Source organism: Roseovarius sp. SCSIO 43702 (assembly GCF_019599045.1).
Taxonomy (GTDB): domain Bacteria; phylum Pseudomonadota; class Alphaproteobacteria; order Rhodobacterales; family Rhodobacteraceae; genus Roseovarius.
The window spans coordinates 1,923,901-2,033,980 of sequence record NZ_CP080623.1; the positions used below are offsets into that span (position 1 = coordinate 1,923,901).

Consider the following 110,080-nt stretch of genomic DNA (forward strand, 5'->3'; position numbering starts at 1 on the left):
TGTCGGGCACGTCGCGCAGGCGCGGCCAGTTATACTGGATGTTCTGGCGCGTGGTGAAATGGCCATAGCCTTTGTCCCACCGCTCGGCCAGGTAGGCCAGTTGCCGCATCTGGCGGGAATTGAGCGTGCCATAGGGGATCGCCACGCGCAGCATGTAGGCGTGAAGCTGAAGATAGAGCCCGTTCATCAGGCGCAGGGGCTTGAACTCGTCCTCGGTGAGCGAGCCGTCGATGCGGCGCTCCACCTGGGCGCGGAACTGGCGGTTGCGCTCGGCCACGAAGGCCGCGTCGAAATCGGTGTAGTCATACATCAGCTTTTCTCCTTCGCGTCCCGGGCTTGACCCCGGAACCTCTCGGGTCGAGGCCCCGTATCAGGGCCGGGGCGCGTGGTGTTCCTGTTTCCCATGGGCATAGTTCGACGGGCCGCGGCGCCGGAAATCTTCGCGGAAATGGGTGGGCTCGGGGCCGTTCTCACCGGCGCGCGCATCGGCGAGATAGACGCCCACGACCTTGTCGGCCTGTGCCTCGGCGGTCAGCAGGCGCAGCTGCGCATCGGCCTCGTCGGTCAGAAGCTCGGCCTGCGCCAGGTGGCGCGTCCAGTCGTCGGCTTCGGTGAAATAGACGACATCGCCCTCAATGAGGGCATTGGCGGTGATGACCTTGGGGGTGAAGGCTTTAGGCATCAGACGACCTCCTGCTGGCGGGTGAGTTCGGCGCGCGCCGCGCGGGGGGCAAGACCGACGAAGGTCAGCGCGGGGCCGGTGAGCGCCGCCCGGGCCAGGTCGGCGGGCAGGGCGCCCAACGTGGTGGCCAGGATGCGCTGATCGGGGCGCGAGGCGTTCTCGATCACGGTGACGGGGGTGGAGGGAGCCGCGCCGTGCATGAGCAGGCGGCCCTGGATGAAACGGGCCGATTTCTTGCCCATGTAGATCGCCGCGACCTCGCCGGGGCGGGCCAGCGCGGCCCAGTCGTGATCGGCAAAGCCCTTCATGTCGTGGCCGGTGAGGAAGCGCAGCGACGTGTTGCGCCCGCGGCTGGTGAGGCTCTGGCCGATGGCCGCGACGCTGGCCGAGGCGGCGGTGATGCCGGGAACGATGTGGAAGGGGATGCCGGCCGCGGTCACGGCTTCGATCTCTTCGTCGAGACGGCCGAAGACGGTGGGATCGCCGCCCTTGAGGCGCACGACCTGCGCGCCCTGTGCCGCATGCTCGACGATGAGTGCATTGATGTCGTCCTGCGTCATCGAGGGGCCGAAGCCCTCTTTCCCGGCGTCGATCAGCGTGGCCTCGCGGCGGGCGAGCTCGAGGATGGCGGGCGTGACGAGCCGGTCATGGATCACCACGTCGGCCTCGTCGAGCGCGCGGCGGGCCTTGAGCGTCAGAAGCTCGGGGTCGCCCGGACCGGCGCCGACGAACGCGACGTGACCCGCGCGGGCGTCGCGGCTTGCGTGGCGCGCGAGAAGTTCGTCCAGCGCGCCGGACGCGCCATCCTCGCCCCGCGCAAGCGCGCGGGGGCCGTCGCGGAAATACCAGTCGGACCAGAAATCGCGGCGCGCACGGCCCATGGGCAGGATGTCGGCGGCCGCGCGGAACGCCTTGCCGAGGCGGGCGAGGATGCCCAGCGTCGCGGGCAGGCGCGCCTCGAGATCGGCCTTGATCGCACGCGCGAGCACCGGCGCCGCGCCCTCGGTGCCGATGGCGACGGTCACGGGATCGCGGTCGACGATGGCGGGGGTGATGAAGGCGCTGTCCTCGAGATTGTCGACGATATTGGTGAGCGCGCCCTCGGCACGGGCGATGGCGGCGGTGCGCGCATCCTCGACCGGATCCTCGTCGGCGCCGTAGAAGAGCGCGGCGCCCGTGATGTCGCCGGGGGCCACGGGACGGCGGACAAGGGTCAGGCGCCCCTCGGCGGCCCAGTCGGCGATCTCGGGCGCGGGGTCGGGGGCGAAGACGGTGATCCCTGCCTCGGTCTTGAGAAGCAGGCGCAGTTTCGCAAGCGCCGCATCGCCGCCGCCCGAAAGGACGACGCGCCGGCCCTCGAGGCTGAGAAAGATGGGAAAATGTTTCATGACGGCACCGCCCCGCTTCGATTGACTTGCCCCAAGATATAGAATTTATTCCCGATCAAGCGCCAGATGCGCGGAGGAATAAGAACGTTCGTTCCGTAACCGCCATCGGCCAGTCCGGGAATTCCAAGAATGGAGAAAACCGCGAATGTCCGTCCGCATCGACGATCTCGACCGAAAAATCCTTTCGCAGCTGCAGCGCGACGGGGGGCAATCCCTCGACGATATCGCCAAGGCGGTGGGCAGTTCGAAGACGCCCGTATGGAATCGCATCCGCAAGCTGCGTGAGGGGGGCGTGATCCGTCAGCAGACCTTCCTGCTCGATCCCGAGGCGCTTGGATTCGAGGCCTGTTTCTTCGTGCTCATCCGCACATCCGAGCATGACGCGGGCTGGCAGGCGGCGTTTCTCAAGGCGCTGCGCGACCGGCCCGAGGTGCAGGAGGCGCACCGGCTGGCCGGCGACATCGACTATATCCTGAAGGTCCGGGTCGAGAACGCGCGGGCCTACGACACGTTCTACCAGGCGCTGATCTCGGAGGTGAAGGTCCACAACGTCACGGCGCTTCTGTCGATGGAGGAGATCAAGTCCTCGACCGCGCTGCCGCTCTGACGCGCGGCCGGGCGGAGCTTCGGCCGCCCTTTGGACAGAAGGAAACGGGGCGCCCTGGAGCGCCCCGTTCCCATGTCTCGCCCTGAGCGGGGATCAGCCCGCCAGCGCCTTGTTCAGGTTCTCGTCCACCTTCTCGAGGAAGCCCATCGTGGTCAGCCAGCTTTGGTCGGGGCCGACGAGAAGGGCGAGATCCTTGGTCATGTGGCCCGATTCCACGGTGTCGACGACGACCTTCTCGAGGGTCTCGGCGAAGTGCTTGAGCTCTTCGTTGCCGTCGAGCTTGGCACGGTGCTTGAGCCCGCCGGTCCAAGCGTAGATCGAGGCGATCGAGTTGGTCGAGGTCTCCTCGCCGCGCTGGTGCTGGCGGTAGTGGCGGGTGACGGTGCCGTGCGCCGCCTCGGCCTCGACGATCTTTCCGTCCGGCGTCATGAGCTGCGAGGTCATCAGGCCCAGCGAGCCGAAGCCCTGTGCCACGGTGTCGGACTGCACGTCGCCATCGTAGTTCTTGCACGCCCAGACGAAGCCGCCGGACCATTTCATCGCCGCCGCGACCATATCGTCGATCAGGCGGTGTTCATAGGTGATGCCCGCTTCCTCGAACTGGTCCTTGAATTCCTCGTCGAAGATCTTCTGGAAGAGGATCATGAACTGGCCGTCGTAATTCTTGAGGATCGTGTTCTTGGTCGAGAGGTAGAGCGGCCAGCCCATCTTGAGCGCGTAGTTCATCGATGCGCGGGCGAAGTCGATGATGGAGTCATCGAGGTTGTACATGCCCATGTAGACGCCCGAGGAGGGGGCCTTGAACACCTCTTCCTCCATCACGGTGCCGTCCTCGCCCACGAATTTCATCGAGAGCGTGCCGGGTCCGGGGAATTTCATGTCGGTGGCGCGATACTGGTCGCCATAGGCATGACGGCCGATCACGATGGGCTTGGTCCAGCCCGGCACGAGGCGCGGCACGTTGCGGCAGATGATCGGCGCGCGGAAGACCACGCCGCCCAGGATGTTGCGGATCGTGCCGTTGGGGCTGCGCCACATTTTCTTGAGGCCGAATTCCTCGACCCGGCCCTCGTCGGGGGTGATGGTGGCGCATTTCACGCCGACGCCGATTTCCTTGATCTTCTCGGCCGCGTCGATCGTGATCTGGTCGTCGGTCCGGTCGCGTTCCTCGATCCCGAGGTCGTAGTAGAGCAGATCGACGTCGAGATAGGGCAGGATCAGCTTTTTCTTGATGAAGTCCCAGATGATGCGGGTCATCTCGTCGCCGTCGAGTTCGACGACGGGGTTCTCAACCTTGATCTTGGTCATGGGGCAGGGCCTTTCGCTGGCGAACGGTGAATCGGGTGTCTGGCGCGTCTCATAGCGCATCGGGGCGGCGCGGGGAAGACGGTATGCAACCGTATACCGGCAATCAGCGCCCGCGTGCCTCGATCCGCTTGAGCCGCATCATCAGCGCCGTCCCCATCGCGGCATAGACCCCGACCCCGATGGCGAGCGGCAGGGGCGTTCCGTCGAAGGCAAGACCAACCGGCACCGCGAAGAGGACCGACAGCACGGTCGAAGCGGCGCCGATCACGCTGGCGGCTGTGCCCGCGATGTGGCCCAACGGCTCCATGGCAAGCGCGTTCATGTTGCCGAGGGTGAGCCCGGTCTGGAAGAAGACGCTGACCTGCCACGCGAAGAAGGCATAGAACATCCACGCGGCCCCGGCCTGCCAGAGCCAGACGAGCGCCATGAGGACCGAGAGCCCGATCTGCACCGTGAGCATCGCGCTCACCAGGAAGCGCATGCCGAGCCGCATGACGAGCGCCGCGTTGAGAAAGCTCGACGTGGCGGCGAAGACCGCGCAGAGGCCGAACCAAAGCGGAAAGCTGTCGGCGCGGTCGAAGGTGATCTCGTAGATCTGCTGCACCGAGGAAAGCATGGCGAAAAGCATCCCGTAGCAGAGCCCCTGCACCAGGATCGAGCTGCGCACCGAGGCGTGCGAGAAGGTCTCGGCGATGGCCTGCGTGAGCGCCGCCGGGCGGAAGGGACGCCGCTCTTCGCGCGGAAGCGGCTCGGGCAGGCGGATCATGAGCCAGAGCGTGGCCACGAGTGAGAAGAGGATGAAGGAGGGAAAGATCGCACGCCAGCCGCCGAAGCCCATGACCCATGCGCCCACGAGCGGAGCGAGCGCCGGGACGAGCGCGAAGACGATCATCACGAAGGACATGAGCCGCGCCATCTCGCGCCCCGAGAAGAGGTCGCGGATGATGGCGAGCGTCACGATGCGGGGCGCGGCCGTGGCGATGCCCATGACGAGCCGCCCCGCCAGGACCAGTTCGAGCGTCGGCGCCCACCATGCAAAGCCCGCCGCGACGATGTAGAAGCCCGCGCCCGCGACCACCACGGGCTTGCGCCCGAACGTGTCCGAGAGCGGCCCGGTGACGACCGTGCCGATCCCCATCCCGAGGATGAAGGAGGTGATGATCAGCTGCGCGGCGTTGACGTTGTCGGGCGAAAGCTCCTCCCCGATCGAGTGAAGCGCGGGCAGAACCGCGTCGATCGAATAGGCGATGGTGGCGAACATCATCGCGAGCATCGCCACCAGTTCGGGGCGCGACGGTGCGTCAACGGGGGGCTTCAAGGCGTGCGCCCCGGCTCGTCCCCGGTGTCCTGCGCTTCGGTCCGAAGCCGGCGCCTCGCGCGCCGGTGTACGGTGAACTCGGCGAAGTTCTGGATGGCCAGCGCGAAGATGCCGAGACCCACGAAGATGAGGACCGTCGTGCCGATCTTGCCCATGGACGTCGCGGGCACGAGATTGCCGTAGCCCACGGTCGAAAGCGTCACGACCGTGAAGAAATAGCTGTCGAGCCAAGACCAGCCTTCGGTCCAGCGGAAAAAGATCGTGCCGGACGCAATGATGGTGACGAGCAGGCCGAGGATCGAGGCCGCGCGAAACCGCAGTCGTTTTCTCTCAGCCATCGCCGTTCACCTGCGCGAGGATCTCGTCGATCACCTGTTCCCAAAGCTCGGGCGGCTGGCATCCGGGGACGGCGTGGCGCCCGGCGACGAGGAAGAGCGGGACGCCCGAAACGCCCATTTCGCGGAACTGGCGGTCGCGGGCGCGAACGTCCTCTATATCCGCCGTGCTGTCGAGAAGGCGTGCCACCATGTCGGCATCCATCCCGACCTCGCCGGCGATGGTGGCGAGGGTCGCGCGGTCGCCGATGTCGCGGCCCTGCGCGAAATAGGCCGCGAAGAGCGCGTCCACCATGGCGTGCTGCCGCTCCTCGGCCTCGGCCCAGTGGATGAGGCGGTGGGCGTCGATCGTGTTCGGCGTGCGCTGCATCGCGTCGAAATCGATGACGAGACCCGCTGCCTCGGCGCGTTCGACCACGGGCTTGTAGGCCGCGACCGCGCCCTCCTTGCCGCCGAACTTGGCCTCGAGATAGGTGCGGCGGTCCATGCCCTCGGGCGGCATCTCGGGGTTGAGCTGGAACGGGTGCCAGACGATCTCGAATGGATGATCGGGGCGGTTGCGCAGCGCGGTGTCGAGATTGGCCTTGCCGATGTAGCACCACGGGCAGATCGGGTCCGAGACGATATCAAGACGCACCATGGCGGGCCTCGTAGAACTGGGCGAGCGCGCGGCGTTGCAGCTTGCCGTTGGGATTGGTCGGAAGCGCCTCGACATGGAAGAAGCCGCGGGGGCACTTGTAACGCGCGAGCCGCTCGGCCGCATGGCGTGCGAGCAGGTCCTCGGGCAGGGGGGCCGCGCCGGTGTAGAAGGCCATGATGAGCCGCGCGTCGCGTTTCACCTCGACCTCGGTCACCGCGATCTGGTCGATGCCGGGGATGCCGGCCAGCGCCTCCTCGACCTCGAGCGGCGAGACGCGGTAGCCGCCGGCGTTCATCATGTCGTCGCTGCGCGCGAGATAGGTGATCGCGCCGTCCTCGGCCATCAGCCCCTGGTCGCCGGTGAGAAACCAGTCGCCGCGCAGGCGCCCGTCCATCGGATCCTCGCAGCCCAGGTAGCCCAGCATCAGGCCGGGATCGTCCCGATGGACGGCGATGACGCCCGGCGTGCCGCGCGGTACCGGGCCGTCCTCGCCCAGGATGGCGACGCGGCGGCCCGGTTGCGGCCAGCCCAGGCTTTCGGCGGGGGCGGGGCGCGCGGGGCAACTCGAGACGAAGGTCGAGCATTCGGACATGCCGTAAGCCTCGTAGATCGCGGTGCCGGTGGCGGCGTGCCAGTCGGCGGCGATGCGCGGCGAGAGCTTCTCGCCCGCCGAAAGACCGTGGCGGAGCCGGGGCAGATCGAGCGATGTCCCGAGATTGAGGATCTTGCGATAGATCCCCGGCGCCGCGGCGAAGATCGTGGCCTCGTAGCGTTTCAGGAGATCGGGGAGCGCGTCGACGGGCAGAGCAGCCTCGGGGATGAGCGCCGTGGCGCCGACATGCCAGGGATCCATGAGGCCCGTGCCCATCGTGTAGGTCCAGTTGAACGCACCGGCGTGGAGAAGCCGGTCATCGGACCCGAGCCCGCACCAGCCCTCGTGCATCATGCGCCGCGCCCAGACCGCGCGATGCGCGTGGATCACGGCGCGCGGCCTCGCGGCGGTGCCGGAGGTGTAGACGATATAGGCCGGTCGCCCGGGATCGCCCATGGCGAAGGGCGCGGGCGGAAGTTCGCGCATGGCGCGGAGCGCGTCGGGCGCGATCTGCGGCGCCTCCGTTTCGGGGCAGGCGATGGCCGGATCGCGCAGGATCGCGGCGGGCGCCAGGTCGGGCAGAAGTGCCGCCACCTCGCGCGCCGTCAGTTGCGGGGAGGTGGGCACGGGGACGAGCCCCACCACGATGCAGCCGAGATAGGCGATGGGGAAATCGACCGTGTTCCCAAGTCGCAGGAGCACGCGATCGCCGGGCCCGAGGCCGCGTTCGAGAAGCCCCGTCGCCGTGCCGCGCACCGCCGCCGCGAGGCGGGCATGGCTCCACTCCTCGGCCCCTCTTGGGCCCACCACCGCGAGCGCGATCCGCTCCGGCGTGCTCTCGGCATGGATCAGCACATGAGCCGCCATGTTGAATGGCGCGGGGCAGGGCGGCGGCGGCCCGGTATCGACGACGGAGAGCATGGGCGAAGGCGTAGGCCGGGCGCGTCGGAGTTGCAAGTGGGGGGCGCCGTTCGTATAGAATCGGTCCATGGAGCACCCGAACCCAGAGAACCTGATCCGTATCGCGCGCAGGAGCGGCGGCGAGGAACAGCCCGAGCCGCTGGACCTCGGAGAGCGGGTGCGCGAGCTGCGAAAGGCGCGCGACTGGACGCTGGAACAGGCGGCGCGGCAGGCGGGTCTGGCACGCTCGACGCTATCGAAGATCGAGAACGGGCAGATGTCGCCCACCTACGAGGCGCTCAAGAAGCTTGCCGTCGGGCTCGAGATCAGCGTGCCGCAGCTTTTCACGCCGCCGCAGCGCGACCAGATCAACGGCCGGATGGCGATGACCAAGGCCGGGGACGGGACCGAATACCTCACCACCACCTACGAGCACATGCTGCTCGCCGACACGCTGACCAAGAAGAAGATGCTGCCCTATCATGCGCGCATCCGGGCGCGGACCATGGACGAGTTCGACGGATGGGTCCGCCATGACGGCGAGGAATTCCTCTTCGTGCTGACCGGCGTGGTGCGCCTTTTCACCGAGTTCTACGAGCCCGTGGACATGCGGCGGGGCGACAGTGCCTATTACGATGCCACCATGGGCCATAACGTCATCTCGATCAGCGAGGATGACGCGACGATCCTCTGGGTGACGTCGCTGACCTGACGGCGGCGGTGTGGCACCGGATCAGTCCTCGTACCACCAGACCTCGGGCAGGAAATTGACGCTGTCGCCGTAGATGGGGAGGCGGTCGCCGGGAAACTTCAGTTCCTTCTGATGCGCGATGCGGCCCACGGCATATTGATGGATCGGGATCACGTAGCGGCCCGTGGTGAGCACCCGGTCGAGCGCACGGGTCGCGGTGATGAACTCCTCGCGGGTGCGCGCCGAGAGCATGCGCGCGATCATCGCCTCGGCGGCGGGAGATTTCATGCCCATGAGATTGCGGCTGCCGGGCGCGTCGGCGCCCTCAGAACCCCAGTAGAAATACTGTTCGTTGCCGGGGCTGAGCGAGAGCGACCGGCGGATGAAGGCGAGATCGAAGTCGTAGGTGTCCTCGCGCGCGGCGTATTGCGCCTTGTCGATGCTGTCTACCTTGAGCGCGATGCCAAGCCGCTCGAGCGCGCGGGCGTAGATCTCCATCATCGAGGTGGCCTGCTGCACGAGAGCGTCCTGCTTGAGCACGACGTTCAGCTCGAGCGGGCGGCCTTCGGCGTTGCGGCGCACACCGTCCTGCACGGTCCAGCCCGCCTCGTCCAGAAGGTCCGCCGCGCGGCGGATATTGGCGCGGTTGCGCTTGGTCCCGTCGCTGCGGGGGAGGGAATAGCCCTCGAACGCGCCGGGCAGGAGGCTGTCGCGGAAGGGTTCGAGCAGGGCCGCGACCTCGGGCGAGGCGGGGCCCTCCTGCATGGCAAGCTCGGAGCCCGAGAAATAGGAGGTGATGCGCGGCTGCTTGCCGCCGGTGAGCGCGTCGTTGATATACTCGAAATTGAAGGCGAGGATCAGCGCCTCGCGCACGCGCCAGTCATCGAGCGGGGGGCGGCGCGTGTTCATCACGAAACCGGTGATCCCCGAAGGTTTCTGGTGCGGAATCTCCGATTTCACGATGTCGCCGCGTCGGACCGCCGGGAAGTCGTATTGCCGGTCCCAGGCTTCGGCGTTGAATTCGCGCATGTAGGAAATGGCGCCGGCCTTGAACGCTTCCTTCATCACCGCGTCGTCGCCGTAGAACTCGATGCGGATCTCGTCGAAATTGTTGGTGCCCTGCCGGACCGGCAGGTCGCGGCCCCAGTAATCCGGATCGCGGCTGAGGGTGACATGGCGGTCGACCTCGTAATCGGTGACGACATAGGGCGCCGAGCCGATCGGGATATCCTCGAGCCGGCCCTCGGTGAAGTCGCGCCCGTCCCACTGCGCCTTCTTGAGGATCGGGCGCAGACCGGCGAGCAGCGGCAGATCGCGCTCGGGCGCGTTGAAGGTGAGCCGCACGCTCCGCGGGCCGGTGGCCTCGATCCGGTCGACCTTGTCCCAGAGCCCGCGGTACCGCAGGTGCCCCTCGCCGCCGATCGTCTCGAAGGACCAGATCACGTCCTCGACCGTGACCGGGCTTCCGTCCGAGAAGCGCGCCTCGGGGCGCAGGGTGAATTCGACCCAGGAGCGGTCGTCCGGCACCTCGACCGATTCGGCCAGCAGGCCGTAGATGGTGAAAGGTTCGTCCTCGGAGCGGACCATCAGCGACTCGTAGGCCATGTAGCGAAGCTGCCAGGGCGGGGTGCCGCGGATGATGAAGGGGTTGAGCGAATCGAAGCCGCCGACGTTGCCGGTGACGACGCGCCCACCCTTGGGTGCGTCGGGGTTGACGTAGGGCAGGGACACAAAATCGGGTGGCAGAGCGGGGTCGCCATACATAGCTATGGCGTGCCGCGGCTCGGCCTGGGCGGGGAGCGCACCGAATCCCCCCAGGAAAATCGTGAGGGCGAGCACGCCCGCGCGGAAATAAACCGGTGTCATATCGTGAACAATTCCTGTCTGCCCTTGTATGGTTGGGCCTGAGGGTAAAGACGGATTCATGTCTTTTCAAACTTTTAGCTTGGATTGCGGCGCGGGATTGCTTATAAAGAGGTTACTGCTCGATAGGTTTCTTGCCTGTATGAAACCTGCCTCAATAACTTAACGCCGGCCTTGTGCCGGCGTTTTTTTTGGCCCGACCCCTTGCCATTCCCGTCCCGCCATTCGCACATGCAGCATGACACATGCAATGGCGGAAACGGGAGACATCACATGAGCGTCAAGGGCAAGACCGCGATCGTCACTGGATCGAATTCGGGCATCGGGCTCGGTATCGCGACGGAGTTCGCCAAGGCGGGCATGAACGTCGTGCTGAACTCCTTCACGGATCGCGACGAGGATCACAAGCTGGCCGAGAAGATGGCCTCGGAACACGGTGTCGACGTGCGCTATGTGCAGGCGGACATGTCGAAGGCCGACGAATGCCGCGCGCTGATCGAGAAGGCGGGGGCGTGCGACGTGCTGGTCAACAACGCTGGCATCCAGCATGTCGCGCCGATCCCCGAGTTCCCGCAGGAGAAATGGGACGCGATCATCGCGATCAACCTCAGCTCGGCCTTCCACACCACAGCCGCCGCGCTGCCCGTGATGCGCAAGGCGGGATGGGGCCGCGTCATCAACATCGCGAGCGCCCACGGCCTGACCGCGAGCCCCTACAAGAGCGCCTACGTGGCGGCGAAGCACGGCGTCGTCGGGCTGACCAAGGTGACGGCGCTGGAAACCGCCGAGGAACCGATCACCGCGAACGCGATCTGTCCGGGCTACGTGCTGACCCCGCTCGTGGAGGCGCAGATCCCCGACACGATGAAGGAATACGACATGAGCCGCGAGGACGTGATCAAGAACGTCATGCTCAAGCGACAGCCCTCGAAGGAGTTCGCGACGGTCGAGCAGCTTGGCGGCACCGCGCTTTACCTCTGCTCGGACGCGGCGGCGCAGGTGACGGGGACGACGATCAGCGTGGACGGCGGCTGGACCGCGCTTTGAAGGATCGGACCGACGTCGTCGGCCCGACCCGGGCGAGGGGTTTCACCCCTCGCGCTCCCCAGGATATTTTCGGCAAGAAGAAAGGTGTGGCGTGGCCAGGGTGAAGCGGATCAACCTCGGGCTTCAGGGCGGGGGGGCGCATGGCGCCTATACCTGGGGCGTGCTGGATCGCATCCTCGAGGACGAGCGGATCGAGATCGCGGCCATGTCGGGCACCTCGGCGGGCGCGATGAACGGCGCCGCGCTCAAGTCCGGCTGGGTCGAGGGCGGGCGCGAGGGCGCGCGCGAGAAGCTGTCGTGGCTGTGGGAGCGGATGGGCGCCGTCGAGGACATGCGCTGGCCCGCCTGGATGGCGGCGGGCTTCCCGGCCTCGGGGGTGAGCCGGGCGATGGCGCTCTCGGTGCCGTTCGCCATGGCCGACACGGTGAGCCGCGCGATGTCGCCCTATGCCTATGGTCCGTTCTATCGCAACCCGCTGCGCCCCATCGCCGAAAGTTTCAACTACGACAAGGTCTGCACCGAGGACGGTCCCGCGCTGTACGTGAGCGCGACCAATGTGCGCGACGGCAAGATCCGCGTCTTTCCCGAGGCGGAGATCAGCACCGACGTGCTCCTCGCCTCGTCCTGTCTTCCGAACCTGTTCCAGGCGGTCGAGATCGACGGCGAGCATTACTGGGACGGCGGTTACACGGGCAATCCCGCGCTTTTCCCGCTCTTCGAGGAAGAGTTTCCGCAGGACGTGGTGATCATCAACATCAATCCGCTGACCCGCGAGGACGTGCCGCGCACCGCCCACGACATCCAGAACCGCATCAACGAGATCAGTTTCAACAGCTCGCTCCTGCGCGAGCTGCGGGCCATCGCCTTCGTCCAGCGGCTGCTGAGGGAGGGCGCGCTGTCGCCGGGGCGGATGAAGAACGTGCTCGTCCACATGATCGCGGATGACGCGCTGATGCGCGATCTGTCGGTCGCGACGAAGCTGGTGCCGGTGCCGGAGCTCATGTGGACGCTGCGCGATGCGGGGCGCGCCGCGGCGGATGGGTTCCTGGCGGAGCATTTCGACGATCTGAACGAGCGCGGCACGGTCGACCTGGCCGCGATGTTCAACTGAGCTCGGGTTCGGGCTCGACCGTCGCGGTGGCGCTTTTCTGACCGGGATAGACGAGACCCGCCGAGATCACGAGCTTGGCCGCGTCCTCGATCGACATGTCGAGTTCGATCACGTCCTCGCGCGGAAGAAACAGCAGGAACCCCGAGGTGGGGTTGGGCGTGGTGGGCAGGAAGATCGACAGAAGCTCGCCGCCGGTCTCGGGCTTGGCCGCGATCTCGCCCTTGGCGCTGGTCGAGATGAAGCCGATGGCCCAGATCCCCTTGCGCGGGTATTGCAGGAGGCACGCCTTCTCGAAGCTGCGCTCGGATTGCGCGAAGACCGTTTCGGAGATCTGCTTGACGCCCGAATAGATCGACCGCACGACCGGCAGGCGGTCGACCAGGCTCTCGGCCCAGGCGATGAGCGAGCGGCCGATGAGACCCTTGGCGATCCAGCCCACGAATAGCGTGAAGATGAGAAAGACCACCACGCCCAGCCCGTGGATGTTGATGCTGACCCAGCCGGGATCCGTGGGGGAGGTGTGGCCCAGGATATGCCGGTTGATGAGCACCTCGGGCTGGTAGGCGCCGGGCAGGAAAGGCAGGACCACCCCGTCGACGAAGCCGATCAGGGACCACAGCAGCCAAATGGTGAGAAACACCGGCGCGATGACCACGAGCCCGGTGAGAAAGTTCGCGCGCATGCGCGAAAAGAGCCCACTTCTGCGCGCGCGCTTCGGATCGTCGTCGAAGGGTGTGTTCATTCAGGCGGTCCCGTGTGGTCACGCCTATGTAAGGGCGTTTTGACGCGCGGGCAACGGGCAGGCGTCATCCGGAAGATCCGAAAGCCGGCAATTCCGGACTTGTGGCCCGGGAGGGCGGAATTATGATGGCAACTGCCCCGAGCGAGAGGTGTTTCATGACCGCGGAAGGCGCGGGCCGGGATTGCCGATCACGGGGGATTGCGGGCTGCCTCCGGCGGGAGAGGCGGCCTGACGCGAACGCGTTGAAATCAAGCCTTGCGCCGCGCTCATGCCCCCGCTATACGCGCGACACTGAAATCCGCAGGCACGGGCGGGCCCGTCCGGGGGAGACATCCCCGGCAGTCCACCGGTTGAAGTATCCGCTTCTCATCCCGTGCCGAGGCGAAAACCGGAAAAGGATAAAGACATGGCTCTTCCCGAGTTCTCCATGCGCCAGCTGCTCGAGGCCGGCGTTCACTTCGGCCACCAGACGCAGCGCTGGAACCCCCGCATGGGCGAGTTCATCTACGGCGCGCGCAACGGCATCCACATCATCGACCTGACGCAGACCGTTCCGATGCTCGACGCGGCGCTGAACGCGATCCGCGAGACGGTCTCGAAGGGCGGGCGCGTCCTCATGGTCGGGACCAAGCGGCAGGCCAGCGCGCCGATCGCCGAGGCGGCCGAGAAAAGCGCGCAGTTCTACATGAACCACCGCTGGCTGGGCGGCACGCTCACCAACTGGCAGACCGTGAGCCAGTCGATCAAGCGTCTGAAGGAAATCGACGAGACGCTGGAAGCGGGCGCCGAGGGCCTGACCAAGAAAGAGCGTCTGGGCATGGAACGCGACCAAGAGAAGCTCCAGGCGAGCCTTGGCGGCATCGCCGAAATGGGTGGCACGCCCGACATGCTTTTCGTCATCGACGTGAAGAAAGAGGCGCTGGCCGTGGCCGAGGCCAACAAGCTCGGCATCCCGGTCGTGGCCGTGGTCGACACCAATTGCTCGCCCGACGGGATCGACTATATCATCCCCGGCAACGATGACGCGGCGCGCGCGATCTCGCTCTATTGCGACCTGGTGAGCCGCGCGGCACTTGACGGCATGTCGGCCCAGATGGGCGCGGCGGGCGTCGACGTGGGCGCGCTGGCCGAGGCGCCGGGCGAAGAGGCGCTTGTCGGTGGCGGCGTCGAGACGGGCGACGTGAGCGACGAGACGGCGCATGACGACACCATGCGCAAGGACGCGCCGCTCGATCTCAAATCGACCGAGGAGGTCCGCGAGGACGCCAAGGAAAAGGTCGAAGAGGCCAAGGAAGACGCCAAGGGCTGATCGCGGCCCCGCCGCGACGCTGCGATGACATGACAGGGGAGGCGCGGCACCGCGCCCCCGAACCCCGATGATGTGAGGATACCGACATGGCAATTACTGCTGCAATGGTGAAACAGCTGCGCGACACGACCGGCGCAGGCATGATGGACGCCAAGAAGGCGCTGACCGAAACCGATGGCGACATGGACGCCGCCGTCGACTGGCTGCGCACGAAGGGCCTGGCGAAGGCGGCCAAGAAGTCCGGTCGCACCGCCGCCGAGGGCCTCGTCGCCGTCAAGGTCGAGGGTGGCCGCGGCGTCGCCGTCGAGGTGAACGCCGAGACGGATTTCGTGGCCAAGAACAGCGAGTTCCAGTCCATGGTCTCGGACATCGCGGATGCCGCGGTGAAGGTCGATGACCTCGACGCACTCAAGGAGGCCGACCTGGGCGGCAAGACGGTCGCCGACACGATCACCGACAAGATCGCCACCATCGGCGAGAACATGGGCCTGCGCCGCATGGCCGCGATCGAGGGCGAGACGGTCGTCTCCTACGTCCATAACGCCGCTGCCGAGGGCATGGGCAAGATCGGGGTTCTCGTTGCGCTCAAGGGCAGTGACGAGGGGTTCGGCAAGCAGGTCGCGATGCATATCGCCGCCACGAACCCTGCCGCGCTCAACGAGGCGGAACTCGACCCCGAGGTGATCGAGAAGGAAAAGCAGGTCCAGATCGACATCGCCAGGGAATCGGGCAAGCCCGACGCCGTGATCGAGAAGATGATCGTGGGCCGGATGAAGAAATTCCTCTCGGAGATCACGCTTCTGGGCCAGAACTTCGTCGTCAATCCCGACGTGACGGTCGAGCAGGCCGCGAAGGACGCGGGCGCCGAGATCACCGGGTATGTCCGGCTCGAGGTGGGCGAGGGCATCGAGGTCGAGAAAGAGGATTTCGCAGCCGAGGTGGCGAAGGCCGCGCAAGGCTGAGCCGGGCTCGAAGGACGACGCAACGGGGCGCCACGGATCATCCGGGCGCCCCGTTTTCGTCTGCAACATGGTGGGCGGTGCCGCCTGCCGTGGCGGCACCGCACCCGACCCCTGCATCTGGGAGGAACAACGGTCGGCTGTGTTGATGACCGACCCGATCAATAGGGCCAGCCATCAACCCCGGCAAAGCCGGCAGGCAACAGAGCCTTGCAATCTCAAGGATGCTCACCCGGTGTTCCAAAGGCGAAAATTGCCACCACTCACGGAACAGCCTTACCTTGCGTCAAAGTGTCCTGCGACATAAGTCAGGTTTTCCCTACCCTGGGCCTGAAGGTAGGGAAAACCATACCTTTTCCAGAGATTATGGCGGGTTTCGGGGGCGGGGTGCGGTCAGGCTTCCATCATGAAGATCTGGTTCTGGAAACTGGCCTTCAGCACCGCCTGTGCCGTCGTCTCGACGCAGAGGGCATCGCGCGCAAGGCGCAGGTGCTTCTCGACCGTGGCGCCGGTCAGCCCCATGAGAAGGGCGATGTCCTGCACCGTCTTGCCGTCGCCGACCCAGCCCAGCACCTCGCGCTGGCGCGCGGTGAGGGTGCGGGCGGGGGAGGTGTAGGGCAGTGACAGGATGCGCAGATGCGCGATGTTGTTGAGCAGCAGGATATCCTCGCCATGCGTCTCCCACATCGCGTCGACATCGCGCTGCCGCATGCCTTCCTCGGCAGTCAGGGCGATCGCGCCCTTCGTGCGGGGCGAGACCGATCGAAAGGAGATCGAGTAGCCCGCGCGGACCCCCATGGAAAGGTTGAAATCGAACACCTTGCGCTCCTCGGCGCTCAGGTTCCCGGTTTCGGCCATCTGCCGCAGGAGCGACCACGAACAGGGACCGTCGTGATCCAGCGCCCACCGCACCATCGGCGCATGATGATAGAGACCTTCGCCAATGAAGACGTCCGTATAGTCGGTCGAGTGGTTGGTGAGGATCACGAAATCCTCGGCATCGCCCAGATGCGCGCCCGACCGATACCGCGTCGCGCCATACATGATCCGGTCGAACCCGTAGCCCGCCATGCGCCGCTGGTGCATGTCCCAGAGATCCTCGATCCCCGGCGCGTGGAGCAGGTCGTTGAGTTCGGCCGTCGGTATCATGGGTCGCGGTCCAGGTGGCTCAGCATTGCCTCGATGGCGAGCGGGTAGCCCGCCGCCCCGAAGCCGCAGATCACCCCCACTGCGACCCGCGCGATATAGGAGCGGTGGCGAAACGCCTCTCGCGCGTGGATGTTCGAGAGGTGAAGCTCGATGGCGGGCAGCTCGACCGAGCTGAGCGCGTCCATGAGCGCGATGGAGGTATGCGTATAGGCGCCCGCGTTGAGGATGATGCCCGCATGGGTGCCCTTCGCGCCGTGGATCGCGTCGATCAGGGCGCCCTCGGAATTGTGCTGCTCGAACGCGATCCCGACGCCGACCGCTTCGGCCTTCTCGCGGCAGAGACGCTGGATATCGGCCAGGGTGGTATGACCGTAGACATCGGGCTGTCGCGTCCCCAGGAGGTTGAGGTTGGGGCCGTTGAGGATGAGCAGAGATCGCATGTCAAATTCCTTTTATACCTGAATCTTAACGGGCGGCCGCCCACCTGTCGAGTATTCCGGACGTCGGCGCGGCGCGGGGCCCGGCCCGAAATCGGCAGTTGCAATCACCGCGGCGCCGGGTATCCCTTGGAGCGTCGAGAGATCATCGGAGAGGATGCCATGACGACCTGCGTATTCATTCAGATCCGCTGCAAGCCCGGAATGACCTACAAGGTCGCCGATGCCATCGTCCTGCGCGAGATCCATTCCGAGCTTCATTCGACAAGCGGCGCCTTCGACCTGCTTCTCAAGCTCTACGTGCCCGAGGGCGAGGATGTGGGCGTCTTCATCAATGACAACGTGGCCAACATTCCGGGGATCGAGCGAACGCTTACGACGCTCACCTTCAAGGCCTTCTGAAAGGGGGCCGGGCGATGAGCGAGCTGTGGGCCATGACGGCCGAGGAGATGCGCGCGGCGATGGCGGCGGGCGAGGTGTCGTCGGTCGAGATCACGCGTGCCACGCTCGCGCGGATCGACGCGGTGAACCCGGGGATCAACGCCATCGTGGATCGCTGCGACGAGGCCGCGCTTGCGGCGGCACAGGCGGCGGACGACGCGCGCGCGGCAGGACATGCGCCGGGGCCGCTTGCGGGCGTGCCGGTGACGGTGAAGGTCCTGAACGACCAGGCGGGCCATGCCTCGACCAACGGCTTGCGGATCCAGAAGGACCTCATCGCCACGCGCGACAACCCGTTCGTGACGAACCTGCGCCGCGCGGGTGCGGTGATCGTGGGGCGCACGAACACGCCGGCCTTCTCGCTCAGGTGGTTCACCCGAAACAGCCTCCACGGCCACACGAGAAACCCTTTGAATCAGGCGCTTACGCCCGGAGGCTCATCCGGTGGCGCGTCGGCGGCGGTCGCCGCCGGGATGGGGCCGGTGGGGCAGGGAACGGATATCGCGGGATCGGTGCGCTACCCCGCCTATGCCTGCGGGATCCACGGTCTCCGCGTCTCCCTGGGCCGGGTGCCCAGCCTCAACTTCACCTCGGGCGACCGGCATATCGGCGCGCAACTCATGGCGATCGCGGGGCCGCTTGCGCGGTCCATCGGCGATCTTCGCCTGGCCTACGAGGCGATGGCGGTCCATGACCCGGCCGACCCGTGGTCGGCACCCGTGCCCCTGCGCGGTCCCGCGGTGCCACGGCGCGCGGCGCTCTGCCTTGCGCCGGACGGGATGGACGTCGCCCCCGAGATCCGCGACGAGCTGCGCGCGGCGGCGCGGCGGCTCGAGGCCGCGGGCTGGACCGTCGAGGAGGTCGAGACGCCGCCGGTGCAGGAGGCTGTGCGCGGCCAGCTCACGCTCTGGATGGCCGAGATGCGCCGCTCGGGGGGCGAGATCGTCCGCAAGGAAGACGACCCCGATGCGACCCTTGTCTACGAGCGGCTTTGCCGACATGCGCCCGACGTGGACGTGAACGGGCTGCTCGACACGTTGCAGACCCGCGCGCGGCTCTGCCGGGAATGGCGCGCGTTTCTAGAGACTTACCCGGTGCTTCTCTGCCCCGTGTCGGGCGAGTTGCCCTTCGCCGACCTGCTCGATCTGGGCACCGAGGAGGAGTTCGATCGGATCATCGCGGCGCAGGCCCTGCAGATCGGCATACCCTTCATGGGGCTGCCGGGGCTGACGGTCTCGACCAATCTGGTGGACGGCCCCCAGGGCCGCACGCCGGTGGGCGTGCAGCTTGTCGCGACGAATTTCCGCGAGGACCTGCTTCTTGATGGAGGCGAGGTTCTGGGTGGCACGGTGGCGCCCGTGGGCTGAGGTGATTGTCGCGTAATACCAAGGGAGTATGACGCGATATTAAAAAGAACAGGCGCTTGGCCCATGCCGGTCACGCCACCCCGCAATGCCGGTCGACCACCCGCTGCACCATGGGCGCAAAATGCGCGAAGGAGGGCGTTTCCATCTCGGCCTCCTTCCCCGCGTCATCGAGATAGCGCACGGCGATGATCTCCTTGAGGTTCGGGTTCTTCTCGAACTCCGTGACCTCCTCGGCCGTCATCGGGCCGCCCTGGAGATTGAGGGAATGCACCGATGCCTCGGAAAGGCGGCGGAAATACTCGGGTCGGGTCGCACAGAGATAGCGCTTGGCCGCGACGTGGTAGCGCACGCAGTCGGTCACGAGCGACGGAAAGAACCGCTCGAGCACTTCGGCGCCCGCGTCCTCGTGATGGCGGTCCTCGGTGTCGTCCATGCTGAACATGCCGAATTCGCTGGTGAAATGGCCGATGTCGTGAAGCAGCGCCGAGACGATGACAAGCTCGTCCTGGCCGCTTCTCTCGGCCAGGGTCGCGCCCTGAAGCATGTGTTCGGCCATGGTCACCGGCTCGCCCAGATATTCTTCCCCGCCTCGGCGCTCGAAGATATCGGCAAGGAAGGCCACGATGGTCTGCGGCGTGAGATCGGCGTTGGTGGGCTTTTCCATCACGACGCCCTCGCCGGTTGCTCGCGCAGGGCGGCGAGGGTGGAGTGGAGGCCGTCCTTGTCGGCGTAACATCCCTGAAGCCAGCGCTTGCCACTTCCCGAATAGCCCTTGCGCGCGTGCAGCACGCGGGTGTTGTCGACCACGAAGCTCTCGCCCGGCTCGAGGCGGAACGTGACTTCCATCTCGGGGTCGTCGATGATCTCGGCCATGCGGCGATAGGCGGCGTAATAGTCGGCCATCCGCTCGAAGGGCACATCCGTGATCGCCGCCGCGGAGCGGTTGTTGAAGCGCACGGCGATGAGTTCGCCGTCGGGCGCAAGCTCGATCATCGGGCGGCGCGACCGAAGAACGACGCCATCCGAGCCCGCGTATTCGAACCGTGCGCAATGGGTGCTGAGAAGGTCGAACCAGTCGGGATTTTCCGCGCGCAGCCGCTCGGCCACGCGGAACCCGTCGACCACCATGTTCTCGCCGCCGGAGGCCGTGCTTTCCAGGCAATAGAGCACCTGGATCGTGGGTACGGGGTCGCGATAGGGGTTGTCGGTATGGGCCTGGAGGCCGAGGCCCGTATAGGCGAGGTTGGTGGGGTTGACCTCGGTGCGGACCTCGAAATGGCTTCCGTAATTCGTCTTGCGGACGAACCCGAAGAGATCGACCACCTTGAAGAGCGCACCATCCTCGACGGGACCGCCGCGCAGCTTGGCAAAGCCGAAACGGGCGATTCCGTCCAGCCAGTCCTCGAGCGCGCCGGGATCGGAGGTGACGGCGCCGAGATCACCCTCGGGCACGCGGTCCGAAAGGCTGCTGTCCCAGGTCTCGATCCCGTTCCCGACCCAGCCGCGACCGGCGGGGTGATCGCGGTCATAGGCATTGCGCATGAGCCAGTCGGTGTCATAGGCCACGGTCTTGCCCTCGGGCTCGAAGGTGACGTGGAGCGTCGCGCCCGCCATCTCGACGGCGCCGATCCGGGTGTCCCGCGGGATGTCGCTCAGCGCGATGAGGCGCTGCCCGTTCGCCGGCGCGCGCGTCTCGGCATCCCAGGCGTTGTCGCGCAGCCAGATCGCGTGGAACCGGCGCGCGCCGCCGCCCTGTCCGAGCGTCAGGGTGTTGCCGTCGTCGCTCACGCGTGCGTCATGGATCGTCATGCCAAACCTCTCGATGTGTCCGGCTTGAGCTTTTCACGATGCGGGCATAACCTCAATCAAGGCGTTCGCGGTCTGAGGGGCGGATATTCTTATGGCTGAACTGTCGCTCGACACGATATCGCTCGAATGGATCCGCGCGTTCGAATCGGCGGGCCGCACTGGAAGCTTCACCGCCGCCGCGACGGAGACGGGCCTCACCCAGGCCGCCATCAGCCAGCGGATCACGCACCTGGAACGCAGGCTCGGCACGCAGCTCTTCGTGCGCAACGCGCGCGGCGTGACGCTCAGCGTCGATGGCGAAAGCTGGCTTCCCTATGTCACCGCCGCGTTGCGTGACCTGGGCGAGAGCTGCGAGGCATTCTTCGGGCTCGATCGTCGCAAGGTCTCGATCTCGGCCAGCGCCTCGGTCACGGCGCTCTGGCTTGCGCCGCGGCTTGCCCGCTGGCAGGGAGACGACCGGCCCGAGATCGCGTTCTCGACCATGGTGCTGCAATCGGAAAGCCAGCATCTCGATGCCACGATCCGCGTGCGCTATGGCGTGGGCGATTGGGGCGATCACCACAAGGTGCCGCTCTTCGCCGAGGCGATCGGCGCGGTCGCGGCGCCGCATCTGTTGCGCGAGGGGGCCGCGTGGCAGACCCTGCCACGCCTCGCGCTCTCGGGGCCGCGGGCGGGCTGGCCGGAATGGGCGCGGCAGACGGGCGATCCGATGACGCCCGTGCCCTCGGTCCGGTTCGACAGCCTGGGCGGCGCGCTTGCCGCGGCCGAGGCGGGGGCAGGGGTGCTGCTGGCCTCGCTGCCGCTGTGCCGCGACCGGCTCGCGGCGGGAAGCCTGGTTCAGGTATCGGACGCGGTGCTGACGCCGCCGGAAACCTACTGGATGATCGCGCGGAAGGATGCGCTGACCGGCGCCCTGTGGCGGCGGCTGTCCGAGCGGTTCGCCGAAGGGTAGGGGCATCGCGCAATTGCAAGGCGCTCGCGACCCGTGCCAAGGTCTCCTTGCCGCGCGCTGCGCCGTATCCAGTTCCGGGACCATGCCATGAAGATCATCCGAACCGATTGCGAGCTTGAATGTCCGCGGGTGGATGGCGCGCTGCGCGAGGCGGGGCACGAGCTCGTTCTTCTGCCCGAGGGCGTGTCCGAGCCCGACCTCATCGCCGCGGTGCGGGACGCCGGGTTGATCCTCATGTGCTACACCCCGATCACCTCGACCGTTATCGACGCCGCGCCGCATCTGAAAGGTATCGTGAAATACGGCGTGGGGATCGACGCGGTCGATATTCCGGCGGCCATCGCGCGCAAGGTCCCCGTCGTCAACATCCCGCTCTATGCCGAGGAGACGGTGGCCGAGGGGGCCTTCGCGCTTCTCATCGCGCTGGCGCGCAAGCTCGTCCCGCTCAGCCGGGAGATGGAGAGGGAAGGATGGGCGTGGCCCACGCAACGCTGGCTGGGGAGCGACATCGCGGGCAAGACCCTGGGCCTGATCGGTGTCGGCCATATCGGCCGCAGCGTGGCGCGGATGGCGGGCGCGGGGTTTCGGGCGCGGGTGCTGGGCTACAACCCGGGCAAGAGCGCCGAGGAGCTGCGCGCGGCGGGCGTCGAGAAACGCGACGATCTGCACGCGATGCTGGGCGAGTGCGATTTCGTCTCGGTGCATTGCGTGCTCAACGATGACACGCGGGGCATGATCGGGGCGGCGGAATTCGCGGCGATGAAGCCCGGCGCGCTTTTCGTGAACGTCTCGCGCGGGGCGATCGCGGACGAGGCAGCGCTGCTTGAGGCGCTGCGATCGGGGCATCTCGGCGGGGCCGCGCTCGACGTATTCGGCCAAGAGCCGCTCGACCGCCGCGATCATCCCCTCGCGCCGCTCTTCGGAATGGAGAACGTGATCCTGAGCCCGCATCTCACCTTCTACACCAGGGACGCGATGACGCGGCTCGAGGAGGAGACGCTGGCGCGCTGTGCCGAGATCATCGAGGGGAGACCCGTGACGATCCGCTCGCTCGACCCCCGGCTGAGGGCGCAGCACGAGGGGGTGGTCTTCGCGCAAGCCGACGGCTGAGAATTTCGGCGCTTCAAAAGCCACGAGCCCTCAACTATACGTCGAAGTAGTGTATCGCGGGCATCCATATGCCCTGCTTATGGATTAGGGCTGCCATGAACTACAGCCAACTCAAGGCGTTTCACAACGTCGCGCTGCATGGCGGGTTTTCCCGCGCGGCCGAGGCGCTGTTGCTGACGCAACCGGCGATCTCGGAGCAGGTACGCAAGCTTGAACAGGAGAACGACGTGCTGCTCTTCTCGCGCGAGCGCAAGCGGGTGCGTCTCACGCGCGAGGGCGAGGCGCTGTTCCTGCTCACGCGCCGCTTCTTCGAGGCAGAAGAACAGATCCGCGAACATCTCTCGCAATCGAGTGCCGCGCCGCGGGGCGAGCTGCGCATCATCGCCGATGCCGCGCACCACGTGACCGACGTGCTGAGCGCCTTCCGCAAGAAACATCCCGGCGTCCACGTGACCTTGCGCACCGGGAATTCCGAAGAGGTGCTCTCCGCGCTGCGCAGCTACGAGGCCGAGATCGGCGTTCTGGGTAGTCCCGACCCCGGCGGCGACCTCGAATACGTGGAGCTTGGCGCGACCTCGATCGTGGCCTGCGTGGCGCGCGACCTGATCGACGAGGGGATCGACGAAATGACCCTGGCCGAGATCGCCAGGTGGCCGCTCGTCTTTCGCGAGAGGGGGTCCAAGACGCGTGCCGAGATCGAGGCCGAAGCCGAGCGCCAGGGCGTGCCGCTGATCCCGATGATCGAGGTGGAGGGCCGCGAGGCGATGCGCGAAGTGGTCGCATCGGGCGCCGGGATCGGCTTCGTCTCGGAGGCCGAGTTCGGCCAGGACGCGCGGCTTCGGCGGATCACCCTCAAGGGCGTCGATCTGAGGATGAGCGAAACCCTCGTCTACCTCGCGCAGCGCAGCGATGTCCGCGTGATCCGCGCCTTCATGGAGGTCGAGCGGACACGCAGAACCCGCTAGGGCGTTTCGCGAAACGCCTTAGCCGCGCCAGGCCTGCGTACGTTTCAGCACACCGCGCGAGAGGATCATGTGAACGATCCGCGCGCCCGCGTTGGTATAGAAGATCATCATCCCCATCGCCGCCGCCGGGGCGATGTCGCCCGCATCGTCCATGTTGAGCACCGCGACCGAGGCGAGCGCCGTGTCGGGTGAATAGAGAAACACCACAGCCGACACGGTCGTGAGCGCATTGACGAAGAGATAGATCGAGATGTCCAGGATCGCGGGCAGGCAGACCGGCACTGTCACGCGGCTGAAGAGCTTGACCGTCGGCGTCTTGAGCGAGGCCGAGACGGCCTCGAAATCGCGATCCATCTGCTTGAGCGCCGTCACCGCCGTCAGGTGCGACACGGTGTAGAAATGCGTCACCGTCGCGATGACCAGGATCGCCATCGTCCCGTAGAGAAAGTTGAGCGGGTTGTCGGGGTCGTTGAAGAAGAAGATATAGGCCAGGCCCAGCACCATCCCCGGAATGGCCATGGGCAGCATCGCGACCATCTGGAAGATCGCGCGTCCCATCGCGAAACCGTTGGCCTTCTCGACCAGGTAGGCGCCGACGAAGATCACCACCGTCCCGCTCAGCGCCGTGAGAAGGCCGAGCTTGATCGAGTTGTAATAGGAGGACCATCCGCCGCCGTCCATGAGGTCGAAGCGGTAGTTGTTCAGGCTGAGGCTGAGGTCATAGGGCCAGAACTTCACCAGCGCCGCGAACTGACACACGGCCAGAAGCCCCACGATGAAAAGCGCGACGAGCAGGCTGTAGACGAGGAAGAAATTGTCCATGGCCCGGTTGGGCTTGGGCTGATACGGCACCGAGCGCGCCGAGAGCATCGCGACCTGCCGCCGCTGCACGATGCGGTCGACGGTGAAAGCGAGGATCGCCGGGACCACGAGGACCACCGACACGACCGCGCCCATCTCGAAATTCTGCTGCCCGATCACCTGTTTGTAGATGTCGACCGCCAGCACGTCGAACTGGCCGCCGATCACCTTGGGCAGGCCGAAATCGGTGATCACGAGGTTGAAGACCACGAAGGCCGCCGAGATGAGCCCGTAGCGCGCGCCGGGGATCGTCACGGTCCAGAAGGTCCGCCAGGGCGAGGAGCGCAGGGAAAGCGCCGCCTCGTAATAGCGCGCGTCCGAGATCGACAGCGCCGTCGCGATGATGATGAACGCATGCGGGAAGGTGAAGAAGACCGACCCGATGACGATCCCTATGGGGCCGTAGATATCCGCGCCCATCAGCATCCAGTTGATCATGCCCTGGTTGCCGAAAAGATAGATGAGCGCGATCCCCGGAAGAAGCGACGGCACGAGGATCGGCATCATCGCCACCATGCGGAACACCCCCTTGAACCGCATGCAGCTTCGGTTCAGCGCATAGGCGAACCAGAAGGCCAGCGTCACCGTGATGATCGTCGATATGGTCGCGATCAGAAGCGAGTTCTGGATCGAGCTGAAGAGCGCGGGGTTCGAGAAATACTCGGTGAAGTTCTGGAACCCGACGCTGCGCACCGGTCGCAGATAGGCGCGGCGGAACGTGTTGCTGTCCATCTCGAGCCAGTCGGTGCCGGTATGAAGCTGCGAGCCGACGAGGAAGCGGCCTTCGTCGGTGGTGTTGCGCAGGCGGTACATGACCGGGCTGCGGAAGTCGAAATCGGGAAAAAGCTGCACGACCTCGAGCCGCCCATCGGCCCCGGTGGCAAGATCGGAGGGCTCGAGACGGCCCAGGTCGTCGTTGAGTTCGGCCAGCGTCACCGGGTCGGTGGTATAGTTGCCCGCCTCGTCGCTGACCTGCACCTCGTAGGCCGACAGGTCGTAGGTGAAGGTCGAGAGGCTCTTCGAGAGCATGGCGTAGAGCGGCAGGACGAGCGACACGACGAGATAGAGCGCGATGACCACCATCAGTGCCCGCATCACGTAGTCATCGCGCGAGAGCTTGCCTTTCACCACCGGCGTGTCCGGCGGGATATCTGCCTTCGCCGGGAAGACCCGGCCATCCGTCGCGGTCATCCGGTCACTCCTGTCCAGCCGTCGGGCACGCGAAGGCCATGAGGCGGTCGCGCGGCAGTTCCACGGTCATGGAGCCGCCCTCGCGCAGGTCCAGCCGCCGCACCGCGTTGATCGAGAAATCGGCGATCAGTTCTTCGCCGCGAAACGCGGCGTTGCCGAGGTGACAGCGCCAGAAGGCCCCGAGAAATTCCATCGAGTCGACGGTCACGTCGAACGTGTTGCTCGCCCGGCTTCGCTCGCCCGAGCTGTCATCCGCGCCGCCATAGGGGATGATGTCATTGGGCCGGATCGCCGCGACGATCTCGGTCCCCTTCGCGAAGTCGTAGGCAAGGCAATCCATCTCGGCATCGCCGATCACCACCGATTGCGGCCCGCCGGCCCGGGCGGGGATCTGGTTCATCTCGCCGATGAAATCCGCCACGAAAAGCGAGGCGGGCTCACGGTAGATCTCGGTGGGCGTGCCGACCTGTTCGATCACGCCATGGTTCATCACGACGATCCGGTCGGCCATGACGAGCGCCTCTTCCTGGTCATGCGTCACCATGATGGTCGTCACGCCAAGAGTGCGCTGCAACTCCTTGATCTGGTGGCGCAAATGCACGCGGACCTTGGCGTCAAGGGCAGAAAGCGGCTCGTCGAGAAGCAGAAGACCGGGATTCGTCGCAAGCGCCCGCGCGAGCGCGATGCGCTGCTGTTGTCCGCCCGAGAGTTGCGCGGGATACTTGTCGCCCTGGTCGGGCAGCCCGATGAGACCCAGAAGCTCGGTCACGCGGGCCTCGACCTCGCGGCGCGGGCGCCCCTCGTTCTCGAGCCCGAAGGCAATGTTGCGCCGCACCGTCAGGTTGGGGAAAAGCGCGTAGGACTGGAAGACGATGCCGAAATCGCGTTTCGAGGGGGGCAGGGCCGAGATGTCCTTGCCGGCTTGCAGGACCGTCCCGTGGGTTTGCAGGTCGAGCCCCGCGATGGCGCGCAGAAGCGTCGTCTTGCCGCATCCCGAGGGTCCGAGGAAGCAGACGAACTCGCCCTCTCTCACCTCGAGCGAGATGTCCCTCAGTGCCGCGAACTCACCGAAATACTTCCAGAGCCCGTCGATGCGCAGGTAGGCGCGCGGCTCGTCCTGCTGGAGCGTCGGATCGGCTTCGGAAACCGCGACTGCGGCTGTGCTCTGGGCCATGCTCGGCACCTCTTCTCTGTCGGAAAACGGGGGGTGGTCCAGCCGGGGCAGGGGGCGCGCAACCGCGCCCCCGCCCACACGCGATCACTCGGACTCGGACTTGCTGTCGTAGCGCTTCTGCCATTCCTCGAGGATCCGCTCGCGGTTGTTCGCGGCGAATTCGAAATCGTTGTCGATCATCGCCTCCTCGAGCCCTTCGGGGAAATGTTCGACCGGCTTGGCGATTCCGGGGATCGCCACCACGGCATAGCCGACATTGTATTCCTCCATGGCCTTCTCGCTGATGGTCCAGTCCACGAGGGTGCGCGCGGCCTCGGGCGCGTCGGTGCCAGCGACGATGGCGATCGCCTCCATGTCCCAGCCGACGCCTTCTTCGGGCACGATGATCTCGATCGGCGCGCCGTCGGCCTTCGACTTGGCCCCGCGGAAGGCGAAGGAGATGCCGATGGGGATCTCACCCGCCGCGGCGAGCTTGCAGGGCTTCGAGCCGGAATGCGTGTACCGCGCGATATTCTCGTGCAGCGCATCCATGTAGGCCCAGCCTTCGTCCTCGCCGAACATCTGCAACCAGCTCGAGACGTCGAGGAAGCCGGTGCCCGAACTGTTCGGGTTGGGCATGATGACCTGGTCCTTGTAGACCGGGTCCGTCAGGTCCTTCCACGAGGTTGGCTGCGGCAGGCCCAGCTTCTCGGCCTCGACGGTGTTGAAGCAGACGGCCGCCACCCAGGCGTCCATGCCCACCCAGGCGGGCGGGTCGCTCTTGTCCACGAACTTGGGATCGAGCTTCTCGACGCCCTCGGGCTTGTAGGGCTCCAGCATGCCTTCGGATTTCAGCAGCAGAAGCGATGTAGCCGCGAGTCCCCAGATCACGTCCGCCTGCGGGTTGTTCTTCTCGGCTAGGAGCTTCGCGGTCACGACGCCGGTGGAATCGCGCACCCAGTTGATCTTGATGTCGGGGTGATCCTCGTTGAACTTCTCGGCATAGCGCTTGAGGTCTTCGGCCTCGATCGCGGTGTAGACCGTCAATTCGGTCTCGGCCATGGCAGCACCCGCCGTCATGAGCCCGGCGATCGCGGACAGTCCCAGTGTTCTCAGAAATTGCATTCCGTCAGTCTCCCAGTTGTGTGACATGCGTTTTGCACGCATTTGTTTTCATTTTTACGACACGAGTTTCGCAGACGAGAGGAAAAAAGATAATTGATATTACCTACAAGACCATAGGCTCAGTTTATATGAGAGGCGCCAACGGATCGTGCGGAAGTTGAAGATGGGCGCGTTAGGATTTGAAACCACGGAATAAATCGCGTTCCCTGAACCGAAAGCGTTCTTGATGACACATCGGCAGACCCCGCAGCGCGCAGCACTATTATTGACATAATACTGATTATGCGCAATCGGGATGCGGTTTTGTCGTCCTGTCGGAACGCGCTAATGGAAACACTCCGACAAACAATTGCCGATGAAAATCTTGCCATGTTGCGACCTGTAGATGAAACGCTCTCCATCGTGCCACTGGCGCTATGGCCCAACTCCCTACCCCGCCCGCGTGGCGAACAGGCAAGCCGGCCATCCGAATGACGGGCAGCGCGTCGGCAGGAACGCCAAAGCGAACGCGACCGGTCATTTGGTAGCTTGGACGGCCGCAACAACTGACAACTCGAACAAACTCGACTAAGGTCACTCAAGTCGTTCCGCGCTATTGCAAATCCGACGCAGTTTTGTGCAAGTTGTCAGCAACATCGGATCAGGAATTTTCGTGTCCCTCTTCTTTATCGTTGCGTTACCCTTCCTCGGTGCACTTCTGCCGGGATTGATGAACTCGGCAGGCCGTGCCGCCTGCGCTGGTGTGACCTTCACCGTATCACTGCTGGCTTTCATCGGCTTGTTGACCAATCTGCCTGCGGTTCTGGCGGGCGAAGTCGTGACGATGCAGATCGAGTGGATGCCGTCGCTGGGGCTGAATTTCACCCTGATGCTCGACGGTTTGGGTTTTTTCTTCGCGCTGCTGATCCTCGGCATCGGCCTGCTGATCATCGCCTACGGGCGGCACTATCTGAGCCGCGACGACAATATGGGCGAATTCTTCACCTATCTGCTGCTATTCCAGGGCGCGATGGTGGGGATCGTTCTGAGCGACAATATCCTGCTGCTGCTGGTGTTCTGGGAGCTGACCTCGCTGTCCTCCTTCCTGCTGATCGGCTACTGGAAACACCTGCCGGAGGGCCGCCAAGGCGCGCGCATGGCGCTGATCGTCACCGGCACGGGCGGGCTGGCGATGATGGGGGGGATGCTGATTCTCGGGCAGATCGCCGGAAGCTACGAGTTGAGCGTGATCCTTGCCAGCCGCGACCTGATACAGGCCGACCCGCTTTACCTGCCCGCGCTGATCCTGATCCTGCTGGGCTGTTTCACCAAATCGGCGCAGTTCCCGTTCCATTTCTGGCTGCCGCACGCGATGGCCGCGCCGACGCCGGTATCGGCCTACCTGCACTCCGCCACCATGGTGAAGGCGGGGATTTTCCTGATGGCGCGGATGTGGCCGGTGCTGTCCGGCACGCCGGAATGGTTCGTGATCGTCACCACCGCCGGGTTGGCCACCATGGTGCTGGGTGCGGTGATCGCGCTGTTCAAGCATGACCTGAAGGCGCTGCTGGCGTTCTCGACCGTCAGCCACCTCGGGCTGATCACCATGCTGTTGGGCACCGGCACGGCGTTCGGCGCGATGGCAGCGGTGTTCCACATCCTCAATCACGCGACGTTCAAGGCGGCCTTGTTCATGTCGGCGGGGATCATCGACCACGAGGCCCACACCCGCGACATCCGCCGACTGGGCGGGCTGCGGCACCTGATGCCGGTGACCTTCGTGATCGCCACGCTGGCGGCGCTGTCGATGGCGGGGATTCCGCTGCTCAACGGGTTCCTGTCGAAGGAGATGATGCTGGAGGAGGCGCTGCACACCACGCTGTTCGGCGCGCCGTGGCTGGTGCCCGTTCTGGCGACGGTCGGCTCGCTGTTTTCCGCCGCCTACTGCTTCCGGCTGATCGGGCATGTGTTCCTCGGACCGGTGCGCGACGACTACCCTGCCCGGCCGCATGATCCCGACTCCGGACTGTGGCTGCCGCCCGCCATTCTGGTGGTGATGGTGGTCGTGATCGGCGTCGCGCCGTTCCTGGCGGAGCCGTTCGTGAAGCTGGTCACCGCATCGGTGCTGGGCGACGCGGCGGAGGTGCCGAAGGCCTATCTCAAGATCTGGCACGGGCTGGTACCCGCGCTGTTCCTGTCGATCATCGCCGTGGTGGGCGGCCTGCTGATGCTGGCGGTCTTCACCCCCGCCCTGCGCCTGTGGGACGCGGCCCCGCGCCCCGAGGCCAAGGTGATCTTCGAGGCACTGGTCGAGGCGGTCGTCCGTTTGACCCGCGCGGTGATCCTGCCGCTGCATGACGGAGCCTTCACCCGTTACGCCGCAATCGGCGCGGTGACGATCATCGCCGCCGGGTTTCACGCCTGGAGCACCGGCACCATGGGCGCCGCCACGCGCACCGTGCAATATGCCGGTCCGGTGACGATTGCGGGCTGGGCGATGCTGGTCGCGGCGACGGTGGGCATGGTCTTCCTGCACCGCAACCGTTTCCTGTCGCTGATCCTGATCGGCATCGTGGGGCTGATGGTATCCATCGGCTTCGTGTTCCTCAGCGCCCCTGACCTCGCCATGACGCAGTTTACCGTCGAGGTGGTGACGATCATCCTGATGCTGCTGGCGCTGAACTTCCTGCCCAATACCACCCCCATCGAGAGCACCGTGCTGCGCCGGGTCCGCGACGCGGGCATCGCCGTGGCGGGGGGCTTGGCGACCTTCGGGCTGGCCTATTACTACATGCTGCGCGACGCGGTGGACACGCCGATTTCGGAGTTCCACCTGGCGAATTCCTACAAGGGTGGCGGCGGCACCAATGTGGTGAACGTGATCCTCGTCGACTTCCGTGGTTTCGACACCTATGGCGAGATCATCGTGCTGGGCATCGCCGCCCTGCTGATCTACGCGCTGACCGAGACGCTGCTGGGCGGCCCCGTCCGCGCGCGCCTGCTGAACCGCAAGCCGGACCAGCCACGGGCAGGCGACATTCACCCGCTGATGATGGTGGTGCTGACGCGGGTGATCATGCCGGTGGTGCTGCTGGTGGGTTTCTACATTTTCCTGCGCGGCCATAACGAGCCGGGCGGCGGCTTCATCGCCGGGCTGATCGTGTCGATCGCCGTGGTGATGCAATACATGGCGAGCGGCTTCACCTGGACCTCGTCCCGGCTGAGATATCCCTATCACGGAGTGATCGGCGCAGGTGTCCTGACCGCCGGGCTGACCGGCATCGGGTCGTGGTTCTTCGGCAAGCCGTTCCTGACCTCGGATTTCACCTATGTCCGCATCCCGCCCTTCGAGAAGTTCGAACTGGCCACCGCCGCGCTCTTCGATCTGGGTGTGTTCCTGGCGGTCGTCGGCGCGGTGATGCTGTCGCTCGAGAGCTTCTCGCGGCTGGCGCGGCGCGCCCATGTGCCCGACAGCGAGCACCCGATGGATATCGACCCGTCCCGCGACGACCCGCCGGCCGTGCCGATGGCGCCCATGAATATGAAGGAGGGTGGCTGACATGGAGCTTCTCGTCGCCTCCGCCGTGGGTGTCCTGACCGCGGGCGGGCTGTACCTGATCCTGCGGCTGCGCACCTTTCCGGTGATCCTCGGCATGTCGCTGCTGACCTATGCGGTCAACGTGTTCCTGTTCTCGTCCGGCCGTCTGACCGTGGGCGCCCCGCCGATCCTGCGCGATGACGCGACGGTCTATACCGACCCGCTGCCGCAGGCGCTGGTGCTGACGGCCATCGTGATCTCGTTCGGGATGACGGCAGTGGTGGTCATGATCGCCCTCGGCGCGTATCTGGGCTCGGATGACGACCATGTCGACGATCTGCCCGGGCCGGACGCGGACGAGAACGCGGAGGGCGGCACGTGACGCACTGGATCATCGCCCCCGTCGTGCTGCCCGCGTTGCTGGCACCGTTCATCGTGCTGGCCGCGCGGTATCATATCGGCATCCAGAGGGTCTTTTCGGTCGCGGGTGTGCTGGCGCTGATCGCCATCTCGGCGGGGCTTGCGTGGCAAGCCTCGGACGGCAGCGTCATTCTCTATCAACTCAGCGACTGGGCCGCGCCGTTCGGCATCGTGCTGGTGGGCGACCGGCTGTCCACCGCGATGCTCTTGCTGACGGCGGTCCTGGCGCTGTTCGTGCTGCTCTTTGCAATCGGATCGGACTGGGACAGTCGCGGGCGGCACTTCCACGCACTGTTCCAGTTCCAGATGATGGGCATCATGGGCGCCTTCCTGACCGGCGACCTGTTCAACTTGTTCGTGTTCTTCGAGGTGCTGCTGATCGCATCCTACGGCCTGATGATCCACGCGGGCGGCAACGCCCGCCTGAAGGCGGGTGTGCAATATGTGCTGTTCAACCTGATCGCCTCGTCGCTTTTCCTGTTTGCGCTCGGCTCCATCTATGCGGAGACCGGCACGCTCAACATGGCCGATCTTGCGAACCGTGTCGCCTTGATCGGGCCGGAGGAGACGGTGGGCATCCGCATCGCCGCGGTGCTTCTGATACTCGTCTTCGCGGTCAAGGCCGCAATCGTGCCGCTGCATTTCTGGCTGCCGTCGAGCTATGCGGAGGCTTGTGCCCCGGTTGCCGCGCTGTTTGCCATCATGACCAAGATCGGTGCCTACGCGATCATTCGCGTCTACACGATGATTTTCCCGCCCGAGCTGGAGGTTACGGCAGGGCTGCATGATGTCTGGCTACTCCCTGCCGCGCTGCTGTCGCTGGCGATCGGGATGCTGGGCGTGTTGGCAGCCCAGAAGCTGGATCGGCTGGTGGCGTACTCGGTCATCGGCTCCATGGGCATGGTGATGGTGTCCATCGCGCTCTTCACGCCAACGGGCATCGCGGCGGCTATATACTACATCATCCATTCGACGCTGGCAGGGGCGGCGCTGTTCCTGATCGCCGATCTGGTGCGCACCGGGCGCGGCAATCTGGACCTGACCGCGCAACCGGCCATGGCAGGGACCGCGCTGACATCGGCGCTGTTTTTCATCGGCGCGATCGCCATGGCGGGCCTGCCCCCATTGTCGGGCTTTCTGGGCAAGCTTCTCGTGCTGGACGCGGGCTATGACACCGACCTGATGGTGTGGATCTGGGCCATCGTGCTGGGCTCGAGCCTGATCAGCATCGTCGGGTTTGCCCGCGCGGGCAGCGTGCTCTTCTGGAAGGCGCACAGCGTTCATACCCCCGAGCCGGAGGAAGACGCCGCGCCGCGGCCGTCCCCCGCCGCGCTTTCCTACGTGGCCACCGGCGGGCTGGTCGCACTGCTGGCGGCGCATACGGTGTTCGCGGGTCAGGTGCATGGCTATTCCGAAAAGATCGCCGCGCAACTCTTCGCGCCCGCTCCCTACATCGCCACCGTGGTCGAAACGCCGGGTAAATTGAGCGACCCGACGACAAAGACGGAGGAGCACTGACATGCTTGCACGCGCGTTCTACTGGCTGTTGCCGCATCCGTTCCTGACGCTGCTGCTGGCGGTGGTTTGGGTGCTGCTGCAAAATCAGGTCTCGGCGGGCATGGTGGTGTTCGGCCTCATTCTGGGGATCATCATCCCGTGGGGCACCTCGATCTGGTGGCCCGACACGCCCAGGGCGCTCAAACTGGGCAAGATGGCGATCTATATCCTGATGGTGATGTGGGATATCCTGATCGCCAATATTCAGGTCGCGTGGATCGTACTGACCGTTCCCAATGCCAAGCTGCGCCCCGCGTGGATCGTCGTGCCGCTACAACTGCGCAAACCCGAGGCGATCACGGTGCTGGCAGGCACCATCACACTGACGCCGGGCACGGTCTCGGCCGATCTGTCGAACGAGGGGCACAGCCTCTTGGTGCATGTGCTGCACACCGACGACCCCGACGCGGTGCGCGACGACATCATCAACCGCTACGAACGCCGTTTGCAGGAGATATTCTCATGACGACCGCCCTGGCCTTTCTGGATATCGCCGTGGCCATCGCCTTTGTCGCGCTGGCGCTCGGGCAAATCCTGTCGATGGTGCGGCTGGTGCTTGGCCCCACCTCCGGCGACCGCATACTTGCGCTGGACACCATGGTCATCAACGGCCTGGGCCTCGTGGTGATGGTCGGCGTCTACTACGAGGTGCAATTCTATTTCGAGGTGGCGCTGCTGATCGCCATGCTCGGGTTCGTTTCCACCGTCGCGCTGGCGCGCTTTCTTTTGCGGGGGGACATCATCGAATGACAGGAGAGATCCTCGCCATTTACGCCACCGCCGTTTTCCTGCTGATCGCGTCGTTCTTCGTGCTCGTGGGCGTCATCGGCCTGTTGAAATTCAACGATCCCATGACCCGCCTGCACGCGCCCACCAAGGTCGGGACGGTAGGGATCGGGATGCTGCTGCTGGCGTCGATGGTCGAAAGCTTCGCCCGCGGCGAAGGGTCGATGCACGAGCTGCTCATCATGGCGTTCCTGTTCGTCACCGCGCCGATTGCGGCCAACTTCATCGCCAAGGTGGGCATCCACAGGCGCGCCTGCGAAACGCCCCCCCCGCCGCCCCGCGACGACACGTGGTCGACGCTCGACACCCCGCCCGAAGACCGGACCGGGCCGGACACCTAGACAAGCGCTTCCAGTTTCAAGATCAAGCACGACGCCGATGGAAAGCATGCCCGACTGGTTGCAGACCGCGATGACGCGGAGTTTTGCCTCGGGCCCGTAGTGTTCGATATAGATGCCTTGATGCACGACCCCGAAACCGGCTGACCTGTCTGCGATGAACCTCGAACCTTTCACAACCATCCTGAAGAACGGCGAAACCGTTCTCGTTCGCGAGGTCGGGCCCGGGGATCGGGATCTTCTGGAGGCCGGGTTCGAGCACTTGTCGAAACAATCGCGGTTCTTTCGCTTTCTCGCCCCGCACAACGAACTGACCCAGCAGGAACTCGATCGCTTCTCGGCTCCGAACGATTTCGACCACGTCGCCATCGGCGCGTTGACGCAATCCGCACCTGCGCCCGAGCCGGTCGGCATAGCGCGGTATATCCGCATCCCCGATACGCCTGCCCGCGCCGAGGTCGCTGTGACGATCGTGGACAGTCACCAGAGGATCGGGCTCGGCAGCCTTCTCCTGGGCACTCTTGCGAAACTGGCCTCGCGCAACGGGGTGTCCGAATTTCTGGCCGTCGTGCACAAGGACAATACCGCGATGCTGGCGCTCTTCGATGCGCTCGGAGGCAGGCGAACGAGGATCGACGGCGAAATGAACTACACGATCTCACTCCCGGACGACCCGGAAGACTTCCCCCGCACCTCGGTCGGCGAGGCGTTCAGAACCGCCTATCGACTCGCTCACCTCACCTGATCGCCGCCCTCGCGCGAGGGACGGGGGCGGACGACGGGCCGTGGGCGGGGCCATGCCTGAACCAGTGACGCGCAAGGGGCCGCGCACCAAGGCGCGGCCCCTGCCCCGTCTGTCGATCACGGGGTCGCTCAGAAGAATGCCTGAAGCCCGGTCTGCGCCCGCCCGAGGATCAGTGCGTGGACATCGTGCGTGCCCTCGTAGGTGTTCACGGTTTCGAGGTTCATCATGTGGCGGATGACCTGGAACTCCTCCGAGATGCCGTTGCCGCCATGCATGTCGCGCGCCATCCGCGCGATGTCGAGCGCCTTGCCGCAGTTGTTGCGCTTGATGAGGCTGATCATTTCGGGCGCGGCCTTGGCGTCGTCCATGAGCCGGCCCACGCGCAGCGCGGCCTGAAGGCCCAGCGTGATCTCGGTCTGCATGTTGGCGAGCTTGAGCTGGAAAAGCTGCGTCTGTGCCAGCGGCTTGCGGAATTGCTGCCGGTCGAGGCCGTATTGCCGCGCCGCGTGCCAGCAGAACTCGGCCGCGCCCATGACGCCCCACGCGATGCCGTAGCGCGCGCGGTTGAGACAGCCGAACGGCCCCTTGAGCCCCTCGACATTGGGCAGAAGCGCGTCCTCGCCCACTTCGACATCGTCCATCACGATTTCGCCGGTGATCGAGGCGCGCAAGGATTGCTTGCCCTCGATCTTGGGCGCCGAGAGGCCCTTCATGCCCTTTTCCAGCACGAAGCCCTTGATCTTGCCGTCATGCGCCTCGGACTTGGCCCAGACCACGAAGACATCCGCGATCGGGCTGTTCGAGATCCACATCTTGGACCCGTTGAGCCGGTAGCCGCCCTCGGTCTTCTTCGCGGTGGTCTTCATTCCCGCCGGGTCGCTGCCCGCGTCGGGCTCGGTCAGGCCGAAACAGCCGATGAACTCGCCGGTGGCAAGCTTGGGAAGGTATTTCTGGCGCTGCTCCTCGGTGCCGTAGGCATAGATCGGATACATCACGAGCGAGGATTGCACCGACATCATCGAGCGATAGCCCGAATCGACACGCTCGATCTCGCGCGCGACAAGGCCATAGCCCACGTAGCCACCGCCAAGCCCGCCATATTCCTCGGGAATCGTGGTGCCCAGAAGACCCATCTCGCCCATCTCGGCAAAGATCGCCGGATCGGTCTTTTCCTCGGCATAGGCCTTGATGACGCGGGGCTGGAGTTTCTCCTGCGCAAACGAGCGCGCGCTTTGCGCGATCATCCGCTCGTCTTCCTCGAGCTGATCGTCGAGGCGGAACGGGTCTTCCCAGTCGAACTTGCCCAGGTCGGGCGCGTCCTTGGCCTTGAGGGCCGGAGTTTCGAGCGGCATGAAAGCCTCCTTTGCAGAACGGGTGTTTGCGGGTAATATATATGATCCTGGCGCACTCGAAAAACGCTATTTCCGCATATTGGAATGAGGAAACCTCATATATGAGCCCGCATTTCCCCTCGATGACCGCGCTGCGCGTGCTCGAGGCCTTCGACCGGCTGGGCAGCACGACCGCTGCGGGTGCCGCGCTCGGCCTCACGCAAAGCGCGGTGAGCCGCCAGCTCAAGACGCTCGAGACACAGCTCGATGCGGCGCTGTTCCTGCGCGAGGGGCGCACGCTGGTCCTCACCCCCGCCGGACAGGACTATGCCGACGAGATCCGCGAGGTGCTGGGCCGGATCGCCCAGGCCGGGCTGCGCCTTCATGCACCCGCGCGCACGGGGCAGTTGACGCTCGCCATCCTGCCCACCTTCGGGATGCGCTGGCTCGTGCCGCGCCTGCCCGATTTCGCGCGAACCCACCCGGAGGTGACGATCAACCTCGTCACGCGGCTCAAGCCCTTCAACTTCGCCAGCGAGGAGATCGACGCGGCGATCCATTTCGGTGAGGCCGAATGGCCGGGCACGGATTCGCTCAGGCTGCGGCGCGAGACCGTCATCCCCGTCGCCTCCCCTGCCCTCGCCCCCGGTCCCCTGGCATCTCCGGGCGAGATCGCGGCACTGCCGCTTCTGCATATCGAGACGCGCGCCGAGGCGTGGGCCACCTGGTTCGCCGCCCACGGGGTCGAGCCGCCCCGCATCACCGGCACCGTGCATGACCAGTTCTCGACCATCATGCAGGCGGCGCTGCACGGGCTCGGCGCGGCGCTTCTTCCCACCTACCTCGCGGAGCCCGAGATCGCCGCGGGTCGGCTCGTGCGGCTGTGCGAGACGCCCACCGAGATGCCCGGCGCCTACTACCTCGTCTGGCCGAAGGCGAAGGCGCATGACCCGGCGCTCGCGGTCTTTCGCGACTGGCTCGGCGGACAGGGCGACGACGAGGACCTGCTGCCCCGCTAGGACGGGAATACGGACCTAGCCCAGCGCGTATCCGGCGCCGCGCACCGTGCGCAGCGGATCGTCCCCTCCCCGCGCGCGCAGGATCTTGCGCAACCGCCCGACATGCACGTCGACGGTCCGGGTGTCCACGTAGATGTCGCGGCCCCACACGCGGTCGAGAAGCTGTTCGCGGCTCCAGACCCGTCCGGGCTTTTCCATGAACGTCGCCAGCAGGCGGAACTCCGTCGGGCCGAGCTTGAGCGTCTCGCCCGCGCGGGTGACGCGGTGCGTTTCGGCATCGAGCACGATATCCCCCCACTGAAGCCGCTCGCCCACCGCCGAGGGGCGCGTCCTGCGCAACTGCGCGCGCACCCGTGCCAGAAGCTCGGCGATGGAATAGGGCTTGACCACGTAGTCATCCGCCCCCGTCTCGAGCCCGCGCACGCGGTCGACCTCTTCCGAGCGGGCCGAGATCATGATGATCGGCACACCGCGCGTGGCGGCGCGCGTCTTGAGCTGGCGGCACACCTCGATGCCCGACACCGTGGGCAGCATCCAGTCCAGCAGGATCACGTCCGGCGCCTCTTCCTCGGCCACGAGGAGCGCCTCCTCGCCGTCCGACGCGAGGATCACGGCAAAGCCGTCGGCCTCGAGGTTGTAGCTCAGGAGATCGCGCTGCGCGGGCTCGTCCTCGACCAGCAGCACCCTGGGCCGGCCCGCGCTCATGCCTGCGGCTCCCCGTTGCCCCGGCCCGTGGGCGACAGCTCGGGATCGGTCGAGGTCAGGTCGCCTTTCGGGCGATCCTCGTCGGGCATCCGCCCCGTCACGAGATACACGACCTGCTCGGCGATCGAGGTCACGTGATCGCCCATGCGTTCGGTGTTCTTGGCCACGAAATGCAGGTGCATGCAGGGCGTGATCTGGCGCGGATCCTCCATCATGAAGGTCAGGAATTCGCGGAAGAGCGCGTTATACATCTGGTCCACGTCATGATCCCGGCGCATCACGTCGCGGGCGAGATCGACGTCCCGCCGCACGTAGGCATCGAGTGCGTCGGTCAGCATCCGCTCCACCTCGCGCGCCATCCGGCGCAACGCGGCGGCGGCACCGCTCACCCGTGGCAGGCCCGACAGGATCGTGGTCCGCTTCGCCATGTTCTTGGCATAGTCGCCGATCCGTTCGAGATTGCCGCTCACCTTCAGGACCGACAGCACGAGCCGCAGGTCGATGGCGGTAGGCGCGCGCAGCGCGATGATGCGTGCGATGTCCTCGTTGATCCGCTCCTCCAGCGCGTCGATGGCCCGGTCGCCGTGGCGCACGGTTTCGGCCAGGTCCTCGTCACGCTCCTCCAGCGACCGCGCGGCGTCGAGGATCGCCGCCTCGACAAGGCCGCCCATCTTCATGATCTGCGCCTCGATCCCCTCGAGATCGCGGTCGAAGGCGGATGCGATATGTGTGTCCTGCATGCGGCGCTCCTATCCGATCCGGCCGGTGATATAGCTTTCGGTACGCGGATCGCGCGGGTTGGTGAAGATGTTGTCGGTCTCGCCGAACTCGACGAGGTGGCCCATGTGAAAGAAGGCCGTCCTCTGGCTCACCCGGGCGGCCTGCTGCATCGAATGGGTGACGATGACCACGGAATAGCTCTGCCGCAAATCGTCGATCAATTCCTCGACCTGCGCCGTCGCGATGGGGTCGAGCGCGCTGCACGGCTCGTCCATCAAGAGCACCTCCGGCTCGGTCGCCACGGCGCGCGCGATGCAGAGCCTTTGTTGCTGGCCGCCCGAAAGCCCCGTTCCGGGTGCGTCGAGCCGGTCCTTCACCTCGTCCCAGAGGGCGCTCCGCCGCAGCGCGCGCGCGACGATCTCGTCAAGCTCGGCGCGGCTGCGTGCCAGTCCGTGAATGCGCGGGCCATAGGCCACGTTCTCGTAGATCGACTTCGGAAAGGGATTGGGCTTCTGGAAGACCATCCCAACCTTCGCCCGAAGCTGCACGGGATCGACGCGCGGATCGTGGATATCCTCGCCATCGAGCCGGATCTCGCCCCGGACCCTGCAGGTGTCGATCGTGTCGTTCATGCGATTGAGACAGCGCAGGAAAGTCGACTTTCCGCAACCCGAAGGCCCGATGAGGGCTGTGACCGTCCGATCCTCGATATCGACATCAACGTCCTTGATCGCGTGGGTGTTGCCGTAATGGACCTGCACGTTGCGGGCCGAGAACTTGAGCGTCGTCCGGTCCACGGGCGTCTTGGGCGGGGGTGCGTCGAACATGGATATGTCCTTTCTACCAGCGTCGCTCGAAGCGGCGGCGCAGGATGATGGCGATGGCGTTCATGGCGAAGAGAAAGAGAAGCAGAAGGACGATCCCGCCCCAGGCCCGTTCGTAATAGGCCGGGTCGGCGCGCTTGGCCCATTCGTAGATCTGCGCGGGCATCGCCGAGTTCGGATCGAGAAAGCCCGAGGCGATCCCGTCGGGATAGTTCGTTGCGACATAGCCCACCATCCCGATGAGCAGGAGCGGCGCCGTCTCGCCCAGGGCCTGCGCAAGGCCGATGATCGTGCCGGTCAGGATGCCGGGCATCGCCAGCGGCAGGACGTGGTGAAAGACCGCCTGCATCTTCGACGCCCCCACCCCGAGCGCCGCATCGCGGATCGAGGGCGGCACGGCCCTCAGCGCGGCGCGCGTCGAAATGATGATCGTGGGCAGCGTCATCAGCGTCAGCACGAGTCCACCCACCAACGGCGCCGATTGCGGCAGATGCATGAACCGGATGAACACGGCGAGACCGAGAATGCCGAAGACGATCGACGGCACCGCGGCGAGGTTCGAGATGTTGACCTCGATGAGGTCGGTGACGCGGTTCTTCGGCGCGAACTCCTCCAGGTAGATCGACGCGGCCACGCCGATGGGCAGGCTGAGACACAGCACCACCAGCATCATGAAGAACGACCCCAGGATCGCAACGCCCATCCCCGCCTGTTCCGGCCGGCTTTCCGACGCGTCGGCGCCGGTGACGAAGGACAGGTTGAGACGCTTCGTGATGACACCCGCCGTGCGCAGGTGATCCACGAGGTCGAGATGCGCGGCCGAGATGTTCTTGTCCTGCGCCACGTCCGTGCGCGCCACCCGTCCCTTGAGATAGCCGTCCACCCGGCTCGACGCGAGAAGCTCGAATGTCACCGTCTCGCCGATCCGGTCCGGGTTCGCGATCACGTAATCACGCACCTCCGCGGCGGCCGAGGGCGAGAGCAGGTTCTTCATGTCGCTGGCCGCCGCGAGCGGCGTCTCGATCCCGTGGCCCTCGACGACGCCGAGCAGCCCCTCCTGGATCAGCGGCGCGTAGCCGAAGGTCGAGACCTTCCTGATCTCCTCGATCTCGCCCGATCCGCTCTTGTCGAGCCTTGCGGGGTCGAGATGGACGGGCACCGTCACGAAACTCTGCCGGAACGCCCCCACGCCATTCGATGCGATGGCGCTCAGCAGCACGGCGAGGAACACGAGCGCCGTGAGGATGGCCGCGACACCGTAGGCACGAAACCGTGTCTCGGCCGCGTTCCGCCGCCGGGTGCGCGGATCGCGCATGATGAGCGACCGGGGCGTGTGCGGATCCGCGGAAAGGCGCGCGTCTGTCATTCGTATTGCTCCCGATACCTGCGCACGATCCAGAGCGCGAAGATGTTGAGACCCAGCGTGATGACGAACAGCGTCATGCCGAGCGCGAAGGCCACGAGCGCCTCCGGGCTCGCGAAATCCGCGTCGCCGGTCAGTTGGCTCACGATCTTGGCCGTCACGGTGGTCATCGCCTCGAACGGGTTGAGGCTCAGCCGCGCCGCGGCGCCCGCGCCCAGCACCACGATCATCGTCTCGCCGATGGCCCGCGACGCCGCAAGCAGCACCGCGCCCACGATCCCCGGCAGCGCGGCGGGCAGCACGACCTGCCGGATCGTCTCGGATTTCGTCGCGCCCAACCCCAGCGAGCCGTCGCGCATCGCCTGCGGCACCGCGTTGATGATATCGTCGGAAAGCGAGCTGATGAAGGGGATCAGCATCACCCCCATCACGAGCCCTGCCGTCATCACCGCCGTGCCCGCCTGCATCCAGCCAAGGCCCGTCTCGCCGAACGCCCCGAGAAGCAGCGGCCCGACCGTCAGAAGCGCGAAGAGACCGTAGACGATGGTGGGTATCCCGGCGAGGATCTCGACAAGCGGTTTCACCACCGAGCGGACACCGGAGCTTGCATATTCCGACAGGTAGATCGCGGCGAAAAGCCCGATCGGCACCGCCACGACAAGCGCGATGAGCGAGATGTAGAGCGTGCCCCAAAGCAGCGGCAGGATGCCGAGCTCGGAGCCACCGCCGAAGCTCGGCGCCCAGGTGAGCGAGAGGAAGAACTCCGAGGCCGGGTAGAGACGGAATAACTCGACCGTGTTGAAGACGAGCGAGAGGACGATCCCCAGCGTGGTGAGCACCGCGATCGAGGCCGCCAGCACGAGGATCGCGCGCACGCCCCCCTCGACCACGTTGCGGGCGCGAAAATCCCTGGTCGTGCGCCCGAAGGTCAGCACGAACCCGCCCACCGCGACAAGCAGCACGGCGACCGTCATGAGCCAGCGGCCCGTGGCGTTCATCGCCCGGTATCGCTGCGCCGCGTCAATCACCTCCGCGCTCAGGTCCGAGCCGAGGGCGACGCCCACCGCCGCGAGGGTCTGCCGGATCGACCCGCTGTCGGTCGAGAGGTCGCGCGCGGCCTCGGCGCTGAGCACACCCTGCCGCACCGCTCCGTCGAGCCCGTCGGCCACGCGGCGCACGTCACTCATCACGAGGCCGAGTGTGCTCGTCTCGGGCACCGCGGCGGGCGGAATATCCCCCGCGATCTGCCCGTTGATGACGAGCGGCTGCGCCACGAGCCAGACCGCCAGCAGCAGCATGGCGGGGACGAGCGCCGCGATCGCGACATTCGCGCCGTAGTAGCCGGGTCGGGAATGGAGCGCGCGACTGTCCCCGCCGGCACTTGCCAGCGCCCGGCCACGGCCGGCCAGATAGCCCGTCACCGCGAGAGCACCCACGCTCACGATCAGCCAGAATGTCGGCATGCCATCCCCCAAAATTCCCGTCCCGGGCCCGACCCGGGACCTCGCCTGCCCCGGATCGGCCTACATCCCCTCGCCCATCACCTCTTCGCCCGCGATCTTCGCCTGCGTTTCGGCCAGCTCGGGGTCCGAGACGAGACCGTAATCGGCAAGCGGGCCATCGGGGCCTGCGATCTCGTCCGCGACGAAGAACTCGGCAAACTCCTTCAGCCCGGGAACGACGCCCATATGTGCCTTCTTGACGTAGAAGTAGAGCGGGCGCGACACGGGATAGTCGCCGCTCGCGATGGTCTCGGTCGAGGGGGCGACGCCCGACATGGTCGCGACCTTCAGCGTGTCTGTGTTGTTCTCGTAGAAGGCCAGGCCGAACACGCCGATGCCGTTCCGGTTGCTGCCGATCCGCGCCAGCGTCTCGGTATAGTCGCCGTCGATATCGACGGACCTGCCATCGGCGCGCACGTCCATGCAGGCCTTCTCGGCCTCGACCTCGCTCATCCCCGCGTCGATCATCGCCTTCCGCGCGCCGATATCCTCGCAGCCCTGGAGAAGCACCTTCTCCTCGAACACCTCGCGCGTGCCGTGCTTGGTGCCGGGAATGAAGGCCGCGATCTCGACATCGGGCAGGTCGGTGTTGAAATCGGCCCAGCTCGTGTGCGGGTTCTCGACGATCTCGCCACCCACCACCACCTTCGCGGCCAGCGCGTTGAACCAGTCGGCCGGTTCGAAGGAGGTGAAGGCCGGGCCGTCCTTCCGGCTGGCGAAGACGATCCCGTCATAGCCGATGCGCACCTCGATGATGTCGGTCACGCCGTTCTCGGCGCAGGCCCGCAACTCCGTCTCGCGGATCGCGCGGCTGGCATTGGCGATGTCGATGGTGTTCTCGCCCAGCCCTTCGCAGAACCGCTTGAGCCCGGCCGAGGAGCCGCCCGATTCGATCACCGGCGTCGGATAGTCGAAGTTCTCGCCGAAAGCCTCGGCCACGATCGAGGCATAGGGCAGCACGGTCGACGACCCGGCCACCTGCACGTTGTCGCGCGCCTGCGCCGCGCCTGCGCCGGCGGCGATGAGGGCGATGGCCGATGTGGTGCGGAAGATTGGGGACATGTCTCACTCCTGTCTCAGGTTGGCAGCCGGCGCGCCCCACGGGCGGCCTTGCCGGCGGAATACGCCCCGCCCACGACGCTTTTGTTACAGCGACGTAACAGTTTCATGACAATGTCCGGCCTGGCGGCGCCGCGCGCGTCACAGCGGAAGGATCACCTTGAATTCACTTCCTTTTCCGGGCGCACTTTCGATCATCAGGCGGCCCCGGTGGCGGTTGACGATGTGCTTGACGATGGCAAGTCCCAGCCCCGTGCCGCCCATCTCGCGGGCCCGGTGGTCATCGACGCGGTAGAATCGCTCGGTGAGGCGCGGGACATGCACCGGCGCGATCCCCGGCCCCTCGTCGCGCACCGCAAGCGCCACGGCGGGACCGCGAAGCGCGGCGTCGCGATCCTCCGCGGTGAGGCTGATCCAGATGGTCCGGTCCCTGCCGCCGTATTTCACCGCGTTCTCCACGAGGTTCGTCACCACCTGCCGCAACTGGTCGGGATCGCCCGTAAGCTCGGCGCGTCGCGGCAAGTCGGCCTCGACCCTGACGGCGGCGCTCTCGAGCAGGGGGCCGAGGCTCCGCACCACGTCGCGCACCAGCGCGGCCAGGTCGAGCCGCGTGCGGGGGCGCACGCGCTCCTCGCCCTCGACGCGGCTCAGCGTCAGCAGGTCGCGCACCAGCCGCTCCATGCGCGAGGCTTCGGACTGCATCGTGGCGAGGAACCGCGCGCGCGCCGCGGGGTCGTCCCTCGCCGGGCCCTGAAGCGTTTCGACGAAGCCCAGGAGCGCCGTCAGCGGCGTGCGCAACTCGTGGCTGACATTGGCCACGAAGTCGCGCCGCATCTGGTTGGCCTGCTCGACGCGCGTCAGGTCCTGGAACGAGACGAGCGCGCCCGCCATGCCGCGCAGGTCGAGCCACGCGACCTCCACGTCATAGGTGGTGTCCTGCGCGCCGTCCTGTCCGAGATAACGCGCCTCGTGGCGGGTTCTGTCGCGCAAGACGGCCTCGATCGCGTCCATCACGAGGGGCTGGCGCAGGATCGTGAGCACGTGGCGGCCCGGCGTGGCATCCCCCAGAAGCGCGCGCGCCCGGTCGTTGATCCCGAGGATGGTCTCGTCACGCGCGACAAGGAGCGCGGGCAGCGGCAGCGCCGCGAGCAGCTTGTCCACCTCGCGCGGCGCCGCCCCGCTCATGGCTAGAGCGCGCTCAGCCCGTCGCGGAACCGGCGCATGTTCTCCTGGTAATGCGTCGCGCTGAGCTTCAGCCTGGCGACCGCGCCATCGTCGAGCTCGCGGATGACCTTGCCCGGCGCGCCCATGACCAGGCTGCCATCGGGGATCTCCTTGCCCTCGGTCACCAGCGCGCCCGCGCCGATCAGACAATTGCGCCCGATCTTCGCGCCGTTGAGCACGGTGGCCCCCATCCCGATCAGGCTGTTCTCGCCGATCTCGCATCCATGCAGCATCGCCTTGTGCCCGATCGTGCAGCCCGCCCCGATGACGAGCGGAAAGCCCATGTCCGTATGCAGGACGCAGTTTTCCTGGATGTTCGTCCCCTCGCCCACGGTGATCCGCTCGTTGTCACCCCTGAGCGTGGCCGCGAACCAGACCGAACTGCCCGTCCCGAGCGTCACCTTGCCGATGACATTGGCATCGGGCGCGACCCAGAAATCGCCATCCTCGGGAGTTTCCGGCGCGGTGCCGTCCAGTGCATAGAGTGTCATGATCTCTCCTCGTATTCCATCTGCAGCGCGCGGACGTGATCGGTCAGGCTCGGCTGCTGGATGCGTTTCAGCCGCGCGGCGCTCACGATGGCGCGCAGCCGCGCCTCGGTCGCGTCTAGGTCGTCGTTCACGAGAACATAATCGTATTCCGCCCAATGGCTGATCTCGTCCCAGCTTTTCTGCATCCGCTTGGCGATGACCTCCGGGCTGTCCTGTCCCCGACTTTCGAGCCTGCGTCGCAGTTCGGCGATCGAGGGGGGCAGGATGAAGATCGACAGGGTGTGCTTGCCGAGGTCGGAATTCTGGATCTGCTGAGCGCCCTGCCAATCGATGTCGAAAAGCACGTCGCGCCCCTCTTCTATCGCGGCCTCCACCGGCCCCTTGGGCGAGCCGTAGAAATTGCCGAAGACATGCGCGTGCTCCAGCATCTCGCCCGAAGCCACCTGGCGGCGGAACTCCGGCTCGCTCAGGAAATAGTAATCGCGCCCCTCCACCTCGCCCTCGCGCGGTGCGCGCGTGGTCGCCGAGACCGAGAAGCGCAGCGTCTCGTCCCAGTCGCGAAGCCGCCGCGTCAGGGTGGATTTCCCCGCCCCCGAGGGCGAACTCAGGATGATCAGAAGCCCGCGCCGTGCTCCGCGCGCCTCGGGGTCATTCGACATTCTGCACCTGCTCCCGCATCTGGTCTATCACTGTCTTGAGCTCGAGCCCGATCGTGGTGAGCGCGCTCGACCCGGCCTTCGAGCAGAGGGTGTTGGCCTCGCGGTTGAACTCCTGCATCAGGAAATCGAGCTTGCGGCCCACCGGGCTTCCCTTCGCCAGAAGATCGCGCGCCGCGTCCACATGCGCGCGCAGGCGACCAAGCTCCTCGGTCACATCGGCCTTGACCGCCAGCATGGCCAGTTCCTGCGCCACGCGGGTCTCGTCCGCGCCCTCGCTCAGGTCCATGACCCGCGCCAGCGCCTCGCGCAGGGCCCGCGCGGCCTCGGGCCGGCGTGCCTCGGCGGCCTCGGCGGCCGCGTCGGTAAGACGCGCGATGGTGTCGAGATGATCGGCAAGCAGCGTGGCAAGCGCCGCCCCCTCGCTCGCGCGCATGGCAAGGAAATCCTCCAGCACCGCCTCCACCCCCGCCTCGAGCGCCGCCCGGAGCGCGGGGATGTCCGTCTCGGCGGTGCCGGCCTCGACAACACCCCGCAGGCCCAGGATCTCGCCCGCCCCGGCAGGCGACAAGGTCAGCCCGCGCGCCAGCGCCTCGCTCTCGACGCGCGCCAGCGCATCAAGCGCCGCGCCGAGTTGCGCCTCGTTGACGACAAGGCCGCCCGTCTGCTCCTCGGACTGGACACGCAGGTTCAGCGTGACGTTGCCGCGCGCCATGACCTTGCCCAGCCGCGCGCGCAAGGCCGCCTCGAGCCCCTCGATCCAGTCTGGCACGCGCAGCCGCAGGTCGAGCCCCTTGCCGTTGACCGACCGCAGGTCGCACTCCCAGGCATAGCCCGCCGCCGCTCCGCGCCCCGATGCGAATGCCGTCATGGATAATAGCACGCTCAACTCCCGTCCCGTCCCTCCCGGTCCTACGCGCTCCGCCCCGACCGCGCAAGACAGGCCGCCCGGCGCACCCCCGGCGTTAACCCTTTCGTCGCATTTTTAGACAAAAGCCCCGACAAATATGCGACATTCCTCCCGACCAAGTGGAGACGGATCATGCCCTGTGACAGATCGGATCACCCCGGAACGGGCCGTGTCGTATCGCTTGCCCCCGTCGGCGCCAATCCCGACGCGGCGGCGCTCGCGAAGCTCGTGGCCTATTGGCGGCAGTTGCGGCGCGACGGCGATGTGCCACGCCGTTCCGAGATCGACCCGCGCCGCATCGGTGCGCTCATCTCGAACGCTTTCATCGTCGAACGGGTCGCGCCGGGCATGGCGCGTCTGCGCCTCGCGGGCTCGCATCTGAGCGATGCGCTCGGTATGGAGGTGCGCGGCATGCCGCTCTCGGCCCTGTTCCAGCCCGCGCATCGTGACGACCTTGCCGACGGCCTCGTCCATCTCTTCGACGAACCCGCCATGCTGCGCTTCGATCTCAGGGCGCACCCGGCCTACGGGTCCGCGCTCGACGCGACCATGGTGATGCTGCCGCTGCGCAGCGACCTGGGCGACATATCCCGCGCCCTGGGCTGCGTCGTGACACGCGGCACCCTGGGCCGCGCACCCCACCGGTTCGAGATCGCGTCCCGCACCGTCACGCCGCTGCGCGTGACCGCACCCCCGGCGCCGTGCCCCGCGCCAGGGCCCGCGCATGGCTTCGCCGAGCCGCCCGCGCGCTTCCCGGCCCGACCCCGCAAGGCGCCCAGGGAGCGGCCCTACCTTCGCCTCGTCAAATGAGAAAGGGCGGGGAGGTCTCCCAGCCCCTTACGGCAAATGTTGAAATTGCTGTTGCGCCCAAGCGAGTTTGCCGGGGTGTCGCTCAAAGTCCCCACAAGATCGCGTAAAGGCCATCCATCACCTTTTGACCTTCATCCTGAGAAAGTCGGTGGACAGGCGTCAGGTGCCGCAAGCGGTGTGCATCCACCGTAAGTGGCATATGCGCACGAATGCGATAGAGATCGCCCTCGATCCGGACATCAATGGTGAGCTGCCTCAGGGCGGGAAGCGCATCAGCCGACAAGACCGGCAACAGAACTACCGTGTTGAGGCCCAGTAAGTGTTCTGCCTGGACAACCAGATACAGATCGCCGCCGATCTTGAAGACATCGAATTTATGCATCGGGCCAAGGGTGGTTCAGAGCCAGATGCGATCCTGGAACACCTCTGTTCTTGATATATTGTGCCTCAGTGGAAATTGCGGCTTCGTTTTCGCGGAACCAGGCAGCGGCGCGTTCCTGAGGGCTGCCAGCCGCCATGTCAGCGGCAACCAGTTGCTTGATGTAGTCCGTGGCGCTTGTCCCCCTGGCCGCAGCCCACGCCATCAGTTTGTCTTTTTCCAGTTGGTCCATTCTGATAGTGAGATTGGTCATGGTGTCCTCCATCCATATTCCGCACTAACAATAATAATCATCTGTCAGTGCGAGGCAAGGCTCGGATGTCAGGCCATCGAAGATATTTTCGAGCCACACCCAAGCTGACCTCTCCCTCTGAAGGTCCGTCAAGTGTCTTTCCTGAAAGGGGATGTTGGCCACAGCGCGGGCAACAGAAGTGAATATTTCAACATCTGCCGTAAGGGGCTGGGCGGGGAGATCCCCCGCCCTTCCCTGATCGGCTCGCCGCGGCCTCGTGTCAGACGGCCTGCGCGTGACGCTCCGCGCGCTGCGCCGACAGCTCCTCGGCCACGAGGAACGCCAGTTCGAGCGATTGCGACGCGTTGAGGCGCGGGTCGCAGGCCGTGTGGTAGCGGTCGCTCAGGTTCTCGTCGCTCACCGCCTGAACGCCACCGATGCATTCGGTCACGTCCTGCCCCGTCATCTCGAAATGCACGCCGCCGGGGATCGAACCCTCGGACTTGTGAACCGCGAAGAAATCGCGCACCTCGCGCAGCACCGCGTCGAAGGGCCGGGTCTTGTAGCCCGAGGCCGACTTGATCGTGTTGCCGTGCATCGGGTCGCAGACCCAGGTGACATTGGCACCTTCCTCGGCCACCGCGCGGATGAGCTTGGGCATATGCTCGCCCACCTTGCCGGCGCCGAAACGGTTGATGAGCGTGATGCGCCCTTCCTCGTTGGCCGGGTTCAGCGTCTCGAGCAGGCGCTTCAGGTCGTCGGTGGTGATCGACGGTCCGCATTTCACCCCGATCGGGTTCAGCACGCCGCGCAGGAACTCCACATGCGCGCCATCGGGTTGCCGCGTGCGGTCGCCGATCCACAGGAAATGCCCCGACCCGGCAAGCCACTTGCCGCTCGTCGTGTCCACCCGCGTCAGCGCCTCCTCGTATTCCAGAAGCAGGCTCTCGTGGCTGGTGTAGAAATCCACCGTCTGAAGCGTGTGCGCGGTGTTGCTGTCGACGCCCGCGGCCTTCATGAAATCCAGCGTGTCGCTGATCCGGCTCGCCATCTCGCGATAGCGCTCCGCCTTCTCGCCCTCGGTGAAGCCCAGCGTCCAGGCATGGACCTGGTGCACATCCGCGTAACCACCCGTCGAAAACGCGCGGATCAGGTTGAGCGTCGCGGCCGCCTGCGTATAGGCCCGCAGCATCTTCTCGGGATCGGGGATGCGCGCCTCGGGTGTGAAATCCAGGTCGTTGATGATGTCGCCGCGATAGCTCGGCAGTTCCACACCCTCGACCGTTTCGGTGGGCGCGCTGCGCGGCTTGGCGAACTGACCGGCCATGCGGCCCACCTTGATCACCGGCACCTTCGCGCCGTAGGTCAGGATCATCGCCATCTGGAGCATGACCTTGAACGTGTCGCGAATGGCATCGGCGCTGAACTGGTCGAACGCCTCGGCGCAGTCACCACCCTGGAGCAGGAACGCCTCGCCACGCGCGGCCGCACCCAACTGGCGCTTGAGCCTGCGCGCCTCGCCCGCGAAGACGAGCGGCGGATATTTCGAAAGACGCGCCTCGACATCGTGCAGCGCATCCATATCCACGTAGTCGGGCATCTGGATCCGCGGTTTCTGGCGCCACCCGGATTTCTGCCACTCGCTCATGCCGTTCTCCACCTTTTAAAGCCATGGGGCGGCCTTATATCGAATACCGTCCCGAAGGGCCATATATGACCATTCCGAAAAGGTTGCAAACTCTGGCCGCGGCCCTTGTGTTTGACTCGGGTTTCGGGAAAGACGCAGACTGGGACGGGGTGGGCCAGCGGAGTCGTGATCCATGCAGGACGGCGCAAACAGGGCAAGGACGCAGACCGGCATCGTGCCGCGCCGCTTCGTCTTCGTGCTCATGGACCGCTTCACGCTGCTGAGCTTCGCATCCGCGCTCGAATGCCTGCGCATCGCCAACCGCATGGCCGAGGCCACGCTCTACGAATGGACGATCATCGGCGACTCGGAGGATGCCGTGCCTTGCTCGGCCGGCTCGCGCTTCCAGATCGACGGCGGGCTGTGTGAACTCAGCCGCGACGACACCGTGCTTCTCTGCGGCGGCGTCGACGTGCACCAGCACACAACGAAACGTCTGCTGAGCTGGCTCCGGCGCGAGGCCCGGCGCGGCCTGCCTATCGGCGGGCTCTGCACCGCGTCCTATACCATGGCCAAGGCGGGTCTGCTCGACGGCAAGCGCGCGACGATCCACTGGGAAAACCACGACAGCTTCCTCGAGGAGTTCGACGAGGTGGACCTCACCAAGTCGGTCTTCACCGTCGACGGCAACCGCATGACGACCGCGGGCGGCACGTCCTCGATCGACCTCATGCTGCACCTCATCGCCGAGCATCACGACGAGAAGCTCGCCAACGCCGTGGCCGATCAGCTCATCTATTCGTCGATCCGCACCGACCAGGACACGCAGCGCCTTTCGGTGCCCACGCGCATCGGTGTGCGCCATCCGAAGCTGAGCCAGGTGATCCAGATGATGGAGGCCAATATCGAGGAGCCGATCTCGCCCTCGATCCTCGCGCGCGACGCGGGCATGTCCACGAGGCAGCTTGAACGGCTCTTTCGCCGCTACCTCTCGCGCAGCCCCAAGCGCTACTACATGGAACTCCGCCTGCAAAAGGCGCGCAACCTGCTGATGCAGACCGACATGACGGTCATCAACGTGGCGCTCGCCTGCGGCTTCTCCTCGCCGTCGCATTTCTCGAAATGCTACCGCGCGCATTACCAGACGACGCCCTATCGCGAGCGCGGCTCGCACTCCTCGCGGTTGTCTGTCTGACGCAGCGGACCCCGACGTCCACCTTGCCGAACGGGTCGGGGAGCGGATTTTTCACTCCTGCGTCAGCGCAGCCCCGTCCGCCGCATCATCACGGGGGTGACAGCCTGTAAAGCGCCCCATCCGCCTCGGAGAGATACCAGATCGCCCCGTCCGGCGCCTCCTCGATGGCCCGCACGCGGCCCGTCTGCGGACCCTCGATCGTCTCGCGCAATTCCAGCGGATCGCCCGCCAGAACCGCGATATGCCCGAACTTGAGCGACCCGATGAAGTGATGCCCCTCCCAGTCGGGCCACATCCTGCCCGAGTAGATCATGTGCCCCGATGGCGCGATGGACGGGTCCCAGTAGAACGCGGGTTGCTCCATCCCCTCCTTCGAGCTGCCCTCGGGAAAGGGTGCGCCGGAATAATGCGTGCCGTAGGAAATGACGGGCCAGCCGTAATTCGCGCCCTTCTTCACGCGATTGACCTCGTCGCCGCCCTTCGCGCCATGTTCGCTCACCCAAAGCTGGCCCTCGGCATCGAGCGCCGCGCCCTGCGGGTTGCGATGCCCGTAGGACCAGATCTCGGGCTGCGCCCCTTCCCGGTCGAGGAACGGGTTGCCCTCGGCGTGCGCCCCCTGTCGCGTGATGCGGATGACCGAGCCGTTCTCGCGGCTCAGATCCTGCGCCGAGGGGCGATCGCCCCGCTCGCCGACCGTCACGAAAAGCGTGCCGTCGGGCGCCTCGACCACGCGTGACCCGAAATGCCGCCCGCCGGTCGATCCCGGCTCCATCTCCCAGATGACGCGCCAATCCCGCAGCGCCGTGGCGTCTTCCGAGAGCCGCGCCACCGCCACCGCCGTGCCCGCGCCCGCCTCCTGCGGCGTGGCGAAGGTGAAGATCACCTCGCGCGTGGCGCCGAAATCGCGCGGCACCAGCACGTCGAGCAATCCGCCCTGCCCCTGCGCTGCGACCTTGCCCACGCCCGACACCTCGTGGCGCGTGCCGGTCGGCTCCAGCCGCCAGAGCCGCCCCGCGCGTTCGGTCACGAGGACGTCGCCCCCGGGCAGGAAGTCGAACGCCCAGGGCACCCGCAGATCGTCCGCCATCACCGAAACCGCGAGATCGCCCTGTGATGTCTCCAGAGCCCTGAGCGGCGTGGCCGCCATCAGGATGAGCGTCGTGACAAGTAGAAGCTGTCGCATGATCCCTCCTCAGTCATGGAAGGACATAGCGCATTCGCCCGCGATTTTCGAGGTGACGCCGGGTCTCAGGCCCGCTTGTCGCTGATCTTCGCCACGTCGAGCAGCCGCAGCGCCATGGCCTCGATGTCCTCGGCCCCGAGCCCCGCGACGCGGTACATGTCCTCGGGGCTGGCCTGGTCGATGAAGATATCGGGGAGCACCATTGCGCGGAATTTCAGCCCCGCATCGAAAACGCCCTCATTCGCAAGAAGTTGCGCCACGTGGCTGCCGAAGCCGCCCACCGCGCCTTCCTCGATGGTGATGAGTGCCTCGTGGCGCGCGGCCAGGTCCAGGACGAGATCGCGGTCGAGCGGTTTGGCGAAACGCGCGTCCGCGATGGTGGGCGTGATCCCGCGCGCGCGCAGCGCCTCGGCGGCGCGGCGCACCTCCGCGAGGCGCGTGCCGTAGGACAGGATCGCTACCCCCTGCCCCTCGGTGATGATCCGCCCCTTGCCGATCTCCAGCACCTCGCCCCGCTCCGGAAGCTCGATCCCCACCCCCTCTCCGCGCGGATAGCGGAACGCGATGGGCCCCTCGTCATGCGCGGCGGCGGTGGCCACCATGTGCACGAGCTCCGCCTCGTCGGCGGCGGCCATGACGGTGAAGCCCGGCAGGTTCGACAGGAACGCGATATCATAGCTGCCCGCATGGGTCGCGCCATCGGCCCCCACGAGGCCCGCGCGGTCGATGGCGAAACGCACCGGCAGGCGCTGGATCGCCACGTCATGCACCACCTGGTCATAGCCGCGCTGCAAGAAGGTCGAATAGATCGCGCAGAAGGGCCGCATCCCGCCGGCGGCGAGCGCGGCTGAGAAGGTCACGGCGTGCTGCTCGGCGATTCCCACGTCGAAACAGCGGCTTGGATAGCGTGCCTCGAGCTTCTTCAGGCCGGTGCCATCGGGCATCGCGGCGGTCACGGCACAGATGCGGTCATCCTCGCCCGCATGCCGGACCAGAGCGTCGCCGAACACGCTGGTATAGCTCGGGGCATTGGGTTTCGCCTTCTGCTGCTCGCCCGTCACGACGTTGAACTTCGCCGTGGCGTGGCCGCCATCCCGCGCGCCCTCGGCGGGGCCATAGCCCTTGCCCTTGGTGGTCAGCGCGTGGATGAGGATCGGCCCCGTCGCGCGCTCCTTCACCGTCCGCAGGATCGGCAGGAGCTGGTCCATGTCGTGCCCGTCGATGGGACCGACATAGGAAAATCCCAGTTCCTCGAAGAGCGTGCCCCCGATGGCCAGACCCTTGAGCATGTCCCGCGCGCGTTTCGCGCCCTCCTGGAACGGCCCCGGCAGCAGGCTCACCGCGCCCTTGGCGGCTGCCTTCAACTCCTGGAAAGGCGCCTCGGCATAAAGCTTCGAGAGGTAGGACGAAAGCGCGCCCACCGGCGGCGCGATGGACATCTCGTTGTCGTTCAGGATCACGATGAGACGTTTCTTGAGATGGCCCGCGTTGTTCATCGCCTCGAAGGCCATGCCCGCGCTCATCGCGCCGTCGCCGATCACCGCGATGGCGTCGCCATGGCCCGTCTCGCACGCCCCGCCGAGGTCACGCGCCACGGCGAAGCCGAGCGCGGCGCTGATCGAGGTCGAGCTATGCGCCGCCCCGAACGGATCGTAGGGGCTTTCGGACCGCTTCGTGAAGCCGCTCAGCCCGTCCTTCTGACGCAGCGTGTTCATGCGGTGCCGCCGCCCGGTCAGGATCTTGTGCGGGTAGCTCTGGTGGCTCACGTCCCAGATGATCTTGTCGCGCGGCGCGTCGAACACCGCGTGCAGCGCGACGGTCAGTTCGACGACGCCCAGCCCCGCGCCGAGATGCCCGCCGGTTTTCGACACGGCGGCGATCGTCTCGGCCCGCAGCTCGTCGGCCAGCCGCGACAACTCGGCATCGCTCATCCGCTTGAGATCGGACGGGGATTGCACCCGGTCCAGAAGCGGTGTCTTGGTGGCGTCCGACATGGGGCTACAGGTCCTCGTGGCTGGCGTCAGCTTTCGCGAGCGATAACGAACCGCGCCAAGGCCTGCAAGTCGCGCGCCTCGCTCCCGTAACAAGATAGCGCGGCCCCGGCCTCGTCAACAAGCGCCGCCGCGCGCGCCTTCGCGCCGTCCAGCCCCAGGAGCGATACGAAAGTGGCCTTGCCCGCCCGCGCGTCCTTGCCCACCGCCTTGCCGGTCATCGCCGCATCCCCCTCGACGTCGAGCACGTCGTCGGCGATCTGGAACGCGAGACCCAGGGCCGAGGCATAGCGTTCGAGCGGGCCGGTATCGGCACCCGCCATCACCGCGCCCGCCGTCCCGGCCCAACCGATGAGCGCGCCGGTCTTGCCGGCCTGGAGCGCCGTGATCGCCTCGAGGTCGAGCGGCGTCTCGGCGCTCTCGGCCGCGATGTCGAGCGCCTGGCCCAGCACCATGCCCTGCGCCCCCGCCGCCCGTGCGAGCCCGAGGGTCAGCGCCGCGCGGGTCTCGGACGGGCCAACCTCGGGCGCCGCCACGCATTCGAAGGCCAGCGCCTGCAACGCATCCCCGGTCAGGATCGCCGTCGCCTCGTCCCACCTGCGATGCACCGTCGGACGCCCGCGCCGCAGGTCGTCGTCATCCATGCAGGGCAGATCGTCGTGAACGAGGCTGTAGGCATGCAGGAACTCGATCCCCGACGCCGGCCAGAGCGCGCGCGCCACCGGAATGTCGTGAAGCCGGGCACTCTCGATCACGAGGAAGGCGCGCAGGCGCTTGCCGCCCTCGCTCGCATAGCGCATCGCGTCGTGCAGGGGCTCGCGGCCCAGCGGTGCCAATATCGCCTCCATGTGGCGCGACACGTCGCGCGCCACCTCGCCCAGCCGCGCGCGCACCGGCTCAGAGATCCGCGACCGGCGTCGTGCCCGTGGGCTGACCGTCCTTGTCGAGCGTGATCGCCGCCACCTTCTCCTCGGCTTCCTTGAGCTTGGTTTCGCAGCGTTTCTTCAGTTTCGCGCCCCGCTCGTAAAGGGTGATCGATTCCTCGAGCGCCACGTCCCCCCGCTCGAGCTTGGCCACCACCGATTCGAGTTCGCGCATGGCGTCCTCGAAGCTCATCTGGTTCACGTCCGCGTCGCTCATCGTCTCACCTTTTCTCTGGCCTCGGACACCGACCATATCGCCGGGGCCGACGGGGTTCAATCGCGCGCGGCATGTCACGCGGCGGTTGACCGCGCGCCACCCCTGCGGGACTGTGCGGCATGGGGCAAGGACCGACCGATCTCGACACGCTCATCGCGCTCACCGCCCGGATCGAGGCCGCGCGGGCCGATGATCCCGCGCTCGCGGCCTGCGAGCCGGGCGAGCTTCTCCGGCATGTCCCGGACAAGCGCGCGCTTCTGCGTTGCCGGCTGGGCAGTAGGGCCGCCATCATGCGGCTTGGCCTCGCGCCGGGCGGTTCGGCCAATGCCCGCACCTGGGCTGAGATGCGCCGCCTCTGGCCGCATATGTCCGACGGCGACGCCCGCATCGCCGAGCCGCTGCATTTCAACGCGCCGCACGACCTTCTGTTGGTCGAGGACGTGGCGGGCGAGCCGCTTCTGCCGGTGATCCGCCGCGCCCGCGCAGGTCCGGCGCGCACCCGCCACCTCGCCCCCGCCGCGCATTGGCTGCGCAAGGTCACCCGGACAAGCGAGGCCACGGCACCCGCGCGCCCCGCCCCCTGGCTCGAACGCGCCGCGAAAGCCGCGACCGAACAGCCGTTCCCCGCGCTGGCCGGTCTCGAGCAACGGATTCTCCCGCATCTTCAGGCGCTTGCGGCGCGTCTTGAAGGCAGGGACTGGCGCGTCGCGATCTCTCACGGAGATTTTCACCCGAACAATCTCATCCTGAGCGGCACCCGCCTCACCGGGATCGACATCGGCGGCTCCTCGTCGCTGCCCATCTACAAGGACATGGCCCGTTTCCTCATGCACATGGGGCGGCGCGACATAGACGTTTCGGGCGCGTGGTGGATGGGCGTGGATCGCAGCATTGCCCGCGCATTCGGTGATGCGTTCGACCTCTCCGACTTCGAAACAGATGTGGTCCTGCCCTTCTTCCTGGGCGTCGAGGCCCTCATTCGCGTGGAAAGCGACAGCTTGCCATCGTCGCGCATCAAGCGCGCCGAACGGATGTATCGCCGCCTTCTGGCCGATCTGGAAACCACGCGGAAGGCGTAGGCGAAAAAGAAAAAGACCCCTGGAATCAGGGGCCTTTCGGTCTTTCTTCAACCGGTTCAGTGTGCCGTTGCGCCCGGTCCGTCCTGCGGCTTGAGCGCGGCTTCGGCGGCCGCGGCCTCTTCCGCGGCCTCGTCCCACTCCACCGCGACCGGCGTCTCGACCAGCGCGTGTTTCAGCACTTCCGAGACATGGCTCACCGGAATGATCTCCAGCCCCTCCTTCACATTGTCGGGGATATCGACCAGGTCCTTCTCGTTTTCCTCGGGGATCAGCACCGTCTTGATGCCGCCCCTGAGCGCCGCGAGAAGTTTCTCCTTGAGCCCGCCGATGGCCAGTGCATTGCCGCGCAACGTCACCTCGCCGGTCATGGCGATATCCTTGCGCACCGGGATGCCCGTCAGCACCGACACGATGGACGTGACCATCGCGAGGCCCGCCGACGGACCGTCCTTGGGCGTCGCGCCCTCGGGGACGTGGACGTGGATGTCCCACTTCTCGAAGCGCGGCGGCTTGATGCCGATCTGCGGGCTGATCGAGCGCACGTAGCTCGAGGCCGCGTCGATCGATTCCTTCATCACGTCGCCAAGCTTCCCGGTGGTCTTCATCCGGCCCTTGCCCGGCAGGCGCAGCGCCTCGATATTGAGCAGCTCGCCGCCGACCGAGGTATAGGCCAGACCCGTCACGACACCCACCTGGTCCTGCTCTTCGGCAAGGCCGTAGCGGTATTTCTTGACGCCCAGGAAATCGTCGAGGTTGTCGGCCGTCACCTCGATGGTCTCGGCCTCCTTCTTGACGATCTTGGTCACCGCCTTGCGTGCCACCTTGGCGATCTCGCGCTCGAGGTTCCGCACCCCCGCCTCGCGGGTATAGTGGCGGATGATGCCCGTCAGGGCCTCGTCCGAAAGCGCGAACTCCTTCTTCTTCAGACCGTGGTTCTTGATCTGCTTCTCGATCAGGTGCTGCTTGGCGATCTCGCGCTTCTCGTCCTCGGTGTAGCCCGCGAGCGGGATGATCTCCATCCGGTCGAGAAGCGGCCCCGGCATGTTGTAGCTGTTGGCCGTGGTCAGGAACATCACGTTCGACAGGTCGTATTCCACCTCGAGATAGTGATCGACGAACGTGCTGTTCTGTTCGGGATCCAGCACCTCGAGCATCGCCGAGGCCGGGTCGCCGCGGAAATCCTGGCCCATCTTGTCGATCTCGTCGAGCAGGATGAGCGGGTTCGTCGTCTTGGCCTTCTTCAGCGCCTGGATGATCTTGCCGGGCATCGAACCGATATAGGTCCGGCGGTGGCCGCGGATCTCGCTCTCGTCGCGCACCCCGCCCAGCGAGATGCGGATGAATTCGCGGCCCGTGGCCTTCGCCACGGACTTGCCGAGGCTCGTCTTGCCCACGCCCGGCGGGCCCACGAGGCACAGGATCGGCCCCTTGAGCTTCTTCGAGCGCTGCTGCACGGCGAGGTATTCGACGATCCGTTCCTTGACCTTCTCGAGACCGTAATGGTCCCGGTCGAGGATCTCCTCGGCACGGCGCAGGTCCTTCTTTACGCGGGATTTCTTGCCCCACGGAATCGACAGCATCCAGTCGAGATAGTTGCGCACGACCGTCGCCTCGGCGCTCATCGGGCTCATGTTCTTGAGCTTCTTGAGCTCGGCTTCGGCCTTCTCGCGCGCTTCCTTGCTGAGCTTGGTCTCCTTGATGCGCGCCTCGAGCTCGGCCACTTCGCCTTCGCCCTCCTCGCCATCGCCAAGCTCCTTCTGAATGGCTTTCATCTGCTCATTCAGATAGTATTCGCGCTGCGTGCGCTCCATCTGGGACTTCACGCGCGTCTTGATCTTCTTCTCGACCTGCAACACGCTCATCTCGCCCTGCATGAAGCCATAGACCTTCTCCAGCCGCTCGCTCACGCTCAGCGTCTCGAGCAGATCCTGCTTCTGCGCGACCTCGATGCCGAGATGCCCCGCCACCAGGTCGGCAAGCTGCGCAGGCTCCCCGGCCTCGTTCACGGCGCTCAGCGCCTCTTCGGGGACGTTCTTCTTGACCTTGGCATAGCGCGCGAACTCGTCGCCCACGGTGCGCAGAAGCGCCTCGATCGTGGCGGCGTCGCCCGGCACCTCGGTCAGGTACTCGGCCTCGGCTTCGAAAAATTCGTCGTTCTGGAGATATTCGCGGATACGCACCCGCGCGACCCCCTCGACCAGCACCTTGACGGTGCCGTCGGGCAGCTTGAGAAGCTGCAACACGTTGGCCAGCACCCCGGTCTTGTAGATGCCGTCCGCGGTGGGATCGTCATCCGCCGGGTCGATCTGGCTCGAAAGCAGGATCTGCTTGTCGTCCTGCATGACCTCTTCCAGCGCGCGAACCGATTTCTCGCGGCCCACGAAAAGCGGCACGATCATGTGGGGGAAGACCACGATGTCACGCAGCGGCAGCACCGGATACGAGGTGTTGAGTGGCTCTTGCATGCTCTTTCCTTCAGGTTTGCCGGGGGCGCGAGGCACCGACCGGCTTTTTCTTGGCAAGAGGGCACCGGCCCCGCTCGGCGGCAGCCACGGCCCTCTCCGTTCACACGATGAAAATGGGGCGACGCATCGCGCCTTTCAACCTGCCTGCCCGCAGAATGGCCCGACCCGCCACGCAGCACAACCGTCAATCTCGTCCTGACGCAGGGTCGAAAAGCCCGCAGGTCACGAAAAAGGGAGGGATCCATCGTCAGGACCCCTCGCCCTTCATTCTTCCTGCGGCGCCCGGACGCGCCCGCGCGGCGTCAGACCACCGCGACGATGACCACCAGCGACGCGACGATCCAGCTGTTTGCGAAAACGGCGAAATGCATGTCGATCCCTCCAGATGTGTTGAGGAGTAAATGCTTAGGTCGCCGCATTGGTTCCTGCACAGTCAGGAAATACTTACCCGAAGGGGCCGGATCCTCGTGCTTTCTCCCTGCTCCTGCCGCGATTGCGCCACGGTTTCGGGCGAGACTTTCACCGTCTCGGATCACAGATTTCAGGGCTTCATGAAAAACATTCTTCTCCGGCTGGGCCGAACACTGCAGCGCAATCTCCATCGCAATCGGCGGCGGCTCCTTGTCGGCGCCTTTCTGTCCTTCGCCCTTGGCGTCGCGAAATCGCCCGAGGGCCAGGCTCCGATGATATTCGGTCTGTCCGCGCTGATACTCTTCGGGGGAATGGCGATCGCCGTGATCGTGCTGCTGCCATGGTTCCGGGCGATGATCGAGATCGTGCTGACCGGCTTCCTGCTGGCCGACCTGTCCGAACCGGTCTGGCAGGACTGGGCGTGGATACATGACGGCAACAGATCACTCGTCATGTGCGTGGTTCTGCTGATACTGTCGCAACTCTACTGCTCCCCTCTGCTCGACCGGATGCTGAAACTGCGCCACTGCACCTCGAAAACCCGCGCGCGAACGTCTCTCGGGGCGGCCACGGTATTCCATGCGCTTGCGGGAACTCCGGCGCAGGCAAAGCATCTTCTCGACGCCGACAGGACCGAGCTCTTCGAACATCCTGACGGAGACGAATCCCGCATCCGCCTCATCGAACGCCTGCCCGGCGGCGCCCGCGTGGAAGAGCTTTACGTGATCCTCGAGGAGAAGTGGCCACTGTTGCGTGACTTCGAATGGTATCTCGTCCGCAGCGAGGTGCATGTGCCGGTTAGCGCGGGCCGGAACCGGCTCGAACTCGTCGAAACCCCGCGCGGCACCGTGGTGCTGCAGTCCAGCACCGCCCTGCTCATGCCGCTGCGCGTTGCCTTGTTGCAGTGGATCGACGATGCGCAGGGCCGCGATCTGGACCAAAAGCTTGCGCGTCTCGAAAAGCGCGAGTGGGCGGAGGGAGGCAGCTCTGTCGTCTTTGCCTGACATGCGCGGTCAGGCTGGGCATCAGACCGGGGCGATATCGCCCCCGGCCCGGTCGGCATGGAACTTCGCCTCGAAATCCGCGAACCGGCCGGCGGCAATCGCCTCGCGCATGTCGGCCATCAGGTCCTGGTAGTAGTGCAGGTTGTGCCAGGTCATCAGCATCGCGCCGATGATCTCCTTGGCGCGGGTCACGTGATGCAGGTAGGCACGGCTGTAACCCGTGCAGCACGGGCAGCCGCACGCCTCGTCCAGCGGGCGCGGGTCGTCCTGGTGGCGCGCGTTGCGGATGTTGACCACGCCGCGCCGGGTAAACGCCTGCCCCGTCCGGCCCGACCGCGACGGCAGGACACAGTCGAACATGTCCACGCCCCGCTTCACCGCACCCACGAGGTCGTCGGGCTTGCCCACCCCCATGAGGTATCGCGGCTGGTCCTCCGGCAGCAGGCCCGGCGCATAGTCCAGGACGTCGAACATGGCCTCCTGCCCCTCGCCCACGGCCAGCCCGCCGATGGCATAGCCGTCGAAGCCGATGCCGCGCAGCGCGGCGGCCGACTCCGCGCGCAACTTCCGGCTCAGCCCCCCCTGCATGATCCCGAAAAGCGCGTGGCCGGGACGGTCGCCGAAGGCCGCCTTCGAGCGCTCCGCCCACCGCATCGACAGGCGCATCGCCCGCGCGATCTCGGCCTCGTCGGCCGGGAGCGCGGGGCATTCGTCGAAACACATCACGATGTCGCTGCCCAGAAGCGCCTGGATCTCCATCGACCGCTCGGGGCTCAGCCGGTGCATCGAGCCGTCGATATGGCTCTTGAACGTGACGCCATCCTCGTCGAGCTTGCGCAGACCGGCAAGGCTCATCACCTGGAACCCGCCGCTGTCGGTCAGGATCGGCCGCTCCCAGTTCATGAAACGGTGCAGCCCGCCCAGCCGCGCGATCCGCTCGGCGGTGGGGCGCAGCATCAGGTGATAGGTGTTGCCCAGAAGGATATCGGCACCGGTCTCGCGCACGCTCTCGGGCCGCATCGCCTTGACCGTCGCGGCGGTGCCCACGGGCATGAAGGCCGGTGTGCGGATGTCGCCGCGCGGCGTGCTCACGCGGCCCGCGCGCGCCGCGCCGTCCCTTGCCGTCAGCTCGAATCCGAACCGGTCCGCCATGTCGCCCGCCATCCCCTCGATCTGCGCTGCCGCGGCTTCTCTACGCCGCTTCGGCGCCGCTTGCAAAACGCTTTCCTCTTCCCTTGCATCGAACCAAACCGCCGCTCGCGTGTTGGAGAGGGATGCTGCTCTTGTCCTGCCGGGAACGCTTGATGACCTCTCTGCACGTCCTGTTCCGTATCCTCGTCTGCACATTCGCCTTCGCCGTGACGTCCGCCTTGCCCGCGACCGCGCAGGAGCCGTTCTTCGAGATCGACCGGCTCAATGCCGGACTTCCCGCACCGCCCGACGCGATCAATCGCACCACGCCGCGCTCGGCGATGGAAAGCCTTCAGCGGGTCATCGCGCGCGAGGATTACGCCGCCGCCGCGCATCTCTTCGACCTTTCCGACATCGACCCCGCGCAACAGCCCGAGATCGGCGCGCGGATCGCCGAGCAATTCGCCATCGTGCTCGAACGCCAGGTGCTGATCCCCTGGAACGACCTGTCAGACAGGCCCGATGGCTGGATCGACGGTTCCGACAAGGAGCCCGGCACGGGCCGTGTCCGCCGCTCGATCCTGCTCACCCTGCTCGAGGGCGACGACCACCCGATCCCGCTGCGGCTCAACCGGGTGAAGCCCGACGGCGCCGACCCGGCCTGGGTCATCTCCGCGCCCACCGTCCGCGCGATCCCCGCGCTCTACGAGAAGTTCAAACCCACCGCGCTCGAACAGGCGATGCCCGAGGCGCTGCGCGATCGCGGACCCTTCGGCATGTATTACTGGGAATGGGTGCTCCTGCCGGCCGTGATCGCGCTCGCCATCCTGGCGGGATACATCGCCTTCCGCCTCACCGGTTGGCTGGGCAGCCTCTCGAGCCGGCGCTTCGTGCAATCCATCGTCCGCGCCTTCCGCTGGCCGGCGACCATCGCCACCGTGGCTTTCGTGGTGGCCTTCGCCACCAGTCGCCTCTTCGTCGTCACCGGGCCGGTGAGCGTGGTGATCCAGCCGCTGGTGCTCCTGGGCTACATCATCGCGGCCGCCCTCGCGGCGGTGCTGGTGGCCGACGAGGTCTTCGACCGCGTATCGCTCAACACGCCCGCCGACCTCGCCGATCCGGCGAACGCCCACCGCCGCAGCCTCGCGACCCTCATCTCGGGCATCCGCAAATTCGTGATCGTCACCGCCGTCATCCTCGGCGCGATCACCTTGCTGGGCTCGATCGAGCTGTTCAACTCGGTGGGCTACACGCTTCTGGCGGGCGCGGGCGCGATCACCATCGTGCTGGGCTTCGCCGCGCGCGAGGTGCTGGGCAACCTCCTCGCCGCCGTGCAGATCGCGCTCAACCGGTCGGCCCGGATCGGCGATCTCATCGTCTTCGAGGGGCAGTTCTGCACGGTGGAGCGCATCCATTTCACCTATGTCCAGCTCCTCGTCTGGACCGGCAACCGCTACATCGTCCCGGTGAGCGAATTCGTCTCGAACGCGTTCGAGAACCTGTCGGCGGGCGACCACAAGATGATCCGCCCCGTGACCGTGACACTCCATCACGAGGCCGATGTCGGCGCGCTGCGCGATGCCTTCGGCGACATCATGGACAAGGTCGACGACGGCACGCTCGGGGATCGTGACAAGGCCTTCGTCGCCGTGACCGAACAGGACATGTTCGGCAAGAAGGTGCTTTTCGCCCTGCCGACCCCCGACCAGTCGACCTTCTGGATGCTCGAATGCGCGGCGCGCGAGGCGATACTGGACCGCGCCGCCGCCATCGCCCGCGAGACCGGAAAGCCCATGCTCCCCGAGATACCCGCCCGCGACATGCCGGGCAGCTAGCCCGCCCTTGCACCTCGCCCGAAAAACGCGATGATGGGCGGTCCACCCCGACGCAATCGCGAGAAGGAGTTCCCGATGCCCGATGACGACACCTCCAACCAGCTGCAATTCGGATGGGAGGAGTGGATTTCGTTACCCGGTCTCGGTGTTCCCGCGATCCGTGCCAAGGTCGATACCGGCGCGCGCACCTCGGCGCTCCACGCCTTCGATATCGAAACCTTCGGGCCCAAGACCAAGCCCAAGGTCCGTTTCACGCTTCACCCGATCCCGGGGCGTGACGACCTCGTGATTCCCTGCTCTGCGCCCATCGTCGACCGGCGCGAGGTCACGTCCTCCAACGGCGAGAAGGAAAGCCGCTACGTCATCGAGACCGAGATGGAGGTCGCCGGCGAAAGCTGGCCCATCGAGATCACGCTCACCAACCGCTACGGCATGGCAAGCCGGATGCTGCTCGGCCGCCAGGCGCTCAAGGATCACATCTCCATCGTCGCCACCGACCGCTTCATGCAGCCCGAGCTGAGCTACGACGTCTACCACACCTCCAAGATGCGGCGCGAGGCACCCGAGCGTTCGCTGCGCGTCGCCGTGCTTTCGCGCGAGGACAACTACTCGACCCGCCGCCTCGTCGAGGAAGGCGAGAAGCGCGGACATACCGTCGAGGTCATCAACACCACCCGCTGTTACATGGCGCTCAACGCCATGGCTCCCGAGGTGCATTACGACGGCAAGCGCCTGCCGCGCTTCGACGCGGTCATCCCGCGCATCGGCGCGTCGATCACGCCCTACGGCGCCGCCATCGTGCGACAGTTCGAGACGATCGGCACCTGGTGCGTGAACGGCTCGGCCGGGATCACCGCGTCGCGCGACAAGCTCCACGCGCACCAGATCATGGCGCGCGCGCGCATCGGGATGCCCAACACGGCCTTCGCGGCGAGCCCCCGCGACACCCACAACATCATCCAGCTCGTCGGCACCGCGCCACTCATCGTCAAGCTGCTCGAATCGACCCAGGGCAAGGGCGTCGTGCTGGCCGAGACGAAGAAGGCGGCCGAGAGCGTCATCGACGCCTTCCGGGGCCTCAAGGCGAACTTCCTCGTGCAGGATTTCGTGAAGGAAGCCGCGGGCGAGGACATCCGCTGCCTCGTCATCGGCGGCAAGGTCGTGGCCTCGATGAAACGCACCGGGGCCGAGGGCGATTTCCGCTCGAACCTCCACCGCGGCGGCACGGCCAAGTCGGTGCGTATCTCGAAGGAAGAGCGCGAGACCGCGGTGCGCGCGGCCAAGGCGTTCGACCTCAACATGGCCGGCGTGGACCTCCTGCGCTCCGAGGCCGGTCCGAAGATCCTCGAGGTCAACTCGTCGCCGGGCTTCGAAGGCATCGAGAGCTCGACCGGCAAGAACATCGTGGGCAAGCTCTACGAGGCCATCGAGGCCAAGGTGCGCCCTGCGCCCATTCGTCGCCGCAAGGCAACCGGCGGGTAGCCCCTCTGGACGTTGCGGGACACAAACCTTATATCTTTGGTCAAGAACACCGACCGGAGTGGCCCATGACCGAAACGACGCAGAAGATCGAAGGCGCCCCCCTCATCGCGCCCTCGACGACCGATCATCCGCTGCACGAGCAGATCGTCGAGGCCTGCCGGTCCGTCTACGACCCCGAGATCCCGGTCAACATCTACGACCTCGGTCTCATCTACACGATCGAGATCGACGAGGAGAACGCGGTCAGGATCATCATGACGCTCACCGCCCCCGGCTGTCCCGTCGCGGGCGAGATGCCCGGCTGGGTCGCCGAGGCGGTCGAGCCGCTTCCGGGGGTGAAGCAGGTCGAGGTCACGCTGACCTGGGAGCCGCCCTGGGGCATGGACATGATGAGCGACGAGGCCCGGCTCGAACTGGGCTTCATGTAACTTGGTCAATGACTTGAAAGGCTGAATTCATGTTCGGTATTCCCGGCAGGCAGGCCGTCACCCTGACATCCAAGGCCGCCGCCCAGATCGCGAAGCTGATGCAGAAGGAAGGTCATTCCGGCCTTCGCATCGGCGTCAAGAAGGGCGGCTGCGCGGGCATGGAATACACCATGGACTACGTCGACGAAACCGACCCCAACGACGAGGTGGTCGAACAGGACGGCGCGCGCATCATGATCGCGCCCATGGCCCAGATGTTCCTCTTCGGGACCGAGATCGACTACGAGACGACGCTGCTCGAATCCGGCTTCCGGTTCAACAATCCCAACGTGACCGAAGCCTGCGGATGCGGTGAATCGATCAAGTTCGACGAAACCCTCGGCCAGGAAAAATGAGCGTCTCGGACGCCGACATCGCCCATGCCACCGACCTTTTCGACGGGCTGGGCGGGATCGGCACGCGCCGGATGATGGGCGGGCTCTGCCTCTATTCCGACGGCATTATCTTCGCCATACTCCTCTCCGACGGCCGCCTCCACCTCAAGGCGCGCGCGCCGGGGATGATCGCCCGGCTCGAGGCGATGGGCGCCGAGCGCTGGATGCCCGCGCGCCCCGACGGGACGCCGGTGGCCATGCCCTACTGGTCCCTGCCCGACGCGGCCCTTGACGATCCCGGCATCGCCTGCGATCTCGCGCGGGACACGCTGAGAGGGCTTCACTGACATGCGCCGCAAACTTGCCGCCGGAAACTGGAAGATGAACGGCACGGGCCGGAATCTTGTGGAGATCGAGACACTGGCCCGCGACCATGCCGAAAGCGTCGTCGACCTCATCCTCTGCCCCCCCGCCACCTTGATCGAACGCGCCGCGCGCGTCGCTGGCCCCGTTCTGATCGGCGGGCAGGATTGCCACGCGGAAGCCTCGGGCGCGCATACCGGCGACATTTCCGCCCTCCAGTTGCGCGACGCGGGCGCGCGCGCCGTGATCCTCGGCCATTCCGAGCGCCGCGAGGCGCACGAGGAGGACAGCGCCATGGTCCGCGAGAAGGCGCGCGCCGCCCATGCCGAGAACCTCACCGCGATCATCTGCGTGGGCGAAACCCTCGCGCAGCGCGAGGCACAGAACACGCTCGACATCATCGGCGCGCAGCTTTCGCTCTCGGTCCCCGACAGCGCCACGGGCCACAACACCGTGATCGCCTACGAGCCGATCTGGGCCATCGGCACCGGCAAGGTGCCCTCCACCGACCAGATCGGCGAGGTGCATGATTTCATCCGCTCCCGCCTCGAACGCCGCTTCGGCGCGGGCGTCGGGCGCTCGGTCCGTCTCCTCTACGGCGGCTCGGTGAAGCCCGACAACGCGGCGCAGATCTTCGCGGTCTCGAACGTGGACGGCGCGCTGGTGGGCGGCGCCTCGCTCAGGGCGGCGGATTTCTCGCCCATCGTCGCGGCGCTCGAGGCCACGGCCTAGACAACCCCGACACCGCCCGCCAAGGTGCCGCCATGGCCCCGCGCAAGATCATCATCGACACCGATCCCGGCCAGGACGACGCCGTCGCGATCCTTCTGGCGCTTGCCAGTCCCGACGCGCTGGAGGTGCTCGCCATCACCTGCGTGGCGGGCAACGTGCCGCTGGCGCTGACCACGCGAAATGCGCGTATCGTCCGAGAGTTGGCGGGCAAACCTCATGTTCCGGTCCATGCCGGTTGCGACCGCCCGCTCACCCGGCCTCTCGTCACCGCCGAACATGTGCATGGCCGCACCGGCCTCGACGGTCCCGACCTCCCCGCGCCGCGCCTGCCGCTGGCCGAGACCCACGCCGTCGACCGGATCATTGACACCCTGCGCGCGGCGCCCGGGGGCACCGTCACCCTCTGCGCGCTCGGGCCGCTCACCAACATCGCGACCGCGCTCACTCGCGCGCCCGACATCGCACCGCGCGTGGCCGGGATCGTGCTCATGGGTGGCGCGCGCGTGGGCGGCGGCAACGTCACGCCGGCGGCCGAGTTCAACATCCATGTCGACCCGCAAGCCGCTGATATCGTGTTCCGATCCGGCGTCCCGCTTACCGTGATCCCGCTGGATGTCACGCACAAGGCCCTCGTCACCCGCGCGCGCAACGACCGGATCCGCGCCATCGGCACACCCGTCGCGCGCGCCGTGGCCGACCTGACGGGGTTCCTCGACCGCTACGACCCCGAGAAATTCGGCACCGCCGGCGCCCCGCTCCACGATCCCTGCGTCATCGCGTGGCTGCTCGCGCCCGACCTCTTCTCGGGTCGCCGCATCAATGTCGAGATCGAGACGCGCTCCGAGTTGACCATGGGCATGACCGTTGCCGACTGGTGGGGCGTGACCGACCGCCCGCCCAACGCGCTTTTCCTGGGCGATATCGACGCCGACGGATTTTTCGACCTCCTGACCGAAAGGCTGGCCAGACCATGACCGCGCTCACCCTCGCCACCGCTGATGACCTCACCGCGCTCCTGCCGCTCGTGGCGGCCTTCCACGCCGAGGAAGGCATCACGCAGGACGACGAGACGCGGGAACTGGCCCTCGTGCCCCTGCTCGACGGCTCGCCGCATGGCGCCGTCTACCTTGCCGGCCCACGCCGTGCGCCGATCGGCTACGCCGCCATCTCCTTCGGCTGGTCGCTCGAATTCGGCGGGCTCGACGGCTTCCTCGACGAGATCTACATCCGTCCCGGCGTGCGCGGTCGCGGCATCGGAAGCGAGATCCTGCGCTCGCTGCCCAAGGCGCTCGCCGCGCACGGGCTCCGCGCCCTCCATCTCGAGGTGCATCGCGAGAACGCGAAGGCCCGCGCGCTCTACGAACGCCTTCGATTTTCCCCGCGCGAGGACTACATGCTGATGAGCCGCAAACTCTGAAAGCCCGCGATGACCCTCACGATTCCCTTCGACAACAGCTATGCCACCCTGCCCGCCGGGTTCTACACCCGCCTCGACCCCACGCCGGTCAAGGCACCGGCGCTCGTGGCCTTCAACCGCCCGCTGGCCGACGAGCTGGGGATCGACACGCGCGATACCGACGAGGCCGACCTCACCGCCATCTTCTCCGGCAACGCCGTGCCCGAGGGCGCGGCGCCCCTCGCCCAGCTCTATGCCGGGCATCAGTTCGGCGGCTTCTCGCCCCAGCTCGGCGACGGGCGCGCGATCCTCCTGGGCGAGGTGATCGACCGGCACGGCAAGCGCCGCGACATTCAGCTCAAGGGCTCCGGCCCCACCCCCTACAGCCGCATGGGCGACGGGCGCGCGTGGCTGGGCCCGGTCCTGCGCGAATACGTGGTCAGCGAGGCGATGCATGCGCTCGGCATCCCGACCACCCGCGCCCTCGCCGCCGTCACCACCGGAGAGCCGGTGTTCCGCGAAGAGGGCGGCCTGCCCGGTGCGGTGCTCACCCGCGTGGCCGCAAGCCATATCCGGGTCGGCACCTTCCAGGTCTTTCTCGCCCGCCGCGATCTCGCCTCGCTGCGCCGGCTCTTCGATTATACCCGTGCGCGCCACTACCCCGAAACGGAGACCCCGGCCCAGCTTCTGCGCGCGGTGATCGCGCGGCAGGCCCGGCTCATCGCGGCGTGGGAGGGCGTGGGCTTCATCCATGGCGTGATGAACACCGACAACACGGCGCTCTCGGGCGAAACGATCGACTACGGGCCTTGCGCCTTCATGGATCGCTTCCACCCCGACACGGTCTTTTCGTCGATCGACGCCCATGGCCGCTACGCCTATTCGAACCAGCGCAACGTGATCGTCTGGAACCTCGCGCAGTTCGCCACCTGCCTCGTGCCGCTCCACGACGATCAGGACGCCGCGGTCGAGGAGATGACGCGCGACATCCACGCCATGCCCGACCTCATCGCGCGCGAGCGCCGCGCCGCCTTCGGGTGCAAGATCGGCCTGGCCGAGGCCGCGCCCGAAGACCAGCCGCTCATCGACGAGCTGCTGGCGCTGATGACCGAGGGACAGGCCGACTTCACCAACACCTTCCGCGCCCTCGCCGACGGCGACGCGCGCGACCAGGTCACCGACCGCGCGGCCTTCGACGCATGGGCCGCGCGCTGGCAGGCGCGGCTTGAGACCGAAGAGGACCCGACCGCCACGATGCGCGCCGCGAACCCCTGGGTGATCCCCCGCAACCACCGGATCGAGCAGATGATCGAGGCCGCCGTGGCGGGCGATCTCGCCCCGTTCGAGCGGCTGATGGACGCCCTCGCGACCCCTTACGAGGCGCAGCCCGCATACGCCGATCTCACCCGTCCGCCCACGCCCTCGGAGGTGGTGCAGCGCACGTTCTGCGGCACGTAAACTCTGGCACCCTCCCGGGGGGCGTGGTAGGCGGGACGCCACGTCATCCGCCTTCGCGCCCGGACCGCACAGACATGAACCTGCTGCAAATCGCCTCGCTTCTCATCGTCCTCGCGGGCGTCTTCGGCGCGATCAACTACCTGTTTCTCAAGCTTCCCTCCGCCATCGGCATCCTTATCGTGGCGCTTCTGGCCTCCTTCGCGGTGATGAGTGTCGATTTCCTCTTTCCCGCGCTCGGCATGGCGGACGAGGTGCGCTCCATCGTGCTCGAACTCGAATTTTCCGACGCGCTGCTCGAGGGGATGCTGGGCCTTCTGCTCTTCGCGGGCGCGCTTCATGTCAAGATCGCCGACCTGCGTGCCGAGGCGCGGATCATCTTCCTCATGGCGACGCTCGGTGTCGCCCTCTCGACGCTCATCATCGGCGCGGGCTTCTCGTGGATCACCGGGATGCCGCTTCTGATCGCGCTCGTCTTCGGCGCGGTGGTCTCGCCCACCGACCCGGTGGCGGTGCTGGGCGTGCTGCGCGAGGCAAACCTGCCCAAGTCGCTCGAAACCAAGATCGCGGGCGAGAGCCTCTTCAACGACGGCGTGGCCTACGTGGTCTTCCTCATCCTCGTGGGCCTCGCCTTTCCCAGCGGCGAGCAGCACGGCTCGGGCCTTGCCCATGCCGCGCGCCTCTTCGTTCAGGAGGCGTTGGGCGGCGCGATCCTGGGCGTCGTCCTCGGCTGGCTCACCTTCCGCGTCATGCGGCTCATCGACGATTATTCGCTCGAGGTTCTGCTGACACTCGGCCTCGCCTTCGGCGGCTACGAGTTGGCCGTCTACCTGCATGTCTCGGCCCCGATCATGGCCGTTTGCGCGGGCCTGCTCATCGGCGACGTGGGCACCAAGCACGGGATGAGCGAGACCACGCGCCAATATGTCGACGGGTTCTGGAAGATCATCGACGAGATCCTGAACGCCGTCCTCTTCCTCATGATCGGGGTCGAGGTCTTCGCCGTCGCCTTCGAGTTCGACTATCTCGTCGCCGGCACCCTCTCGATCGCGCTCGCCCTGTTCGGCCGTTTCGCGGCCGTCGCGGTGCCCGTACTGCTGCTCCGGCCCTTTCGCAGCTTCGAGACCGGCGTGGTGCGCATCATGACCTGGGGCGGGCTCAAGGGCGGCATCTCGGTCGCCCTCGCGCTCAGCCTGCCCGACACCGAATGGAAACCCGTGATCCTGACCGCGACCTATCTCGTGGTGGTCTTCTCGATCATCGTGCAGGGCCTCAGCGTCGCGCGCCTCGCGGCCCGGATCGGGCGCGAACCCGACCTTCTTTGAAAAGGGCTGGAAAGCCCGCGCGCGTCGGGCTATCCCTCTGGCCCACGACGCAACCATCGCCACGGGTCCGGCCCATGTCAGACACCATCATCGAACGCTGCGAGGCCCGCGGTCTGCGCATGACCGAACAGCGCCGGGTGATCGCCACGGTGCTCGAGAATGCCGAGGATCACCCCGACGTGGACGAGCTCTATGCCCGCGTCTCGGCCCGCGATTCGCGCATTTCCCTTGCCACGGTCTACCGCACGGTGAAGCTCTTCGAGGAAACCGGCATCCTTGAACGGGTCGAGTTCGGCGACGGTCGCGCCCGTTACGAGGACGCCGAGCGCGAGCATCACGACCACCTGATCGACGTGACCACCGGCGACGTGGTCGAATTCTGCGACCCCGAGATCGAGGCGCTTCAGGAAAAGATCGCACGCCGCCTCGGCTACAGGCTTCAGGGGCATCGCATGGAGCTGTTCGGCGTCCCCCTCGACCGCAAGCATCGCGGCAAGGGCTGAGCGCGTCACGCTCGGGCGTGGTTCACCCCGCCGGCACCTTCACGCCGCGCCGCCCCGCCAGATCGGTGAAATACTGCCACGCCACGCGGCCGGACCGCGCCCCGCGCGTCGCCTGCCACTCGATCGCCTCGGCGCGCAGCGTCTCGTCGTCGATCTCGATGCCATGCGCATCGCAATAGCCGCGGATCATGGCGAGATAGCTTTCCTGATCGCAGGGGTGGAACCCGAGCCACAGCCCGAACCGGTCGCTGAGCGAAACCTTCTCCTCGACCGCCTCGCTCGGGTTGATCGCGCTCGACCGTTCGTTCTCGATCATGTCGCGCGGCATCAGGTGACGGCGGTTCGAGGTCGCGTAGAAGACCACGTTCTCGGGCCGGCCCTCGATCCCCCCGTCGAGCACGGCCTTCAGCGACTTGTAGTGCTGATCGTCATGGCCGAAGGACAGGTCATCGCAGAAAAGCACGAAGCGCGCGTCGCTCCGCCGCAGCAGGTTCAGAAGCCGCCCCACGCTCGGCAGGTCCTCGCGCTGGAGTTCCACGATCTTGAGCGTGTCGTGCCCTTCCTCGCGGACGGCGGCATGAACGGCCTTCACGAGGCTCGACTTGCCCATCCCCCGCGCCCCCCACAGAAGCGCGTTGTTCGCAGGCAGCCCCCGCGCGAAATGCCGCGTGTTCTCCAGCAGCGTGTCGCGCGCCCGGTCGATGCCAAGCAGAAGGCTCATGTCCACGCGGTTGACCCGCTCCACGGGGCTCAGCCGGTCGGGCTCCACATGCCACACGAAGGCGTCCGCCGCCCCGAAATCCGGGGCCTCCATCGGCGCCGGGGCCATCCGCTCCAGCGCCGCCGCGATGCGCTCGAGCGCGTCGCTCATGGCTTGCCGTCCTCGTCGATCTCGTCGGGGTGAAGCTCGCTGCCCTCGGCCTCGATCGCCGCGCCGGCCTCGGCCTCGTCCTCGTCGTCATCCTCGAACCAGAGACCCTCGGCCCGCAGCCGCTCCTCGCGCTTGCGCTCGACCCGGGCGACGAGGTGAATGGAGATCTCGTAAAGGCCGTAGACCACCGCGAAGAGGATGATCTGGGTGATGACATCGGGCGGCGTCACGAGCGCCGCCAGCACCAGGATGCCGACCACGGCGTATTTGCGCACCGCCTTCAAGCCCACCGCCGTGACCAGCCCCGCCTTGCCCATCAGCGTAAGCAGCACCGGAAGCTGGAAGCAGAGGCCGAAGGCCACGATGAACTTGACCGTGAGGTTGAGATATTCCTGCGCCGAGCCCTGGAACACCACCGACAGCGGCGCGGCATTCTGCGGGTTGCCGTCCGGCACCGCCTCGCCGGCCTGCCCGAATTGCTGGAACCCCAGGAAGAAGTCATAGGCGAGGGGCGTGACCACGTAGAACGCGAAGGCCGCGCCGAGAAAGAACATGAAGGGCGACGCGATCAGGAACGGCAGGAAGGCGCCCTTCTCGGACTTGTAGAGGCCCGGCGCCACGAAGCGCCACATCTGGTTGGCGAGATAGGGAAAGGACAGGATGAACCCGCCCAGCAGCGACACCTTGATCGCCACGAAGAACCCTTCCTGCGGGCTGATGAAGATCAGGTCGCAATCCTGTCCCCGCTCGGCCAGCACCTTGCAGAGCGGGCCGGTCAGGAAATTGAAGATGGGTGTCGCCACGGTGAAGCAGACCACCATCCCCACGATGAACGCCACGACGCATTTGATCAGCCGCGTGCGCAACTCCGCCAGGTGCTCGATCAGGGGCGCGGCGCTGTCCTCGATCTCGTCGTCGCGTGTCTCGGTCTGGCTCATTCGAAGACGTCCCATTCTTTCGTGTCAGGCACGGGCGGCAGGCGGCGCGACCGCCAGATCAGCAGCGCGACGTTCGGAACCAGCGTCAACACGGCATATACCCCGGCAAGACCCACCGCGTAACTGAGATATTCGCTCATGAAGAACGAAGCGACCTCACCTTGAAAAAACGTGTCCAGGTATCTCGAGAATCGTGCGGTCAGGGCGGGCGCGTGCACGAAGATCGCGATCACCGCACCCAGCAGGGCCAGTGGCAGGGTCGCAAGCGAATGCGGAACTATCAACCGCTCCGAGCGGTGCATCATGCGGCGGGCCGTGTTGCGCGCGATCTGATGGAAGATGCAAGGAAGCGCCAGGATCGCACCACCTAACATCGCAAGCTCGATCATCAGGGTGAACCGTTCAAGCGGGGCCGAGTAGATCAATTGGCACTCGGCCTGACTGTTTCCTGCGCGCAAGCCTTGGCAAAGCGGCGCGAAAACGATTTCGATGATCCGATCGCCGAACATGAATGTCGCGACCGCGCCCAGGATGAAGGCCACAAACCCGAAAGGTATCCGCAAAAGGAACGGCGCGCGCGTGGTCGCGGCCGGATTGGCCGCGTAGCTCATGACTTGGTCCCGGATTTCGCCTTGGAGGTGGCCGCGGTCTCCTTCGGGGCCGTCTTGCGCGCCGCGGTCGACTTGGCGCCGGGCGTCTTCGCGCCGCCCTTGGCCGGGGCCTTCTTCGTCGCGGCGGGCTTTTTCGCCGGCGTCTTGGCGGCGCTATCCTTTTTGGTGCTTTTGGCGGTCGCGGTCTTGCCGGTCTTCGCCGGCGCGGCCTTGGCCGCCGGTTTTGCCGCCTTCGCTTTCGCGCCATCACCGGCCTTCGAGGACTTGGCGGGCGCCTTGGTCGTCGCCTTGCCGGTTGCCGTCTTCGCCGCGCCCTTGGCGGGCTCCTTCGCCTCGGCCTCGGGCTTGGCTGTCGCCTCGTCCTTGGCTCCGGTCTTGGTCTCGCCCGTCTTCTCGCCCTTGGGCTTGCCGCTTTCCATCGTCTGGCGGGTAAAGTCGTCGCTGGCCTTCCTGACGCTGTCCATCGCCGAGTTGAGCGGCCGCGACGCCGCCTTCAGCGTCTTCTGCATGTCGCTCACGCCCGACTCGTCGGCGGCATCATGCATCGCCCGGCTGAATTCGCGCGCCATGCCCTTGGCCTTGCCCACGAACCGCCCCACGGTCCGGAACATGCCCGGCAGGTCCTTCGGCCCCACGACGATCAACGCCACGATTCCGATGACCAGAAGCTCGGTCCAGCCAAGATCGAACATTTATGTCACTCAGACCTTGGTCTTGTCTTTTTTCGGCGTCACGTCGCGGGCCTGCTCGACCTCGTCGTCGCTGTCGTCCTCGAGTTCCTTGTTGCCCTCGCTGATGCCCTTCTTGAACGAGGTGATGCCCTTGCCCACCTCACCCATGAGCGACGAGATCTTGCCGCGTCCGAAAAGGACGAGCACGACCACGGCGATCAGGACAAGACCCATGGGCCCGATATTGTTCAGCATTGGATGTCTCCCGTTTTCGGGCCTGCTTTCGTCCCGGCCCGGAATTTTCGCAAGTTGTATCTAAGCGGTCTTGCACGGATGTGAAAGAAGCAATGCGGTCCTTCTGCCGGGAAATCCCGATTTTCCCGCTCACCGCGGCAAGATGCCCGAGGCCATGAACCCGCCATCGACGTTCAGGATGTGGCCGTTGACGAAACCGGCGCGCTCGGAGGCAAGAAAGACGACCGCATCGGCCACCTCGTCGGGTCGCGCGTAGCGCGGGTTCGGCGTCTGCGCGTGCCAGAGCGCGCGATCCTGCGGCCCATGCGCCTCGAGGATCATGGGCGTGTCCACCGGAATGGGCGCGACCGCGTTCGCCGTGACGCCCCTGTCGCCCAGCTCCGCCGCCAGAAGCCGGGTCAGCATGTCCACACCGCCCTTGGAGCAGGCATAGGCGCCGCGCCCGATATTCGCGATCTGGCCGTTCACCGACGACAGGGTAATGATCCGGCCCCAGCCCCTCTCGACCATCTGCCGCCCGGCAAGCTGCGCGCAATGGAAGGTGCCGGTGAGGTTGACCTCGAGGACGCGGTGCCAGTCCTCGGGGTCGAACTCGAGGATGCGGGCCGGTCGGACGATCGCCGCGCAGGTCACGAGAATATCGGTCGCGCCGATCGCCGCGAACGCGGCTTCGCAGGCCGCGCGGTCCGCGACGTCGCAGGCCACGCTCTCGACCGGGCATCCCGCCTCGGCCAGCGTCTCGCGGCCCCGCGTGCAGGTCTCCTCGTCGAGATCGAGGATCGTCACCCGCGCGCCCGCCTCCGCAAGGCCCCGCGCGCAGGCAAGCCCGATACCCCCCGCGCCGCCCGTGACCACCGCATGTCTGCCCGCAAGCTCAGCCATCGCGCTCCTCCACCGGAAAGACGAAACACTTGTCGCGCCGGATCATGAGCCACAGCACCGTGCCGTTCGCGGGCAGGAACACGCCGGGGACGGTCGCGCGCATGATCGACCCGTCATGGGCCATGCGGAATTCCACGAGGCTCTCGTTGCCCATGAACCGCGCGCGCACCACCTCGCCGCGCACCGGCGTGCCCTCGGCCATCGTGGGGTTGGGCCCGCGTCCGCCCCGGTCGAAGTCGATCTTGACGTGCTGCGGACGGATCACGATCTCGACCTCGCGCCCGTCCTCGACGCCGGGGGTGAAGAACTTGCCGAACGGCGTTTCGGTCAGCGCGCCCTTCACCCGCCCCCGGATCACGTTCACGTCCGAGAAGAAGGCCACGCATTCGCGGTCCACCGGCGCGTTGTAGATGTTGTAGGGGGCGCCCATCTGCACGATCCGCCCGCCCCGCATGAGCGCGATCTCGTCGGCCATGCGCATCGCCTCCTCGGGCTCATGGGTGACGAGCAGCACCGCGGTGCCCTGTTCGCGCAGGATGTCGAGCGTCTCGTCGCGGATGCCGTCGCGCAGGCGGTTGTCGAGCCCCGAGAACGGCTCGTCCATGAGCATCACCTGCGGCTCGGGCGCCAGCGCGCGCGCCAGCGCAACGCGCTGCTGCTCGCCGCCCGAAAGCTCGTGCGGGAAGGCCGAGCCGTAGTCCCCGAGCCCCACCCGCTCGAGCAGTTCCGCGACCCGCGCCGCCTGTGCCGCCTTGTCGCCGCTCAGGCCGAAGGCCACGTTGTCGGTCACGCTCAGATGCGGGAACAGCGCGAAGTCCTGGAACATCAACCCGATCTGCCGCCGCTCGGGCGGGACGCGGAAGACCGTGTCGCAGATGAGCTGGCCATCCACGAAGATCTCGCCCTCGTCCTGCATCTCGACGCCCGCGATCATCCGAAGCGTCGTCGACTTGCCGCAACCCGACGGACCCAGGAGGCACGTCACCTGCCCCGCCATCACGCTGAAGGACAGGTCATCGACGACCACGCGCCCGTCATAGCGGCGTGTGAGGTTTCGCACCTCGAGTCTCGGGGGGGCTTCGCTCAACGGAACCTCGCGTGGCTTTTCCGACCGAATTTATCGGAAGATCATGCTGCCGATACCAACACACCGCCCCCTGCGCAACCTCGGGACCGCGCCGTCACAGCGTCGCGTTCACGCCGCCCCCGTCCAGCAGGATGTTCTGACCGACGATGAAGCCCGCGTGCCGGCTGCAGAGGAAGGCACAGGCGGCCCCGAACTCCTCGGCCGTGCCGTAACGTCCCGCCGGGATTCCCGCACATCGCCGCGCGCGCGCCTCCTCCATGCTGATCCCCTCCTTCTCGCACACCGCCCGGTCGAGCGCGTCGGCACGGTCGGTATCGTGGATGCCGGGCAGCAGGTTGTTGATCGTGACACCCGATCCGGCCACCTGCCGCGACGTGCCCGCGACGTAGCCGGTAAGCCCCGCGCGCGCCGAGTTGCTGAGGCCGAGAACCGGGATCGGCGCCTTGACCGATTGCGAGGTGATGTTCACCACCCGGCCCCACCCGCGCTCCATCATCCCCGGCACCAGCGCCTTGATGAGCGCGATGGGCGCCAGCATGTTGGCGTCGAGCGCGCGGATGAAATCCTCGCGGTCCCAGTCCTGCCACATCCCCGGCGGCGGCCCGCCCGCGTTGTTGACGAGGATATCCGCCTCGCCCGCCGCGTCGATGAGCGGCTTGCGCCCGTCCTCGGTGGTCACGTCCGCCGCCACCGTCTCGACCTCGACGCCGAACTCGTCGCGGATCTTCTGCGCCGCGTCCTCGAGCACGTCCTTGCCGCGCGCGTTCATGACGAGGTGCACGCCCTCGCCGGCCAGCGCCCGCGCGCAGCCAAGGCCGAGCCCGCGACTCGAGGCGCAGACAAGTGCCCGTTTACCCTTAAGCCCGAAATCCATATTCTGGTCCTCCTGTTGCGATGCCGTCGATGGGGATGCGATTCGCGGGGATGCGCCGGCAAATCACCGGCTTCCCGTCCCGTTGCCGCCATAAATGCAGCCTACATCCGGGCGTGTGAAGTGAAAACCGCCCCGTTTCGAACGGACCAAGACCAGATGACCGACCCCGGACCGTCCCTGACCCAGACACTGCCCGTCTATCGCGCGGCGGTCTTCAACGTCGTGGCCGGCGCAAATCTCGGTGATCCGATCTCCTTCGCGGCCGAGCTCGACCTCGACGACACCTACGAGCTGCGCGCCGGGGCGACCCCCGTGCGCCTCACGCTCGAAACCCGGCCCGACGGCGGCTTTCTCGTCGCCTCCGGCAGCCGCGTGGGCGTCCCCGGCAACCGGCTCTGTCTCGACGCCTGCCTCACCTTCATGTCGAGCCAGGGCGCCACGACCGAGATCATCGTCATGGTCGAGGTGGACGCGGCGGGCGACGTGGAGCAGGTCTTCGCCCTCCCCCTCGCGCCGCTCGAGGCCAAGATCGACTACACGCTCGTCGGGATCGACCGGGACAGCGCCCGCACCAAGTTCGCACAGGTGGCCTGCGTCTCCTTCACGCGCGGGACGAGGATCACGATGGCCTCCGGCGCCCAGACCCCCATCGAGGCGCTGCGCGAAGGCGTCCGGGTGCTCACCCGCGACGACGGCCCGCAGACCGTGCGCTGGATCGGCGCCTCGACCATGCGCGCCACCGGCAGCTTCGCGCCCATCCGCATCCGCGCGGGCGCGCTCAACAACACCGGCGACCTGCTGGTCAGCCCCGATCACCGCCTCTTCATCTACCAGCGCTCCGACGCGCTGGGCGCGGGCCGCAACGAGATCCTCGTGCGGGCGCGGCACCTTGTGAACGGCACCACGATCGTGCAGGAGGATGGCGGCTTCGTCGACTATTTCCAGATCCTTTTCGACGAACACCAGATCATCTATGCCGAGGGGATCGCCGCCGAGACGCTGCTGGTCGACACCCGCACCCGCGCCGCACTGCCGCCCGACCTGGACGAGGCGCTGAGCCGCAGGATCCCCGGCCACGCCCCCCGGCCGCATCATGAGTTCGAAGTGTCCGAAGCCCTTCTCGACCACCCCGACGCCGCCGAGATGCTGCGCCGCGCCTCGACGCGCTGAGGGTCTGCGCCTTACCTGTTGCGCAAGGCTTCGATCAGCTCGTCCTTCGTCATGTCGCTGCGGCCGTCGATGCCGACCTCCTGGGCCTTGTCATAAAGCTCGTCCTTGCTCCATTCCTCGTAGGGCGGATGCTTCCCGCCCTTCTTCGACGGCTTCATGCTGTCATTGGCCTGCGCATTCGCGATGCGCGCGGCCTTCTCCTTGGAATAGCCCTGGTCCTTCAGCTCTTCATACGTCTCTTCGTCCTTGATGCTCGGATCGGACATCGTCTTTCCTCCTCAATCATCCTTCAGGTCATCGACCTGCTTCTTCGCGGTCTTGCCCTTCCCGGTCTTGTAGGCGGGCTTGCGCAGCGCCTCGTTCATGGCCGAGTGGGTCCATTCCTCGCCCTCTTCCGGCTTGCCGAACGCGTCGTCGGGATTGATCGCGTTGTCGGGCTTGGCGACCGTGTCGTCACTCGCCTTCTCGTCGGCATTGTGTGACTGGTCCTTTTTCGGTGTGCTCATCTCGCTCTCCCTTGCTTTCGGGGGAAACGCGCGGATTCCACCTGTGGTTCCGCCGCTTGCGGCATTTCAACCCGTTGCAAAGCCCGGCCTCCTCCTCCATGTCGGTAGCAGGGAGGCGCGCCCTCGAAGAAACATGTGGGAGGTCCCGATGCCGCACACCTATCTCGTCGCAACCGACCTGTCCGCCCGGTCCGACCGCGCGTTCCAGCGGGCGGTCATGCTCGCCCGTCAGACCGGCGCCGACCTCGCCCTGCTCGCCATCGTCGACGACGCGGCGCCCGCCGACGTCACCGACGCGCAGGTCATGGCCAGCGAAAAGGCCCTGAACAGCCTCATCGAGCGGGATTGCAAGGGTCTCGACGTGGACCTGCGGGTGCGCCCCGGCGACCCCACCGCCGAGATCCTGGCCGAGACGCAAAAGACCGACCCGGCCCTGCTCGTGCTGGGGGTCCACCGGCCCCGCGCCTTTTTCGACGCGGTGCGCGAAACCACCGGACAGCGGATCACGCGCCTCTCCGCCACGCCCGTCCTGATGGTGAGCGAGCCGGTCAGCGGCCCGCATGAGCGCGTCATCGTCGCGACCGATTTCTCGCCGGCCAGCGCGGCGGCGGCCAGTCTCGCGGCCGAGCTTTGCCCCGACGCACCGATCACCCCGGTCCACGCGCTGCACATCCCCTATCGCGGCATGCTCGCCCGGCACGATTCGGGCGCGCTCGAGGCGAGTTTCCGGCGCGAGGCCCGCGAGGCCGACGCCGCCTGGCGCGCCGATCAGACCCTGCCCGGGCGGATCGGCGAAACCCGCATGGACGCGGGCAGCGCGCACCAGATCCTCGGCGACGAGCTGCGCCGCGGCGGCCCCGCCCTGCTCGCCCTCGGCGCGCATGGCCGCGTGGGTCAGCAGCGCGCGCTTCTGGGAAGCCTCGTGACCGACCTCATGCGCGATCCGCCCGCCGACCTGCTCATCTGCCGGCCGAGACAGGGCGACTGATCGCGCCGCGTTCCGCGACCCCGGCGCGTTGGGTGCCGGGGCGCCCGATGTCCTGCATGTCCCGCGCCCTTTCTCGCACGAAACCCGGGCCTGCCCTTCCCTCGCCGCGGCTCATGCCCTAAATCGCCCCCATGACAGAGACACTCCATATCGTCGGCGGCGGCATGGCCGGCTCCGAAGCCGCCTGGCAGGCCGCGACCCACGGCATCCCCGTGGTGATCCACGAGATGCGCCCCCATGTGGGCACCTTCGCCCACCAGACCGGCGATCTGGCCGAGATGGTGTGCTCCAACTCCTTCCGCTCCGACGACGACGAACAGAACGCCGTGGGGCTCCTGCACTGGGAAATGCGCGCCGCCGGCTCGCTCATCATGGAGATGGGCGACCGCCACCGCCTGCCCGCGGGCGGCGCGCTCGCCGTTGACCGCGAGGCGTTCGCGCGCGGCGTGACCGAGCGGCTCCGCGCCCATCCTCTCGTCTCGGTCGAGACCGGCGAAGTCACGACGCTCCCCGCCGAGGGCCACTGGATCATCGCCACCGGCCCGCTCACCTCGGGCGCCCTCGGGCAGGCCATCGCGGCCGAGACCGGCACCGACCGGCTCGCCTTCTTCGACGCGATCGCGCCAATCGTGCATTTCGACTCCATCGACATGTCCCGCGCCTGGATGCAGTCGCGCTACGACAAGGGCGAGACCGAGGAAGAGCGCACCGCCTATCTCAACTGCCCGATGGACAAACCCACCTACGAGGCCTTCATCGACGCGCTGCTCGCCGCCGAGAAGACCGAGTTCCGCGAGGGCGAGACCGCGCAGTATTTCGACGGCTGCCTGCCCATCGAGGTCATGGCCGAGCGCGGACGCGAAACCCTGCGTCACGGCCCGATGAAGCCCGTCGGGCTCACCAACCCGCATCAGCCCGATGTGAAACCCCATGCCATCGTCCAGCTTCGCCGCGACAACGCGCTGGGCACACTCTACAATATCGTGGGCTTCCAGACCAAGATGAAATACGGCGCGCAAGCTGCTGTTTTCAGAATGATTCCTGGTCTCGAGAGCGCTCAGTTCGCGCGCATGGGCGGCATCCATCGCAACACGTTCATCAACTCGCCCACGTTGCTCGACGACCGGATGCGCCTCCGCTCCCGGCCCCATATCCGCTTCGCCGGCCAGATCACCGGCGTCGAGGGCTACGTGGAAAGCGCCGCGATGGGCCTTCTGGCCGGGCGCCTTTCCGCGGCACGGCTCGCCGGTCACGAGATCCCCACCGCCCCCCATGACAGCGCCATGGGCGCGCTCATCCACCACATCACCGGCGGCGCCGAGGCCAAGACCTTCCAGCCGATGAACGTCAATTTCGGTCTCTTCCGCCCCGTCGACGGGCTGAAGGGCGGGCGCCGCGGCCGCCGCGACCGCTACAAGGCCTATACCGACCGCGCCAAGTCGGCCTGGACCGACTGGCTCTCCGCCTACCCGCTCCGGCAGTCGCTCGACGCGGCCTGAACTGGACGCCGCCCGGGGGGCGTGGTTAACTGGCCCCATGAGTGACAAGTTTCTGGACCACGTGTATCGTCCCGCAAGCCAGGTCGAGACCGACGACATCTACGACCGCTGGGCCGCGACCTACGACGCGGAGCTGACCGAGGCGGGCTATGCCGCGCCCGAACGCGTGGCCCGCGCGCTTGCCCGCCGCGCCACGCTCGACGCGCCGGTGCTGGATTTCGGCTGCGGCACGGGGCTCTCGGGGCTCGCGCTGCGCGACGCGGGCTTCACCGTGATCGACGGCACGGACCCCAGCCAGCCCATGCTCGACGAGGCCGCCGCGAAGGGCGTCTACCGCAACCTCACCCGGCTCGACCTCTCGGCCGATCCCCCACTCGCCCCCGGCGCCTACCCGGCCATCGCCGCGGCGGGGGTTCTCGGTGTCGGCGCGGCCCCGCCCGAGACCTTCGACATGCTGATGCGCGCGCTGCCGCGCGATGGCCTGCTGAGCCTCAGCCTCAACGACCACGCGCTTCAGCACGAACCGGGCTACATGGCCGCGCTCTGCAACTGGCTCGACACCGGCGCGGCGCGGCTCCTGCGCAAGACACGGGGCAAGCACTTGCCCGCGCGCGACATCAAGTCCACCGTTTACCTCATTGAAAAAGCGTGACATTCGCCACCCGTTTCGCCCCATCCCCGACCGGCCCCCTGCATCTCGGCCACGCCTATTCGGCGCTTCTCGCGCATGACATGGCGCGCGCCGCCGGGGGGCGCTTCCTGCTGCGGATCGAGGATATCGACACCGCGCGCTCGCGCCCCGAATGGGAGGCGCAGCTTCTCGACGACCTGGCCTGGCTCGGCCTCGCCTGGGACGCGCCCCCGCTCCGCCAGTCCGACCGCCTCTCCGCCTACGAGGCCGCGCTCGATGCGCTCTGGGATCGCGGGCTCATCTATCCCTGCACCTGCACCCGCGCCGACATCGCCGCCGCGGCCTCGGCCCCGCAGGAAGGCGCGCCGCTGCACGGGCCCGACGGGCTGATCTACCCCGGCACCTGCCGCAAGCGCCACCCGCGCACCGGCAAGCGGCCCCGGGGCACGGCACTGCGCCTCGACATGGCCGCCGCCGCGCCGGCCACGGTGGGATTTTTCGAAACCGGCGCCGGTCCGCTGGGCGATACGGGCGCGCAGCTCCACTACCACGCCGATCTGCGCGACCGGATCGGCGACATCGTCCTGTCGCGCCGGGATTTCCTCGGCTCCTATCACCTCTCGGTGGTGCTCGACGATGCCCACCAGGGCATCACCCACGTCATCCGCGGCCGGGACCTCTTCGATGCGACGCCCATCCACGCGCTGCTCCAGCATCTCCTCGACCTGCCCACGCCCATCTACCACCATCACCGCCTGATCCGGGACGATACCGGGCGCCGCCTGGCCAAGCGCGACGACGCCCGCGCGATCACCGCCTATCGCGACGCCGGCGCCACCCTGGCCGACATCCGGCGCATGGTGGGCCTCTGATCGCCGCGCACCCGTCCCCTACCGGGTCAAACACTCAACGCGGAACCGCCGACCCCGAAGATCACGCGGAATAATGCCGCGCCCACGTCACAAACTGCCGGGATCGGGCTTTCCCCCGCCGCCAAAACCCCTATCGTCGCGCGCGACACCCCCAGCACCGGAGCACGGGCCATGACCGACACCAAGGATCCCCTCGTCGTCTTCACCCCCTCGGGCAAGCGCGGCCGCTTCCCCGCGGGCACGCCCGTCCTCACCGCCGCGCGTCAGCTCGGCGTCGATCTCGATTCGGTCTGCGGCGGGCGCGGCATCTGCTCCAAATGCCAGGTGACGCCGGGATATGGCGAATTCTCCAAGCACGGCGTCACCGTCCACGAGGACGCGCTGTCCGAGTGGAACGCGGTCGAGGAACGCTACGATCAGAAGCGCGGGTTGAAACCCGGCCGCCGCCTCGGCTGCCAGGCCACGGTGCAGCGCGACGTGGTCATCGACGTGCCCCCCGAATCCCAGGTCCACCGACAGGTCGTGCGCAAGGCCGCCACCGCCCGCGTGATCGAGATGGACCCCGCCACCCGCCTCTATTTCGTCGAGGTGGACGAGCCCGACATGCACGAACCCACCGGCGATCTCGAGCGGCTCGCCCGCGCGCTCAAGCGCGAATGGGAGATCCCCGAGATCCGCGCCGATCTCACGCTTCTCTCCAAGCTCCAGCCGACGCTCCGCAAGGGCAAGTGGCAGGTGACGGTCGCGCTGCACAAGTCCCATCGCGACGCGGTGGCAAGCGTCATCGAGATCTGGCCGGGCCTGCACGAGGGCGGGCTCTACGGTCTCGCCATCGACCTCGGCTCGACCACCGTCGCGGCGCATCTCACCGACCTCGACACCGGCGAGGTCAAGGCCAGCTCCGGCATCATGAACCCCCAGATCCGCTTCGGCGAGGATCTCATGAGCCGGGTGAGCTACGCGATGATGAACCCCGGCGGCGATGTCGAGATGACCGCCGCCGTGCGCGAGGCGATCGACACGCTGGCACAGGAAATCGCGCGCGAGGCCGAAATCGACGCCGCGCTCATCGTCGAGGTGGTGCTGGTCTGCAACCCGGTCATGCACCACCTGCTCCTCGGGATCGACCCGGTGGAACTGGGCCAGGCGCCCTTCGCGCTCGCCACCTCCGAAAGCGTCTCGCTCATGGCGCGCGAGCTTGGACTCGAGGCGATCAACACCCGCGCCCGCGCCTATATCCTGCCCTGCATCGCGGGCCATGTGGGCGCCGACGCGGCCGCCGTCGCCCTCTCCGAGGAGCCGGGCAAGTCCGACGACCTCGCGCTCATCATCGACGTGGGCACCAACGCCGAGATCCTCCTGGGCGACAAGACCTCGGTGCTCGCCTGTTCCTCGCCCACCGGCCCCGCCTTCGAGGGTGCGCAGATAAGCAGCGGCCAGCGCGCGGCGCCCGGCGCGATCGAGGCGATCCGCATCGACCCCGAGACCAAGGAACCGCGCTTCCGCGTGATCGGCTGCGATCTCTGGTCCGACGAGGAGGGCTTCGCCGAAGCCACCGCCTCGACCGGCATCACCGGCATCTGCGGCTCGGGCATCATCGAAGCCGTGGCCGAACTGCGCATGGCGGGCCTCATGGACGAATCCGGCCTCATCGGTTCGGCGGCCCAGACCGGCACCTCCCGCTGCGTGGCCGAGGGCCGCACCCACAGCTATCTCGTCTTCGACGCCTCCGACACGGGCGGGCCGCGCATCACCGTGACCCAGGGCGACATCCGCGCTATCCAGCTCGCGAAATCCGCGCTCTATGCCGGCGCGCGCCTTCTGATGGACGAGCGCGGCGTGGACCGCGTGGACCGCGTGGTGCTGGCCGGGGCCTTCGGCGCGCATATCTCGCCCCTGCATGCCATGGTGCTGGGCATGATCCCCGACGCGCCCCTCGACAAGGTGACGAGCGCCGGCAACGCCGCGGGCACCGGCGCACGCATCGCGCTCTGCAACATCGCCGCCCGCGCCGAGATCGAGCGCACCGTGCGCCAGATCCACAAGGTCGAGACCGCGATCGAGCCCAAGTTCCAGGAGCATTTCGTCGCCGCCAACGCGATCCCGCACAAGACCGCCCCCTTCCCCGAACTGGCCAAGATCGCACCCCTGCCGAACCCGTCCTTCAACACCAAGGGCGAGGACCCCGCAGGCGGCGGCCGCCGACGCCGGCGACGGGGGTGAGCCCCACTCCACTCCCCCCGACCCGGGACTCCGCGCCCTTTACACAAACCCGCCCCGGCCCCCGAGCCGGGGCCTCGCCCCCTCCACGCCAACCCGCCCCGGCCCCCGACCCGGGACTCCGCGCCATCCACCCAACACCGCCCCGGCCCCCGAGCCGGGGCCTCCCGTCCTCCACACAAACCCGCCCCGGCCCTCCTCGCGACACAAGTTAACACCCGCACCACCGCACGCCCCGTTAACACCTGCGCCGACTCACCCTCCACCGACGCGATACCGACGTGGATACCGACATGATACCGACCCGGACTTCGCCCCGTTAACCAGTCGCTTGCGCGCCACGGCTCACGCACACCGCGGCCCGGGCTCCGCGCCCGACCGTGCGCGCCGTTAACGAAGGCGCCGGTTTCACGTCGCTTGACTGTCCCCGCCGCGCCTCTTAAATCGAGCCTCGGACGCGGGTATGGTGAAAAGGTATCACGCGAGCTTCCCAAGCTTAAGTTACGGGTTCGATTCCCGTTACCCGCTCCAAACACCGCCCCCGCATCACCCTTGACCACGCCATTCCCCTCCGGGTGACGACGCCACCTTGAACCCCCCCGCCATGGTGCTTCAACAGGCCATGCCGCGTCTCATCGCAACCCTTGCCCTCCTGCTCGCCGGCTGGCTCGTCGCCGCCCCTCTGGCGGTCCGGGCCGGACTGCCGCTTCCCTACCTGCTCGGCCCTCTCGTCATGTCGGCCACCCTCGGCATCCTGCGCCCGGGTCTCCTGCCCGCGGGCTATACCTTCCCGCAACGGCTCCGGCTCGTCTTCATCGGGCTCATCGGCATGATGATCGGCGGGCAGATCACCCCCGCGCTCTTCTCGGACCCGGCCCGCCTCGGGCTCAGCGTCGCGGCCCTCGCGGGGTTCGTGGGCACCGCCCAGGGGCTCAACTACCTGATCTTCCGGCGTCTTGGCGGCTATGACCGCGCCACGGCCCTCTGCGCGGGCGCGCCGGGAGGGCTCTACGAATCGATCGCGCTCGGCGAGGAGCACGGCGCCGACCTCTCGCGCCTGATGCTCCAGCAATTCCTGCGCGTCATCTTCGTGGTCACCGCCCTGCCCGTGGGCCTCTCGCTCTGGCTCGGCGCCCCGGTCGGAAGCTCGGCCGGCATGAGCTTCGCCCGCGCCGACACCGACTGGCAGGCGGTGCCGCTCGTCCTTGCCACGCTCGGGGTGGGCATCGCGGCGGGCATCCTGCTGCGCCTGCCCGCGCGGCAACTGACCGGGCCGCTCCTGGCCGCGGGCGCCGTCACCCTTTCGGGTCTCGCCACGATCGGCCTGCCGCAATGGCTCATCAACGACGCGCAGATCGTCGTCGGCGTCGCGCTCGGGCTGCGCTTCAAGGGGCTCGACCGGCGGCTCCTGCTGCGCGGCGTCTGGCTCTCGGCGCTCTCGGTCGCGGGGATGCTGGCGCTCGCCGCGCTCTTCGCGGGGCTGCTCCTGCTGGTCTGGCCCGAGCCGTTCGACGTGCTCCTCATCAGCTTCGCCCCCGGCGGCCTGACCGAGATGGCCCTCGTCGCGCTCTCGCTTCAGGCCAACCCGGCCTTCGTCACGCTGCACCACATCATCCGCATTCTGCTCACGGTGATGGGCCTCGGTTTCGCGTCCCGCCGACTCACCCGGCCCCTTTGACAGGCGCCGCCCGGCGCGGTATCTGAACAGACGTTCAATTCTCATGCCGAGGTGCGCCATGCAGATCACCAGGACCGCCGCCATCGTGACCGGGGCCGCCTCCGGGCTGGGCGAAGCCACCGCCCGCCACCTGCGCGCAGAAGGCGCCGACGTGACGCTTCTCGACCGCGATGCCGAGCGTGGCCGCGCCGTGGCCCGCGAGATCGGCGCGCAGTTCGTCGAAACCGACGTGACCGACGAAGCCTCCGTGGCGGCCGCCATCGCGCAGGCCGGCGACGCGATGGGGCGGATCACGGCGGCGATCAACTGCGCGGGGATCGCTACGGGGGCCAAGACGCTGGGCCGCGACGGGCCGCACCCGCTCGACGCGTTCCGGCGCACCATCGACATCAATCTCGTGGGCAGTTTCAACGTCGCCCGCCTCGCCGCCGCGGCAATGGCGGGCAACGATCCCGATGCCAATGGCCAGCGCGGCGTGATCGTCAACACCGCCTCCATCGCCGCCTTCGACGGACAGAAGGGGCAGACGGCCTATGCCGCGTCCAAGGGCGGGATCGTGGGCCTCACGCTGCCCATGGCGCGCGATCTCACGCGCGAGGGCATCCGTGTCATGGCCATCGCGCCGGGCATCTTCGCGACCCCCATGCTCAAGGGATTGCCACAGGAGGTCCAGGACGAGCTCGCCGCCGACGTGCCCTTCCCCCGCCGCCTGGGCGATCCGGCGGAATTCGCGGCCCTCGCCCGGTTCATCATCGAATGCGACTATCTCAACGGCGAGGTTATCCGCCTCGATGGCGCGCTCAGGATGCAGTGACGTTTCGTTAACCTTCGCACCGACGTGATACCGACGTGGATACCGACATGGATACCGACGTCAGGATTCGGCCTTCTCGGCCAGCCGCAGCCACTCATCCTCGGCCGCGTTCAGCGCCTCCTGGCGCTGGCTCAGCGCCTCGGTTGCGCGGCGGAACTTGACCGGCTCGCGGGTGAACAGCTCAGGGTCGGCCAGAAGCTCCTCGAGCTTGCCGATCTCCGCCTCGAGCCGGGCGATCACGTCGGGCAATTCCTCGAGCCTGTGACGCTCGGTGAAGCTCAGGCCCTTCGGCGCCCGCCCCGCTCTGTCCTGCTTCGGCTTTGCCTCGCTCTGCCTTGATTTGGCTTGCTTTTCCTCGCGCGCCTCGGCGCGTTTCTGCGACTGGTAGTCGCTCCAGCCGCCGGCATAGACGGTCGCACGGCCATCGCCCTCCATCGCCACCGTCGTCGCCGCCACCCGGTCGAGGAAATCGCGGTCGTGGCTCACCAGCAGGACGGTGCCGTCGTAGTCGTCCAGAAGCTCCTGAAGCAGGTCCAGCGTCTCGATGTCGAGGTCGTTCGTCGGCTCGTCGAGGACAAGCACGTTGCTCTCCCGCGCCATCAGCTTGGCCAGCAGAAGCCGCGCCTTCTCACCCCCCGAGAGCGAGCGCACGGGCGCCCGCGCCTGCCGCTCGTCGAAGAGGAAATCCTTGAGATATCCGACCACATGGCGGGGCTGACCGCGCACCATGACCTGATCTGCATTGCCCGCGACGCGCATGTCGGGTTCGCCCGTCAGGCTCTCCCAAAGCGTCATGTCGGGATCGAGCTGCGCGCGCGCCTGGTCGAAGACCGCCACCTCGAGGTTGGTGCCGTGTTCGACCGTGCCCGCATCCGGGGCGACCTCGCCCAGCAGGATCTTCAGCAGCGTGGTCTTGCCCACGCCGTTCGGGCCCACGAACGCCACCCGGTCGCCGCGCTGCACGCGCAGGTCGAAATTCGTTAGGATTTTCCTGTCACCGTAGGATTTCGCGATTCCCCGCGCCTCGATCACCCGTTTGCCCGATTTCGGCCCCGAGGACAGCTCCATCGCCGCGGCGCCCTGCCGCCTGATCTGCGCCGCACGTTCGGCCCGCAGGTCCTGCAACGCGCGCACGCGGCCCTGGTTGCGCTTGCGCCGCGCGCTGATGCCTTCCACGGCCCAGCGGGCCTCGGCCTTGATCTTGCGGTCAAGCTTGTGGCGCGCGCTATCCTCTTCCTCCCAGACCTTGTCGCGCCAGGCCTCGAAATGCTCGAATCCCTTCTCCTGCCGGCGCGTCATTCCCCTGTCTATCCAGAGCGTTGCGCGGGTAAGTTCACGCAGGAAGGCGCGGTCGTGGCTGATCAGCACGAAGCCCGCCCGCGTCGCCTTCAGCTCCTGCTCCAGCCAGCCGATCGCCTCGATGTCGAGGTGGTTCGTCGGCTCGTCGAGCAGCATGAGATCGGGCGCTTCGGCCATGATCCGCGCCAGCGCCGCGCGCCGCCGCTCGCCGCCCGAGGCGGTCGCGACCGGGCGCTCGGGGTCGAATTTCAGCCCCTCGCCCGCGCGCTCCACCCGGTAGAGTTCGCCCGGCTCGAGCGCGGCCGACGCGAAGGCCCCGAGCGTGTCGAAGCCGCTCATGTCGGGCTCTTGCTCCATGTAGCCCACGCGGATGCCCGTCGGCACCACCCGTTCCCCCTTGTCCGGTTCAACAAGACCGGCCATCACCTTGAGAAGCGTGGATTTTCCCGACCCGTTCCGCCCGACCAGCGCGACCCGGTCGCCGGGCTGGATCACGAGCGAGAGGTCGTCGAATACCGGCTCTCCGCCGAAGGTGAGCGAGATGTCGGAAAGCTGGAGAAGCGGTGCCTGGGCCATGCGCGCCGCCTATCCTTCCGCCGCGATCCCGTCAAGCGGCGCTACTGCGCCACGGCCCTCAGAAGCCGCTGCCGCGCGGGCGGGATCGCCGCGATCTCGACGCCGGTAAACACGTGCATCGTGTTCATGCCGGAATCTATGACGGCATGATCGCTCACCCATCCGCCCATGGTCAGGTAGGTCTTGAGCAGGGATGGCATCCGGCGCATCGCCTCGCGGGGATCGAAACGCCGGTCGGCGAACATCTCGGCGAAGGGCACGACCCGCGCCGACCGCACACCGGGCCGCCAGCGCGCCGGCGCAAGATGGCGCTGCGCCAGGAGCGCGAAACTCTCCGCGAAAACCTCCGGCTCGGTCCCCGCGAACGACGAGCAGCCGAAGAGCATCTCGATCCCGCGCCTATCCACCAGCCGGGTCATCGCCCCCCAGGCCACGCGCAGGATGTCCGGGTCGCGCCGCCCCGGCGCGATGCAGAAGCGCCCCATCTCGATCAGCGGGCCGGGAAATTCCACCAGGGATTCAAGATGATAGAACTGCGCCGAATAGCTCTGGCCGATCAGGCCGCCATGCGGCAGTTCGAGAAAGCGGTAGCACCCGGCAAGCGCACCGCCCGCGACCTCCTCGACCAGCATGTGCCGGCAAACCTCGTCGAGGTGATCCGCGTCGCGCTCGGCACCCAGTCCGAACACCCGCGCCCTGAGCGCCTGCGCACGGGCGAGATCGTCGGGCCCCGCCGCGACCCTCGCCCTGTATCGCCCCTTGGAAAACATGGGCCATGCCCCCGAACCGACAGCACCGCCATTCTTAGGCAAGCACCGCCGGCCAGACAAGCGCGACGCTAGAAGAACTCGCCGGGATTGAGCCGGCCGATATTGCCGAAGACCTGCCGGAGGAAGCCGTTGCCCTCGACCGAATTGTCGGTCACGCGCCGCGTGAGACGCACCGGGCGGCCATCGTCGAGGCCGAAGGTCTCGATGTTGCGCACCGTGTCGTTCTGGTCGAAGCTGATCGCGAGGACCGTGCGGTCGACCACCTCTGGCCGGAACGCCCCGAAATGGCGCACCCTGCTGCGAACGTAGTAGTAGTTCCCGTCTGGCAGCACGCCCGACGTGGTGGGAGGCCCGATCGTGTCATCCACGGTGGCGCGGGTATCCACGCCCACCACGATGTTCTGAAGGTCTTCCGGCGGCGGCATGTAGCCATGGTTCTGGTAGCGCGAAGTGCAGGCCGCCATGGCCAACATCGCCAGGATCGCAATCCCGGTTTTCCAACGATTGACCTGTCTCACGTCACCTGCCCCTTGATCTTGGCCGTATTCGCCTTTTATCCCGCATACATCATCGTGGTCCAGAGGATCAAACAAGAAAGCGGCACGCCATGGCAGAGTCTCCCATCACCACCGCGCGCCTCGGCGTGGCGAAACTGTCTCAGCGCGCGCCGAACGCGTTTCGCCTCGTGCCCGATGCCGAAGGGCTCGCGGCCCTTGCCGCCGGGCTCGACCTCCTCGACTGCCGCAAGGTCGTTTTCGAGGGCACCGTGACGTCCGAGGGCCGGCGCGACTGGCGGCTTGACGGGCATCTCGGCGCGACGGTGGTGCAGGCCTGCGTCGCCACGCTCGAGCCGGTGACGACGCGAATCGAGACCGAGGTGATGCGTCGCTTCCTCGCCGATGGCGTCCCCGTCCCCGAGGCCGAGGAGGCGCCGATGCCCGAGGAAGTAGAGGCCGAGCCGCTTTCCGATACGATCGCGCTCGACGCGATCCTGACCGAGGCCCTGTCGCTCGCGCTGCCCACCTATCCCCGCGCCGACACCTCCCGGCCGGTCGACCTCTCTGCCGCGCCCGAGGGCGCGCAGCCGCTCACCGACGAGGACGTGAAGCCCTTCGCTGGGCTCGCCGCGCTGCGCGACAAGCTCGGCAAGGACGACTGAACCGGCTTCGCTGCAAAGCAGAAAAACCGCTTGCCCCGGCGACATTTCGCTCCTATTTTCGCGCTTCCACCGCATTCCGGGGTTTTCGCGCGGCCTGCAAACGGGTATGAGCCGCCGAACCAGCACGAAACCGGGCCGGACCGGCCCACAGAGATTGAGGTTGTGACATGGCTGTCCAACAGAACAAAGTATCGAAATCGCGCCGCAACATGCGCCGTGCCCACGATTCGCTCGAAGCGGCAAACCCCAACGAGTGCTCGAACTGCGGCGAACTCAAGCGGCCGCATCACGTCTGCGCCGCGTGCGGTCACTACGGCGACCGCGAAGTCGTCACCATGTCGGACGAAATCGACCTGGAAGACGACGCAGCCTGAGCCGGCGCAAAGGACCATCGCCCGCATGACCGCGCATGAGGATCGATCCAGAGCGGCGGGATCCGGGCGCACCGTGATTTCCGTCGACGCCATGGGAGGCGACCGCGGACCGTCCGCCGTCGTTGCCGCCGTTGCCCTCGCCGCGAAGAAGAATCGCGAGATCGGCTTCATCGTGCACGGACGCAAATCCGAGCTCGAGCCGCTTTTCGCGCGCAAGCGTCATCTCGAAGGCCGCCTCGAGATCCGCGATGCCGCCGACGTGGTGTCGATGGAGGACAAGCCCAGCCAGGTGATGCGCCACGGCAAATCGACCTCGATGTGGTCCGCGCTCGAATCGGTGCGCGCCGGCGAGGCGATGGCCTGCGTTTCCTGCGGCAATACCGGCGCGCTCATGGCGCTTTCGGTGCTGCGCCTGCGCCGCCTTGCCGGCATCTATCGTCCCGCCATCGCCGTGCTCTGGCCCTCGCGCAACCCGCAGGGGTTCAACGTGCTTCTGGACGGCGGCGCCGATGTGCGCGCGGATGCCAAGGACCTCATGCAATACGCGCTGATGGGCGTCTCCTATGCCCGCAACGGCCTCGGGGTCGAGAAACCGCGCGTCGGGCTGCTCAATGTCGGCACCGAAGAGCACAAGGGCCGCGCCGAACTGCGCGAGGCGCATGATCTCATCGACGCGAATGCCGGAACCGCGGGGTTCGATTTCGCGGGCTTCGTCGAGGGGCGCGACCTGCCCGGCGACATCTGCGACGTGATCGTGACCGACGGCTTTACCGGCAACGTGGCACTCAAGACCGGCGAAGGCACCGCCGAACTCATTTCCGAGCTTCTGCGCGAAGCTTTCAAATATACGCCCCTTTCGCGTCTCGCCTCACTTCTGGCCTACACGTCGATGCAGCGCCTCAAGAAGCGGATCGACCCGCGCCGCGTGAACGGCGGCGTGTTCCTCGGGCTGAACGGCACCGTGGTCAAGTCGCATGGCTCGGCCGACGCCACGGGCATTTCCGCGGCCATCAAGCTCGCCTTCCAGCTCGCCGAGAGCGGCTTTACCGAGCGTCTGGCCGCCCGCGTGGCCGCCGCCTCGCTTCTGGCCGACGAGAGCGCTGACGACGATGACACCCCGGCAACCGGGAGGGAGGCATCATGACCCGCCGCGCGGTCGCCCTGGGCGTGGGCCACTACCTGCCCGAGCGCGTGGTCGAGAACGCGTGGTTCGAGGATTTCCTCGACACCTCCGACGAATGGATCCGCACCCGCTCGGGCATCGAGCGGCGCCATTTCGCGGCCGAGGGCGAAACGACGTCCGACCTCGCGCTCCGCGCCGCGCAGGCCGCGCTCGACGATGCCGGGCTCACCGCTGACGACATCGACTGCATCCTTGTGGCCACCTCGACGCCCGACCTCACCTTTCCGTCGGTGGGCACGATGGTGCAAAGCCGGCTCGGCATGACGCGGGGCTTCGCCTTCGATGTTCAGGCCGTCTGCGCAGGCTTCGTCTATGCGCTTTGCAACGCCAACGCGCTCATCGTCGCGGGCCAGGCCGAGCGCGTGCTCGTCATCGGCGCCGAGACCTTCAGCCGCATCATGGACTGGGAGGACCGCTCGACCTGCGTTCTCTTCGGGGACGGCGCCGGCGCGCTGATCCTCGGGGCCGAGACCGGGCGCGGCACCAAGGAAGATCGCGGCATCCTCGCGACCGATCTCAATTCCGACGGGCGCTACAGGGACATGCTCTTCGTCGATGGCGGGGTTTCGACCACCGGCACGGCGGGCAAGCTCAGGATGCAGGGCAATCAACTCTTCCGGCAGGCGGTCGAGAAGCTCACCAGCACCGCCGAAACCTCCCTCGAGAAGGCGGGTATCCTCGGAAGCGAGGTGGACTGGATCGTGCCGCACCAGGCGAATATCCGCATCATCCAGGGCACCGCGCGCAAGATGGGCGTGCCGATGAACCGCGTGATCCTCACGGTTCAGGATCACGGCAACACGTCAGCGGCCTCCATCCCCCTGGCCCTCTCGGTCGGCGTCGCCGAGGAGCGCATCAAGCGCGGCGACATCGTGCTGAGCGAGGCGATCGGCGGCGGCCTTGCCTGGGGATCGGTCGTTTTACGCTGGTAAACGGCCTGAATCCGCGCGGCAACACCGGCGTCCAAGTCATTGATATTGACTCGCAAAATTCTTCCCCCCAAAGTTGGCGGAAATCAACGGGGGGATGAAATGAGTGATGGCACACTGACGCGCATGGACCTGAGCGAGGCGATTTTCCGCGAAGTGGGTCTCTCCCGCAACGATTCCGCACAGCTCGTCGAAAGCGTTCTGGAGCACATGTCCGACGCCCTCGTCCGGGGTGAACAGGTCAAGATCTCGTCCTTCGGCACCTTCTCGGTGCGCGACAAATCGGCCCGCGTCGGCCGCAATCCCAAGACCGGCGAGGAAGTCCCGATCAAACCCCGCCGCGTCCTCACCTTCCGCCCGTCCCACCTGATGAAGGAACGGGTCGCGGCAGGCAACAAGACCTGAGGCGCGCGCATAGATGGGCAAATCCGCCGACGCTTTCCGAACGATCAGCGAAGTTGCCGATTGGCTGGGCGTTCCCGCCCATGTGCTGCGTTTCTGGGAAAGCAAGTTCAGCCAGGTGAAGCCCGTCAAACGCGCTGGCGGACGGCGGTATTACCGACCCGAGGACATGCGCCTGCTGGGCGGTATCCGCAAGCTGCTGCACGATGACGGCATGACGATCAAGGGCGTCCAGAAGCTCCTCCGCGAGAGCGGGGTCAAGCATGTGGCGGCCATGTCCGCGCCGCTCGACGGCGAGGAGGGCGAAACCATCGACGCCGCGCCCATGCAGTCGAACGTGGAACCCGAAAGCGCGCAGGTCTACAACTTCTCGCGCGATGCGACCGGCGAGGTGGCCACACCGGCCGCGGCGCAGGCATCGCCCGACAATCCGCCCGCCGAGCAGACCGCCGAACCGGAGGCCGCGGAAGCGGATGCACCCGCGCGCGATCCCGCGCCCGGCGCATCGCCGGCGGAAACCGCCCCGGACAGCGCCGACGACGACACCCCCGCCCCCGTTGCGGATCAACCCTCGGAACCGCCCCGGCCCGCGACCAGCCCGCCCCCGGAAAGTTTCGTGCCGCCCGAGCGTCCCGAACCTCCGGCAACAGCCGCATCGGCCGCGCCGCCGGACACCGGCGACCCCGCCCCCGCCGACCCGGCCCCGCCGGATCCCGCTCCCGGCCCCGACGCGCCGCAGGAGTCGGCAGAACAGCGGACCGCGCGCGAGACGCCCGAGATCCCCCGCGCGCGGCGCATCGAGGTGCCCGCGGACCCCGCCGATACCATCGACGCGGCACCGGGCAGCCTGTCGAGTCTCGCGCGCCTGCCCGCCTCGCCCACGCCCGCACAGCGCGCCGCGCTCTCCGGTATCGCCGCGCGATTGCGCGACCTCGCGGCACAGCGCACCAAAAGCAGCCGATGAGGGCACGGTTTTTGCCGATCCCCCCTTGTGTCCCAACAGAAATTCGCTATGACACCGGCATCATAGTCGGGCTATGGCGCAGCCTGGTAGCGCGTCCGTCTGGGGGACGGAAGGTCGCAGGTTCAAGTCCTGCTAGCCCGACCATGTTTTCCCTCCCTCGCTCTCTCGACCGGCCTTTCCGAAAGGGATGTCCATGACCGGTGTTCTGGCCGACAGTCAAATCCGTGATTTGATCGCCGCGGGCCGGATCGCCGCCGCGACACCCTTCGTCGACGGCCAGGTGCAACCCGCCTCTCTCGACCTTCGGCTGGGTGACACGGCCTACCGCGTGCGGGCCTCCTTCCTGCCCGGACAGGCCAACAGCGTTGCGGCCCGGCTCGACGATCTCAAGATGCACGAGATGCCCCTCACCGGCGGCGCCGTGCTGGAAAAGGGCTGCGTCTACGTGGTCCCGCTCATGGAACGGCTGAGCCTGCCCGTGGGCACCACCGCCGCGGCAAGCGCCAAGAGCTCGACGGGACGGCTGGACCTGATGACGCGGGTGATCACCGATCAGGGGATCGAGTTCGACCGCGTGGCCGACGGCTATGACGGGCCGCTCTTCGCCGAGATCTGTCCGCAAAGCTTCTCGGTCCTTGTGCGGCCCGGCCAGATGCTCACGCAGATCATTTTCCGACAGGGCCGCACCTTCCTCGACGATGACGAGCTGCGTGCGCTTCACGCGCAGACGCCCATCGTCTCGGACGCGCCCGTCATTTCCGAGGGGCTCGGCTTCTCGGTCGATCTGCGCGCCGGCGAGGACGATCTCGTGGGCTACCGCGCCAAAAGGCACACCGGGGTGATCGACCTCGACCGCATCGGCCACTACCCCGCCGACGACTTCTGGGAAGAGATCCGCACCACCACGGGCCGCATCATCCTCGACCCCGGCGCGTTCTACATCCTGCGAAGCCGCGAAGCGATCTCGATCCCCCCGGACTTCGCCGCCGAAATGGCACCCTACGTGGCCATGGCGGGCGAATTCCGGGTGCATTACGCGGGGTTCTTCGATCCCGGCTTCGGCTGGGCCGAGGCGGGCGGCGAAGGCTCGCGCGGCGTGCTCGAGGTGCGCTGCCACGAAGCCCCCTTCGTACTGGACCACGGGCAGGTCGTCGGCCGCCTCGTCTACGAGCGGATGGCCGTGCGCCCCGCCCTTCTCTACGGGCGCGATCTCAAGTCCAACTACCAGGGCCAGGGCCTCAAGCTCTCGAAGCATTTCCGCAGCTGACGCCACCGCCCACCTGCGCCCGGTGAGGCGCAGGATCGCGCCGGCTCAGCTCGGGATGAGCGCCGGCACGATGGTCACGATCGCCGGGAAGAACCACAGGATCGCCAGCCCCACCACCTGGATCAGCACGAAGGGCGCGACGCCGCGATAGATATGGCCCGTGGTCACCTCCTTCGGCGCCACGCCCCTCAGGTAGAAGAGCGCGAAGCCGAATGGCGGTGTCAGGAACGAGGTCTGGAGGTTCACCGCGATCATGATCGTCACCCACTTGGGATCGAACGATCCGCCATAGATCACCGGCCCCACGATGGGAATGACGATGTAGATGATCTCGAGGAAGTCGAGCACGAAGCCCAGCACGAAAAGCACCAGCATCACGATCAGGAACACCTTGAACTCGCTGTCGAAGCTGCGCAGGAACTGCTGGATGTAATGCTCGCCGCCGAAACTGATGACCACGAGGTTGAGAAGTTGCGAGCCGATGAGGATGGTGAAGACCATGCTCGTGACCTTGGCGGTCTCGCGCACCACCGGCGTGAGGATTCCGCCCGAGTAGAGCACCCAGCAACTGAAGAGAAGCCCGAAGAGCGCGAAGAGATAGGCGGCCTTGGCGACAAGGAACGCGGCCCATGTCTCGAAGGCCACTTCGTCCAGGTTGATCCGCAGGTCGAAATTCACCCCCAGCAGGATCGCCACCACGATGGCCAGCGTGGCCCAGATGATGATCTTGCCCGAGCGGTCGTCATCCTTCAGCTTGCGATAGGCCGCCAGCATGATCGCCCCGCCCGCGCCCAGGGCGGCGGCGGGGGTCGGGTTCGTGATGCCACCCAGGATCGAGCCCAGAACGGCGATGATGAGGACAAGCGGCGGAAAGACGACCGCGACAAGATCGTTCTTCGCAAGCCGCCCCGCCGCATGGGATGCCCCGTAGAGCGCGAGGCCGAGCGGCACGAGCAGAAGCAGCGTCGTGGCCCCGGCACTGGTCGTCGGACCGATCAGCAGCACGTCCAGCACGAGCCCCAGAAGCACCCCGATCGCGCCCAGGATGAGCGGTCGCGGATCGGCCGAGGGCGCGATCCCGCGCCCGAAGGCCAGCACCAGCGCGAAGAGCAGGAAGATGATCGCCACGCCCGTCCCCACGGGCGCGACCGCGTCCATCTTGGCGGCGATCGCCTCGGCCATCTCCTCCTCGGTGCGCTCGTGGCTTTCGAGGACACCGCCGCTCGCGTCGATCTCCGCCTGTTCGGCGACGGCGGCGTCCCATGCCGCCTGCCCGTGCAGCTCGATCATCGCCTCGCGGCAGGCCGGCCTGACATTCGTGCGCAGCGACGCGCCCTCGCCCCGCGCGCTGAAGCTGCTGACGGTGATGTCCTGGCTGCCGACAAGGCCCACCTGTCCCGCAAGCAGCACACCGGCGACAAGCGCGACCGGGAGGCCGATGAGCCACGTGAATTTCTCGCCCCGCGTCGTGGGCTCGCCCCCGGCTCCGCCCAGCGACACGGCCGGCGCCTTCGACGGGTTGAGAAGCGCGTAGCCGAACGCATAGAGCCCGTAGAGCAGCGCCAGAAGGATCCCCGGCAGGAGCGCCGCCTGGAACAGCGTGCCGACCGAGACGACCGCCGGCTCGCCGAGATAGGTCAGCGCATCCGTGCACCCCGCCTCGATGGCCCGTTTCTCCTGCGCGACCGAATAGAGATCGCCCGCGAGCGTGCCCAGAAGCACGATCACGATCGACGGCGGGATGATCTGGCCCAGCGTGCCGCTCGCCGCGATCACGCCCGTCGCGATCTCGGGGCTGTAATTGTTGCGCAGCATGGTCGGCAGGCTCAGAAGGCCCATCGTGACCACCGTCGCCCCCACGATCCCCGTGGACGCGGCGAGAAAGGCGCCGACCACCACGACCGACACCGCGAGCCCGCCGGGAAGGGGCCCGAAGACGCGCGCCATCGTGGTGAGCAGGTCGTTGGCGATCTTCGAACGTTCGAGCGTGATGCCCATCATGACGAACATGAGCACCGCGAGCAGCGTCTCGATCGACTGCCCCGCCAGCACCCGCTCGTTCAGGCGGTTCACGATGAACGACACGTTGCGGTCGAGCGCCACCTCCCATCCCTGCGGAAAGACCGGCTCGCCGTATCGTGGCAGGTCGGGGTATCGGAAAAGGGATATGGTGTCCTGCTTCACCCCCTCGGCCAGCAATGCACGGTATTCGGCGCTCGAGGTGTCCACGGCCTGGTGGATCAGGAGGCCCGAACTGTCGAGCACGGCGATGATGCCGAAGGCGATGATCCCCGCCCCGCCGATCGAGAATGCCACCGGAAAGCCCGAAAGGATGCCTCCGAAGAGACAGAGGAATACGATGATCAGGCCGATCTCGACGCCATCTAGTCCGAAAAGCATGGTCCCTGCCCCTTATGTCGCGGTCTGCGTTCTGCGCCGGTCGTCCGGTCGCCGCGTGTCATTGCAAGGGTGACGCATCAATGCGTCCCCTCGAAGGCTTCCTCGCCTGCCCCGAGGCTGTCCCGGTCGAGATACTTGCCCTCGCTCACCGGCCCCTCTTTCCACTCGAGATAGGATCGGAAGAAGAACGCGATCGCCTGGAGGAACACCATCGCGGTGAAGAAGAGAAGCAGGACCTTGAACAGGAAATAGCCGTTGAACCCGTTCGGACTGAACCCGATCGTCTCGACGTTCCACCGCACCGCCCGCGCTTTCAGCAGCAGCCGGTCGAGCGTGTCGCTCGCCGAGGGTTTCGGCGTGATCAGGTGACGCCACAGGAAAAACCAGCCATAGAGCCAGATGAGCACGGCCATGGGCATCATGAAAATCAGGCTGCCCACCATGTCGATGATCCGTTTCGTGCGGAAGCTGACCGCCGAATAGACCAGGTCGACGCGCACATGCCCACCCTGCACGAAGGTATAGGTCGCACACAGGCACACGACGAGCGCGTTGTAGAGCTTGAGCTCCTCCGACCACCAGCTGATGTCCATCTGGAGCGGAATGCCGAAACCGATGGCGATGTCGGGCCGTACGAAGACCCGTTGGAGGAAAACGATGATGATCTGCTGGATCACCATCAAGAGCCCCGCCCAGGCAAAGAACCGGCCCACGCCGTTGGCGAAGCCCTCGAGCACCCGCACGCAAGCCCACATGAAGCCGTTGCGCCAGAGGCCGATTATCGTGATGACGAGGAAAAGGGTGAAGACGACGAAGAAGAACTCGAGCGATCCGCCGTAATAGACGACCCGCATGATCGCTTCGTTGTTGGACCAATCGAGCCAGAGCCCCGGATTGAGCACCGCGTAGGCCAGGTTGTAGAAGCTCATCAGGATGTTCTGCACGACCCAGACCACGCCGCCGAGCAGCCCGCCCAACGACTCCACCAGGCCGCCGCCATTCGCCTCGTTCTCCATGGATCTCCCTCTCACCCAACCGCGATGCCGGCCCCTCCGGCCCGCCTTTCGCGGGCCTCCCGGCGCTCAGGTGTCCCGTGCCGCGCCCCCGGCGATGCGGGGGCGCGGCCGTGTTTCGGTCTGCCGGATCAGATGCCGACGATGCGGTTGCGCTGAGCGGTGAACTCGCCTTCCGAACGGCTGCCCCAGGCGGCCGAGCTGCGCAGCGACTCCATGTAGCTGTCGTAGCATTTCTTGTAGAGTTCGTCGCCCATGGGCTCCTTCGTGACCTCTTCGGCCGCGGCGCCGAAGGCGTCCCAGACGCTGTCGGGAAACTCGAGGATCGTCACGCCGCCCGATTGCAGACGCTGCAACGCGGCCGAGTTGTTGGCCATGAATTGCGACATCGACCAGATGTTCACCGCCTGCGCGGCATTGCTGATGATGGATTGCTGCGCGGGCGTCAGTTCCTCGTAGACGTCGAGGTTGAGCGTCAGGTTCAGGTTGGGGCCCGGCTCGTGGAAACCGGCGGTGTAGTAGATCTTGGTGATCTCCTGGAAACCGGCCTTCTCGTCGGCCCAGGGCCCGATCCACTCGGTCCCGTCGATCGCGCCGCTCGAAAGCGCCTGGTACACTTCCGAGCCGGGAAGGTTCTGAACGCTCGCGCCGAGCTTGCCGAGAACCTGCCCACCCTGGCCCGGCATCCGGAACTTGAGACCCTGGAAATCGTCGGGGCTGTTGATCTCGCTCTTGAACCAGCCGCCCGATTGCGGCCCCGTGTTCCCGGCGGGGAACGGCTTGAGACCGAAGATCGGATAGAGCTCGTCGGCCAGTTCGCGGCCGCCGTCATGGTAGAACCAGTTGCTGTATTCCTGGAAGTTCATGCCGAAAGGCACCTGGCTGAAGAACGACAGCGCCGGATGCTGGCCCAGGAAATAGTAATCGACGCCGTGATACATGTCGGCCTGCCCCGCCGAGACCGCGTCGAACACCTCGAATGCGCCGACAAGCTCGCCCGCGGCCTTGAGATCGACGGTCAACGCGCCGTCGGACATTTCGGTGATCGCGTCGGCGCAATACTGCGCGGCATCATGCACACCGGCAAGGCCGCGCCCCCAGGTCGTGACCATGGTCAGCGTGCGGTTGCCCTGGGCATAGGCGGGCGCCGCAAGCGATGTCGCCGCGGCTGCCGATCCGCCAAGCGCGGTGTTTTTCAGAAATGAACGACGATTCATGTCGAGTGTCTCCTCCCGGTTTGTTTTACGGGGCGCCGGTGACGAAGCGTCGGGCGCGGGCCGTTTCAAGTGAAGCGGACATTATCGTCAGAGCCGCCTCATGGAAATACCGATAATCGCGCACGACGCCCCGAAACGGTCGAAAATTCCGCTCGGCAAGGGATGTCCTTGCGTCGGAAGCCTTGAGCGGCCGGGATTTTGCAACGATCTGGCGTCGCGGCCTGGCGGGCGGCACGCATCAACAAGAAGGATCCGGGGATCTCGCCCGACAGGCGCGCCGGGCCCAGCCGCACCGCGACCAGCAGGCGAAGAGCGGCAGGATGACGTAGTTGGCTCAGGTCTCGAGCATGTCGCGCAGAGATCCTGAATTAACTTGCCCGGAACGTGCCCTCCAGCGCATCTTTTGCAAACCAAATTGTCGCACCGCGCAATTTTCGCAATTATACAAGGGCTCGTATGGGAAATTCGCGGTTGACGCCCCCGCCGCCTCTTTCTAATGTCGCGCTCGCAGCATAAGGAGTGGCCCGCGCATGGCACGGCTAGTGGTAATCGTAGGTGAATGGCGCATGGGCCGGTAACGGTAACCCAGAACGGTCCCCATGCGCCCCCGGAATTCTCGGGGGCTTTTTTATGCGGCGCAGGATGAATGTCATGAACGGAGCAAGAAGATGACACGTCAGATGACCGGAGCGAAGATGGTGGTTCAGGCCCTCAGGGATCAGGGCGTGGACGTCGTATTCGGCTATCCCGGCGGCGCCGTGCTTCCGATCTATGACGAGATCTTCCAGCAGAACGGCATTCGTCACATCCTGGTGCGGCACGAACAGGGCGCAGTCCACGCCGCCGAGGGCTATGCCCGCGCGACCGGCAAGCCCGGCGTGGCCCTCGTGACGTCCGGGCCCGGCGCGACCAACGCCGTGACCGGGCTCACCGACGCACTGATGGATTCCATCCCGATCATCGTGCTCTCGGGCCAGGTGCCCACCTTCATGATCGGCTCCGACGCCTTCCAGGAGGCCGACACCGTGGGCATCACCCGCCCCTGCACCAAGCACAACTGGCTGGTGAGCGACACCAAGGCCCTGTCGGGCGTCCTGCACGAGGCTTTCCACGTCGCGACCTCGGGCCGCCCCGGCCCGGTGCTCGTGGACATCCCGAAGGATGTGCAGTTCGCCTCGGCCGAATACACCCCCGTCGCCCGCGCCAAGACCTCGCACTACCAGCCGCAAGTGAAGGGCGACATGGAGGCGATCACCGAGCTTGTCGAAGCGCTCGAGACCGCCGAGCGGCCGATCTTCTACACCGGCGGCGGCGTGATCAATTCCGGCCCGGCAGCCAGCCAGCTTCTGCGCGAACTGGTCGAGGCCTCGGGCGTGCCGATCACTTCGACGCTCATGGGTCTCGGCGCCTACCCGGCCTCGGGCAAGCATTGGCTGGGGATGCTCGGGATGCACGGGCTCTACGAGGCCAACATGGCGATGCATGGCTGCGACCTCATGATCAACGTCGGGGCGCGGTTCGACGACCGCATCACCGGCCGCATCGACGCGTTTTCGCCCCACTCGACCAAGGCGCATATCGACATCGACCCCTCGTCGATCAACAAGGTGATCAAGACCGACATTCCCATCGTCGGCGACGTGGCCCATGTGCTCGAGGACGTGCTCAAGGTCTGGAAGTCGCGCGGACGCAAGACGAACCGCGAGGCGCTGGCGAAATGGTGGAAGCAGATCGAGAAATGGCGCGAGGTCGATTGCCTCTCGTTCCGGCAGGACGGCCCGGCGATCAAGCCGCAACATGCGCTCGCCCGCCTCGAGGCGCTGACCAAGGACCGCAACCGCTACATCTGCACCGAGGTCGGCCAGCACCAGATGTGGGCCGCGCAGTATCTCGGCTTCGAGGATCCGAACCGCTGGATGACCTCCGGTGGCCTCGGCACCATGGGCTACGGCTTCCCGGCGTCGATCGGCGTGCAGATGGCGCATCCCGACGCGCTCGTGATCAACGTCGCGGGCGAGGCGTCGTGGCTCATGAACATGCAGGAAATGGGCACCGCCGTGCAGTTCCGCCTGCCGGTCAAGCAGTTCATCCTCAACAACGAACGCCTCGGCATGGTCCGCCAGTGGCAGGAGCTCCTGCATGGCGAGCGCTATTCGCACAGCTGGTCCGAGGCGCTCCCGGATTTCGTGAAGCTGGCCGAGGCTTTCGGCGCCAAGGGCATCAAGTGCGACGACCCCAAGGATCTCGACGATGCGATCATGGAAATGATCGACCATGACGGCCCGGTGATCTTCGACTGCCTTGTCGAGAAGCACGAGAACTGCTTCCCGATGATCCCGTCGGGCGAGCCGCACAACAAGATGCTGCTGGGCGAGGCGTCGACCAAGGACGCCATAGGTTCCTCGGGCGCGGTGCTGGTGTGACCTGACGGCCTCTTGAAAAGAACACGGCCCGGAGCTTTCGAAGCTCCGGGTCCGACCCGACAGAAGGAAGATCGAAGATGTCCGCCCTGAAGATCAAGAAAGGCACGACGAAACACTCGGCCTACAACCTCCGCCCGACTTTCTCGGACGTGCAGGAATCGCATACTCTCGCCGTCATCGTCGAGAACGAGCCGGGCGTGCTCGCCCGTGTGATCGGTCTCTTCTCGGGGCGCGGCTACAATATCGACAGCCTCACCGTGGCGGAAATCGACCACGAGGGGCACCGCTCGCGCATCACGATCGTCACCACCGGCACGCCGCAGATCATCGAACAGATCAAGGCGCAGCTCGGGCGAATCGTGCCGGTCTACCAGGTTCACGACCTGACGGTCGAAGGCCGCGCCGTCGAACGCGAACTCGCGCTCCTGAAGGTCGAGGGCGAAGGCGAAAAGCGCGTCGAGGCGCTCCGGCTGGCCGACATCTTCCGCGCGAGCGTGGTCGACAGCACGCTCGACAGCTTCATCTTCGAGATCACCGGCACCTCCGAGAAGATCGACGCATTCGCGGACCTGATGCGCCCGCTGGGGCTGTCGGACATCGCGCGCACCGGCATCGCGGCGCTGCCCCGCGGCTGATCCGCCGGGCCCCGGAACGAAACGGACCGCCGAATCTGTCTTCGGCGGTCCTTCGATTCGATCGGTCCGAGAAAGTTCAGGCGACCTCGGCGCAGCGGTGCGCGCTGAGCGATACCACGTTGTCACGCGCCTCCACGCAGCCCTCCGGTGCGCGGCAGGTCTCTTCGAGCGCCCCCATCGCGGCGCCAGCCTGCTTGAGGTCATGCGTCAGGGTCGGATAGCTCTCGCGCTCGACCACACGCGGACGCGACACGATGCGCATCTCCGCCGCTTCCTTGAGATCGAACTGGATGAGATCGCCCGCAGCGAACGGCATCGGTGCGCGCGCACCGCCGGTGCGACGATAGAAGGCCAGATCGCCATGATCGTCACACCAGACGACAGCCCGGTTCCTTGCATCATCGCTCCACAGGACAACTCCATACATGTTCGGCCTCCTCCTCATCGCTCGGTTCCCGATCAGCATGGCGCGACTGGGCGACGCGATACATGATCAATTCTGTGCGGCGGATTGTTCCTTTGTGTCACCTCGTGTAGCGTCCGACGCGATACCACGTCACTACTGACGCGATATGGCGTCACTTTCAACCTTGGAGCTATCCCCTGCAACTCGAATCCACTATAACAAGAGCGTTTCCGCGATCGCCCGGACACGCTACATGACCCGCTCTCCATCAAAACCGCAGCACGACGATCCGGGTGATCCCGCAGAACTCCGCGCGATCTTCGGCCAGAATCTTCGTGTGTTGTCCGAGGGTTACGATTCCGTGGCCGCGCTCTGCCGCGAGCTTGGAATCAACCGGACGCAGTTCAACCGCTACCTGTCGGGCGAAAGCTTCCCGCGCCCCGACGTGCTTCATCGAATCTGCCGCTTCTTCGGTGTGGACGGCCGCATCCTGCTCGAACCCGTCGAAACGCTGCGTCCTGCCTCGGGCGACCTGCTCAATCACCCGATGGTCGCGGGCTTCTTCGGCGCGGGGCCGATCGCGGTTCCCCCGGACCTTTTCCCGAACGGGTTCTACCGCTTCGTGAGGCCCAGTTTCATCGACCAGTCGCAATTCGTGATGGGCCTCGTCCACGTCACCCGTTCCGGGGACTACACCTTTCTGCGCGGCTACGAATCGCGCTCGGCCTTGCAGGCGCAGGGGCTGTCGCTCGACCCTCGGGATCGCGAGTTCCGTGGCATCGTCATGCGCCAGGAGGAAGGCGTCATGGCCATCGTCACCCACCGCGATTCGCTCGCCTGTTCCTTCAACTTCCTCGCCCCGGAAACCTCGTTCCAGTCGAACCTGTGGGAGGGCTACGTGACCCGGACCGTGCGCGAGAAGATCACCGGCCGACGCGCCACCCGGATGGTCTATGAGCATCTGGGCCGCGACTGCTCCGCGGTCCTTTCGACCGCGCGCAGCGCCGGGCTCATCCCGCTCGACCGCGTGCCGCCCTTCTACGCGCGGCTCCTGCGCCTTGACGAGGAATTCCGCTGATCCTCCCGGTCGCTCGACGACATGCCGATGTCGCCTTTTGTCGGTCGCATCCACGGCCTGCGTTGCATTGAGGAGAAAGCAACACCGCCACCGGAGGCAGCCATGACGTCCCTCACCGATCTGAGCAATGTCCGCGCCAGCGTCGAGCAGGCCAACGGCCTTCCCAACGCGCATTACGTCGACCCGGCCGTCTTCGAGGAAGAGAAGAACGCGGTGCTCTTCACGCAGTGGGCGGGGCTCGCCGTCGCCTCGGATGTGCCCGAACCCGGCGACGCGGTGCCGCTCACCTTCCTCGGCATGCCGCTCCTGCTCATCCGTGACAGGGACGGCGACGTGCGCGTGTTCCAGAACATCTGCCGGCATCGCGGCATGATCCTCGTCACCGAACCGCGCAAGATCGAGGGCGCGATTCGCTGCCCCTACCATTCGTGGTGCTACTCGACCAAGGGCGACCTCGTCTCGACCCCGCATGTGGGCGGTCCCGGTCACAACACGCATGACGCCATCCGGCGCGATGAACTCGGCCTCAACGAGGTGCGCAGCCATGTCTGGCGCGACGTGGTGTGGATCAACGTCTCTGGCGACGCCCCGGCCTTCGAGGACGCGATGTCGCATATCATCGAACGCTGGGCCGAATTCGACCTGCCGCTCTACCACGGTGGCCATGACAGCCGCTTCACGCTCGAACTCGCGACCAACTGGAAGCTCGCGGTCGAGAACTACTGCGAAAGCTATCACCTGCCCTGGGTCCATCCCGGCCTCAACAGCTACTCGCGGCTCGAGGATCACTACAACATCGAGGAACCCGCCGCGTTTTCCGGGCAGGGCACGATGGTCTATCGCCAACTCACCGACGAGAACGGCGACCGCTTCCCCGACTTCGCCGATGTGGGTGCGAAGTGGAACGAACAGGCGGAATACATCGCCGTCTACCCCAACGTCCTCCTCGGCGTGCATCGCGACCACGCTTTCGCCATCGTGCTCGAACCGCAGGGCCCCGAGCGCACGGTCGAGCATATCCACCTCTACTACGCACAGCCCGACACGCCCGAGGGCCTGCGTGCCAGAAACACGCAGCTTTGGAAGACCGTGTTCGAAGAGGACGTCTTCGTGGTCGAGGGCATGCAGAAGGGCCGCCACGTGCCCGGTTTCGACGGCGGGCGCTTCTCGCCTGTCATGGACAGCCCCACCCATTGCTTCCACGCCTGGATCGCCGGCAAGGTCGAAGCCTACCGGGGACAGCGACGAGCCGCCGAATGACCCCGCGAAGCCTGCATGCCCGCCTCATCGCCGCGCATGACCCGGTGAACAAGCCGGCGCTGGTGAAGCTCTATACCGAGGCCGCGGACACCGCGAACAATCTCGACGCGTCGTGCTTCTTCCTCACGCATGCCTATGTCTTCGCCCTCGACGCGGGTCACCCGGACGCGCCACGCCTGTACGCCCGCCTCAAGGCACATGGCCGCGAGGCCTGAACCCGCTCAGGCGGCCTGTGCCTGCGCCATCCCCGCCTCCATCGCCAGCCGGTAGAGATGCCAGCTCGCGTGGCCCAGAAGCGGCAGGATGAGGAACAGCCCCACGAAGCCCGGTATCATCGCCACGAAGGTGATCCCCGCGATGAACACCGCCCAGGGCAGCATCACGCCGGGGTTTTCCGTGACCGCCTGGAAGCTCGCGATCATGGCCGAGACGAAATCCACCTCGCGATCGAGCAGCATCGGCAGCGCCATCACCGTGATGTTGTAGATGAGGAGCGCGAACAGCGCGCCCACCACGCTGCCCACCGCCAACATGCTCAGCCCCTCCCGGGTGAGATAGACCTCGAAACTGGTCGAGATGTTGGTCATCGTCGAGAGCCCCAGGAAGAGCGCGAAGATCATGTGCGCGAGAAACACCCAGAACAGGAAGACCATGATGATGATCGCGCAGATCGACGGCAACTGCCGCCGGCCCTGCTGCAAGACGACCCCCAGGACCGGCCCGAGCTCGAGCGGCTCGCCCGCCTCGAGCCTGTGGCTCACCTCGTAGAGACCCACCGCCGCGAACGGCCCGACAAGCGGGAACCCGACGGCCGCGAAGATCAGCCAATAGGTCTGGCCCGTCGCCGCCGTGACCCAGATCATCACCCAGCCGAGCGCGACATAGACACCCGCGAAGAGAAACCCGTAGAAGGGCGCACGCCGCATGTCGCGCCACCCCCTGCGAAGCGCCTCGCCCAGCATTCCCATGCTGATCGGGCCAAGCTCCGGCACACCCGGTTCTTTCTCCATCATCTCGCGGCCTCATTTCTCACGGGCGACAGGCCCCGAACCTAGCGGCGCGGCGTGGGCGCGCAAATATCTATCTCGCGCTCAGCTTTGGCGGCGGATGCGCCGCGACGTGATCGGTCGCGCGGTGCCACGCTTCGGCGATCTCGAGCACCGCCTGGTCCGCCCCCGGCGCACCCACGATCTGAAGCCCCATGGGCAGGCCGTTCTTCCCGAACCCCGCCGGGACCGCCACCGCCGGCAGTCCGATCAGGCTCGCGGGTACCACGACCTCCATCCAGCGATGATAGCTGTCCATCGCCACCTCGCCGATCCGGTCGGGCCAGTCGCGGTCGAGCGCGAAAGGCCAGACCTGCGCGGTGGGCAGGACGAACGCGTCGAACCGCTCGAACAGCTCCAGCGCGCGATGATACCAGCCACTCCTGAGCGCGCTCGCCCGCTGGATCTCGGGCGCCGTCAGGGCAAGGCCGCGCTCCGCTTCCCAGATCGCCTCGGATTTCAGGCGCGCGCGCTTCTCCGCGTCCTCCATCATCGGCGCGAGCGACGCGCCCACGGCGAAGCTGCGCAGCGTCGTCCACGCCTCCCACAGCGCCTCGCGCGGATGCGGCGCGTCGAGCGCCTCGACCGCGACGCCCAGATCCTCGAACACCGCGAGCGCGTCTTCGCAGAGCGAAAGCACCCCCTCCTCGAAGGGCCACGCGCCGCCCCAATCGCCCAGCCACGCAACGCGCGTGCCATCCACCTGCCCCTTCGGCGCCAGGACAGGCGCGAAGGGCCAGCCTTGCGGATGCCGCGCATCGCGCCCCTCCATCACCGACAGGAGCAGCGCAAGGTCGCGCGGGCTGCGCCCCATCGGTCCGTTGGTGGACAACTGGTGCAGGTAAACGTCCTCGCGCGGCTCACCCGGCACGCGGCCCCAGCTCGGACGCATGCCGTAGACGTTGTTCCATCCCGCCGGGTTGCGCAGGCTGCCCATCATGTCCGACCCGTCCGCGAGGCTTACCAGCCCATGCGCAAGCGCCACCGCCGCACCTCCCGAGGAGCCGCCACAGCTTACCGAGGCGTCGTAGGCGTTGCAGGTCGCCCCGTGCACCGGGTTGTAGGTGTGACTGCCCAGGCCGAACTCGGGCGTGTTGGTCTTGCCGATCACGATCGCACCCGCCGCGCGCATCCGCGCCACGTGGATCGAATCGGACGCCGCGATCTGACCGGCGAAAAGCGGCGATCCCTGGCTCGTGGGCAATCCGGCAGCATCGGCGAGGTCCTTGATCGCCACCGGCAGCCCGTGAAGGGCCGCCCCCGGTCCCGCGGCATCGGCGGCGCGCGCCTCGTCCATCACCTCGCCGGTATCCCGCGCGCTCACCACCGCGTTGAGCCGGCCGTTCACCGCCT

The 110,080-nt window shown here is 66.7% G+C and carries 111 protein-coding genes and 2 tRNA genes (2 of these 113 running past the window's edge); 56 read left to right on the forward strand and 57 right to left on the reverse strand.

The window, feature by feature from the left end:
* The 3 genes in view from K1T73_RS09450 to cysG are tightly spaced (at most 60 nt apart) and all read right to left on the reverse strand, a layout consistent with a single transcriptional unit that may run on beyond the window.
* On the reverse strand, nt 1-310 hold the start of the coding sequence (locus K1T73_RS09450; RefSeq protein ID WP_220600472.1) for a nitrite/sulfite reductase. Its footprint begins 1,358 nt before the window's first position; the window shows 310 of its 1,668 coding nt (coding positions 1-310); it begins with the start codon at nt 308-310; the stop codon falls past the left edge of the window.
* A gap of 60 nt (nt 311-370) precedes the next feature.
* Entirely contained in the window at nt 371-682 is a 312-nt protein-coding gene (locus K1T73_RS09455) for a DUF2849 domain-containing protein (RefSeq protein ID WP_220600473.1), read from the reverse strand.
* Nucleotides 682-2,070 carry a siroheme synthase CysG gene (gene cysG / locus K1T73_RS09460; protein ID WP_220600474.1) on the reverse strand — a complete coding sequence of 463 codons (1,389 nt, stop codon included), beginning with the start codon at nt 2,068-2,070 and terminating at the stop codon, nt 682-684. The genes K1T73_RS09455 and cysG overlap by 1 nt, the downstream gene beginning before the upstream one ends.
* Nucleotides 2,071-2,215: 145 nt before the next feature.
* Here cysG and K1T73_RS09465 point away from each other — a divergent pair, with 145 nt between their 5' ends.
* Nucleotides 2,216-2,677, forward strand: coding sequence for an Lrp/AsnC family transcriptional regulator (locus tag K1T73_RS09465; protein ID WP_220600475.1), 462 nt, complete (start codon nt 2,216-2,218; stop codon nt 2,675-2,677).
* A 93-nt stretch (nt 2,678-2,770) separates the two neighbouring features.
* Here the strand turns inward: K1T73_RS09465 and K1T73_RS09470 are convergent, their stop codons facing one another.
* From K1T73_RS09470 to K1T73_RS09490, 5 genes are all read right to left on the reverse strand, one after another.
* Nucleotides 2,771-3,985, reverse strand: a complete 1,215-nt coding sequence (locus tag K1T73_RS09470) for an NADP-dependent isocitrate dehydrogenase (protein ID WP_220600476.1) — start codon at nt 3,983-3,985, stop codon at nt 2,771-2,773.
* A 103-nt stretch (nt 3,986-4,088) separates the two neighbouring features.
* Nucleotides 4,089-5,303 (reverse strand): multidrug effflux MFS transporter, encoded by a 1,215-nt coding sequence (locus tag K1T73_RS09475; RefSeq protein WP_310794385.1) that lies wholly within the window; start codon nt 5,301-5,303, stop codon nt 4,089-4,091.
* The gene (locus tag K1T73_RS09480; RefSeq protein WP_220600477.1) at nt 5,300-5,641 is read right to left on the reverse strand and encodes a potassium channel family protein; all 342 of its coding nucleotides are present in this window, start codon (nt 5,639-5,641) and stop codon (nt 5,300-5,302) included. Before K1T73_RS09480 ends, K1T73_RS09475 begins: the two co-directional genes overlap by 4 nt.
* Nucleotides 5,634-6,278, reverse strand: a complete 645-nt coding sequence (locus tag K1T73_RS09485; RefSeq protein ID WP_220600478.1) for a DsbA family protein — start codon at nt 6,276-6,278, stop codon at nt 5,634-5,636. The genes K1T73_RS09480 and K1T73_RS09485 overlap by 8 nt, the downstream gene beginning before the upstream one ends.
* Nucleotides 6,265-7,791: a class I adenylate-forming enzyme family protein gene (locus K1T73_RS09490; RefSeq protein ID WP_220600479.1), complete on the reverse strand. Its 1,527-nt coding sequence runs from the start codon at nt 7,789-7,791 to the stop codon at nt 6,265-6,267. Before K1T73_RS09490 ends, K1T73_RS09485 begins: the two co-directional genes overlap by 14 nt.
* Before the next feature lie 67 nt (nt 7,792-7,858).
* Here K1T73_RS09490 and K1T73_RS09495 point away from each other — a divergent pair, with 67 nt between their 5' ends.
* The gene (locus K1T73_RS09495) at nt 7,859-8,482 is read left to right on the forward strand and encodes a helix-turn-helix domain-containing protein (RefSeq protein ID WP_220600480.1); all 624 of its coding nucleotides are present in this window, start codon (nt 7,859-7,861) and stop codon (nt 8,480-8,482) included.
* Nucleotides 8,483-8,503: 21 nt separating this feature from the next.
* Here K1T73_RS09495 and K1T73_RS09500 read toward each other — a convergent pair whose 3' ends face one another.
* On the reverse strand, nt 8,504-10,327 hold the full coding sequence (locus K1T73_RS09500; RefSeq protein WP_220600481.1) for an extracellular solute-binding protein: 1,824 nt from the start codon (nt 10,325-10,327) through the stop codon (nt 8,504-8,506).
* A gap of 270 nt (nt 10,328-10,597) precedes the next feature.
* On the opposite strand from K1T73_RS09500, the gene K1T73_RS09505 reads away from it, so the two are divergent.
* Both K1T73_RS09505 and K1T73_RS09510 read left to right on the forward strand, forming a co-directional pair.
* Entirely contained in the window at nt 10,598-11,371 is a 774-nt protein-coding gene (locus K1T73_RS09505) for a 3-hydroxybutyrate dehydrogenase (RefSeq protein ID WP_220600482.1), read from the forward strand.
* Nucleotides 11,372-11,471: 100 nt separating this feature from the next.
* Nucleotides 11,472-12,482 carry a patatin-like phospholipase family protein gene (locus K1T73_RS09510; protein ID WP_220603690.1) on the forward strand — a complete coding sequence of 337 codons (1,011 nt, stop codon included), beginning with the start codon at nt 11,472-11,474 and terminating at the stop codon, nt 12,480-12,482.
* Here K1T73_RS09510 and K1T73_RS09515 read toward each other — a convergent pair.
* A complete protein-coding gene (locus tag K1T73_RS09515) occupies nt 12,475-13,224 on the reverse strand; it encodes a DUF502 domain-containing protein (RefSeq protein WP_220600483.1) in 750 nt (249 codons plus the stop codon). The genes K1T73_RS09510 and K1T73_RS09515 overlap by 8 nt on opposite strands.
* Before the next feature lie 406 nt (nt 13,225-13,630).
* On the opposite strand from K1T73_RS09515, the gene rpsB reads away from it, so the two are divergent.
* Both rpsB and tsf read left to right on the forward strand, forming a co-directional pair.
* Nucleotides 13,631-14,533 (forward strand): 30S ribosomal protein S2, encoded by a 903-nt coding sequence (gene rpsB / locus K1T73_RS09520; protein ID WP_220600484.1) that lies wholly within the window; start codon nt 13,631-13,633, stop codon nt 14,531-14,533.
* A gap of 86 nt (nt 14,534-14,619) precedes the next feature.
* Nucleotides 14,620-15,495 (forward strand): translation elongation factor Ts, encoded by an 876-nt coding sequence (gene tsf, locus K1T73_RS09525; protein ID WP_220600485.1) that lies wholly within the window; start codon nt 14,620-14,622, stop codon nt 15,493-15,495.
* Between the two features lie 390 nt (nt 15,496-15,885).
* On the opposite strand, the gene K1T73_RS09530 is transcribed toward tsf, so the two are convergent.
* Nucleotides 15,886-16,641, reverse strand: a complete 756-nt coding sequence (locus K1T73_RS09530; protein ID WP_220600486.1) for a LuxR family transcriptional regulator — start codon at nt 16,639-16,641, stop codon at nt 15,886-15,888.
* Nucleotides 16,638-17,081: a type II 3-dehydroquinate dehydratase gene (aroQ, locus tag K1T73_RS09535; protein WP_220600487.1), complete on the reverse strand. Its 444-nt coding sequence runs from the start codon at nt 17,079-17,081 to the stop codon at nt 16,638-16,640. Before aroQ ends, K1T73_RS09530 begins: the two co-directional genes overlap by 4 nt.
* Nucleotides 17,082-17,240: 159 nt before the next feature.
* Here aroQ and K1T73_RS09540 point away from each other — a divergent pair, with 159 nt between their 5' ends.
* Nucleotides 17,241-17,480: an Lrp/AsnC ligand binding domain-containing protein gene (locus tag K1T73_RS09540; RefSeq protein WP_220600488.1), complete on the forward strand. Its 240-nt coding sequence runs from the start codon at nt 17,241-17,243 to the stop codon at nt 17,478-17,480.
* A gap of 14 nt (nt 17,481-17,494) precedes the next feature.
* Nucleotides 17,495-18,886 (forward strand): amidase, encoded by a 1,392-nt coding sequence (locus K1T73_RS09545; protein ID WP_220600489.1) that lies wholly within the window; start codon nt 17,495-17,497, stop codon nt 18,884-18,886.
* Between the two features lie 70 nt (nt 18,887-18,956).
* Here K1T73_RS09545 and K1T73_RS09550 read toward each other — a convergent pair whose 3' ends face one another.
* On the reverse strand, nt 18,957-19,550 hold the full coding sequence (locus K1T73_RS09550; protein ID WP_220600490.1) for an HD domain-containing protein: 594 nt from the start codon (nt 19,548-19,550) through the stop codon (nt 18,957-18,959).
* Nucleotides 19,550-20,695: a gamma-butyrobetaine dioxygenase gene (locus K1T73_RS09555; RefSeq protein WP_220600491.1), complete on the reverse strand. Its 1,146-nt coding sequence runs from the start codon at nt 20,693-20,695 to the stop codon at nt 19,550-19,552. The genes K1T73_RS09550 and K1T73_RS09555 overlap by 1 nt, the downstream gene beginning before the upstream one ends.
* Before the next feature lie 91 nt (nt 20,696-20,786).
* Between K1T73_RS09555 and K1T73_RS09560 the strand changes: the two genes are divergently transcribed.
* From K1T73_RS09560 to K1T73_RS09570, 3 genes are all read left to right on the forward strand, one after another.
* Nucleotides 20,787-21,647: a LysR family transcriptional regulator gene (locus K1T73_RS09560; RefSeq protein WP_220600492.1), complete on the forward strand. Its 861-nt coding sequence runs from the start codon at nt 20,787-20,789 to the stop codon at nt 21,645-21,647.
* Between the two features lie 87 nt (nt 21,648-21,734).
* The gene (locus K1T73_RS09565) at nt 21,735-22,757 is read left to right on the forward strand and encodes a 2-hydroxyacid dehydrogenase (protein ID WP_220600493.1); all 1,023 of its coding nucleotides are present in this window, start codon (nt 21,735-21,737) and stop codon (nt 22,755-22,757) included.
* 95 nt (nt 22,758-22,852) lie between these two features.
* Nucleotides 22,853-23,722, forward strand: coding sequence for a LysR substrate-binding domain-containing protein (locus K1T73_RS09570; protein WP_220600494.1), 870 nt, complete (start codon nt 22,853-22,855; stop codon nt 23,720-23,722).
* Between the two features lie 18 nt (nt 23,723-23,740).
* Here K1T73_RS09570 and K1T73_RS09575 read toward each other — a convergent pair whose 3' ends face one another.
* The 3 genes from K1T73_RS09575 to K1T73_RS09585 form a co-directional block, all read right to left on the reverse strand.
* A complete protein-coding gene (locus K1T73_RS09575; RefSeq protein WP_220600495.1) occupies nt 23,741-25,774 on the reverse strand; it encodes a putative 2-aminoethylphosphonate ABC transporter permease subunit in 2,034 nt (677 codons plus the stop codon).
* A 4-nt stretch (nt 25,775-25,778) separates the two neighbouring features.
* On the reverse strand, nt 25,779-26,948 hold the full coding sequence (locus K1T73_RS09580; RefSeq protein ID WP_220600496.1) for a putative 2-aminoethylphosphonate ABC transporter ATP-binding protein: 1,170 nt from the start codon (nt 26,946-26,948) through the stop codon (nt 25,779-25,781).
* A gap of 84 nt (nt 26,949-27,032) precedes the next feature.
* On the reverse strand, nt 27,033-28,052 hold the full coding sequence (locus tag K1T73_RS09585; protein ID WP_220600497.1) for a putative 2-aminoethylphosphonate ABC transporter substrate-binding protein: 1,020 nt from the start codon (nt 28,050-28,052) through the stop codon (nt 27,033-27,035).
* A gap of 652 nt (nt 28,053-28,704) precedes the next feature.
* On the opposite strand from K1T73_RS09585, the gene K1T73_RS09590 reads away from it, so the two are divergent.
* The 7 genes from K1T73_RS09590 (at nt 28,705) to K1T73_RS09620 (ending at nt 35,415) form a co-directional block, all read left to right on the forward strand.
* Nucleotides 28,705-31,590: a monovalent cation/H+ antiporter subunit A gene (locus K1T73_RS09590; RefSeq protein WP_220600498.1), complete on the forward strand. Its 2,886-nt coding sequence runs from the start codon at nt 28,705-28,707 to the stop codon at nt 31,588-31,590.
* Between the two features lies 1 nt (nt 31,591).
* Nucleotides 31,592-31,951, forward strand: a complete 360-nt coding sequence (locus K1T73_RS09595; protein WP_220600499.1) for a Na+/H+ antiporter subunit C — start codon at nt 31,592-31,594, stop codon at nt 31,949-31,951.
* On the forward strand, nt 31,948-33,507 hold the full coding sequence (locus K1T73_RS09600; protein ID WP_220600500.1) for a monovalent cation/H+ antiporter subunit D: 1,560 nt from the start codon (nt 31,948-31,950) through the stop codon (nt 33,505-33,507). Before K1T73_RS09595 ends, K1T73_RS09600 begins: the two co-directional genes overlap by 4 nt.
* A 1-nt stretch (nt 33,508) precedes the next feature.
* Nucleotides 33,509-34,012, forward strand: a complete 504-nt coding sequence (locus K1T73_RS09605; protein ID WP_220600501.1) for a Na+/H+ antiporter subunit E — start codon at nt 33,509-33,511, stop codon at nt 34,010-34,012.
* Nucleotides 34,009-34,296 carry a K+/H+ antiporter subunit F gene (locus K1T73_RS09610; protein ID WP_220600502.1) on the forward strand — a complete coding sequence of 96 codons (288 nt, stop codon included), beginning with the start codon at nt 34,009-34,011 and terminating at the stop codon, nt 34,294-34,296. The genes K1T73_RS09605 and K1T73_RS09610 overlap by 4 nt, the downstream gene beginning before the upstream one ends.
* Nucleotides 34,293-34,673, forward strand: coding sequence for a monovalent cation/H(+) antiporter subunit G (gene mnhG / locus K1T73_RS09615; protein ID WP_220600503.1), 381 nt, complete (start codon nt 34,293-34,295; stop codon nt 34,671-34,673). The genes K1T73_RS09610 and mnhG overlap by 4 nt, the downstream gene beginning before the upstream one ends.
* A 154-nt stretch (nt 34,674-34,827) precedes the next feature.
* Nucleotides 34,828-35,415 (forward strand): GNAT family N-acetyltransferase, encoded by a 588-nt coding sequence (locus K1T73_RS09620; protein WP_220600504.1) that lies wholly within the window; start codon nt 34,828-34,830, stop codon nt 35,413-35,415.
* Between the two features lie 128 nt (nt 35,416-35,543).
* On the opposite strand, the gene K1T73_RS09625 is transcribed toward K1T73_RS09620, so the two are convergent.
* Complete coding sequence (locus K1T73_RS09625) at nt 35,544-36,767, reverse strand: acyl-CoA dehydrogenase (RefSeq protein WP_220600505.1); 1,224 nt, start codon at nt 36,765-36,767, stop codon at nt 35,544-35,546.
* 101 nt (nt 36,768-36,868) lie between these two features.
* On the opposite strand from K1T73_RS09625, the gene K1T73_RS09630 reads away from it, so the two are divergent.
* Complete coding sequence (locus tag K1T73_RS09630) at nt 36,869-37,765, forward strand: LysR substrate-binding domain-containing protein (RefSeq protein ID WP_220600506.1); 897 nt, start codon at nt 36,869-36,871, stop codon at nt 37,763-37,765.
* A gap of 15 nt (nt 37,766-37,780) precedes the next feature.
* Here K1T73_RS09630 and phoB read toward each other — a convergent pair whose 3' ends face one another.
* The 10 genes from phoB to K1T73_RS09680 all read right to left on the reverse strand — a co-directional run bounded on the left by phoB (nt 37,781) and on the right by K1T73_RS09680 (nt 47,180).
* A complete protein-coding gene (gene phoB, locus K1T73_RS09635; protein ID WP_220600507.1) occupies nt 37,781-38,470 on the reverse strand; it encodes a phosphate regulon transcriptional regulator PhoB in 690 nt (229 codons plus the stop codon).
* Nucleotides 38,467-39,210 carry a phosphate signaling complex protein PhoU gene (phoU, locus tag K1T73_RS09640; protein ID WP_220600508.1) on the reverse strand — a complete coding sequence of 248 codons (744 nt, stop codon included), beginning with the start codon at nt 39,208-39,210 and terminating at the stop codon, nt 38,467-38,469. Before phoU ends, phoB begins: the two co-directional genes overlap by 4 nt.
* A 9-nt stretch (nt 39,211-39,219) precedes the next feature.
* Nucleotides 39,220-40,017 (reverse strand): phosphate ABC transporter ATP-binding protein PstB, encoded by a 798-nt coding sequence (pstB, locus tag K1T73_RS09645; protein WP_220600509.1) that lies wholly within the window; start codon nt 40,015-40,017, stop codon nt 39,220-39,222.
* A gap of 13 nt (nt 40,018-40,030) precedes the next feature.
* Nucleotides 40,031-41,380, reverse strand: coding sequence for a phosphate ABC transporter permease PstA (pstA, locus tag K1T73_RS09650; protein WP_220600510.1), 1,350 nt, complete (start codon nt 41,378-41,380; stop codon nt 40,031-40,033).
* Nucleotides 41,377-42,840 carry a phosphate ABC transporter permease subunit PstC gene (pstC, locus tag K1T73_RS09655; protein ID WP_220600511.1) on the reverse strand — a complete coding sequence of 488 codons (1,464 nt, stop codon included), beginning with the start codon at nt 42,838-42,840 and terminating at the stop codon, nt 41,377-41,379. Before pstC ends, pstA begins: the two co-directional genes overlap by 4 nt.
* A gap of 60 nt (nt 42,841-42,900) precedes the next feature.
* Nucleotides 42,901-43,941, reverse strand: coding sequence for a PstS family phosphate ABC transporter substrate-binding protein (locus K1T73_RS09660; protein ID WP_220600512.1), 1,041 nt, complete (start codon nt 43,939-43,941; stop codon nt 42,901-42,903).
* A gap of 138 nt (nt 43,942-44,079) precedes the next feature.
* Complete coding sequence (locus K1T73_RS09665; RefSeq protein ID WP_220600513.1) at nt 44,080-45,123, reverse strand: ATP-binding protein; 1,044 nt, start codon at nt 45,121-45,123, stop codon at nt 44,080-44,082.
* A 2-nt stretch (nt 45,124-45,125) separates the two neighbouring features.
* Nucleotides 45,126-45,653: a gamma carbonic anhydrase family protein gene (locus K1T73_RS09670; RefSeq protein WP_220600514.1), complete on the reverse strand. Its 528-nt coding sequence runs from the start codon at nt 45,651-45,653 to the stop codon at nt 45,126-45,128.
* Nucleotides 45,650-46,312 carry a guanylate kinase gene (gene gmk / locus K1T73_RS09675; RefSeq protein ID WP_220600515.1) on the reverse strand — a complete coding sequence of 221 codons (663 nt, stop codon included), beginning with the start codon at nt 46,310-46,312 and terminating at the stop codon, nt 45,650-45,652. Before gmk ends, K1T73_RS09670 begins: the two co-directional genes overlap by 4 nt.
* Nucleotides 46,302-47,180 (reverse strand): YicC/YloC family endoribonuclease, encoded by an 879-nt coding sequence (locus K1T73_RS09680; protein WP_220600516.1) that lies wholly within the window; start codon nt 47,178-47,180, stop codon nt 46,302-46,304. Before K1T73_RS09680 ends, gmk begins: the two co-directional genes overlap by 11 nt.
* Nucleotides 47,181-47,351: 171 nt before the next feature.
* On the opposite strand from K1T73_RS09680, the gene K1T73_RS09685 reads away from it, so the two are divergent.
* A complete protein-coding gene (locus tag K1T73_RS09685) occupies nt 47,352-48,029 on the forward strand; it encodes a PAS domain-containing protein (RefSeq protein WP_220600517.1) in 678 nt (225 codons plus the stop codon).
* Between the two features lie 82 nt (nt 48,030-48,111).
* Here K1T73_RS09685 and K1T73_RS09690 read toward each other — a convergent pair whose 3' ends face one another.
* The 3 genes from K1T73_RS09690 to K1T73_RS09700 all read right to left on the reverse strand — a co-directional run bounded on the left by K1T73_RS09690 (nt 48,112) and on the right by K1T73_RS09700 (nt 50,288).
* Nucleotides 48,112-48,411 carry a CcdB family protein gene (locus K1T73_RS09690; RefSeq protein WP_220600518.1) on the reverse strand — a complete coding sequence of 100 codons (300 nt, stop codon included), beginning with the start codon at nt 48,409-48,411 and terminating at the stop codon, nt 48,112-48,114.
* A complete protein-coding gene (locus K1T73_RS09695) occupies nt 48,404-48,661 on the reverse strand; it encodes a hypothetical protein (protein ID WP_220600519.1) in 258 nt (85 codons plus the stop codon). The genes K1T73_RS09690 and K1T73_RS09695 overlap by 8 nt, the downstream gene beginning before the upstream one ends.
* Nucleotides 48,662-48,920: 259 nt before the next feature.
* Nucleotides 48,921-50,288: a class II 3-deoxy-7-phosphoheptulonate synthase gene (locus tag K1T73_RS09700; protein WP_220600520.1), complete on the reverse strand. Its 1,368-nt coding sequence runs from the start codon at nt 50,286-50,288 to the stop codon at nt 48,921-48,923.
* 172 nt (nt 50,289-50,460) lie between these two features.
* On the opposite strand from K1T73_RS09700, the gene K1T73_RS09705 reads away from it, so the two are divergent.
* Nucleotides 50,461-51,462: a GlxA family transcriptional regulator gene (locus K1T73_RS09705; RefSeq protein WP_220600521.1), complete on the forward strand. Its 1,002-nt coding sequence runs from the start codon at nt 50,461-50,463 to the stop codon at nt 51,460-51,462.
* Between the two features lie 88 nt (nt 51,463-51,550).
* Here the strand turns inward: K1T73_RS09705 and K1T73_RS09710 are convergent, their stop codons facing one another.
* The 4 genes from K1T73_RS09710 to K1T73_RS09725 form a co-directional block, all read right to left on the reverse strand.
* On the reverse strand, nt 51,551-52,645 hold the full coding sequence (locus K1T73_RS09710) for a PQQ-dependent sugar dehydrogenase (RefSeq protein ID WP_220600522.1): 1,095 nt from the start codon (nt 52,643-52,645) through the stop codon (nt 51,551-51,553).
* A gap of 65 nt (nt 52,646-52,710) precedes the next feature.
* Nucleotides 52,711-54,639: a 1-deoxy-D-xylulose-5-phosphate synthase gene (gene dxs / locus K1T73_RS09715; RefSeq protein WP_220600523.1), complete on the reverse strand. Its 1,929-nt coding sequence runs from the start codon at nt 54,637-54,639 to the stop codon at nt 52,711-52,713.
* Between the two features lie 26 nt (nt 54,640-54,665).
* Nucleotides 54,666-55,484, reverse strand: a complete 819-nt coding sequence (locus K1T73_RS09720) for a polyprenyl synthetase family protein (protein ID WP_220603691.1) — start codon at nt 55,482-55,484, stop codon at nt 54,666-54,668.
* 49 nt (nt 55,485-55,533) lie between these two features.
* Nucleotides 55,534-55,776 carry an exodeoxyribonuclease VII small subunit gene (locus tag K1T73_RS09725; protein ID WP_220600524.1) on the reverse strand — a complete coding sequence of 81 codons (243 nt, stop codon included), beginning with the start codon at nt 55,774-55,776 and terminating at the stop codon, nt 55,534-55,536.
* Between the two features lie 119 nt (nt 55,777-55,895).
* Between K1T73_RS09725 and K1T73_RS09730 the strand changes: the two genes are divergently transcribed.
* Complete coding sequence (locus K1T73_RS09730) at nt 55,896-56,855, forward strand: phosphotransferase (protein WP_220600525.1); 960 nt, start codon at nt 55,896-55,898, stop codon at nt 56,853-56,855.
* Between the two features lie 56 nt (nt 56,856-56,911).
* Here K1T73_RS09730 and lon read toward each other — a convergent pair whose 3' ends face one another.
* Together lon and K1T73_RS09740 are read right to left on the reverse strand one after the other, a co-directional pair.
* Nucleotides 56,912-59,320 carry an endopeptidase La gene (gene lon, locus K1T73_RS09735; RefSeq protein WP_220600526.1) on the reverse strand — a complete coding sequence of 803 codons (2,409 nt, stop codon included), beginning with the start codon at nt 59,318-59,320 and terminating at the stop codon, nt 56,912-56,914.
* 302 nt (nt 59,321-59,622) lie between these two features.
* Nucleotides 59,623-59,922: a hypothetical protein gene (locus K1T73_RS09740; RefSeq protein ID WP_220600527.1), complete on the reverse strand. Its 300-nt coding sequence runs from the start codon at nt 59,920-59,922 to the stop codon at nt 59,623-59,625.
* A gap of 81 nt (nt 59,923-60,003) precedes the next feature.
* Here K1T73_RS09740 and K1T73_RS09745 point away from each other — a divergent pair, with 81 nt between their 5' ends.
* Nucleotides 60,004-60,735 (forward strand): hypothetical protein, encoded by a 732-nt coding sequence (locus K1T73_RS09745; RefSeq protein WP_220600528.1) that lies wholly within the window; start codon nt 60,004-60,006, stop codon nt 60,733-60,735.
* 21 nt (nt 60,736-60,756) lie between these two features.
* On the opposite strand, the gene tgt is transcribed toward K1T73_RS09745, so the two are convergent.
* On the reverse strand, nt 60,757-61,887 hold the full coding sequence (tgt, locus tag K1T73_RS09750) for a tRNA guanosine(34) transglycosylase Tgt (protein WP_220603692.1): 1,131 nt from the start codon (nt 61,885-61,887) through the stop codon (nt 60,757-60,759).
* Nucleotides 61,888-62,039: 152 nt separating this feature from the next.
* On the opposite strand from tgt, the gene K1T73_RS09755 reads away from it, so the two are divergent.
* From K1T73_RS09755 to K1T73_RS09805, 11 genes are all read left to right on the forward strand, one after another.
* The gene (locus K1T73_RS09755; protein ID WP_220600529.1) at nt 62,040-63,701 is read left to right on the forward strand and encodes a mechanosensitive ion channel family protein; all 1,662 of its coding nucleotides are present in this window, start codon (nt 62,040-62,042) and stop codon (nt 63,699-63,701) included.
* Between the two features lie 75 nt (nt 63,702-63,776).
* Nucleotides 63,777-65,183 (forward strand): 30S ribosomal protein S6--L-glutamate ligase, encoded by a 1,407-nt coding sequence (gene rimK / locus K1T73_RS09760; RefSeq protein ID WP_220600530.1) that lies wholly within the window; start codon nt 63,777-63,779, stop codon nt 65,181-65,183.
* 65 nt (nt 65,184-65,248) lie between these two features.
* A complete protein-coding gene (locus K1T73_RS09765) occupies nt 65,249-65,611 on the forward strand; it encodes an SUF system Fe-S cluster assembly protein (protein WP_220600531.1) in 363 nt (120 codons plus the stop codon).
* A gap of 29 nt (nt 65,612-65,640) precedes the next feature.
* A complete protein-coding gene (locus K1T73_RS09770) occupies nt 65,641-66,006 on the forward strand; it encodes an iron-sulfur cluster assembly accessory protein (protein WP_220600532.1) in 366 nt (121 codons plus the stop codon).
* Nucleotides 66,003-66,332: a TfoX/Sxy family protein gene (locus K1T73_RS09775; RefSeq protein WP_220600533.1), complete on the forward strand. Its 330-nt coding sequence runs from the start codon at nt 66,003-66,005 to the stop codon at nt 66,330-66,332. Before K1T73_RS09770 ends, K1T73_RS09775 begins: the two co-directional genes overlap by 4 nt.
* A 1-nt stretch (nt 66,333) precedes the next feature.
* The gene (tpiA, locus tag K1T73_RS09780) at nt 66,334-67,080 is read left to right on the forward strand and encodes a triose-phosphate isomerase (protein WP_220600534.1); all 747 of its coding nucleotides are present in this window, start codon (nt 66,334-66,336) and stop codon (nt 67,078-67,080) included.
* 32 nt (nt 67,081-67,112) lie between these two features.
* Nucleotides 67,113-68,054 carry a nucleoside hydrolase gene (locus K1T73_RS09785; RefSeq protein ID WP_220600535.1) on the forward strand — a complete coding sequence of 314 codons (942 nt, stop codon included), beginning with the start codon at nt 67,113-67,115 and terminating at the stop codon, nt 68,052-68,054.
* Nucleotides 68,051-68,497 carry a GNAT family N-acetyltransferase gene (locus K1T73_RS09790; protein WP_220600536.1) on the forward strand — a complete coding sequence of 149 codons (447 nt, stop codon included), beginning with the start codon at nt 68,051-68,053 and terminating at the stop codon, nt 68,495-68,497. Before K1T73_RS09785 ends, K1T73_RS09790 begins: the two co-directional genes overlap by 4 nt.
* Before the next feature lie 9 nt (nt 68,498-68,506).
* Nucleotides 68,507-69,934, forward strand: coding sequence for a YdiU family protein (locus K1T73_RS09795; protein WP_220600537.1), 1,428 nt, complete (start codon nt 68,507-68,509; stop codon nt 69,932-69,934).
* A gap of 74 nt (nt 69,935-70,008) precedes the next feature.
* Nucleotides 70,009-71,256: a sodium:proton antiporter gene (locus K1T73_RS09800; RefSeq protein ID WP_220600538.1), complete on the forward strand. Its 1,248-nt coding sequence runs from the start codon at nt 70,009-70,011 to the stop codon at nt 71,254-71,256.
* Between the two features lie 74 nt (nt 71,257-71,330).
* Complete coding sequence (locus tag K1T73_RS09805) at nt 71,331-71,759, forward strand: Fur family transcriptional regulator (RefSeq protein ID WP_220600539.1); 429 nt, start codon at nt 71,331-71,333, stop codon at nt 71,757-71,759.
* 22 nt (nt 71,760-71,781) lie between these two features.
* On the opposite strand, the gene K1T73_RS09810 is transcribed toward K1T73_RS09805, so the two are convergent.
* The 8 genes from K1T73_RS09810 to K1T73_RS09845 all read right to left on the reverse strand — a co-directional run bounded on the left by K1T73_RS09810 (nt 71,782) and on the right by K1T73_RS09845 (nt 77,948).
* Complete coding sequence (locus tag K1T73_RS09810; protein ID WP_220600540.1) at nt 71,782-72,630, reverse strand: ATP-binding protein; 849 nt, start codon at nt 72,628-72,630, stop codon at nt 71,782-71,784.
* On the reverse strand, nt 72,627-73,568 hold the full coding sequence (gene tatC / locus K1T73_RS09815) for a twin-arginine translocase subunit TatC (protein WP_220600541.1): 942 nt from the start codon (nt 73,566-73,568) through the stop codon (nt 72,627-72,629). Before tatC ends, K1T73_RS09810 begins: the two co-directional genes overlap by 4 nt.
* Nucleotides 73,565-74,179, reverse strand: a complete 615-nt coding sequence (locus K1T73_RS09820; protein WP_220600542.1) for a twin-arginine translocase subunit TatC — start codon at nt 74,177-74,179, stop codon at nt 73,565-73,567. The genes tatC and K1T73_RS09820 overlap by 4 nt, the downstream gene beginning before the upstream one ends.
* Entirely contained in the window at nt 74,176-74,871 is a 696-nt protein-coding gene (gene tatB, locus K1T73_RS09825; RefSeq protein ID WP_220600543.1) for a Sec-independent protein translocase protein TatB, read from the reverse strand. Before tatB ends, K1T73_RS09820 begins: the two co-directional genes overlap by 4 nt.
* Nucleotides 74,872-74,880: 9 nt before the next feature.
* The gene (locus K1T73_RS09830; RefSeq protein WP_220600544.1) at nt 74,881-75,105 is read right to left on the reverse strand and encodes a twin-arginine translocase TatA/TatE family subunit; all 225 of its coding nucleotides are present in this window, start codon (nt 75,103-75,105) and stop codon (nt 74,881-74,883) included.
* Nucleotides 75,106-75,234: 129 nt separating this feature from the next.
* Nucleotides 75,235-75,987: an SDR family NAD(P)-dependent oxidoreductase gene (locus K1T73_RS09835; RefSeq protein ID WP_220600545.1), complete on the reverse strand. Its 753-nt coding sequence runs from the start codon at nt 75,985-75,987 to the stop codon at nt 75,235-75,237.
* Nucleotides 75,980-77,047 (reverse strand): ABC transporter ATP-binding protein, encoded by a 1,068-nt coding sequence (locus K1T73_RS09840; protein ID WP_259400210.1) that lies wholly within the window; start codon nt 77,045-77,047, stop codon nt 75,980-75,982. The genes K1T73_RS09835 and K1T73_RS09840 overlap by 8 nt, the downstream gene beginning before the upstream one ends.
* A 121-nt stretch (nt 77,048-77,168) precedes the next feature.
* Nucleotides 77,169-77,948, reverse strand: coding sequence for an SDR family oxidoreductase (locus K1T73_RS09845; protein ID WP_220600547.1), 780 nt, complete (start codon nt 77,946-77,948; stop codon nt 77,169-77,171).
* Between the two features lie 156 nt (nt 77,949-78,104).
* Here K1T73_RS09845 and K1T73_RS09850 point away from each other — a divergent pair, with 156 nt between their 5' ends.
* Complete coding sequence (locus K1T73_RS09850; protein ID WP_220600548.1) at nt 78,105-79,118, forward strand: Hint domain-containing protein; 1,014 nt, start codon at nt 78,105-78,107, stop codon at nt 79,116-79,118.
* Nucleotides 79,119-79,129: 11 nt separating this feature from the next.
* Here the strand turns inward: K1T73_RS09850 and K1T73_RS09855 are convergent, their stop codons facing one another.
* Entirely contained in the window at nt 79,130-79,384 is a 255-nt protein-coding gene (locus K1T73_RS09855) for a Rho termination factor N-terminal domain-containing protein (protein WP_220600549.1), read from the reverse strand.
* Nucleotides 79,385-79,396: 12 nt separating this feature from the next.
* Nucleotides 79,397-79,624 (reverse strand): hypothetical protein, encoded by a 228-nt coding sequence (locus tag K1T73_RS09860; RefSeq protein ID WP_220600550.1) that lies wholly within the window; start codon nt 79,622-79,624, stop codon nt 79,397-79,399.
* Between the two features lie 148 nt (nt 79,625-79,772).
* Between K1T73_RS09860 and K1T73_RS09865 the strand changes: the two genes are divergently transcribed.
* The 8 genes from K1T73_RS09865 to K1T73_RS09900 all read left to right on the forward strand — a co-directional run bounded on the left by K1T73_RS09865 (nt 79,773) and on the right by K1T73_RS09900 (nt 88,326).
* On the forward strand, nt 79,773-80,612 hold the full coding sequence (locus K1T73_RS09865) for a universal stress protein (RefSeq protein ID WP_220600551.1): 840 nt from the start codon (nt 79,773-79,775) through the stop codon (nt 80,610-80,612).
* Nucleotides 80,613-80,743: 131 nt separating this feature from the next.
* Complete coding sequence (gene trmFO, locus K1T73_RS09870; protein WP_220600552.1) at nt 80,744-82,111, forward strand: methylenetetrahydrofolate--tRNA-(uracil(54)-C(5))-methyltransferase (FADH(2)-oxidizing) TrmFO; 1,368 nt, start codon at nt 80,744-80,746, stop codon at nt 82,109-82,111.
* Between the two features lie 37 nt (nt 82,112-82,148).
* Entirely contained in the window at nt 82,149-82,763 is a 615-nt protein-coding gene (locus K1T73_RS09875; protein ID WP_220600553.1) for a class I SAM-dependent methyltransferase, read from the forward strand.
* Nucleotides 82,760-83,614 (forward strand): tRNA glutamyl-Q(34) synthetase GluQRS, encoded by an 855-nt coding sequence (gluQRS, locus tag K1T73_RS09880; protein ID WP_220600554.1) that lies wholly within the window; start codon nt 82,760-82,762, stop codon nt 83,612-83,614. The genes K1T73_RS09875 and gluQRS overlap by 4 nt, the downstream gene beginning before the upstream one ends.
* Nucleotides 83,615-83,785: 171 nt before the next feature.
* Nucleotides 83,786-85,837 carry an ASKHA domain-containing protein gene (locus K1T73_RS09885; protein WP_220600555.1) on the forward strand — a complete coding sequence of 684 codons (2,052 nt, stop codon included), beginning with the start codon at nt 83,786-83,788 and terminating at the stop codon, nt 85,835-85,837.
* Nucleotides 85,838-86,291: 454 nt separating this feature from the next.
* Nucleotides 86,292-86,365, forward strand: a tRNA-Gly gene (locus tag K1T73_RS09890).
* Between the two features lie 58 nt (nt 86,366-86,423).
* Nucleotides 86,424-87,512 carry an AbrB family transcriptional regulator gene (locus tag K1T73_RS09895; RefSeq protein ID WP_259400211.1) on the forward strand — a complete coding sequence of 363 codons (1,089 nt, stop codon included), beginning with the start codon at nt 86,424-86,426 and terminating at the stop codon, nt 87,510-87,512.
* Nucleotides 87,513-87,570: 58 nt separating this feature from the next.
* Entirely contained in the window at nt 87,571-88,326 is a 756-nt protein-coding gene (locus tag K1T73_RS09900) for an SDR family NAD(P)-dependent oxidoreductase (RefSeq protein ID WP_220600556.1), read from the forward strand.
* 60 nt (nt 88,327-88,386) lie between these two features.
* Here the strand turns inward: K1T73_RS09900 and K1T73_RS09905 are convergent, their stop codons facing one another.
* From K1T73_RS09905 to K1T73_RS09915, 3 genes are all read right to left on the reverse strand, one after another.
* On the reverse strand, nt 88,387-90,201 hold the full coding sequence (locus K1T73_RS09905) for an ABC-F family ATP-binding cassette domain-containing protein (RefSeq protein ID WP_220600557.1): 1,815 nt from the start codon (nt 90,199-90,201) through the stop codon (nt 88,387-88,389).
* A 41-nt stretch (nt 90,202-90,242) separates the two neighbouring features.
* The gene (locus K1T73_RS09910; protein ID WP_220600558.1) at nt 90,243-90,971 is read right to left on the reverse strand and encodes a GNAT family N-acetyltransferase; all 729 of its coding nucleotides are present in this window, start codon (nt 90,969-90,971) and stop codon (nt 90,243-90,245) included.
* Between the two features lie 68 nt (nt 90,972-91,039).
* Entirely contained in the window at nt 91,040-91,444 is a 405-nt protein-coding gene (locus tag K1T73_RS09915; RefSeq protein ID WP_220603694.1) for an outer membrane protein assembly factor BamE, read from the reverse strand.
* A 134-nt stretch (nt 91,445-91,578) separates the two neighbouring features.
* Between K1T73_RS09915 and K1T73_RS09920 the strand changes: the two genes are divergently transcribed.
* The 8 genes from K1T73_RS09920 to K1T73_RS09955 all read left to right on the forward strand — a co-directional run bounded on the left by K1T73_RS09920 (nt 91,579) and on the right by K1T73_RS09955 (nt 97,249).
* Nucleotides 91,579-92,130 (forward strand): DUF177 domain-containing protein, encoded by a 552-nt coding sequence (locus tag K1T73_RS09920; RefSeq protein WP_220600559.1) that lies wholly within the window; start codon nt 91,579-91,581, stop codon nt 92,128-92,130.
* Between the two features lie 167 nt (nt 92,131-92,297).
* Nucleotides 92,298-92,504 (forward strand): 50S ribosomal protein L32, encoded by a 207-nt coding sequence (gene rpmF, locus K1T73_RS09925; RefSeq protein WP_220600560.1) that lies wholly within the window; start codon nt 92,298-92,300, stop codon nt 92,502-92,504.
* 25 nt (nt 92,505-92,529) lie between these two features.
* A complete protein-coding gene (plsX, locus tag K1T73_RS09930; protein WP_220600561.1) occupies nt 92,530-93,648 on the forward strand; it encodes a phosphate acyltransferase PlsX in 1,119 nt (372 codons plus the stop codon).
* Nucleotides 93,645-94,619, forward strand: coding sequence for a beta-ketoacyl-ACP synthase III (locus K1T73_RS09935; RefSeq protein ID WP_220600562.1), 975 nt, complete (start codon nt 93,645-93,647; stop codon nt 94,617-94,619). Before plsX ends, K1T73_RS09935 begins: the two co-directional genes overlap by 4 nt.
* A 99-nt stretch (nt 94,620-94,718) precedes the next feature.
* Nucleotides 94,719-95,021: an integration host factor subunit alpha gene (gene ihfA / locus K1T73_RS09940; RefSeq protein WP_220600563.1), complete on the forward strand. Its 303-nt coding sequence runs from the start codon at nt 94,719-94,721 to the stop codon at nt 95,019-95,021.
* A 13-nt stretch (nt 95,022-95,034) separates the two neighbouring features.
* The gene (locus K1T73_RS09945; protein ID WP_220600564.1) at nt 95,035-95,982 is read left to right on the forward strand and encodes a MerR family transcriptional regulator; all 948 of its coding nucleotides are present in this window, start codon (nt 95,035-95,037) and stop codon (nt 95,980-95,982) included.
* A 67-nt stretch (nt 95,983-96,049) separates the two neighbouring features.
* Nucleotides 96,050-96,126: transfer RNA gene (locus K1T73_RS09950), tRNA-Pro, on the forward strand.
* 49 nt (nt 96,127-96,175) lie between these two features.
* Nucleotides 96,176-97,249, forward strand: coding sequence for a 2'-deoxycytidine 5'-triphosphate deaminase (locus K1T73_RS09955; protein ID WP_220600565.1), 1,074 nt, complete (start codon nt 96,176-96,178; stop codon nt 97,247-97,249).
* 45 nt (nt 97,250-97,294) lie between these two features.
* Here K1T73_RS09955 and K1T73_RS09960 read toward each other — a convergent pair whose 3' ends face one another.
* The 3 genes from K1T73_RS09960 to K1T73_RS09970 all read right to left on the reverse strand — a co-directional run bounded on the left by K1T73_RS09960 (nt 97,295) and on the right by K1T73_RS09970 (nt 101,879).
* On the reverse strand, nt 97,295-99,649 hold the full coding sequence (locus K1T73_RS09960; RefSeq protein ID WP_220600566.1) for a TRAP transporter large permease subunit: 2,355 nt from the start codon (nt 99,647-99,649) through the stop codon (nt 97,295-97,297).
* 77 nt (nt 99,650-99,726) lie between these two features.
* Complete coding sequence (locus K1T73_RS09965; protein ID WP_220600567.1) at nt 99,727-100,665, reverse strand: TRAP transporter small permease subunit; 939 nt, start codon at nt 100,663-100,665, stop codon at nt 99,727-99,729.
* 128 nt (nt 100,666-100,793) lie between these two features.
* Nucleotides 100,794-101,879, reverse strand: a complete 1,086-nt coding sequence (locus tag K1T73_RS09970) for a TRAP transporter substrate-binding protein (RefSeq protein WP_220600568.1) — start codon at nt 101,877-101,879, stop codon at nt 100,794-100,796.
* Nucleotides 101,880-102,547: 668 nt separating this feature from the next.
* Between K1T73_RS09970 and K1T73_RS09975 the strand changes: the two genes are divergently transcribed.
* Nucleotides 102,548-104,302 carry an acetolactate synthase 3 large subunit gene (locus K1T73_RS09975; protein ID WP_220600569.1) on the forward strand — a complete coding sequence of 585 codons (1,755 nt, stop codon included), beginning with the start codon at nt 102,548-102,550 and terminating at the stop codon, nt 104,300-104,302.
* Nucleotides 104,303-104,379: 77 nt separating this feature from the next.
* Entirely contained in the window at nt 104,380-104,937 is a 558-nt protein-coding gene (gene ilvN / locus K1T73_RS09980; RefSeq protein ID WP_220600570.1) for an acetolactate synthase small subunit, read from the forward strand.
* 76 nt (nt 104,938-105,013) lie between these two features.
* On the opposite strand, the gene K1T73_RS09985 is transcribed toward ilvN, so the two are convergent.
* On the reverse strand, nt 105,014-105,364 hold the full coding sequence (locus K1T73_RS09985; protein WP_220600571.1) for a hypothetical protein: 351 nt from the start codon (nt 105,362-105,364) through the stop codon (nt 105,014-105,016).
* Nucleotides 105,365-105,596: 232 nt separating this feature from the next.
* On the opposite strand from K1T73_RS09985, the gene K1T73_RS09990 reads away from it, so the two are divergent.
* The 3 genes from K1T73_RS09990 (at nt 105,597) to K1T73_RS10000 (ending at nt 107,896) form a co-directional block, all read left to right on the forward strand.
* On the forward strand, nt 105,597-106,421 hold the full coding sequence (locus K1T73_RS09990; RefSeq protein ID WP_220600572.1) for a helix-turn-helix domain-containing protein: 825 nt from the start codon (nt 105,597-105,599) through the stop codon (nt 106,419-106,421).
* 102 nt (nt 106,422-106,523) lie between these two features.
* Nucleotides 106,524-107,681 (forward strand): aromatic ring-hydroxylating dioxygenase subunit alpha, encoded by a 1,158-nt coding sequence (locus K1T73_RS09995; RefSeq protein ID WP_220600573.1) that lies wholly within the window; start codon nt 106,524-106,526, stop codon nt 107,679-107,681.
* Nucleotides 107,678-107,896, forward strand: a complete 219-nt coding sequence (locus K1T73_RS10000) for a hypothetical protein (RefSeq protein WP_220600574.1) — start codon at nt 107,678-107,680, stop codon at nt 107,894-107,896. Before K1T73_RS09995 ends, K1T73_RS10000 begins: the two co-directional genes overlap by 4 nt.
* A 6-nt stretch (nt 107,897-107,902) precedes the next feature.
* On the opposite strand, the gene K1T73_RS10005 is transcribed toward K1T73_RS10000, so the two are convergent.
* Nucleotides 107,903-108,694, reverse strand: coding sequence for a DUF2189 domain-containing protein (locus tag K1T73_RS10005; protein ID WP_220600575.1), 792 nt, complete (start codon nt 108,692-108,694; stop codon nt 107,903-107,905).
* Nucleotides 108,695-108,761: 67 nt separating this feature from the next.
* Nucleotides 108,762-110,080, reverse strand: the 3' portion of a protein-coding gene (locus K1T73_RS10010; RefSeq protein WP_220600576.1) for an amidase. 127 nt of this gene lie beyond the right edge of the window; 1,319 of the gene's 1,446 nt are visible here — the last part of the coding sequence; the start codon falls outside the window, past its right edge; the stop codon is at nt 108,762-108,764.

Coding starts and splice junctions, on each gene's coding strand:
- K1T73_RS09555 (WP_220600491.1), bottom strand. CDS start 20,695: ATGACGATCCATGACGCACGCGTGAGCGACGACGGCAACACCCTGACG.
- K1T73_RS09710 (WP_220600522.1), bottom strand. CDS start 52,645: ATGCGACAGCTTCTACTTGTCACGACGCTCATCCTGATGGCGGCCACG.
- plsX (WP_220600561.1), top strand. CDS start 92,530: ATGACCGCGCATGAGGATCGATCCAGAGCGGCGGGATCCGGGCGCACC.
- K1T73_RS09900 (WP_220600556.1), top strand. CDS start 87,571: ATGCAGATCACCAGGACCGCCGCCATCGTGACCGGGGCCGCCTCCGGG.
- K1T73_RS10000 (WP_220600574.1), top strand. CDS start 107,678: ATGACCCCGCGAAGCCTGCATGCCCGCCTCATCGCCGCGCATGACCCG.
- K1T73_RS09680 (WP_220600516.1), bottom strand. CDS start 47,180: ATGACGGCATTCGCATCGGGGCGCGGAGCGGCGGCGGGCTATGCCTGG.
- tpiA (WP_220600534.1), top strand. CDS start 66,334: ATGCGCCGCAAACTTGCCGCCGGAAACTGGAAGATGAACGGCACGGGC.
- K1T73_RS09480 (WP_220600477.1), bottom strand. CDS start 5,641: ATGGCTGAGAGAAAACGACTGCGGTTTCGCGCGGCCTCGATCCTCGGC.
- gmk (WP_220600515.1), bottom strand. CDS start 46,312: ATGTCGAATGACCCCGAGGCGCGCGGAGCACGGCGCGGGCTTCTGATC.
- tatB (WP_220600543.1), bottom strand. CDS start 74,871: ATGTTCGATCTTGGCTGGACCGAGCTTCTGGTCATCGGAATCGTGGCG.
- K1T73_RS09540 (WP_220600488.1), top strand. CDS start 17,241: ATGACGACCTGCGTATTCATTCAGATCCGCTGCAAGCCCGGAATGACC.
- K1T73_RS09660 (WP_220600512.1), bottom strand. CDS start 43,941: ATGTCCCCAATCTTCCGCACCACATCGGCCATCGCCCTCATCGCCGCC.
- phoB (WP_220600507.1), bottom strand. CDS start 38,470: ATGAGCGCGGGCCGGCCCAGGGTGCTGCTGGTCGAGGACGAGCCCGCG.
- K1T73_RS09700 (WP_220600520.1), bottom strand. CDS start 50,288: ATGAGCGAGTGGCAGAAATCCGGGTGGCGCCAGAAACCGCGGATCCAG.
- K1T73_RS09690 (WP_220600518.1), bottom strand. CDS start 48,411: ATGCATAAATTCGATGTCTTCAAGATCGGCGGCGATCTGTATCTGGTT.
- rimK (WP_220600530.1), top strand. CDS start 63,777: ATGCCCGATGACGACACCTCCAACCAGCTGCAATTCGGATGGGAGGAG.
- K1T73_RS09745 (WP_220600528.1), top strand. CDS start 60,004: ATGATATTCGGTCTGTCCGCGCTGATACTCTTCGGGGGAATGGCGATC.
- K1T73_RS09465 (WP_220600475.1), top strand. CDS start 2,216: ATGTCCGTCCGCATCGACGATCTCGACCGAAAAATCCTTTCGCAGCTG.
- K1T73_RS09965 (WP_220600567.1), bottom strand. CDS start 100,665: ATGGAGAACGAGGCGAATGGCGGCGGCCTGGTGGAGTCGTTGGGCGGG.
- K1T73_RS09455 (WP_220600473.1), bottom strand. CDS start 682: ATGCCTAAAGCCTTCACCCCCAAGGTCATCACCGCCAATGCCCTCATT.
- K1T73_RS09810 (WP_220600540.1), bottom strand. CDS start 72,630: ATGAGCGACGCGCTCGAGCGCATCGCGGCGGCGCTGGAGCGGATGGCC.
- K1T73_RS09580 (WP_220600496.1), bottom strand. CDS start 26,948: ATGGCCCAGAGCACAGCCGCAGTCGCGGTTTCCGAAGCCGATCCGACG.
- K1T73_RS09670 (WP_220600514.1), bottom strand. CDS start 45,653: ATGACACTCTATGCACTGGACGGCACCGCGCCGGAAACTCCCGAGGAT.
- K1T73_RS09865 (WP_220600551.1), top strand. CDS start 79,773: ATGCCGCACACCTATCTCGTCGCAACCGACCTGTCCGCCCGGTCCGAC.
- K1T73_RS09855 (WP_220600549.1), bottom strand. CDS start 79,384: ATGTCCGATCCGAGCATCAAGGACGAAGAGACGTATGAAGAGCTGAAG.
- cysG (WP_220600474.1), bottom strand. CDS start 2,070: ATGAAACATTTTCCCATCTTTCTCAGCCTCGAGGGCCGGCGCGTCGTC.
- phoU (WP_220600508.1), bottom strand. CDS start 39,210: ATGCAGGACACACATATCGCATCCGCCTTCGACCGCGATCTCGAGGGG.
- K1T73_RS09995 (WP_220600573.1), top strand. CDS start 106,524: ATGACGTCCCTCACCGATCTGAGCAATGTCCGCGCCAGCGTCGAGCAG.
- K1T73_RS09800 (WP_220600538.1), top strand. CDS start 70,009: ATGAACCTGCTGCAAATCGCCTCGCTTCTCATCGTCCTCGCGGGCGTC.
- K1T73_RS09960 (WP_220600566.1), bottom strand. CDS start 99,649: ATGCTTTTCGGACTAGATGGCGTCGAGATCGGCCTGATCATCGTATTC.
- K1T73_RS09795 (WP_220600537.1), top strand. CDS start 68,507: ATGACCCTCACGATTCCCTTCGACAACAGCTATGCCACCCTGCCCGCC.
- K1T73_RS09545 (WP_220600489.1), top strand. CDS start 17,495: ATGAGCGAGCTGTGGGCCATGACGGCCGAGGAGATGCGCGCGGCGATG.
- K1T73_RS09570 (WP_220600494.1), top strand. CDS start 22,853: ATGAACTACAGCCAACTCAAGGCGTTTCACAACGTCGCGCTGCATGGC.
- K1T73_RS09970 (WP_220600568.1), bottom strand. CDS start 101,879: ATGAATCGTCGTTCATTTCTGAAAAACACCGCGCTTGGCGGATCGGCA.
- K1T73_RS09470 (WP_220600476.1), bottom strand. CDS start 3,985: ATGACCAAGATCAAGGTTGAGAACCCCGTCGTCGAACTCGACGGCGAC.
- K1T73_RS09630 (WP_220600506.1), top strand. CDS start 36,869: ATGAGCCCGCATTTCCCCTCGATGACCGCGCTGCGCGTGCTCGAGGCC.
- K1T73_RS09530 (WP_220600486.1), bottom strand. CDS start 16,641: ATGATACCGACGGCCGAACTCAACGACCTGCTCCACGCGCCGGGGATC.
- K1T73_RS09685 (WP_220600517.1), top strand. CDS start 47,352: ATGCCCTGTGACAGATCGGATCACCCCGGAACGGGCCGTGTCGTATCG.
- K1T73_RS09565 (WP_220600493.1), top strand. CDS start 21,735: ATGAAGATCATCCGAACCGATTGCGAGCTTGAATGTCCGCGGGTGGAT.
- K1T73_RS09500 (WP_220600481.1), bottom strand. CDS start 10,327: ATGACACCGGTTTATTTCCGCGCGGGCGTGCTCGCCCTCACGATTTTC.
- K1T73_RS09945 (WP_220600564.1), top strand. CDS start 95,035: ATGGGCAAATCCGCCGACGCTTTCCGAACGATCAGCGAAGTTGCCGAT.
- K1T73_RS09775 (WP_220600533.1), top strand. CDS start 66,003: ATGAGCGTCTCGGACGCCGACATCGCCCATGCCACCGACCTTTTCGAC.
- K1T73_RS09730 (WP_220600525.1), top strand. CDS start 55,896: ATGGGGCAAGGACCGACCGATCTCGACACGCTCATCGCGCTCACCGCC.
- K1T73_RS09605 (WP_220600501.1), top strand. CDS start 33,509: ATGCTTGCACGCGCGTTCTACTGGCTGTTGCCGCATCCGTTCCTGACG.
- K1T73_RS09765 (WP_220600531.1), top strand. CDS start 65,249: ATGACCGAAACGACGCAGAAGATCGAAGGCGCCCCCCTCATCGCGCCC.
- K1T73_RS09595 (WP_220600499.1), top strand. CDS start 31,592: ATGGAGCTTCTCGTCGCCTCCGCCGTGGGTGTCCTGACCGCGGGCGGG.
- K1T73_RS09830 (WP_220600544.1), bottom strand. CDS start 75,105: ATGCTGAACAATATCGGGCCCATGGGTCTTGTCCTGATCGCCGTGGTC.
- K1T73_RS09770 (WP_220600532.1), top strand. CDS start 65,641: ATGTTCGGTATTCCCGGCAGGCAGGCCGTCACCCTGACATCCAAGGCC.
- K1T73_RS09935 (WP_220600562.1), top strand. CDS start 93,645: ATGACCCGCCGCGCGGTCGCCCTGGGCGTGGGCCACTACCTGCCCGAG.
- dxs (WP_220600523.1), bottom strand. CDS start 54,639: ATGTCGGACGCCACCAAGACACCGCTTCTGGACCGGGTGCAATCCCCG.
- K1T73_RS09485 (WP_220600478.1), bottom strand. CDS start 6,278: ATGGTGCGTCTTGATATCGTCTCGGACCCGATCTGCCCGTGGTGCTAC.
- K1T73_RS09665 (WP_220600513.1), bottom strand. CDS start 45,123: ATGAGCGGGGCGGCGCCGCGCGAGGTGGACAAGCTGCTCGCGGCGCTG.
- K1T73_RS09720 (WP_220603691.1), bottom strand. CDS start 55,484: ATGGAGGCGATATTGGCACCGCTGGGCCGCGAGCCCCTGCACGACGCG.
- K1T73_RS09490 (WP_220600479.1), bottom strand. CDS start 7,791: ATGCTCTCCGTCGTCGATACCGGGCCGCCGCCGCCCTGCCCCGCGCCA.
- pstB (WP_220600509.1), bottom strand. CDS start 40,017: ATGTTCGACGCACCCCCGCCCAAGACGCCCGTGGACCGGACGACGCTC.
- K1T73_RS09610 (WP_220600502.1), top strand. CDS start 34,009: ATGACGACCGCCCTGGCCTTTCTGGATATCGCCGTGGCCATCGCCTTT.
- K1T73_RS10005 (WP_220600575.1), bottom strand. CDS start 108,694: ATGATGGAGAAAGAACCGGGTGTGCCGGAGCTTGGCCCGATCAGCATG.
- mnhG (WP_220600503.1), top strand. CDS start 34,293: ATGACAGGAGAGATCCTCGCCATTTACGCCACCGCCGTTTTCCTGCTG.
- K1T73_RS09695 (WP_220600519.1), bottom strand. CDS start 48,661: ATGACCAATCTCACTATCAGAATGGACCAACTGGAAAAAGACAAACTG.
- ihfA (WP_220600563.1), top strand. CDS start 94,719: ATGAGTGATGGCACACTGACGCGCATGGACCTGAGCGAGGCGATTTTC.
- K1T73_RS09740 (WP_220600527.1), bottom strand. CDS start 59,922: ATGGAGATTGCGCTGCAGTGTTCGGCCCAGCCGGAGAAGAATGTTTTT.
- K1T73_RS09820 (WP_220600542.1), bottom strand. CDS start 74,179: ATGAGCTACGCGGCCAATCCGGCCGCGACCACGCGCGCGCCGTTCCTT.
- K1T73_RS09875 (WP_220600553.1), top strand. CDS start 82,149: ATGAGTGACAAGTTTCTGGACCACGTGTATCGTCCCGCAAGCCAGGTC.
- tatC (WP_220600541.1), bottom strand. CDS start 73,568: ATGAGCCAGACCGAGACACGCGACGACGAGATCGAGGACAGCGCCGCG.
- K1T73_RS09885 (WP_220600555.1), top strand. CDS start 83,786: ATGACCGACACCAAGGATCCCCTCGTCGTCTTCACCCCCTCGGGCAAG.
- K1T73_RS09850 (WP_220600548.1), top strand. CDS start 78,105: ATGACCGACCCCGGACCGTCCCTGACCCAGACACTGCCCGTCTATCGC.
- K1T73_RS09495 (WP_220600480.1), top strand. CDS start 7,859: ATGGAGCACCCGAACCCAGAGAACCTGATCCGTATCGCGCGCAGGAGC.
- K1T73_RS09835 (WP_220600545.1), bottom strand. CDS start 75,987: ATGGCTGAGCTTGCGGGCAGACATGCGGTGGTCACGGGCGGCGCGGGG.
- K1T73_RS09860 (WP_220600550.1), bottom strand. CDS start 79,624: ATGAGCACACCGAAAAAGGACCAGTCACACAATGCCGACGAGAAGGCG.
- rpmF (WP_220600560.1), top strand. CDS start 92,298: ATGGCTGTCCAACAGAACAAAGTATCGAAATCGCGCCGCAACATGCGC.
- K1T73_RS09785 (WP_220600535.1), top strand. CDS start 67,113: ATGGCCCCGCGCAAGATCATCATCGACACCGATCCCGGCCAGGACGAC.
- aroQ (WP_220600487.1), bottom strand. CDS start 17,081: ATGCGATCTCTGCTCATCCTCAACGGCCCCAACCTCAACCTCCTGGGG.
- K1T73_RS09905 (WP_220600557.1), bottom strand. CDS start 90,201: ATGGCCCAGGCACCGCTTCTCCAGCTTTCCGACATCTCGCTCACCTTC.
- K1T73_RS09845 (WP_220600547.1), bottom strand. CDS start 77,948: ATGGATTTCGGGCTTAAGGGTAAACGGGCACTTGTCTGCGCCTCGAGT.
- K1T73_RS09515 (WP_220600483.1), bottom strand. CDS start 13,224: ATGAACACACCCTTCGACGACGATCCGAAGCGCGCGCGCAGAAGTGGG.
- K1T73_RS09725 (WP_220600524.1), bottom strand. CDS start 55,776: ATGAGCGACGCGGACGTGAACCAGATGAGCTTCGAGGACGCCATGCGC.
- K1T73_RS09985 (WP_220600571.1), bottom strand. CDS start 105,364: ATGTATGGAGTTGTCCTGTGGAGCGATGATGCAAGGAACCGGGCTGTC.
- K1T73_RS09585 (WP_220600497.1), bottom strand. CDS start 28,052: ATGCAATTTCTGAGAACACTGGGACTGTCCGCGATCGCCGGGCTCATG.
- K1T73_RS09955 (WP_220600565.1), top strand. CDS start 96,176: ATGACCGGTGTTCTGGCCGACAGTCAAATCCGTGATTTGATCGCCGCG.
- lon (WP_220600526.1), bottom strand. CDS start 59,320: ATGCAAGAGCCACTCAACACCTCGTATCCGGTGCTGCCGCTGCGTGAC.
- K1T73_RS09560 (WP_220600492.1), top strand. CDS start 20,787: ATGGCTGAACTGTCGCTCGACACGATATCGCTCGAATGGATCCGCGCG.
- K1T73_RS09620 (WP_220600504.1), top strand. CDS start 34,828: ATGAACCTCGAACCTTTCACAACCATCCTGAAGAACGGCGAAACCGTT.
- K1T73_RS09625 (WP_220600505.1), bottom strand. CDS start 36,767: ATGCCGCTCGAAACTCCGGCCCTCAAGGCCAAGGACGCGCCCGACCTG.
- K1T73_RS09575 (WP_220600495.1), bottom strand. CDS start 25,774: ATGACCGCGACGGATGGCCGGGTCTTCCCGGCGAAGGCAGATATCCCG.
- pstC (WP_220600511.1), bottom strand. CDS start 42,840: ATGCCGACATTCTGGCTGATCGTGAGCGTGGGTGCTCTCGCGGTGACG.
- K1T73_RS09990 (WP_220600572.1), top strand. CDS start 105,597: ATGACCCGCTCTCCATCAAAACCGCAGCACGACGATCCGGGTGATCCC.
- K1T73_RS09755 (WP_220600529.1), top strand. CDS start 62,040: ATGACCTCTCTGCACGTCCTGTTCCGTATCCTCGTCTGCACATTCGCC.
- K1T73_RS09550 (WP_220600490.1), bottom strand. CDS start 19,550: ATGGAAAAGCCCACCAACGCCGATCTCACGCCGCAGACCATCGTGGCC.
- K1T73_RS09910 (WP_220600558.1), bottom strand. CDS start 90,971: ATGTTTTCCAAGGGGCGATACAGGGCGAGGGTCGCGGCGGGGCCCGAC.
- K1T73_RS09920 (WP_220600559.1), top strand. CDS start 91,579: ATGGCAGAGTCTCCCATCACCACCGCGCGCCTCGGCGTGGCGAAACTG.
- K1T73_RS09705 (WP_220600521.1), top strand. CDS start 50,461: ATGCAGGACGGCGCAAACAGGGCAAGGACGCAGACCGGCATCGTGCCG.
- trmFO (WP_220600552.1), top strand. CDS start 80,744: ATGACAGAGACACTCCATATCGTCGGCGGCGGCATGGCCGGCTCCGAA.
- K1T73_RS09790 (WP_220600536.1), top strand. CDS start 68,051: ATGACCGCGCTCACCCTCGCCACCGCTGATGACCTCACCGCGCTCCTG.
- K1T73_RS09805 (WP_220600539.1), top strand. CDS start 71,331: ATGTCAGACACCATCATCGAACGCTGCGAGGCCCGCGGTCTGCGCATG.
- pstA (WP_220600510.1), bottom strand. CDS start 41,380: ATGACAGACGCGCGCCTTTCCGCGGATCCGCACACGCCCCGGTCGCTC.
- ilvN (WP_220600570.1), top strand. CDS start 104,380: ATGTCCGCCCTGAAGATCAAGAAAGGCACGACGAAACACTCGGCCTAC.
- K1T73_RS09975 (WP_220600569.1), top strand. CDS start 102,548: ATGACACGTCAGATGACCGGAGCGAAGATGGTGGTTCAGGCCCTCAGG.
- tsf (WP_220600485.1), top strand. CDS start 14,620: ATGGCAATTACTGCTGCAATGGTGAAACAGCTGCGCGACACGACCGGC.
- K1T73_RS09505 (WP_220600482.1), top strand. CDS start 10,598: ATGAGCGTCAAGGGCAAGACCGCGATCGTCACTGGATCGAATTCGGGC.
- K1T73_RS09915 (WP_220603694.1), bottom strand. CDS start 91,444: ATGTTGGCCATGGCGGCCTGCACTTCGCGCTACCAGAACCATGGCTAC.
- rpsB (WP_220600484.1), top strand. CDS start 13,631: ATGGCTCTTCCCGAGTTCTCCATGCGCCAGCTGCTCGAGGCCGGCGTT.
- tgt (WP_220603692.1), bottom strand. CDS start 61,887: ATGGCGGACCGGTTCGGATTCGAGCTGACGGCAAGGGACGGCGCGGCG.